The sequence below is a fragment of the Microlunatus spumicola genome (assembly GCF_039536445.1).
Classification (GTDB): domain Bacteria; phylum Actinomycetota; class Actinomycetes; order Propionibacteriales; family Propionibacteriaceae; genus Microlunatus; species Microlunatus spumicola.
This window is the reverse complement of sequence record NZ_BAAAYR010000004.1, coordinates 564653-679995: the sequence shown is the minus strand read 5'-3', so window position 1 is coordinate 679995 and position 115343 is coordinate 564653. Positions and strand designations below refer to the sequence as shown.

Genomic DNA, 115343 nt, shown 5'->3' with positions numbered 1-115343 from the left:
AGAGGTGGGTCGCGAGCATGTCGAGCATCGCGCCGGTCGCGTCGTAGAAGTCGGCGCGGTCGGCGATGTCGAGGGTCTCGGGGACGTCGATCTGCACCTGGGCGATGTGCCGGCGGTTCCAGACGTCGCCGAAGAGGCGGTTCGCGAACCGGGTGAGGTAGAGGTTCTGCGTCGCCTCCTTCCCGAGGAAGTGGTCGATCCGGTAGATCTGCTCCTCGTCGAAGGCGCTGTGCACGAGGTCGTCGAGGGCGTGGAAGCTCTCCAGGGACGTGCCGTACGGCTTCTCGTAGACGGCCTTGGCGGTGTCGTAGTTCAGGCCGTGCGCCTTGATCGCCTTCGTGGTCGGCTCGAAGGCCACCGGCGGCAGCGACAGGTAGTGGACGAGCTGGACCTTGTGGCCCAGCTCCTCCTCCAGCTGCTTGATCGCGTCGAGCAGGGTGCCCGGGTCGTCCTCGCGGAAGCCGCCGCCCGCGAAGGACACGTTCTTGGCGAACTCTGCGAACTCGTCGTCGTCGGGCGCCGAGGAGAACTCGGTCAGAGAGTCGCGGATGTGCTTCGCGAACTCCTCGGCCGACACGTCGCCGCGCCCGTTGCCGATGAGGCGGAACTGGTCCGGGAGCAGCCCTCGGGTGAAGAGCTCGTAGATGGCGGGGAGCACCATCCGCTTGGCGAGGTCGCCCGTCCCGCCGTAGAGGATGATCGCGGTCGGGTCGTCGATGGGGTCCGGCTGCTGGACGTCGTCGGACTGCTGCGCGTTGGCGGAATCAGGCACGGTCTGATTCTCTCCCGCTGCCGTCGGCCGCGGGTGCGGGGCCTCACGTTGAGACAGGCCCTGCTGGTACCACCCGCGTCAGGCGGCGTGCCGGGGCTCCGGGTCGGGCGCCGCGTGCTGGGGTTCCGGGTGCCGGTCGTGGCCCGTGCGGCGCAGCAGGTCGGCGACCGCGAACACCAGCGCGACGCCGATGAAGGCGATCGTGGTGCGCAGCGCCATCGACAGCGCCTCGGCGTAGTCGCCCTTCGTGCTGGCCAGCGCCGCGAAGAACTGCGCCAGGATCACGGCCACGCCGATCGCCGAGCCCACCCGCTGCGCGGTCTGCAGCATGCCGCCCCCGGAACCCGCGTGCACCGGGTCGACCTCCGCCAGCGTGAGGGTGACGTTCGGGGTGACGACGAGACCGCCGCCCAGTCCGGCGAGCAGGAAGGCGGGCGCCAGCTTGACCCCGACCATCCCGGACAGGTGCGGGACGAGCAGGTCGATGAGCACCAGGCCCGCGCTGATCATCACGAGCCCGATGACGGCGAGCCACCGGCCGAGTCGCTCGACCAGACGCCCGCTGACCAGGGCGGAGACGGCCGCACCGACCGCGAACGGCGTCGTCGTCAGCCCGGCCTGCAGGGCCGTGTAGTGCAGGCCCACCTGCAGGTAGAGCGTCGTGACCAGGAAGATCGCGGTGAAGCCCGCGAAGTAGAAGGTGCCGAGGCTCAGGCCGAAGACGTACGCGGGCACCTTGAGCAGGTCGAGGTCGATGAGCGTCTCCTTGCCGCGGCGGCGCCACAGGCGCTCCCACAGCACGAACGCGAGCCCGAGGGCGGCGGCCACCCCGAGCAGCCACCACGGCCGGGCGGACAGCGGCTCGCCCTGCCCGCCCTCCACGAGCGGGTAGAGCACGAGGACCACGGCGACGGCGAAGAGCAGGACGCCCACCGGGTCGAGGCTCTGCCGCCCCTTGCTCGGCGCGGACGCCGGCAGGAGCTTGCGGGCGACCAGGATGATCGCGATGCCGATCGGGACGTTCACGTAGAAGACGAGGCGCCAGCCGTACGACTCGCCGCCCAGGGCCACGAGCAGCCCGCCGAGCAGCGGCCCGATGGCGGTGGACAGGCCGATGGTGGCGCCGAAGATCGAGAAGGCCTTGGCCCGGTCCCGGCCCTGGAAGAGGTTCTGGATGAAGCCGGAGACCTGAGGGGTGATGATGCCGCCGCCGAAGCCCTGGACGACGCGGGCGATCGAGATCACCCACGGGGTGGGGGCCGCACCGGCGGCGGCGCTGGAGAGCGTGAACAGGGCGACACCGATCATGAAGACCGTCCGCCGGCTGCGGGCGTCGCCGAGCCGGCCCATCGGCACGAGGGCCACGCCGAAGGCGAGGGCGTAGCCGGCGACGATCCACTGCACGTCGCTGTCGTCGGCGTTCAGCCCCACGCGTAGCGTCGGGAGGGCCACGTTGACGATGCTGACGTCGAGCAGCGTCATCGCGCCGGCCGCCATCACGACGGCCAGGGCCCGCCAGCGCGAGCGTTCCTGGTCCTGCTCGCGGGTGCGCGTCGGGTCGGACGTGGGCGCAGAGGTCACGAACAGGTTGTACCCGGCACCGGGAGGTCATGGATGCGCGAATCAGGACTCGAACGGTTCGTCGAGGCGCAGGACGCGCGCGGGACGTACGCGCAGGCGCTGCGGGAGCTGCGCGCCGGGCGCAAGACGTCGCACTGGATGTGGTTCGTCTTCCCGCAGCTCGCCGGCCTCGGCCGGAGCGCGACGGCGCAGGCGTACGCGATCACCTCCCTGCAGGAGGCGCGCGACTACCTCGCCCACCCCGTGCTCGGGCCGCGGCTGCGCGAGTGCACGGCGGCGGTGCTCGGCCACGCGGACCGGACCGCCGAGCAGGTCTTCGGCGGGATCGACGCGCTGAAGCTGCGGTCGTCGATGACCCTGTTCGCGCGGGCCGCCCCGGAGGAGCCCGCCTTCGCCGAGGTGCTCGACGTCTTCTACGGCGGCGAGGCCGACGAGCGGACGGACGCCCTGCTCAGCCGAGCCGGCTGAGCACCGGCTCGAGCCGGCGCAGGTCGTCGGCGTCGACGAGGTCGGGCAGCGCCACGAACACGGTGCCGACGCCCGCGTCGGCCAGCTCGCGGTAGCGGGTCGCGTGGTCGGCCGCCGTCGCCGCGTGGCGTTGCCGGGCGAAGGCGGTGGCCGGGATGCGGCCGCGCAGCCGCTCCACCCGCCGGGCGACGTCCTCGCGGTCGGTCCCGAGGACGGGGACGTCGAGGACGGTCACCTCCACCTCGTCCGGGTCGCGCCCGAGGTCGGCGCAGTGGCCGCGCAGCACGGCCAGCCGGCGGGCGAGGCGGGCGGCGTCGGAGCTGGGCAGGTTCCACGCGTCGGCCTGCTCGGCGACGACCCGGAGCAGCCGGTCCCCGGAACCGCCGACGACGATCGGCACCCGCCCGACCGGACGGGGGTAGCAGGTGGTCTCGGGCAGGTGCACGTAGCGGCCGGCGTACGCCTTGGTCCCCGGCGCCCACAGCGCGCGCAGCGTCTCGATCGTCACCTGCAGCTGGGCGAGCCGGGCCGGCGCGGGCGGGAAGTCGAGCCCGAAGGTCTGGTGCTCGCGCAGCCACCACCCGGCGCCCAGTCCGCAGAACGCCCGGCCCCCGCTGAGGGTGTCGAGCGTGGCGACCGCCTTGGCCAAGATCCCCGGCGCCCGGAAGGTGGCCGGGGAGACGAGCGTCCCGAGCCGCAGGCGGGTGTCGAGCCCGGCGAGCAGGCCGAGCGCCACGTACGGCTCGGGGATCGGCTCCCAGGCGCGGTCGACCTGGGGGATCTGCACGAGGTGGTCCATGAGGGCGATCCCGTCGAGCCCGATGGCGTCGGCCGCGCGGACGAGGTCGGTGAGCCAGCGCGTGGGGTCGCCCACGCCCTCGCCCCAGGGGAACCGGGACACCTGCAGCACGACCCGCGGTCCGCCGTGCACCGGTACGGCCGGTTCCGGGAGGGCGGCGGGGGACAGCGGCGTTCCGGCCACCTGCCCGCGGTCGGGCTCGTCGGCCTGCTCGAGGACGACGGCGTCCCAGCGCTCCTCGTCCTCCGTGCCGTCGGGGGCCCAGCGGGTCGGGTCGTGCCGCTCGACCAGGGCCCGGACCCGGCGGAGCTGCTCGGTCAGGACGCGGGCGGGCACCGGACGGTCGCGGGCGCCGTTCCGGGAGCGGGTGAGCGCGGGCGGGGTGTCGAGGACGACCAGCACCGCGGGCAGGCCCGCCTCGCGAGCCCCGCGAGGTGGTGGACCCGCCGGCGTGGGTCGAGGCCGAGCGTGTCGACGACGGTGGTCAGCCCGCGGCGCAGGCGGGCGGCGACGATCTGGTCGAGCAGGGCGAAGGCGTCCTCGGAGGCGTCGAGGTCGTACGGGCCGCTGCCGACCGCGGCGCGGAGGGCGTCGGAGGACACGATCTCGCTGGCCCGGTAGCGCTGCGCGGCCCAGGTCGACTTGCCGGAGCCGGCCGCGCCCGCCAGGACGACCAGGGCGGGTCCCGGCCAGACCGGTGCCGCTTCCTCCACGTCCCCGAGTCTGGCAGCATCCGCGTCACCCGGGTCGGCCGCCGGCGCCGGCCCCGACGAGCGGAGCACGGACGTGGTCGACGACGACGACGACGCAGGAGCCGGTCGCGCGGCGCTGCGGCTGCGCGGGGTGGTGCTCGGCACCCCGGACCCCGTCGCGCTGGGCCGGTTCTACGCCCGGCTGCTCGGCTGGCCGTACCGCTCCGAGCACCCGGAGTGGGTGGTGCTGCTCGACCCGGCCGGCGGAGCGGGGCTGAGCTTCCAGCGCGAGGCCGAGTACGTGCCCCCGGTCTGGCCGGCCGGTCCCGGCGACCAGGCGATGATGGTCCACCTCGACGTGCAGGTCGACGACCTGACGGCCGCGGTCGCGTGGGCGCAGGAGTGCGGCGCCCGCCTGGCCCGCTTCCAGCCGCAGGAGGACGTCCGCGTCTGCCTGGACCCGGACGGGCACCCCTTCTGCCTCTACGTCGAGGAGGGCTAGCGGGGGAAGTCCTCCACGCGGACCGTCTTCACGCCGCCGTCGGTGTCGAGGTAGCGCACGGTAAGGCCGTCGGTCCCCGTGCTGCCCTCGACGGGCGGGACGAGCGCGGACGGGGTCGGCGAGGTCGGCGCCGGCTGCGGGACGCCGGGCGTCGGGGTGCCGGCGGACGAGGCGCTCGGGACTGGTGCCTCGGGGGCCGGGGCGGGTTCGCCGCACGCCGCCAGCGCGGCCGCGAGCACGGCGACGGCGGGGAGGCCGAGCCGGAGGCGGCGGAGGACGGAGGCGCGCATGACGTCTCCAGGGTAAGGAGACGGGCCAAGACCCGCCCGTCGCCGAGCGCGGCGGGCTGCCAGCCTGGACCCATGACCGAACGTCACCACGTGTCCTGCTGGCTGACCGACATGGACGGCGTCCTGGTGCACGAGGAGCAGCCGCTGCCGGGGGCGGCCGACTTCATCGCGGCCCTGCAGGAGCACGGCCGGCGCTTCCTCGTGCTGACGAACAACTCGATCTACACCGCGCGCGACCTGCGGGCGCGGCTGCTGCGCAGCGGCATCGACGTGCCCGAGGCGGCGATCTGGACCTCGGCGCTGGCGACCGCGCAGTTCCTGAGCGAGCAGATCCCGGGCGGTTCGGCGTACGTGATCGGGGAGACCGGGCTGACGTCGGCCCTGCACGAGGCCGGCTTCGTGATGACCGAGCGCGACCCGGACTACGTGGTGCTCGGTGAGACCCGGACGTACTCGTTCGAGGCCATCACGCGGGCGATCCGGCTGATCGAGCGCGGGGCCCGGTTCATCGCGACGAACCCGGACGTCACCGGCCCGTCGCCCGAGGGCTCGCTGCCGGCGACCGGTTCGGTGGCGGCGATGATCCGGCAGGCGACGGGGGTCAAGCCCTACTTCGTCGGCAAGCCCAACCCGCTGATGATGCGCTCGGCGCTGAACCGCATCGAGGCGCACTCCGAGACCACCGTCATGATCGGCGACCGCATGGACACGGACGTGATCGCGGGGATGGAGGCGGGCCTGCGCACGATCCTCGTGCTCACCGGGTCGACGAAGCGCAGCCAGATCGAGCAGTACCCCTACCGCCCGACCCGCGTCGAGGACTCCATCGCCGACGTCGTCCCGCTCGTCGCCGAGCTGGCCCCAAAGCCCTGACGGACCCCGCCCGTACGCCCCGGCTCCGGGTGACCAGTGGTCACTCCCGAGGTGAGAGGCAGGTTTCGGAAGCCTCCAGGTGACCAGTGGTCACTTTGGGTGTGAGGGGGAGGCTCCCGAGTGACCAGTGGTCACTTCGGGGCTGCGGGGAGGTTCTGGAGGCCCCCAATCGACCAGTGGTCGGAGCGCCGGGGCGCAGGAGGCAGCCGAGGCGCGAGCTCAGGCCGGGGCGACCGTACGGCGGGGGAGGTAGCCGAGTTGGAAGGCGGCGAGGGCGAGGGCGGTGACGGCGGCACCGGCGAGGGGGAGCTCCACCGAACCCCCGGCGAGGGCGGCGGCGCCGAGGAGCGGGGCGACGGCGATGCCGACGTACATCGCGGTCGAGTACCAGCCGAGGGTCAGGCCCGCGGTGGCCGGGTCGATCGCCACGAGGCGGTGCTGGAGGGGCACGACGGCGCCGAAGGCGACGACGCCCCAGACCCCGAACAGCACGGCGAGGGCGACGAACGAGCGCTGCTCCACCGCGAGGAGCACGAACACCGTGACCAGGGCGGCGGTCGCGACGGCGGCGGTCGCCCGGCTGCCGACGCGGTCGGTGACCGGCCCGGCGAGCGCGGTGCCGACCACGCCGCCGATGCCGTAGAGCAGCAGGAGCAGGGCGAGCAATCGGCCGTCGCCGCCGGTCGCGTCGTGGGTGAGCTGGGCGCTGAAGATGTAGACGACGTTGAAGCCGGTCGTGACGAGCGCGGTCGCCGCGAGCACGAGCACGACGCGCCGGTCGCGCAGCACGCCGACGCGGCGGGCCATGCTGCTCGGGGCTCCCAGCGGGAGGTGGCCCAGCCCGAGGGCCACCGCGACGGCGAGCACGAGGGCGAGGCCGGCGACGGTCAGCAGGGTGGCGCGCCAGCCGACGGCGGCGGCCAGCGCCGTGCCCGCGGGCGAGCCGACCGCCGAGGCCAGCGTGAACCCGAGCCCGGTGGCGGCGAGCGCCGTGCCGCGCTTCTCGGGCGGCAGCAGCGTGGGTGCGGCGGCGGTGGCCGTCGGGACGAGCGCGGCGCCGCCGAGCGCCGCGAGCACCCGGCCGGCGACGAACACGTCCAGCCCGGGGGCCAGGGCCGCGACGACGGTGCCGGCGGCGACGAGCAGCAGGCCGACGGCGATCAGGAGCCGGCGCGGGGCGCGGGGGACCAGGACGGGGACGAGGGGCGACGCGACGGCGACGACCGCGGCGTACCAGGTGATGGAGGACGCCACGCCGGTCTGCGTCGCGCCGAGGTCGGTCGCGATGGCGGGCAGCACCCCGGCGATGACGAAGGCGTTGGTGCCGACGACGAACAGGCCGGCGGCGAGGAGCGCGAGGCGTGCGGCCGTACGGGCGCGTCCGTACGATGGTTCGATCGTCGTCATACCGAGGACGCTAGCAGATAGTTCGATGACCATCGAACAATTGAGGACCGATGGACGACCGCTACCCCGTGCCCGACATGGCCGACGTGCGTCTGGTGACCGTGCTCGGCGCTGTGGCCGACCCGATCCGGCTGCAGATCGTGCGCGACCTGGCCGACGGGCTGCCGCACGCCAAGTCCGAGGAGGCGTGGGCCTTCGAGGTCAACAAGTCGACGATGGCCCACCACTACAAGACGCTCCGCCTGGCGGGGCTGACCCGCACGACCGTGACCGGCCGGAGCCACGCCATCCAGCTGCGTCGCGCGGAGCTCGACGAGCGGTTCCCCGGGCTTGTCGACGCCCTCGTCGCCGGTCACGACCCCGTCTCCTGAACGTCGCCGCTCAGGCGACCGTCTCGACCTTGCGGGGCATGAGGAGCACGGCCAGCAGCATGCCGACGGCCCCGACCGCGGAGGCCAGGAAGACGTGCTGCAGCGCGGTGGCCATCAGCGAGGGGGCGATGGCGCTCGCGGTGGTGGCGTTCCCGCCGCCGACGTGGTTGCCGAGCCCGGCGTTGGCGATCGCGCCGAAGACGGCGATGCCGAGCGCGCTGCCCATCGAGCGGGCGAACATCGAGGTGCCGGTGACGACGCCCCGGACGCTCCAGCCGACCGAGGACTGCGCCGCGATCAGCGTGGGCGCGGCGACGAGGCCCATGCCGAGGCCGATCACGAAGCAGGTCACGCCGACCTGCCAGATCGAGCTGGTGGGACGCAGCAGGGTGAGCCCGGCGACGCCGACCACCGCGACGACGGTGCCGATGAGCGCGGTCGAGCGGAAGCCGATCCGCAGGTAGATCCGCCCCGCGAACGACGCGGAGATCGGCCAGCCGAGGGTCAGGGCGGCGAGCGCGAAGCCCGCGACCAGCGCGCTCTGACCGAGCACGCTCTGCGCGTAGAGGGGGACGTACGACGTGAGGCCGATGAGCACGGCGCCGACGGCCAGGCTCGCGAAGCTGGTGGTGATGAGCAGCCGGTTCTTGAGGACCCACGTCGGCAGGATCGGCTCGGCCGCGCGGCGCTCGACGAAGCCGAACGCGACGACCAGCGCGATGCCCAGGGCCGGGACGCCGATGCCGGGGACGGTCAGCCAGGACCACAGCACGCCGCCCTCGAGCAGCCCGAGGATGAGCAGCGAGGAGCCGAGGGTCAGCAGCACCGCGCCGGCCACGTCGACCTTGTGCCTGACCCGTTCGACCTTCTCGTGGAAGTGCCGCGAGATCATCCAGCCGGCGACCAGCGCGAGCGGGACGTTGACGAAGAAGATCCAGCGCCAGTCGAGGAAGTCGACGAACACGCCGCCGAGGGTGGGGCCGACGACCGAGGAGATGGCCCAGACGCTGGCCACGTAGCCCTGGACCTTCGCCCGCTCCTCGAGGCTGTAGATGTCGCCGATGATCGTCATGCAGGTCGGCTGGATGGCGCCGGCGCCCAGGCCCTGCAGCGCGCGGAACGCGATCAGCGCGGGCATGCTCCAGGCGAAGCCGCAGAGCACGGACGCCACGAGGAACACGGCGATGCCGGTGATGATCACCGGCTTGCGGCCGTACGAGTCGCTCAGCTTGGCGAAGATGGGGACGGTCACGGCCTGCGCGAGCAGGAAGACCGAGAACAGCCAGGGGAACTGCGAGAAGCCGCCGAGGTCGTTGACGACCGAGGGGACCGCCGTCGCGAGGATCGTGGCGTCGATGGCGATCAGCCCCATGCTGAGCATCACGCCCAGCAGCACGGGGCCGCGCTCGGAGCGGAGACCGACCGACGCCCGCGTGATCGCGGGTGCCGTGTCGACGGAGGTCTGGGTCTGACTGGCCACGTCGCGTGGCAACCCGCGGGCAGCCGTATGCATTCCCCGACTCTGCTTCTTTCTCGTCGGACCTGGTCCCTCGGGTTCTGGATGCACCGCCCTCCTGAGAATCCACCCGGAACCCGGCGCGCAGGTCCTACGGTGTGCGCACCGTCGAGGAGGGACCGGCATGAGGCGCCTGCACCACGCGTGGGTCGTGGCCGGGGTGGCGTTCCTGGCCCTCGTCGGGGCCGCCGCCTTCCGTGCCGCCCCCGGACCGCTGATGGTCCCGCTGCACGACGACCTCGGCTGGTCGATGGTGACGATGTCGGGCGCCGTCAGCGTCAACCTCGTCCTCTACGGGCTGACCGCCCCCTTCGCGGCCGCGCTGATGCAGCGCTTCGGGCTGCGTCGCGTGACCGGCGTCGCGCTCGTCCTCGTCGCGGCCGGGGCCGGCCTGTCGGTCTTCGTCCGTGCCGCCTGGCAGCTCACCCTCACCTGGGGCGTCCTCGTCGGGCTGGGCACGGGCTCGATGGCGCTGGTCTTCGCCGCCACCGTCGCGAACGCCTGGTTCGTCCGGCGCCGCGGCCTGGTGCTCGGCATCCTCACCGCCGGCGGCGCGGCCGGGCAGCTCGTGTTCCTGCCGGTGGTCGCCCACCTGGCCGGATCCGTGGGCTGGCAGGGCGCCTCGCTGGTCGTCGCGGCCGCCGCGCTCGCGGTCCTCCCGCTGGCCGTGCTGGTGCTCCGCGACCGGCCCTCCGACCTCGGGCTGCCGCCGTACGGGGGCGACCACGTGCTGCCGCCGCCCCCGCCCGCGACGCAGAACGCGGCGGTCATCGCCCTCGGCGCGCTCCGGGTCGCCGCCCGGACGCGGGCCTTCTGGGCGCTGGCCGGGGCGTTCGCCATCTGCGGCGCGACGACGAACGGCCTGATCGGGATCCACTTCATCCCCTCGGCCCACGACCACGGCATGGCGACGACGACGGCCGCCGGCCTGCTCACCGTGGTCGGGCTGTTCGACATCGTGGGCACGATCGCGTCGGGCTGGTTCACCGACCGGGTCGACCCCCGCGTGCTGCTGCTCCTCTACTACGCGTTCCGCGGGGTGGGCCTGCTGCTGCTGCCGTGGCTGCTGGCCGACGCCGTGCACCCGAGCATGGTGCTGTTCATCGTGGTCTACGGGCTCGACTGGGTGGCCACCGTGCCGCCCACGGTCACGCTCTGCCGGCGCATCTTCGGCGAGCGGGGGACCATCGTCTTCGGCTGGGTCTTCGCCGCGCACCAGCTTGGCGCGGCGGCCGCGGCCCTCGGCGCGGGGGTGGTCCGCGACGTCTTCGGCACCTACACGTACGCCTGGTTCGGCGGGGCCGCGCTCTGCGCCGTGGCGGCGGTGCTCTCGGTCAGCCTGCGGCGTCCGCCGGCCGACCCGGGGCCGGCGCCGCGCGAGCCCGTCGCCGAGGCCGAGGCGGCCGCGGAGCTCACGCCCTGACCGCGTCCTCCGCCCGACGTCGCGTCACGTGCGCGAGCGCGCGCGGAGGGGTGGGAGGTGTTTGCACTCGCCCTGGTCGAGTGCTAAACATGGGGTTAGCACTCGGCACGCGAGAGTGCCACATTCCTACGCGGGTGAGGTCCCCATGGGCCGTCCGTCGCGGGCCCTGAGTAGGAATCAGCGCAGGAACCACCCCGTCAGCAGAGGATTCGCCACACATGCCGAAACTCATCTCTTTCAACACCGAGGCCCGGCGCGGCCTGGAGCGTGGCATGAACACGCTCGCCGACGCCGTCAAGGTGACCCTGGGCCCGAAGGGCCGCAACGTCGTGCTCGAGAAGAAGTGGGGCGCCCCCACGATCACGAACGACGGCGTCTCCATCGCCAAGGAGATCGACCTCGAGGACCCGTACGAGAAGATCGGCGCGGAGCTCGTCAAGGAGGTCGCCAAGAAGACGGACGACGTCGCGGGCGACGGCACCACGACCGCCACCGTGCTGGCCCAGGCGATGGTCCGCGAGGGCCTGCGCAACGTGACCGCCGGCGCCAACCCGATGGACCTGAAGCGCGGCATCGACAAGGCCGTCTCGGCCATCGTCGAGCAGCTGCAGCTCGCCTCCGTCGAGGTCGACACCAAGGAGCAGATCGCCGCCACCGCGTCGATCTCCGCCGGTGACACCACGGTCGGCGAGATCATCGCCGAGGCGATGGACAAGGTCGGCAAGGAAGGTGTCATCACCGTCGACGAGTCCAACACCTTCGGGCTCGAGCTCGAGCTCACCGAGGGCATGCGCTTCGACAAGGGCTACATCTCGCCCTACTTCGTCACGGACACCGAGCGCATGGAGACCGTGCTCGACGACCCGTACGTCCTGATCGTCAACGGCAAGGTCTCGGCGCTCAAGGACCTGCTGCCCCTGCTGGAGAAGGTCATCCAGGCCGGCAAGCCCCTCGTCGTCATCGCCGAGGACGTCGACGGCGAGGCCCTGGCCGCGCTGATCGTCAACAAGATCCGCGGCACCTTCAAGTCCGTCGCCGTCAAGGCCCCGGGCTTCGGTGACCGCCGCAAGGCCATGCTCGGCGACATCGCCATCCTCACCGGTGGCCAGGTCATCTCCGAGGAGGTCGGCCTCAAGCTCGACGGCGTCGGTGTCGAGCTCCTCGGCCAGGCCCGTTCGGTCGTCGTCACCAAGGACGAGACCACGATCATCGAGGGCGCGGGCGCGTCCGACCAGATCGCGGGCCGGGTCAGCCAGATCCGTACCGAGATCGAGAACTCGGACTCCGACTACGACCGCGAGAAGCTGCAGGAGCGCCTGGCCAAGCTGGCCGGCGGTGTTGCGGTGATCAAGGTCGGCGCGGCCACCGAGGTCGAGCTCAAGGAGCGCAAGCACCGCATCGAGGACGCCGTCCGCAACGCCAAGGCTGCGGTCGAGGAGGGCATCGTCGCCGGCGGCGGCGTGGGCCTGCTGCAGGCGGCCAAGGACGCCAAGGTCGACCTCACGGGCGACCAGGCGATCGGCGCGCAGATCGTCTTCACCGCGGCCTCGGCCCCGCTGAAGCAGATCGCGTTCAACGCCGGCCTCGAGGGCGGCGTCGTGGCGGAGAAGGTGCGCAACCTCCCCGCCGGCCACGGCCTGAACGCGGCCACGGGCGAGTACGTCGACCTGGTCTCGACCGGCATCATCGACCCGGTGAAGGTCACGCGCTCGGCGCTGCAGAACGCGGCCTCGATCGCCAGCCTCTTCCTCACCACCGAGGCCGTCATCGCCGACAAGCCCGAGAAGGCCGCTCCGGCCGGCCCGGGTGGCGACGGCGGCATGGGCGGCATGGACTTCTGAGTCCCTGCTCGACCAGCTCAGCCAGCACGACCCGTACGACTCGTACGGCCTGACGCACGAGAGGCGGTCCCCTCCGGGGGGCCGCCTCTTGGCGTTCCGGGGGTAGTTGGCCCGGCCGCGGCGAGCGCGCCGCCCAGCGCCGCGACGGCCGCGAGGCAGAAGAGCACGGCGGCCGGGAGGTGGGTGTAGCCGAGGCCGCCCAGCGAGGCCCCCGCCACGGGGCCGACCCCCATCAGGAGCGTCTGCAGCAGGGCCTGGCTGCGGGCCTGCTGCCCGGGTGGGAAGGCGGCACGCACCCGGACGACGAGGCCGACGTAGACCAGGGCGTACCCGCCACCGCGGACGGCGCTCGCGGCCACCAGCCCCCAGGGCGAGGAGACGGTTCCGTAGAGGACCAGGGCCACGGCGAACATCAGCCCGCCCAGCAGCACGATCGCCCGCGGCCCGTGCCGCCGGGCCAGGTCTGCGCTCCGGTGCATCAGCGGGATCTCCGCGGCGGCACCGACGACCGAGCTCGCCCCGACCACGAGGACCGCGCCTCCGACGTCGACGATCCGGAGCGGGAGCACGGTGAACGTCGTCGCCATCGCGACCCCGAACACGAGCACGCCGGCCAGCAGGACCAGCACCTGCGGGGTGAGCGGGCGCGACCGTACGGCGGTCCCGCCCTCCGGGGGCCCGGGCCGGGGTACGGGTGTGGCCACCGAGATCCCCCGGGTGCTGAGCACGGCGACCAGCAGCGCGGCGGGGTAGGCGAGCAGGATCAGCCCGAGCCCGGTGTGCCCGAGCGCCCAGCCCCAGAGGCCGACGGCCACCGCGAAGCCGACGCTGGCCCACATCCGGATGCGGCCGTAGTCGGCCGTGTCGCCCAGCACGTCGACGGTGAGGGCGTCCGACAGCGCCTCGCCGGGTGCCCGGGCGGCGGCGAGCAGGAGGGCGCAGAGCACGATCGCGGGCACCGTACGGCCGGCGGCGAGCAGGGCCACCGCGGCCACCGCGGCCAGCACGAGGGACAGCCGGAGCGTCCGGACCAGGCCGAGGTCGCCGTCCGCGAGGCGTCCCCAGAGCGGGATGGCCACGACCCCCACGCCCGACATCAGGCCGATCACGAGGCCGGCCCCGGTCGCGGTCAGGTCGCGGGAGGTGAGGTAGAGGACGAGGTACGGCAGCAGGGTGCCGATGCCGGCGCCGACGGCCGCGTAGAGGGCGGGCAGACGCCGGGCGCTGCGGGTCGGGGGCACGACGGCCCACGCTAGGAACGCGGCACGTCCCCGGCAAGGAGTGATCAGCCCGGCTGCGCGAAGCGGGCCATCCGGTCAGCGCCGGTGAGCGAGCCGGGTCGGGCGATCACCGCCGGTGAGCACTCTCGGCCGAAGGGGTGCCACGCGCGACGGGGGCCAGCAGGATGAGGCGCACCTCGGTCCGGCCGGCTCGTCGCGGCGCGGGACCACTCCCGCACCTCGTGAGGACAGCGCATGGACCTCGTCGCCCGCCACCGCACTCCGAACCCGTCGGGCCGGGCCCGACGGCTCGTCGCGGCCCTCGCCTCCGTCCTGCTGGTGGCGCTCGGCCTCGGCGTGCTCGGGGGCGGCACGGCGTCGGCCGCCCCGCGCGACGGCTCGTCCCGCGTGCTCGTGGTCGCTCCGGACGGGAACGACCGCGCCGCGGGCACCGCGCGTCGACCGCTGGCCACGGTCGCCGCCGCGGTCCGGCGGCTCCCCGCCGGCGGGACGGTGCTGCTGCGGGGCGGGCGCTACGACGAGCGAATCAGCCTCGGCGTGTCCGCGCACGACCTCGTCCTGCGCCCGTACCGGCACGAGCACCCCGTCCTCGACGGCGCCGGCCTGGTCGTCCCCGACGGCCGGAGCGCGATGGTCGCGATCGACGGCAGCCGCGACGTCACGGTCGAGGGGCTGGAGATCACCGGCTACCGGACGGCGGCGCTCGACCCGGTCCCGATCGGGATCTACGTCCACGGAGCGGCCCGCGACGTCGTCCTGCGCGACAACCACGTGCACCACCTGGGCAACGACAACCCCACCCTCGGCAGCTACGACCTGAACGCGCACGGGATCGCCGTCTACGGCGACTCCGTCGAGCACCCGATCACCGGGCTGGTGATCGAGGGCAACGAGGTCGACCACCTGAAGCTCGGCGCGAGCGAGTCCGTCGTGGTCAACGGCAACGTCGACGGCTGGCGGGTCAGCCGGAACGACATCCACGACAACAACAACATCGGCATCGACGCGATCGGCTACGAGCCGACGCTGCCCGAGCCGTACCGCTACACCGACCGCAACCGGGCGCGCAACGGCGTGATCGACCACAACACGGTCCGCAACATCGTCTCCAGGGGCAACCCGACGTACTACGAGGACGGCGGGTGGTGCAACTGCGCCGACGGGATCTACGTCGACGGCGGGACCTCGATCCGCGTCGAGCGCAACACCGTCTCGGGCAGCGACATCGGCATCGAGGTCGCCGCCGAGAACGCCCGGGGGAGCGCCGACCACGTCCTCGTCTCGCGCAACCTGGTCACGCGCAGCGCGTACGTCGGCATCGCCACCGGCGGCTACTGCAACGGCGACGAGGCCTGCGGGGGCGAGTGGACCGGCGTCGCGCACGACAACCGGTTCGTGCGCAACACCCTGTACGCCAACAACCAGCTCGACGACGGTTCGCCGGAGGTGCTGGTCCAGTACTACGTCTCCCGCACCACGTTCGAGCACAACCGCGTGTGGGCGACCAACGACGCCCGCGCGGTCCTCGGGACGCAACCCGGGACCGAGGACGACGGCGTCAGCACGCCGCTGGAGGCGGACCACAACACGTACTGGACGACGGGCGGGCACCGCAGGCAGGCGACGTTCGCGTCGCTCGGCACGACCTACACGGGGTTCGAGACCTACCGGAAGGCGACCGGGGAGGACCGGCACAGCCGGTTCGCGAAGTTCCGGGTGCCGAAGCGCTGAGCCGGCGGGGACCCCTGGTCAGACGGTGATCACGCGGACGCCGGCCTGACGGATGGGGTCGAGGGCGTCGGGAGGGGCGGCGCGGTCGGTGATCAGGTCGGTGATGCCGGAGAGCGGGCTGATCCGGGCGAACGTGACCTTGCCGATCTTGGAGCTGTCGGCGACGACCAGGCGCCGCCGGGCCTGCTGGAGGAACGCCGCGTCCGTGGTGGCCTCCATCTCGTCGTAGGTCGTGCAGCCCTCGGCGGACAGGCCGTCGACGCCGATGACGGCGAGGTCGAGGTGGTAGTTGGCGAGCATCGTCTCCGCCGCCGGGCCAACGAGCTCCCGTGAGCGGCGCACGATGCCGCCGATCATCACCAGGCGGATGCCGGGCTTGCCGGCGAGCTCGGAGGCGACGTCGAGCGAGTTCGTGACGACGGTCAGCCCGCGCCGCTCCAGCAGCACGCGGGCGAGCTCGAGCGTGGTGGAGCCCCCGGTGAGCCCGACGACCGAACCCTCGCCGACCAGGCCCTCGGCGGCGCGGGCGATGCGGCGCTTCTCCGGCTGCCGCAGCACGGCCTTCACCCCGGCGGGCACCTCGGCGTCGGACTGCTGGGAGACGGCCCCGCCGTGCGTCCGGACGAGCAGCTGGCTGCGGCTCAGCGCCTGCAGGTCGCGGCGGACCGTGGCCCCGGACACGCCCAGCTCGGCGGCCAGGCCGCCCACGTCGACCCTGCCGGAGACGCCGACCTGCTCGAGGATCGCGTTGAGCCGCTGCGCGCGCTGCACCCCCGGACCATAGCAACCCCGATGGGCACACTCGTAACAGCCGCTCTGAGCAAGTGATCACTTCGCTGCGCATTTGCGCCGAACTGTTGACCTCGGGGTCCCCAAATGCTTGGTTCAGGGACACGAACGCGCAGCGGGGGTGCACTTGCTCACGACCGCGCAGGCATCAGCACAGCTCGTCCGGACCAGACAACGGAGGCGTGACATGACCACAAGCGGCCGATCGGCACGGGGGGCCCTGCGGCTCGTCGCAGGGCTGGGCACCGCGGCGCTGCTGCTCGCGGGCTGCGGCGGAGGCGGAGGCGGGCAGGCGGGCGGCGGCTCGACCCAGACCAGCGGCGTGACCATCACGGTCGCGCTGGCCGCCGACCCGCCCCCCAAGGCGGCGCTCGACGACTTCACCAAGCAGACCGGCATCACGGTCAACTGGGTGAACATCGACTGGGACAGCCTGCAGACCAAGATCAGCGCCGCCGCGACGGCCAAGACCTACTTCGCGGACGCGACGGACGTCGACTGGTCCCGGGTCGGCCAGCTGGGCAAGCTCGGCTGGTTCTACCCGATGGGCGACTACCTCGACGTCGAGGCGATGAAGGCCGACATGCCCCAGCTGGCCTCCTTCACCAGCGACGGCAAGGTCGTCGGCATCCCGTACGACGCCTCGTTCATGGTCACGACCTACAACAAGAAGCTCTTCGACGCCGCGGGCGTGACGAAGGAGCCGACGACGATGACCGAGTACACCGACGCGCTGACGAAGGTGAAGGCCAAGGGCGACGTCGAGCACCCCCTGAACATCCCCTTCGCCGCGGCCGAGGGGCTCTCGACCTACTGGTACGAGACCACCGCCGCGTTCGGTGGCACGGTGCTCGACGAGTCGGGCAAGCCGCAGTTCACGGACCCGTCCTCGGGCGGATACAAGGCCGCGCAGTGGATGGTCGACGCGATGAAGAACGGCCTCGTGCCGCCCGGCAACATCAACGTGAGCGACAGCCAGGGCCAGCAGACGCTGATGGCCAAGGGCGAGGTCGCGAGCATCTTCTCCGACTACTCCGGCACGGTCGGCACGCTCTACGACGTGCCCGAGCAGTCGTCGGTCAAGGGCCAGGTCCGCTACCTGAAGACCCCCGGCGTGACCGGCCCGGTGGCCAACCTCAGCAACCCGGACGGCGTCGGCATCCCCAAGGAGGCCAAGTACCCCCAGGCCGCCGCGAAGTTCATCGACTGGTTCACCTCCGAGTCCCAGCAGGTCGACTTCGCCGGCGTGAACGGCCCGGAGAAGGCCTTCACCGCCTTCCCGATCCCGTCTCGGCTGTCGGCCGTCGAGAAGATGACGACCACGGGCAACCTCGTCTACGGCAAGGAGCTCGAGGAGATGCTGTCCGGATCCAAGCCGGTCTTCCCCGGCGGCGCCCCGACCTGGTACCCGCAGTTCTCGAACGCGGTCTACACCAACCTGCACGCGGCGGCCACGGGGTCGATGAGCGTCGACGACGCCATCAAGGCGATGGGCGACACCGCGACCAAGCTGGCCGGCGGGCAGTGAGCGCGGGCCTCGCGGAGGTCACCCGGCCCGAGGTGCCCGGGGCGGAGCCGTCAGCACGGCGCCGCCACCGGCCCTCGCGCTCGGGACCCCTGGCGTACGTCCTCGTCGCGCCGGTGCTGCTCTTCATCGCCGGCCTCGCCCTGGTCCCGGCCGTGTTCACGATCGTGCAGTCGTTCTTCACGGTGAACGCGCTCGACCCGCCCACGCGCTTCTCGGGCCTGGCGAACTTCCGGAACCTCCTCGCCGACGACGCGATCCGCAGCAGCATGGCCAACACGCTGCTGTACGTCGTCATCGGCGTGGCGCTGTCGACCGTGCTCGGCGTGGCCATGGCCGTGCTGCTGCAGCGGCCGTTCCGGGGGCGGAGCTTCGTGATCGCCGTCCTGATCCTGCCGTGGGCGCTGCCCGGGGTGGTCGAGGGCATCCTCTGGAGCGGCATCTTCGACCCGAACGCGGGCCTCGTGTCGAGCGTGCTCGGCGATCTCGGGGTCGGGGGCGACCACCTGCTGCTCGGGCAGGACCGGCTGCTGACGATCTTCCTCATCGAGCTCGTCCAGGTCTGGCAGATCACCCCGCTGTCCGTGCTGCTCGTGCTGGCCGCGCTGCAGCTGATCCCCGACGAGCTGTACGAGGCCGCGCAGATCGACGGCTGCAGCCGGTGGGGCGTGCTCCGCTCGATCACGCTCCCGCTCGCCCGGCCCGGCATCGCGGTCTGCATGGTGCAGGCGCTGGTCGCGACGCTCAACGTGTTCGACCAGCCGTACGTCCTGAACGGTGCGGCCTCGACCGGGGCGACCGTGACGATGCAGACCTACTTCGTCAGCTTCCAGAACCTCGACTTCGGGCAGGGCTACGCCCTCAGCCTGATGATCACGGTCCTCACGCTGGTCGGCTCGTTGATCATCGTGAAGGCCGTCTACCGGAAGGTCGAGCTGTGACCGCCGTCCTCGCAGGTCCCGCCGTGGTCCGCCCGACCGGTCGTCGGCAGCGGCGTCGTCCGGGCCGGCTCGGGACGGGCCGCACGATCGGGCTCGTCCTCGCCGTGCTCTGGTCGATCGTCCCGATCTACTGGGCGGTCAAGACGAGCCTGCAGACCGAGGCGGACGCACGCTCGACCGACACCCAGTACGTGCCGCTCAGCCCCACGCTGAAGAACTACGCCAACCTGCTCACCGCCGACAGCGACGTGCCCGCGCAGATCCGGCGCTCGGCGCTCAACATCGTCGTCGAGTGCGGGGCCGCGACCATCGTCACGGTCCTGCTGGCCACCCTCGCCGCGTACGCCTTCGCACGGCTGCAGTTCCGCGGCCGGAACGTCTTCTTCTACGCGGTCCTGGCGACCATGGCCTTCCCGCCGTACACGACGCTGATCCCGCTCTACCGGATCATGAGCCTCTTCGGTCTGGTCAACACCTACACCGGCATCGTGCTCGTCTACGTCTCCGGCTTCCTACCGCTGGCGACGTGGGTGCTGCACAACTACTTCGCCTCCATCCCGCAGGGGATCGAGGAGGCGGGGCTGATCGACGGGGCCAGCCGGCTGCAGGTGCTGCGGCACCTGCTGCTCCCGCTGGCCGTGCCGGGGATCATCTCGACCGCGCTGATCACGTTCCTCTTCGCCTGGGGCCAGTTCCTCTTCCCGCTCGTGCTGTCGAGCGACCTCTCGACCCAGCCGCTGACCGTGGTCATCGCCGCCCTGCAGGGCCGCCACGTCGTGCCCTCGACCCTGCTGAACGCGGCAGGCGTGCTCGCGATCATCGTGCCGGCCGCGCTGGCCCTGACCTTCAACCGCTACATCGTCAACGGGCTGCTGGCGGGCAGCAGCAAGTGAGCCGCCGGAGCTCCGCGGCCGAGTGCCGCCGGCCCGTGCGCAGGGCGCGCAGGACACGAACGAGGAGAGTGGGCTTGTGAGCAGCAGATCGATCGTGCTGATCGGTGCGGGGAGCACCGTCTTCACCCCCGGGCTGATGCGGGACCTGGTCGGCAACGGGACCTTCGAGGGCTGGACCGTGCACCTGGTCGACCTGAACGCCGAGGCCGCCGAGGTGATGGCCCGGGTGGGCCGACGTATGGCGGAGGCCGCCGGCGCCGACCTGACGTTCGTCCCGCACACCGACCGGCGTGAGGCCCTGCCTGGCGCCCGGATCGTCACCACGACGATCGCGGTCGGCGCGGCGGAGGGCTGGCGCCTGGACCTCGAGGTGCCGGCGCGGTACGGCATCGCGCAGACCGTCGGCGACAGCGTCGGACCGGGTGGCGTGCTCCGCGCGCTGCGGCACGTCCCCGAGCTGGTCGCCATCGCCCGCGACGTGGCCGACCTCGCCCCCGAGGCGCAGCTCGTGAACTACAGCAACCCGCTCACGGCCAACGTCCGGGCGGTGACCGCGGAGACCGGCGTCCCCACGATCGGGCTGTGCCACGGCACGGCGCACACCCTGGCCAAGCTCAACGCCGACCTCGGGCTGGCGGACCGTGCGGGCGAGGTGCACGCCACGTTCGCGGGGCTGAACCACCTCTGCTGGCTGCTGGACTACCGGCTCGGCGCCGAGGACCTCTACCCGCGGCTGGCGGCGCTCGTCGCGGACCGGGCCGGCGGGCGCGACGCCCCCGGCACCTCGACCGAGGGCGTGCACCTGGCCGTCTCGGCCGACCTCTTCCGCACCTTCGGCCGCTACCCGGCGCCGGGCGACCGGCACGTCGCCGAGTTCTTCGGCTGGTACCTGCGCAGCACCGACGGCGCCGGGGTGGACGAGGACCGGCTGCCCTGGGGCCTGCAGGGCGGCCGCGACGACACGATCCGCTACATCGAGCAGAAGTCCGACCTCTGGCAGCGGCTGCACGACCAGGCCGACGGCCGGCTGCCGGCGGCGCCGGTCGACGGGGACGGGGACGACCAGGAGGCCGAGCGGCTCGTGTCGATCGCCGAGGCGCTGGTCACCGGGCGCGAGCACGTCGAGCTCGCCGTGAACCTGCCGAACGCGGGCGCGATCCCCAACCTGCCCCCCGAGGCCGTGGTGGAGGTGCCCGCCCTGGTCGGCGGTCGCGGCGTGACCGGGCTCGCCGTCGGCCCGCTGCCGCCGGCGATCGCCGCCGTGCTCACCGCCCGGGCGGAGCAGCAGGAGCTGACCGTCCAGGCGGCGCTGCGGGGCGACCGCGCGCTCGCCGTGCAGGCGCTGGCCCTGGACCCCCTGGTGCCCAGCCCCGACGTCGCACGCCGGATCCTGGACGACGCGGTCCGGGCGCACGGTCGGACCCTGAACGCGTTCGCCGCACCCGGCGACGACCGAGCGACGGAGGCCGCATGAGCACGCAGGAGACCGTGATGGACCAGACCGGACCCGGGGGCGAGGGCTGGGGCGACTCGGCGACCGCCGCCGAGATCGCCCAGCAGCCGCGCGTCTGGCGCGAGCTCGCGGAGGGCCTCGAGGCACGTTCCGGGGCGCTCGAGGAGTTCCTCCGCCCGCTGCTCGCCCGGCCCGACCTCCGCATCGTGCTGACGGGCGCCGGCACCTCGGCGTTCGCCGGGACCCTGCTCGCCCCGGCCCTGGCCGAGACGATGCGCCGCCGGGTCGACCCCGTCGCGACCACCACGATCGTCAGCGGGCCCGGCGCCGTGTTCGTGGAGGACGCCCCCACCCTGCTGGTGTCGTTCGCCCGGTCCGGGAACAGCCCGGAGAGCGTCGCGGCGGCGGCCCTCGCCGACCAGCTGCTGACCTCGGTCCGGCACCTGGTCGTGTGCTGCAACGGCGACAGCGACCTGGCCCGCGCGTACGCCGACGACGACCGCGCCTTCGTGCTGCTGATGCCGCCGGACTCGCACGACGCCGGGTTCGCCATGACCTCGAGCTTCACCTCGATGGTCCTCGGCTGCTGGTTCGCGCTCACCGGGACGACGCCGGCGAACGACGTCATCGAGCGGCTCGCCCGGGGCGCCGAGGCGCTGCTGGCCGCCGCCGGGGAGGTCGCGGCCCTCGGGGAGGGGACCTTCACGCGGGTGGCGTACCTCGGCAGCGGGCCGCTGGCCGGGCTGGCGCAGGAGGCGGCGCTCAAGCTGCTCGAGCTCACCGCCGGCGGCGTCGTCGGGCAGCACGACAGCCCGCTCGGCTTCCGGCACGGGCCGAAGGCGATGCTCACCGACGACACCCTGGTCGTCGTCCTCCGCTCGACCGACGACTACACCGCCCAGTACGACGACGACATCGTCGCCGAGCTCACCCGCGACCTCGACCCCCGGCAGGTGGTCGTCCTCAGCAGCCGGCCCCTGCCGCCCGGGGTCGGCGAGGGTGCCGGCTGGACCTGGCAGGCCGAGGGGCTGGAGGGCCTGAACGACGTGCAGGTCGCCGTCGTCTACGCCGTCTTCGCCCAGCTGTTCGCGCTGCGGAGCTCGATCGCCCGCGGGCTGACCCCGGACAACCCGTTCCCCTCCGGCGAGGTCAACCGGGTGGTGCGCGGGGTGAGCGTTCACCCGTACCCGGCGTGAGCCTCCCGACGGGCGCCGGCAGCGGGCCGGGGGTCTACCTCGGCGTCGACGGCGGCGGCACCAAGACGGCGCTCTGCCTGGTGTCGGGCGACGGCCGGCTGCTGGCCCGGCGGGACGCCCCGAGCTGCTACTACCTGGGCGCCGGGCAGGACGTCGGCCCGGGTCTCGTCGCGGAGGTCCTGGGCGCGGCCGTGCCCGCCGTCTGCGCAGACGCCGGCCTGCCGGTCTCGGCGGTCGACGGCGCCTTCTTCGGCCTGCCCGCGTACGGGGAGGCGTCGAAGGACCTGCCCGAGATCGACGCGATCCCCGCCGCGGTCCTCGGGCACGACCGCTACCGCTGCGACAACGACATGGTCTGCGGGTGGGCCGGCTCGCTGGCCCTCGCCCCCGGGGTGAACGTCGTGAGCGGGACCGGGTCGATCAGCTACGGCGAGCACGACGGCCGCCGCGCCCGCGTCGGCGGCTGGGGCGAGCTCGTCGGGGACGAGGGTTCCGCGTACTGGCTCGCGGTCCGCGGGCTGCAGGCGTGGACGCAGATGACCGACGGCCGCGCGCCGGTCGGGCCCCTGCACGCGCTCCTGGACGCACGGCTGCAGCTGGACGGGCCGCTCGACCTGGTCAGCCTCGTGCACGAGACGTGGCAGGGGGACCGCCGCACCATCGCCGCCCTCGCCCCCGTCGTCGTCGAGGCGGCCGAGCAGGGCGACCCCGTCGCGACGGCGATCGTCGACGACGCGGTGGCCGAGCTGGTGCGCCTGGTCCGGGTCGCGGCGGACCGCCTCGCCTTCGGGGTCGGCGAGGTCGTGCCGGTCGCCTGCTCCGGCGGCGTGTTCGGGTCCGCGGCCGTCCGCGACGCCTTCGCCACGGCGCTCGCCGACGTCGGCGAGTTCGACCTCCGGCCCTCCCGCTTCAGCCCCGTCGTCGGTGCCGCCCTCTACGCCGCCCGCGAGGTCGGCGCACCGCTCACCCCCGACGCGCTCGCGCGCCTCGAGGCCTCGGCCGCCGGGCCCGCCCCGTCCTGAGCGTTCCCGGGTGTGGTCAGCGGCGGGGGAGCGCGGCGAGGATCCGCTCGGGCCGGCTGGTGTAGTCGGCGACCTGGTCGTCGGTCGGGAGCGGGGTCGGCCACTGCTGCGTGGTCCAGCCGCGGGGCGGGTCGGTGGTCGCGTACGTCCAGGTGTCCCCGGTGCCGGGCCCGGTCGCCAGGGCGGCGACGTCGTCCACCTGCGTGACCCGCACGTCGGTGAAGGCGTCCAGGCCCGGGAACAGCACGTCGACGTGCCGCGTCCCGCGCGGCAGCGGGCCGACCTGGGTGGTCAGGTGCGCGGAACCGCCGCTGACCCGCAGCCCCCGGGACCACAGGCCGAGGCCCGAGCACAGGCACTCGTACGTCGGCAGCCCCGCGAGCTCGGCCGTCGTCCACCGGACGCCGGTCGCGGGCGGGCCACCCGCCACACGCAGCCGCGGGCCGCTGGCCGGGACCTCGGTGACGACTCGGACACCGTCGGGCAGGCGTGCGGACACGGGTGGGACGGCGCGTGTGCGCAGGTCCTGGTTCTCCACCGAGTAGAGCGTCCACACGATCGAGGTGAGACGCGGCGACGCGACGACGCGGTTGACGACCACGGTCTGCAGGTCGCCGCTGCCGTCATGGGCGGCGTAGAGCTTCGCACCCGTGACCGCGTTGCCCTCGACCGCCGGACGGGTGAGGTCGACCGGCCGCCGCGCGAGCGGCACCTCGCCGATCGGCGTCACGGGGACGCCCGAGACGAGGGCGAGGTTCGGGAGGGCGACGTCCACGCGCGTGGTGGCGGCGGGCAGCGCGGGGAACGCCAGCTGCAGGACGCGCGTCTCGCCGAACCGCAGCTGCGGGAGCACGGCGAACAGCGGGGTGCACAGGCAGCGGCTGAAGAGCTCGGGGGAGACGTTCGCGATCGGCCGGTACGCCCGCCCGGCGCGGGTGTCGAGGAGGGTCAGGTTCTGCTGGCCGGCGAGCGTGCGCTCGAGCCCGAGGTCGGTGCCCGAGGGCACGGGCGTCCCGGGCGCGCGACCGGGAGCGACGAGCGGGGTCACCGACCAGTCGAGGACGGTCGCCGCGGCCGTGCGCCGGACGGCGTGCACCGCGAAGCGGACCGTGACGCCGTTGCCGTCGGCGGTGGTCCAGAGGTCCTCGCCGACGACCGGCAGCCGCGGGTCGGTGGGCGCCGGCACGGCGGGGGCCGTCGCGGTCGGGGTCGTCGGCGCGGGTACCGGTTCCGGGGTGGTGAAGAGGCCGGGCTCCTCGGGGCCCCAGCTGCAGGCGCCGAGGGTCACCAGGGCAGCGGTCAGCGCGACGGCGGCCGTACGCAGCCTGGTCGCCACCCCGTGATCGTAGGCGCGGTCCGAGGGGCCGGGACCGGCGGCGGGGCCTGAGGGCCGGGTGCGCGGACGCACCCGGCCGTCCGGCGGTTCAGCCGGGGTTCAGCTGCGGCGCGGGTCGCGCACGTCGGCGTCGACGTCCGTGTCGATCTGCTCCTTGCGGACGTCCTCGGACACCGTCTCCTGGTCGGTGACGGTCTCCTTGTCGAGGCGCACGCGCTCGACGGGGACGGTCTCCTTGGCGACGACGGGGCGCTCCTCGTGCAGGACCACCTCGTGCTCCTCCTCGGAGATGGACGGGCCCGAGGTGGCCTGGCCGACGTTCGCGTCGGTGATCGGCTCGCGCTCGATCCGGACCTCTTCGTGGCTGACCGGCACGGTCTGCGTCACGTTCTCGGTGACGACGTACTTGCGCAGCCGGGCGCGGCCCGACTCGCGGGTCTGCGTGCCGACCTGCAGGCGCTCCTCCGAGCGCGTCATGGCGTCGTCCGTGGTCGGGCCCGAGGTGTCGTGCCCGACCTGGTCGACGTCGTCACGACCGGCGCCCGTGGTCCCGGCGGTGCCGGTGGTCCCCGTCGTGCCGGTGGTCGCGGTCCCCGTCGTGCCCGTGACCGCGTCGCGCTCCGAGGTGGTGCCGCTGACCGCGGTGCCCTGGGAGCCGAGGCCGTAGTAGCCGTAGAGCTCGTCCTCCTCCTGCGGGGAGAGCGCGCCGTCGTCGTCCACGCGCGGGGCGCCCTTGACCTTGTGCTCGTCGAAGGCGACCTGGATGTTGCGGCCCTGGAGGCTCGCGCCCTCCAGCGGGACGAAGGACTGACCGGTGCCGAAGAGGCCCGTCCTCGCGGTCACCCAGCTCGGGTTCCCCGTCTCGTCGTCCAGGTAGACCTGCCCGATGGAGCCGATCTTGCTGCCGTCCGGAGCGACGACGTTGCCGTCGAAGTCGGGCAGCGAGCGGAGCTGTTCGGTGCTGATGCTCATGTACTTCCTTTCCTCCGGGCCCGCGTTCGCGGGTCCTTCCCTTACAGCGTAAGGCTCCAATGTTCTTGCTGGTGGGGAGCCACTTACGCACTAAGGGCTACCCCAGGGTGTTCCCGCCCAACCACCCCCTGGGGTGTCTGGGACGTGACCGTCCGGGTAACAGGCAGCAGGGAAGTCGGGCACAGACCGGCTCCCGGAACAGTGAGGAGATCCATATGTCGCACTCGCCGTACGAGCCTGCTGAGGGCGTCGGTCGCGGAGTGGGCCAGGACCCGGCGACCGTCTACGAGGAGGTCGGTACCGAGGCAGCGCCCGGCACCGCGGCCTCCTACCAGGAGACCTACGTCGCCCCGACCGAGGACCTGTACGCACCGCTCCCCGAGACCGGGTCGAGCAGCCAGACCAGCACGGGCAGCCAGGCCGGCACCAGCGCCTCCGACGTGAAGGACACCGCGGCCGACCAGGGCCGTCGCGTCGCCGACACGGCCAAGGAGTCGGCCGGCCAGGTCAAGGACACCGCCGTCGAGCAGGGCCAGCAGGTCGCCGCCGTCGCCAAGGACGAGGCCGTGCAGGTCAAGGACGAGGCCGTCGGCTCGCTCAAGGACATCGTCGGCCAGGGCCGCACGGAGCTGACCTCGCAGGTCGGCACCTCGCAGAACCGCCTCGCCGAGTACGTGCACTCGCTCGCCGACGAGCTCGGCACGATGGCGTCCGGTGGTTCGGACGGCACCGGCCCGCTCGCGGACCTCGCGCACCGTGGTGCCCGAACGGGCGGCGAGCTCTCCAAGTGGCTCTCCGACCACGAGCCGTCCGACGTCCTCGACGAGGTCACGCGCTTCGCGCGCCGTCGTCCGTGGACCTTCCTGGGCGCCTCGCTCGTCGCCGGTGTGGTCGTGGGTCGTGTGACCCGCAGCCTGGCCGCCGAGAAGAAGGACGAGCACGACGCCCAGCAGGTGACGAGCACGACCGGCACGCCGGCCGTTACCGGGCCGGACTACGCCGCGCCGGTCGGGACCCCGACCACCACCACCGCCTACGGGACCACCGGCTACGAGCAGACCGGCTACGAGCCGACGACGCCCACCACCGGTTACACCTCGGGCTACGTCGCGGGCGACCTGCCGGAGAGCCCCGCGCCGCAGACCTGGACGGGTGGGTCCCGGTGAGCACTGGCTGGACCGAGCCGGACCCGACGCACGGCTACACCGCTGCGCCGCAGGGCCAGGCCGAGGACGTCTCGCTCGGGGAGCGCCTGGGGAACGTCACCCGCGACCTGAGCACCCTCATGCAGCAGGAGGTGGCGCTCGCCAAGGCCGAGGTCAAGCAGAGCACGAGCCAGCTCGGGAAGGGTGTCGGCCTGCTGGTCGGCGCCGGGATCGGCGGCTTCTTCGTCCTGCTCTTCCTCTCGGTCTCCCTGTGGTGGGCGATCGGCAACTACACGGGCCGCGGCTGGGCCGCGCTGATCGTGGCCGTGGTCTGGGCGATCATCGCCGCGATCCTCCTGTCCGTCGGGCGCAAGGAGCTCAAGCGCGTGCGCGGGCTGCCGACGACCACGGACACCCTGGGCAAGATCCCGAATGCAGTCAAAGGCAAGGAAGAGGACAACCGATGACCACGAGCAGCGACCCCGAAGAGATCCGTCGCGAGATCGAGCGCACCCGCGCCAACCTCAGCGGCGATGTGGACGCGCTGGCCGACCAGGCCAACCCGAAGAACATCGCCCGTCGCCAGGTCGAGAACGTCAAGGGCTCGATCAAGGACAAGGGCACCGACCTGAAGGACAAGATCATGGGCGTCGCCTCCGACGCGTCGGACAGCGTGCACGGTGCGGCGGACAACGTCCGCGGCGCGGCCGGCAACGCGCAGGGTTCCGTCTCCGACGTGCCCGCGAACATCAAGCGCAAGAGCCAGGGCAACCCGCTCGGTGCGGGTCTCGTGGCCTTCGGCGCCGGTCTGCTCGTGTCGTCGCTCATCCCGGCCTCGCAGCGCGAGCGCCAGGCGGCCGTCGAGCTCAAGGACCGTGCCGAGCCCCTGACGCAGAAGGTCCAGGAGGCCGCCAAGGAGGTTGCCGGGAACCTGAAGGAGCCGGCGCAGCAGGCCGCGGCGTCCCTCAAGGACACCGCGACCCAGGCCGCGCAGAACGTCAAGGACCAGGGCCAGCAGTCGGCCCAGGAGGTCAAGGGCACCGCGCAGAGCGCCCAGCAGGACGTCCGCGACGAGAGCACCTCGGCCGCGGGCGAGGTCCGCGACCAGGCGCAGCAGGCTCGCCAGAGCTCGTAGCACCACGTCACGTCCCGGCAGGGCGGGCGCACCGGGTCGACCCCGGGGCGCCCGCCCTGCGCGCGTACGGGGCAGGCCATGGCGCAGCGGCTATCGTCGGCGGGAGTTCGACCCGACAACTGGAGGCAGCGCGTGACCGAGGTCGAGGCCCTGAGGACGCCGACCGGGCGACCCACGAAGGGGCTGGACCGGGACGTGATCGTCCGCGCCGCTCTCCGCGCCATCGACGCCCGCGGCCCGCACAGCCTGACCATGCGCGGGCTGGGCCAGGACCTGGGCGTCGAGGCGATGTCGCTCTACCGCTACGTCTCCGGCCGGGAGGACCTCCTCGAGGCCGTCGTCGCCATGCTGCTCGAGAACTTCCGCCAGGACCTCGACCAGACCATCGCCGACACGTGGCAGGGCTACCTGCAGTCGCTCGCGCACGCGATCCGCCGGATCGCCGTCGAGCACCCGGCGGCCTTCCCGCTGGTGGCGACGCGGCACCCCTCGGCCCCCTGGCTGCGGCCCCCGCTGCGCAGCCTCGAGCTGGTCGAGCAGTTCCTGTCCACGCTGCTCGCGCACGGCTTCAGCGACGTCCAGGCGGTGGGGACGTACCGGGCCTTCACCAGCTTCCTGCTCGGCCAGCTGCTCCTGGAGTCCGCGGCCCGGGGCGCGGAGACGGGCCCGGCGGAGGACGCGCTCGACGAGGGAGGTGCGAGCGTCAGCACCACCGACGCCGAGGCCGACACCGCCGCCAACCCCACCGTCGTCCGGCTCCGCTCCCTGCTCAGCGAGGACCACAGCGAGGAGGAGTTCGAGATCGGCCTGGAGACCCTGCTCGACCGGCTCGAGATGGCGCTGGCGCAGTAGTGGGCGCGCTGCCGCTCGTGGTGGACGGGCACAACGACCTGCCCTGGGCGCTGCGGCAGAACGGGTACGACCTCGACCTGGTCGACGTCGCGAAGCCCCAGCCGCAGCTCCAGACCGACCTGCCCCGGCTGCGCGCCGGCGGGGTGGGCGGGCAGTTCTGGTCGGTCTTCGTCCCCTGCAGCCACCGCGGCGCGGCGGCGGTGACCGCCACGCTCGAGCAGGTCGACGCCGTGCACCTCCTGGTCGAGCGCCACCCCGACGACCTCGCGCTCGTGACGGACGCCGACTGGCTCGACGCGGCGCTCGCCTCCGGCCGGGTCGCCAGCCTGCTCGGGGCCGAGGGCGGGCACAGCATCGACAACTCCCTCGGCGTGCTGCGCGACCTGCACCGGCTGGGCGTCCGCTACCTGACCCTCACCCACAACGCGAACACGGACTGGGCGGACTCCGCGACCGACGTCCCCCGGCACGGTGGGCTCACCCGGTTCGGGCGCGAGGTCGTCGCCGAGCTCAACCGGCTCGGGATGCTCGTCGACCTCTCCCACGTCGCCGCCACGACGATGCACCACGCGCTCGACGTCACCGCGGCGCCCGTCGTCTTCAGCCACTCGAGCGCCCGCGCCGTGGCCGACCACCCCCGGAACGTCCCCGACGACGTCCTCGAGCGGCTCCCCGACAACGGCGGGGTGTGCATGGTGACCTTCGTGCCCCGGTTCGTCAGCCCGGGCGCCGCCCGCTGGGCCGCCGAGGTGCACGAGGCCACGGTGGCGGCCGGCGTGGACCCGCGCGACCTGGAGGCGCTGGACGCCTTCTCCGACGCCTACCCGCGGCCCTGCCCGCCCGCGACCCTCGCCGACGTGGTCGCCCACGTCGAGCACGTGCGCGAGGTCGCTGGCGTCGCCCACGTCGGGCTCGGCGGCGACTTCGACGGCACGACGGCGACCCCGGTCGGGCTCGAGGACGTCTCCCGCTACCCGGCCCTGCTGACCGCCCTGCGCGACCGCGGCTGGTCCGACGCCGAGCTCGCCGCGCTGGCCCACGGCAACGTGACGCGCGTGCTCCGGGAGGCGGAGGCCGTGGCGACCGGGCTGCAGGCCGTACGGGGTCCGTCGCTCGCGTCCATCGGGCTGCTGGACGGAACTCCCTCGTGAGCGGGCTGCTGGAGGTCGTCGTGACCCACGCCCCGGATGCCCAGCGCGCCGAGGCGGGCGGGGCCGACCGCGTGAGCCTGGTCGGCGACCCGTTGCCGGGCACCGGACGCGAGGCGGGCGCCCTGTCCCCGGCCCCGGCGCTCGTGGAGCAGGTCCGCGCCGCGACGACCCTGCCCGTACGCCCGCTGCTCCGCCTCCGGGAGGGCTACGGGACCGACGGCGGCGAGGTCGCGCACCTGCACGGGCTGCTCTCCTCCTACCGCTCGGCCGGTGCGGACGGGGTGGTGCTCGGCTTCCTCAACGCGCTGACGGAGATCGACCTCGAGGTCGTCGCCGAGCTGCTGGGCCCGGGCCACGGTGGCGAGCCCGACGGTGACGGGCTGACCTGGACCTTCTCCCGGGCGGTCGACTCCTGCATCTCCACCGACCGGGCCTGGCGCGAGCTGCCCCACCTGCCGGGCCTGGACGCCGTGGCGACCGCGGGCTCGGCGCGCGGCGTGGCCGAGGGCCTCGACGAGCTGGTCGCCCGCGCGGAGGCGGACCCGGCCGCACGGCGGCTGATCATGGCCGCCGGCGGGCTCAACGCGGAGCACGTGCCCTGGCTGGCGCGGGCCGGCGTGGGCATGTTCCAGGTCTCCACGCAGGTCCGCCCGCTCGGGTCGTGGAAGGCGTACGTGGACGCGGACCTCGTCGGCACCTGGCGCGCGCTGCTCGACAGCCTGCCGGCGGGGGCGAAGGACGGGTCGCGTTGATCCTGGTCGACCTCCCGACCTGGCCCGCGCACGGACGCCTCTGGTCGCACCTGGCGAGCGACACCTCGTACGCCGAGGTGCACGCCTTCGCCGCCCGGCTGGGGCTGCCGCCCCGGGCGTTCGACGGCGACCACTACGACCTGGTCGAGGACCGCTACGCCGCCGCGCTCGCCGCCGGCGCACGGCCGGTCACCTCCCGCGAGATCGTCGTGGCGCTCCGGGCCGCGGGCCTGCGGCGCCGGAAGCGCTCCCGGCTGGCCCCCTGAACCACCGCGGGCTACGCCGGTCGCGAAACCTGTCACCTTCCCGTCACCCGTGCGGAGCAAGATGGGTCCGACGAGAGGACCACCTTTGCCCTGCGCCCACCTCGAGGCACAGCCGTTGACCCCGCTCCCCGCCGGCTTCGAGCCCTACTGCGCCGACTGCGCGTTCACCGGCGACCAGTGGGTGACCCTGCGCCGCTGCCTGACCTGCGACCATGTGGCCTGCTGCGACGACTCGCTCAACCAGCACGCCACGCGCCACTTCGCGACCACCGGGCACGAGGTCATGACCTCGGCCGAGCCCGGCGAGTCCTGGCGCTGGTGCTTCATCGACAAGGAGTCCGCGTGACCGAGCCCGCCCCGCTGACCAACACCGACCTGACCAGCGGACCGAGCCGGGGAACCGACGGTGCCCCCACCACGGGGACCCGGCCCGAGCGCCGTCCCCGCCGCGACGGGGAGGCCCCGCGCGACGCCAAGCCGGTCATCCTGACCGTCGACGACGACCCGAGCGTCTCCCGTGCCGTCGCCCGCGACCTCCGCCGGCGCTACGCCGAGGAGTACCGCGTGGTGCGCGCCGAGACCGGCTCCGCCGCGCTCGACGTGATCAAGGAGGTCGTGCTGCGCGGCGAGCAGGTGGCCGTGCTGCTGGCCGACTACCGGATGCCGCAGATGAACGGCGTCGAGTTCCTCGAGTCGGCCATGGACCTCGTGCCGCAGGCCCGCCGGGCGCTGCTGACCGCGTACGCCGACACCAGCGCCGCGATCGCGGCCATCAACGTCGTCGACGTCGACCACTACCTGCTCAAGCCGTGGGAGCCGCCGGAGGAGAAGCTCTACCCGGTCATCGACGACATGCTCACGAGCTGGAAGCGCGAGGGCCGGGCGCCGGAGCACAAGACGAAGATCCTCGGCCACCCGTGGTCGCCGGAGTCGTACGAGGTCCGCGACTTCCTGGCCCGCAACCTCGTGCCGTACCGCTGGTACAACGTCGAGGACCCGGACGGGGCTCGGCTGCTGGCCGCGGCCGGCAAGGGTCCCGCGGACGTGCCCGTCGTCGTCACCACGGCGGGCGAGGCGCTGACGCGGCCGAACCTGACCGACCTGGCGAACGCGGTCGGGCTCGACACCACCCCGCGCGGCGACTTCTACGACGTCGTCATCGTCGGCAGCGGGCCGGCCGGGCTCGGCGCCGCCGTGTACGCGGCGTCGGAGGGGCTGAAGACCGTCGTGCTGGAGCGCTCCGCCGCCGGCGGGCAGGCGGGCCAGAGCTCCCGGATCGAGAACTACCTCGGCTTCCCCGACGGGGTCGCGGGGGCGCAGCTGACCGACCGCGCGCGGCGCCAGGCCGTCCGCCTCGGGGCCGAGCTGCTGACGGCGCGGTCGGTGGTCGGGCTCAAGGCCAAGGGCCCGGCGCGCGAGATCACCTTCGACGACGGCGAGACCCTGCTGGCCCACACGGTGGTGCTGGCGACCGGGGTGTCCTACCGCCAGCTCGACGCCGAGGGCGCCGACGACCTGCTGGGCCGGGGGATCTACTACGGCTCGGCGTCGACCGAGGCCGCCGCGTGCGCCGACCAGCACGTCGTCATCGTCGGCGGCGCGAACTCGGCGGGTCAGGCGGCCGTGTTCTTCTCCACGCACGCCTCCCGGGTGACGCTCGTCGTGCGCGGCGACTCGCTGACCAAGTCGATGTCCAGCTACCTCATCGAGCAGGTCGAGGCCCGCGACAACATCGACGTCCGCACCTGCACCCAGGTCGAGAAGGTCGAGGGCGAGGAGCACCTGAGCGCGGTGACCCTGTTCGACAAGACGACCGGGCAGCGTGACGTCATCGACGCCGAGCACCTGTTCGTCTTCATCGGTGCGGCCCCGCTGACCGACTGGCTCGACGGCGAGGTCGTGCGCGACCCGCGGGGGTTCGTCGTGACCGGGCCCGAGCTGCTGGTCGAGGGCCGCCGGCCGGACGGCTGGGACCTGCAGCGCGACCCGTACCTGCTCGAGTCGAGCCTGCCGGGCGTCTTCGTGGCCGGCGACGCCCGCGCCGACTCGGTCAAGCGGGTCGCCTCGGCGGTCGGCGAAGGGGCCCTCGCCGTGACGCTCGTGCACCGCTACCTGGCCGAGCAGTGAGCCCCGGGTGGCGGCTCGGCGCACGCAGAGGCACCACCGGGGGCACCATGGGAAGCAGGAGCGTCCTGCCCACGTTGTGCGGGACGAAGGAGACACGGTGACTGACACGGTGACGGACCAGACGGCGCAGACGCGAACGGCGCAGCAGCAGGACGGCGGGGGCGGCGAGCGCCGGCTGACGCCCGACGAGCTGAGGACGCTCTTCCTCTTCGAGGCGCTCGAGCCGGCCCAGCTGGAGTGGCTCAGCCAGAACGGGTTCGTCGAGACCCGTGCCGAGGGCGAGGCGGTCTACACCGAGGGCGACCCGGCGACCTGCTTCTTCGTGCTGGTCGAGGGCTGCGTCGCGATGCGCCGCTGGGTCGAGGGCACGAACGTCGAGGTCAACCGGACCGACCACCGCGGCGTGTACGCGGGCGCGACGGCCGCGTTCGTCAAGGCCGAGGCCGGCCACCGCTACGCCAACAGCCTCGTTGCGGTCAGCGACTCCACGTTCTGGGTCATCGACGCCGCCCTGTGGGGCGACAAGATCCGCGTGTGGTTCCCGATGGCCATCCACATGCTCGAGGGCCTCGCCACCGGCATGCGCAACAGCCAGCTCGTCGTCGGCCAGCGCGAGCGGCTGCTGTCCCTCGGACGGCTGGCCGCCGGCCTGACCCACGAGCTGAACAACCCCGCCTCCGCGGCCGTGCGCGCCACCGCGAGCCTGCGCGAGCGGGTCAGCAAGATGCGCGGCAAGCTCAGCCACCTCGCGTCTGCCGACATCGACGGCCGGGAGTTCGCGGCGATGGTCGACCTGCAGGAGGCGGCCGTCGAGCGGATGGCCAAGATCACCCGCGAGCTCAGCCCGATGGAGACGTCCGAGGCCGAGGACGAGCTGGGCGACTGGCTCGACGACCACGACGTGCAGGGCAGCTGGGACGTGGCCCCCGTGCTCGTCGCGGCGGGCGCGGACGTGGCCTGGCTCGACGAGCTGGCCGAGGGCGTCTCGCCCGACATCCTCAGCGACGCGGTCCACTGGGTGGCGTACGCGCTCGACACCGAGCAGCTGATGAACGAGATCGAGGACGCCACCACCCGCATCTCGACCCTGGTCGGTGCGGCCAAGCAGTACTCGCAGATGGACCGGGCGACGCACGCCGACATCGACGTGCACGAGGGCCTCAAGAGCACGATCATGATGCTCAAGCACAAGATCACCGCGCCGGGGAACATCACCCTGGTCAAGGACCTGGCCGAGGGCCTGCCGCGGGTCCCGGCCTTCCCGGCCGAGCTCAACCAGGTCTGGACGAACCTCATCGACAACGCCGTCCAGGCGATGCCCGACGGCGGCACGCTGACCATCCGCACCCGGCTGGAGCCGGACGACGTGCTGATCGAGATCGGCGACACGGGGACGGGCATCCCGAAGGACCTGCAGGAGCGGATCTTCGAGCCGTTCTTCACGACCAAGCCGGTCGGCGAGGGCACGGGCCTCGGCCTCGACATCTCCTACCGCGTCGTCGCGCAGCGCCACGGCGGCGACCTCCGCGTGGAGTCCGTGCCGGGCGACACCCGTTTCCAGGTGCGTCTCCCGCTCGTCACCCCGGAGCGTCTCCGCACCGCGGGCTGACCTGCCGGGTTAGTGCACGTGCCACCGGATTGGGTGGACGGTCGGGCGGCCCGGGCCCCCGCGCGGGCTAGCCTGAGGCGCATGGACGTGCTCACGCAGGAGATCGAGCGACCCGGCGCGCCCGCGCCCGCGCCGCTGATGTCCCCTGACGACGTCGCCGGGCTCACCCTCGACGACCACCTCTGCCTGGCGCTCTACACGGCGTCGCGCTCGATGACGGCGCGCTACCGCGTCGCCCTGGACGAGTTCGGGCTGACCTACCCGCAGTACCTCGTGATGATGCTGCTGTGGGAGGAGCCGTCCGTGCCCGTCGGGCGGATCGGCGAGCGCCTGTCGCTGGAGTCCAGCACCCTCTCGCCGCTGCTGAAGCGGCTCGAGACGATGGGGCTGATCAGCCGGGCGCGCGACAAGGCCGACGAGCGGCTCGTGATCATCGGGCTGACCCGAGCGGGTCGCAAGCTGCAGGAGCGGGCCTCCGGCGTGACCCCCGAGATGTGCGACGCCACCGGCCTGGACCGTGTGGAGATGGCCGAGCTCGTCGGCCTGCTGCACGCGCTCGACGAGCGCCTGCGGAGCTCCACGCACGAGGCCCGCTCGGCCTGAGGACCGTGCGCCCGGCCGGGTTCAGGCGGCGAGGGCGAGCGGCAGGTCGGCCGCGTGCACGACCACGAGCGTGGTGACGGCACGCGTCAGGCAGACGTAGAGCCGGCGCAGCCCGGTCAGCTCGTCCGCCTCCCCGTCGACGAGGTGGGCGGGCTCGAGCAGCACGACGTGGTCGAACTCCAGCCCCTTGACCAGCGAGGCCGGCACCAGCTCCACGCGCCGGCGCTCCGCGACGTCCCCGTCGACGTCGAAGTCGCGGGGCCCCTCGCCGAGCAGGTCGTACGCGACCCCGGCGGCGCCCAGCGCGGCGGCGACGTCACCGACCTGCAGGTCCGCGACCACCACACCGACCGTGCCCGCCCGGCCCAGGACCTCCCGGACCGCCGCGACGGTGCCGTCGAGCGGGTCGCCCGTACGTCGCAGGTCCAGCTCGCCGGCCGACCGCCGCACCGAGTACGGCGGGGTCAGGGTCGGCGCGATGACCGGCAGCAGCCGGGCGGCGTAGTCGATCACCTGGCCGGGCACGCGGAAGCCCTCGACCAGCTCGGTGACGACCGCCCCCGGCTGGCCGAGGTGGTCCAGCGACTCCTCCCAGGAGCCGACGGACCAGGGGGTGGTCGCCTGCGCGAGGTCGCCGAGGACCGTCATGGACCCGGTGCTGGCGCGCCGCCCCACGGCCCGCAGCATCATCGGCGACAGGTCCTGCGCCTCGTCGAGCACGACGTGGCCGAGGCTCGGCGTCCGGTTCAGGACGTCGTTCGCCTCGTCGACGAGCGCGAGGTCGGCGAGCGTCCAGCGGGCCGACCTCGGCGTCTTCCCCGGCCGACCCGCCTGCAGCTCGCGCTGCTCGTCGGCGTCGAGGATCCCCTCGGCGGCCGTGGCCAGGAACGCGGCGTCCGTCAGCAGCCGCAGCACCAGCCGGCCGGGGTCGAGCGCCGGCCACAGCGCGCCCACGTACGCCCTGACCTCGCGGCTGCGGGCGACCGCGGCCTGCACCCGGTCGTCGGGGGAGTCGCCCGCCGCCTCCATCCGCAGCAGCACCCGGTGCGCCAGCCGCTGGGCGAGCATCGTCCGGCCCGCCTCGTAGCGGACGGCCCGGTCGCGCAGCTCGGCCACGACCTCGTCGACGACGTACGCGGGCACCCGCCACTGGTGGATCCCGCGCGGCAGCACCAGCGTCTGCGTGGCCGGGGTGACGTGGCCCCAGACCGCGCGCCGGACCACCTCGGCGAGCCGGGCGTCGCCCTTGAGCCGGGCGCGGACGGCGGGTTCGGTGGCGCGCACCTCGAGGCCGGTGGCGTCGGCGAGCAGCGACTCGACGGTGGCCTGCGCGGCGTCGATCTCGCCGAGGGCGGGGAGCACGTCGCCGATGTAGGACAGGAAGCTGGCGTTCGGGCCGACGACGAGCACGCCGGAGCGGGACAGCTGCTCGCGGTGCGCGTAGAGCAGGTAGGCGGCGCGGTGCAGCCCGACGGCGGTCTTGCCCGTGCCGGGGGCGCCCTGCACGCAGACGGACTGGTCGAGTCCGGCCCGGACGATGACGTCCTGCTCGGGCTGGATGGTGGCGACGATGTCGCGCATCGGTCCGGTGCGCGGACGCTCGATCTCCGCCTGCAGGATCGTCGAGCCCGGTCCCTCGGCCGCGGGCGCGTCGACGAGGTCCTCGTCCTCGTACGCGGTCAGCGATCCGTGGGAGAAGCCGAAGCGACGCCGTCGGCGCACGTGCATGGGGTCGGCCGGACGGGCGCGGTAGAAGGGCAGCGCCATGCCGGCGCGCCAGTCGATGACGAGCGGCTCGCCGCCGGCCTCGCCGGTGATGTGGCGGCGCCCGACGTAGAGGGTCTCGTCGTGCTCGGCGCCGAGGTCCCGGTCGTAGTCGAGGCGGCCGAAGAAGAGCGGGACGGTCGGGTCGTCCTGCAGCGAGAGCATGCGCCGGTGCAGGACCTCCTTGAGCTTCTCGGTCGCGATGCGGTCGGCGCCGTGGGCGGTCAGACCGGCGGTCGCGGCGCGCATGCGGCCGAGGGCGGAGCGCGACTCGCGCAGGTGCTCCTGCTCGGTCGCGAGGGCGGTATCAGGGGGGTGGTCGGCCGGCGCGGTGGGCATGCGGGAGCTCCGATCCTCGATCGGTGGGCGTGCAGGGGCGAGGGGCCACGTTAGGGGTCCGGGCGCCCTTCGTCCAGGGGTTTGGCGTGGACGGGCGGTGCGCGGGCGGCGTGGGCTCGGTGACGAGCTCGGTGCGGGTCGGGGCGGGGAGGCCCCCCGGGGACAGGGCCGCGGTCCGCGTTCCTATCGTGGACGGGTGACCGAGCCAGCCCAGCCGCCCGTCCGGACCCGTTCCTTCTCGCCCGTCGAGAACCCGGCCAACCGTCCCCGGGCGACGCGCCGCACCGTACGGGTGCTGCTCCTCAACCCCGACGGGGGGACGCTGCTGTTCGAGGACAGCGACCCCGGCCTCGTCGACGTCCGCTGGTGGGTGACCCCCGGCGGCGGGATCGACCCGGGGGAGAGCGAGACCGAGGCGGCCGTGCGCGAGGTGCGCGAGGAGACCGGCTTCGACCTCGACCCCGCGACGCTGCTCGGCCCCGTCGCCCGCCGCCACGTCGTGCACGGCTACAGCGACCAGGTCATCGAGCAGGACGAGGCCTTCTACCTCGCCCAGGTCGGCACCTTCGACGTCGACGTCTCCGCCCACACGCCGGACGAGCAGATCACCTTCAAGGGCTGGCGCTGGTGGTCGAAGGAGGACCTCCGCGGCAGCGACGAGTGGGTCTGGCCGCGCGAGCTCGAGGAGATCCTGCTCCTGATCGACCAGGCCGACCGCTGGCCCGTCGAGCTCGGGTTCCAGGAGGAGTCGACGGTTCCCGACGTGGCCTGAGCGGGTTCCGCTCGGGCTGCGCTGCCCGGACGTCGCGCCCTGTCGGCACACCTGTCTGACGTCGGCACACGGCTCTGAGGTCGGCACACCCAGCTCGCACTGGCCACCTAACCTGCACCGGCACACCGTTCTGCGGTCGGCACACCCTGCAGGGTGTGCCGATGTGGATTCGGTGTGCCGTCGTGGACAGGGTGTGCCGTCTGCACCAGCCGTTTCTCCACAGGTCGAGCCGCAGGGCGCTGGCTGTCCACAGCCGAGCAAGGTCTCCCTGGTGCACGCCCGCCGGCGGTGGTGCTGTGGTCCTCGTGCAGCAGCAGGTTCTTCTTCGCTCAGCCCTCGTCGCCCGCGGCGACTCCGATGCGCAGCTCGCCCGCAGGCGCTCAGCCGGTGACCTCGTACGCCTGCGTCGCGGGGCGTACGTCCGCCCGGTCGAGGAGCCCGTCGGGCGCGAGGAGGCGCACCGGCTCCTCCTCCGGGCGACGATGCCGCTGCTGGGGCCGGGCTGGACGCTGAGCCACGGGTCGGCAGCGGTGCAGCAGGGGTTGCCCGTGTGGCCCGAGGCCGTGAGCCACGTGCACGTCACCCGGCCGCGGGTGGGTGGCGGTCGTCGGCGGACGGAGGTCCATCGCCACGGTTGTCGTCTGGACCCCGGGGAGGTCGTCGAGGTGGCGGGGTGGCCGACGACCGACCTGGCGCGAACCGTCGTCGACCTGGCTCGCAGCCTTCCCTTCGAGCAGGGCGTCGCGGCCGCCGACCGCGCTCTGGCGCTGGGTGCCACGCTTCTCGAGCTCGAGGAGGCGCTGGACCGTACGGCGGGGCTCCGCGGTTCGGAGCGCGCCCGCCGCGTCGTCGCGTTCGCCGACGGTCGCTCGGAGTCGGTGGGCGAGTCCGTGAGCAGGGTGCTGCTGTCCGACCTGGGGCTGATGCCGGAGGACCTCCAGCACCGGGTCCTGAACGGCGCGCGTCTGGCCGGACGGGTGGACTTCGCCTGGCCCGAGCTGCGGACCATCGGCGAGTTCGACGGGCGGGTCAAGTACGGCCGGCTTCTCGGGAAGGACGACGACGGCGGCGACGCGGTGTTCCGGGAGAAGCAGCGGGAGGACCTGCTGCGCGAGCTCGGCTGGCAGGTCGTGCGCTGGGTGTGGGCGGACCTGGCCCACCCCGAGGTCATCGCCGAGCGTCTGCGACGGGCGTTCGCCCGCGCCGCGGCCGCCTGATCATGACCGACGACCTGGGTCGTCGACTACCCGGGACCGACGCACACCGTGCGGTGGTCGGCACACCGTGCAGGGTGTGCCGACGCGACAACGGTGTGCCGAGCAGAGAACGAGAGCGTGCCTCGTGAACCCCAGCGCTCGAGGACGAGCCTCAGTCGGCGGCCAGGGCGTCGTCGGCGTCCATGATCGTGTAGGCGTAGCCCTGCTCGGCCAGGAAGCGCTGGCGGTGCGCGGCGAACTCGGCGTCGACGGTGTCGCGGCTGACGACGGCGTAGAAGCGGGCCATCACGCCGTCGGCCTTGGGCCGGAGCAGGCGGCCGAGGCGCTGCGCCTCCTCCTGCCGGGAGCCGAAGGCGCCGGAGACCTGGATGGCGACCTGGGCGCTCGGCAGGTCGATCGAGAAGTTCGCGACCTTGCTGACCACGAGCAGGTCGATCTCGCCCGACCGGAACGCCTCGTAGAGCCGCTCGCGCTGGCGCACCGTGGTGTCGCCGGTGATCAGCGCGGCGTCGAGGCGCTGCGCGAGGTCCTCGAGCTGATCGACGTACTGGCCGATGACCAGGGTCGGCGTGCCCGTGTGCTTGCGGACGAGGTCGACGACCACGTCGGTCTTGGAGTCGGCCGTCGCCGCGAGGCGGTAGCGGACGTCCGGCTCGGCGACCGCGTACGTCATCCGCTCGGCCTCGCTGAGCGTCACCCGGACCTCGACGCAGTCGGCGGGCGCGATGTAGCCCTGCGCCTCGATGTCCTTCCACGGCGCGTCGTAGCGCTTGGGCCCGATGAGGGAGAAGACGTCGCCCTCACGGCCGTCCTCGCGGACGAGGGTCGCGGTGAGGCCGAGGCGGCGGCGGGCCTGCAGGTCGGCCGTCATGCGGAACACGGGCGCCGGGAGCAGGTGGACCTCGTCGTAGAGCACGAGGCCCCAGTCGCGGGCGCCGAAGAGCTCGAGGTGAGGGTGCACGCCGCCCCGCTTGGTGGTGATGACCTGGTAGGTCGCGATCGTGACCGGCCGGATCTCCTTCTTGGAGCCCGAGTACTCGCCGATCTCCTCCGGCGTGAGGCTCGTGCGCTTGACGAGCTCGTCGCGCCACTGCCGGGCGGAGACCGTGTTGGTCACGAGGATGAGCGTGGTCGTCTTCGCGGTGGCCATGGCGGCCGCGCCGACGATCGTCTTGCCCGCGCCGCAGGGAAGCACGACGACCCCGGACCCGCCGTGGAAGAAGGACTCGGCGGCCTGCGCCTGGTAGGGCCGCAGCTCCCAGCCGTCCTGCACGAGGTCGATCGCGTGGGCCTCGCCGTTGACGTAGCCGGCGAAGTCCTCCGCCGGCCAGCCGAGCTTGAGCAGGACCTGCTTGAGGTGCCCGCGCTCGCTCGCGTGGACCACGACGGTGTCGTCGTCCACGCGGGCGCCGACCAGGCCCTTGACCTTGGCCGACTTCAGCACCTCGGTGAGCACCGGGCGGTCGGTGGTCACGAGGACCAGCCCGTGCGTGGGGTGCTTCTCGATCCGCAGCCGGCCGTAGCGGTCCATCGTGTCGGCGACATCGACGAGGAGCCCGTTCGGGACGGGGTAGCGGCTGTACGTGAGGAGGGTGTCGACGACCTGCTCGGCGTCGTGGCCGGCGGCCCGCGCGTTCCACAGGCCCAGCGGCGTCAGCCGGTAGGTGTGGATGTGCTCGGGGGCGCGCTCCAGCTCCGCGAAGGGGGCGATCGCGATGCGGCAGGCCTCGGCCGCGGGGTGGTCGACCTCGAGGAGCAGGGTCTTGTCGGACTGGACGACGAGCGGACCGGGCGCGGAATCAGACATCCGGCCAAGCGTATGCGCGTGCTTTCCTTCTCCGCCCGGTTCCGAGGCGGATCGCGCTCGGGCCCGACCGGGAAGGGGTCTGCCGCCGACCTAGACCGGCTCGACCGCCGCGATCCGGGACAGCGCGATCGTGACGATCTGGGCGTTCGAGCGGTCGACCGCCCGGACGAGTCCGGCGCTGAGGTCGAGCGGGGCCAGGTCGCGCTGGGTGGAGCGGCCGTCGTTCTCGACCCAGGTGACCCGGACCGGCAGCCCGTCGCGGGTTGCGGCTCGGAGGTCGTCGAGCGCGGCGGCGGCGGTCGAGGCGGTGGCGGCGCGCTGGTCGGCGGCCACGACCGCTGCGGCGACGTCGGCCGTCCGCGGGGGTGCGGCGGGCGTCGAGAGGCGGGTGACCGGGGCCCGGGGGACCGGCGGCGCCGGGAGCCCTCGGCCGTGCGCGTCCTCGGCGACGGGGCTGAGCCCGGCGTCCCGCAGCGCCTCGAGCAGCTCGTCCGGCTCGGCGGCGGCCACGACCACGCCGGGGGCGAGACGCCGCAGTCCCAGCGCGGCGGCCTGCGGGTGCCGCAGGAAGGTGCTCAGCTGCGCGTCGTCCTCGCTCGTGACGAAGCTCAGCGCCGGCCCGACGTGGACGGCCCCGTGGCGGCGCGCGACGTCGCCGAGCAGGTACTCCAGCGGTTGCGGGACGGGGGTCGACGCGTGGTCCCGGAGCCAGCCCAGCGCGTCCTCGGCCGACCAGCCGGCGTCCATCGCCCGGCGTACGGAGTCGGCGCTGAAGCGGTAGACCGAAGCCGCCCCGCGCGACTCCTGCGCGGCGAGCAGGCGCAGGTCGGCGGCGACGTCGTGGCGCAGCGGCCCGGGCGCTACGGCGGTGAGGTCGGCCTGGAGGATCAGCTCGGTGACCGGTTCCGGGAACAGGACGGCCAGCGCCTCCGGGACGGGAGCGTCGGCGAGCAGGCTCGGCGTGAAGTCGGAGACGGCGCCCAGCGCGACGAACCCGAGCAGCGAGGCCTCGCGCCACAGGTCCCGGCTCAGCTCGACCGCGGCGTCGGGGGTGCGCGAGAGCCGCGGGCGCTCCCAGGCCAGGGCGGCACCGAGGTCGTCCGGGTCGAGGACCGTGCCCGGCCCGGCGGCGACGGCGAGCCCGAGGACCACCCGGCGCAGCGCGGGCGCGGACGGCGACTCGGCCTCGGGCCCGAGGGCGTGCGCGCCCGACGCCGACGACCGGGCGAACCAGCGCGGCGCGGCCAGCCACGCCCGGGCCAGCGTCGTCCAGCGCTCGGCGGCGGGGCGGGTGACCCACCGGTCGTACGCGGCCGTCGGCAGCACCCCGTGGCTGCTGCCGGGGGCGGCGAGCCCGGCCGCGGCGGCCAGCTCGACCACGAAGGTGGCGTGCACGACGTCGGTGCCGAGGGACCGGACGAGGCCGGTGAGGTCGCGGGTGGCGAGGCCGCCGGTGCGCAGCGGCCGGAACGGGCTGTCCTCGAGCGCGCGGGCGACGAGGTCGACGTCGTCGAGCAGGCTGAGGGCCGCGCCGGCGGCGGCGCGGTCGACGAGGGTCGTCGGTCGGGTCCGGCCGGTCAGCACCGGGCCCTGACGGGGAACGGGCTCCCGGGTCAGCCGGCCCTCTCTGAGCCGGAGCGCGACCTCGCGCGGCAGGACCACGGTGTCGCCGTCGAGCGAGCGCAGCAGCCGGGCGGCGAGCAGCGAGGCCACGGGTCCGCGGGCGGCGGGTCCCACGACCCGGTCGGCCTGACGGGCGACGCCGGTCGGGGCCCAGACCAGCCGGTCGAGGACCGCGTGCATCGCCGGGGTGGCCTCGGCGAGCGCGGCGTCGACCTCGGCGTCCTCCAGCGGCTGGCGCGACGGGGCCGCGAGCCCCAGCGGGTGCGGGTCGAACGCCTCCCGGGCGGTCCGGACGAGGTGCAGCCCGTCGTCGTCGCCCCAGGCGAGCGCGCGGGCGCGCAGCGTCTCCACCGCGGCGACGACCTCGTCGGGGCTGCCGCCGAGCAGCGCCTCGAGCTCGGCGAGCGTCGTGGGGTCGGGCAGCGCGGCGAGGGCCTCGGCGACCAGGCGCTGCCAGGCGTCGAGGTCGTCGAGCGCGCGGCCGGTGGAGGCCGACGTCGTCGCGCGCGAGGCGAGCTCGGACAGGTCGCGCGGCATCGGGACCGTCAGGTCCGGCCGGAGCCGGAGGAGGTCCTCGACCGCGCCGACGGGCCAGCGGCGGAGGCTCTCGGTGAGCGTGCGGGGGCGCGCGGGCGCGGCCACGCGGCTCAGCCCCAGGGGTTCGACGTGGGCGGCGCAGGCGGGGCCGGCGGCGTCGGGCGGACCAGGGACTGCCACACGACCAGCAGGAGGATCCCGAGCATCACCCAGCAGATGCCGGCCGACCAGCCGGCGACGAAGCGCCACCACGGGTCGCCCTCGAAGACGGACCGGAACAGCCCGACCACGGCGAATAAGGCGACGGCACCCGCGGCGATCCGGAACGCGGTGCGCAGGGCGCGCTGGGCGACCTTGACCCGCGTCGACAGGAACACGGCCACGACCAGGAGGATCGGTGCGAGGACGTAGATCAGCCCGCCCAGGGCGAGGCAGATGCACAGACCTGGCGTGGCGGCCTCCACGACCTGCCTGGCGTCGACCCGGCCGGGTCGCTGCTGGTCCCCGTACGCGGCGGGCGGCGGTGCGAACCAGCCCGGCGTCCCGGGGGTGGGGTAGGCGTACGGGTCGGGCTGCGGACCGGGCTGGGACCCGGGCTGGGGCACCGGCCCACCCGACGGACCGGCGACCGACGGCCCGCCGGCAGGCGGCCCGCCGACCGGTGGGAACGACCCCGGGACCGGGGGAGCGGCTTGCGCGGCGCGGTCGGCACCGCGGGACGGCTGCTCGAGCACGGGCCAGGGGGCGCCGGCGGCGGGTGTGGCCGTCTGCGCGGCGGCGGAGGGGCTGAACGGCGCGGTCGCCTCGAAGGGCGCGTCGGCCCCCCAGCCCACCGAGGTCATCGTCGAGGTGACGGTGTCGAACGGCCGGTGCGGGTCGCGCTCGTCGGGCGGCGCCGGGACGAGGGTCGCGAGCGGGGCGACCGGCGCGGACGGCTGGTCGAAGTGCGGGCGGGCGGTCGACGGGCCGCCGGCGAGCGGCTCGACCGGGGGCGCCTGGTCCAACGGCGGCACGGGTGCGTCGGCGAAGTACTGCGGACGCTCGTGCGGCGCGTACTCCGGTCCGTCCTCCCAGGTCGCCACGCCTGCGAGTCTAGTGACGCGACGGGGCGGCCACAGGTGGCGACGGGAACGGGGCGGCCCTCTGACCAGGGCAGATCCCGGTTGGGCCGTGACGCCGATCCCGCTAGGCTTGGCGGGTTGCCCGGAGTGGGTGGCACGTACGCGGCGCGGGCTCTCCGCGCGACACAGCATCCATCACGACGCAGCGACAAGTGAGGTTCGCCCGTGCCGACTGGCAAGGTCCGCTTCTACGACGCCGAGAAGGGCTTCGGCTTCCTGACCAAGGACGACGGGGGCGACGTCTACGTGCGCTCCAACGCCCTGCCCGCCGGCGTGACCGCCCTGAAGCCGGGCCAGAAGGTCGAGTTCGGCGTCGTCGAGGGTCGCCGCGGCGAGCAGGCGCTGTCGCTGCACGTGCTCGAGGCGCCGCCGTCGCTGTCCAAGGCGCAGCGCAAGCCGACCGAGCAGATGACCGTGATCATCGAGGACCTCATCAAGACGATGGACAGCGTCGGCAACGGCTACCGCCGCGGGCGCTACCCCGACGCCCGTACGGCGTCCAAGCTCGCGTCGGTCCTGCGGGCCGTCGCCGACGAGCTGGAGCTCTAGTGCCGACCACCCCGACGGCGGACGACACGACGACCACGACGACGACCGCGACGGCGACGGCGACCATGCCGACGATCCGGGCGCCGCGCGCCCCCAAGGCCGACCAGGCCTGCCTGGACGCGGTCGACCTCGCCCGTGCGGCGGCCGTCGAGACCGCCGGCGTCATCGGCGTCGGCGAGCACATCGGCGCCGTGGCCGAGGGCGACCGGGTCCTGACCCACGTCTTCGCCTCGACGCACCCCGGCTACGCGGGCTGGCACTGGTCGGTGACCGTGGCCCGGGCGTCGCGCGCCAAGGTCGTGACGGTCGACGAGGTCGTGCTGCTGCCCGGCGACGGGTCGCTGCTGGCGCCGCGCTGGGTCCCGTGGGCCGAGCGCGTGGGTCCCGGGGACGTGTCCGCGGGGCTGCTGATGGCCTCGCCGGTCGACGACCCGCGCCTCGAGCCCGGCTACACGGGCGGCGAGCACGCCGCGGACACCGACCCCGCCGAGGAGGAGCTCACCCGCGTCGTCGTGGCGGAGCTCGGCCTCGGCCGCGAGCGCGTGCTGTCGCGCACCGGCCGGGACGAGGCGGCGCAGCGCTGGCTGCTCGGTCCGCCCGGACCGGACAACAACCTCACCCGGCAGGCGCCGGGCGTCTGCGAGACCTGCGGCTTCTTCACCCGGCTGACCGGTGGCCTCGGCGTCCTGTTCGGCGCGTGCACCAACGCCTTCTCGGTCTCCGACGGCCAGGTCGTCAGCGTCGACCACGGCTGCGGCGCGCACTCCGGCGTGGTCGAGGAGGAGCACGTGGAGGAGCTGCCCGCCCTGCTGTGGGAGACCATCGACTGGGACCAGAGCGACGCGCTCTTCGACTGACCCCGCGTCAGCCACCCAGCGCATCGGAGAGACTGTCCCCATGACCGACGCCCCGGTTCCCGCGGCCAACCCGGGCGTCCTGTCCCCGGACGACGCCGCCGACCTCCGGCAGGCCGTGGCCACCTTCGTGGAGGCCGGGGCCGACGAGTCGATCCAGCGGGTCATCACGGCGGTCCACCGCCTGTCCCGCCGGCTGAACCAGTGGTACGACCGCCAGCTCGTCGACCTGGACATCTCCACCAACGAGTACCTGGTGATCTCCGAGCTCGCCCGGAGCCCCGGCCACGCGCCGCTCACGCCCTCGCAGCTCGCGGCCGCGACGAACATCGCCCCCTCGTCCATGACGCACCGGCTCGACCGCCTGGTCGAGCGGGGGCTGATCACCCGCGAGCAGGACCCGGACAACCGCACCCGGGTGCTCATCCAGCTGAGCGACGCGGGCTACGCCCTCTTCGTCGAGGTCATCCGGCAGTCCGACATGGTCGAGTCCGACGTGCTCGCCGGGCTGAGCGACCAGGAGATCGAGACGATGGCCGAGCTGCTCGAGAAGGTCATCGCCGGCCTCGACCCGTGACGCCCGGCCCCTGGTCCGCGGCACGAACCCGCTAGAGGACCGCGGCCGCCACGGTCGCGTGCAGCGCACGCATCCGCTCGAGCTGGTCGTCCGCACGGCGGGCCAGCTCGTCCAGGTGGACGGGGACGGCGTCCCCGCGGGCGGCGCGCAGGGCCTGCCACCCGCTCGCCTTCGCGTGGACGGCGTCCAGCCCCGCCTCGACCTCCACCAGGTCCGAGAGCGGCGAGCGCCGGACGACCCGGCCGTTGGGCTTGAGCCGGCCGACGCGCTCCCCGAACCGCAGAGCGACGCCGCTGACGGGGTCCGGGCGTACGCCCCAGGTCCGCATCAGCCCGCGGAGCGTCCGCAGGTCCTCCGCCACGTCGTGGGCGACGCCGACCAGGGCCGGCCCCCAGGGCCGGTCCGCCTGCGAGCGCGACGTCCGCGCGAACAGGTCGGTCCCGGCGCTCGCCGCCGCCTCGTGGTTGCGCAGGTAGATCACGAGCCACCGCGAGGGGCGGCGGGCCGCCCGGTCACCCACGCTCATCTGCTGGTCGTCCCTCGGTCCGTCGCGCTGTCCACGTCCGCCTCCTACCCAGCGCGGGCCGGGCGGACACGTCGGACCGGCGGTTCAGTCGCCGATGCGCAGCCTGGCCTTGGTGTCCGGCAGCTCGACGAACGTCTGCCCGGGAGCCATCAGCAGCGGCTCGCCGTTCGTCAGGGCGAACCGGAACGGCTCCGCGACGCCGGCCTTGCGCCAGGTCCCGGTGACGTAGCGGCCCTCGTGGAAGTAGAGGAACGTGCCCTTGGTGTCGATGATGTCGTGCATCGGCTCGTGGTGCTCGAAGTGCTGGTGCGCCTTGATCACCAGCACGTTGTCGGTGGAGACGCGCTTGCCGTCGGCCAGCACGTGCGGCCCCCACGGCATGCTGCGCAGGTAGCGCTTCGTCTTCTTGTCGTACGTGTAGCCCATGAGGTAGTCGTCGCCCTTGTAGGGGACCTTCAGCGTCCTGCCGTCCTTGCCCTTGTACTTGACGGTGCTCACCTCCTTGTCGCTCGGGGCGATCGGGAAGTAGACGCGCGGGGGACCGTCGCGGAACCGTTTCGTCTGCTTCGCCAGCACCTTCGGGTGGCAGGTGGTGGCGCGGTCGTAGTAGGTCTGGCCCTGGTACTGGTAGACCCGCGACTGGTCGGTCCCGTACGAGCCCGTGCCCCGCGTCGCGAGGTAGGACAGCATCGCCTCGAGGTGCTTGCTGTACTTCTTCACGTACGCGATCGTCCACTTGGCGGCGCCGGTGTTGCCGATGATCGCGTCCATCGGGCTGAGCAGAGGGACGTCGACCGGGCGGATCGACCGGACCGGCTCGACCGTGTCGGGCATCTTCGAGTGGAACACCGGGACCAGGCGGGTCGAGCTGTAGCCGTCCGCGTCGAGGTAGCCCTCCAGCTGCACGAAGACGATGTCGGCGTCGCCGATGCCGCGCTGCGGGTGCTCCTGACGGTTGTCCGGCACCTTGACCGCGACGGCGGCGTGCCGGGCGTCGCCCTTGTCCTTGAGCAGCTCGCCGGTCAGCGGCCAGCGGGGACGGGTGTCCACGGGGGTCGGCTTCGGCGTGGGCGCCACCGGGGTCGCGCTGGGCGTCGTCGCTGCGGGGGCGGCCGGTGCCGGCGCCGGGGTCGGGTCCTTCGAGCAGGCGGCGAGCGCTGCCGTGACCGCGCCCAGCAGTGCCGTGCGGCGGGTGATCCGCGCCATTCCCCGGTGCCTCTCGTCCGTGGCCGACCGGGCCGTCGACCACGGTCATCGTACGGAGCGCCGGGCGCAGGGGGCCGTCCTGACCGCGCGACACCGGGGACGAGCCCGTGAACGCCTCGTGAACGCTCCGGGGTCGGCCGTGGGCCGGGCCGAGATGCTTAGCCGTTGTATTTAACATTGCTAAGGAGTATTCTCGGTTCCGTGAGCACGACGACCCCGCCCCGGAGCACCCGCAGCGACCTGCGCAGCGTGTCCGGGCTGGCCGACGGGCTGCGCCCCGCCGTCATGCGCCTCGCCCGCCGGCTGCGCCAGGTGCGCGCCGACGGGCTCGAGCTGACCGCGAGCCAGCTCTCGGCCATGGGGACCCTCGCCCGTGCGGACGACCAGCCCATCGGGGCGCTCGCCGCCGCCGAGAAGGTCGCAGCGCCGTCCATGACCCGGATCGTGAACGCCCTGCAGGAGCGCGGGCTCGTCGTCCGCACCCCCGACCCCGCCGACCGGCGCCAGGCGCTGGTCTCCCTCACCCCGAGCGGCCGGGACCTCCTGCTGCTGAACCGGCGACGCCGGTCCGAGTGGCTGGCCCAGCGGATCGCCGAGCTCGACCCGGACGACAAGGAGGTGCTCCGCCGCGCGGTGGGCATCCTCGAGAGGATCAACGCCGCGTGAGCGTCGACACCGACCGCACCACACCCCCGACCGACGAGGCCGTCGCGTCGCCCGCCGAGGGCCGGACGAGCATGTTCGCCGCGCTCGGCCAGCCGAACTACCGCATCTACTTCGCCGGCGCCTTCGTCTCCAACATCGGGACGTGGATGCAGCGCGTCGCACAGGACTGGCTCGTCCTCGAGCTGTCCCACGGCTCCGCCCTCGCCGTCGGCGTCACCACCGGGCTGCAGTTCCTGCCGATGCTGCTGCTGTCGCCGTACGGCGGCCTCATCGCCGACCGCTTCGACAAGCGCCGCATCCTCCGGGTCACGCAGGCCTGGCTCGCCGTCTGCGCCGCCGTGCTCGGGGTCCTCGCCGTCACCGGGGTCGCGCAGACCTGGCACGTCTTCGTCGTCGCGCTGGCCTTCGGCCTCGGGACCGCCTTCGACAACCCGGCACGGCAGGCGTTCGTCTCCGAGGTCGCCGGCAAGCAGCACATCGCCAACGCCGTCGGGCTCAACTCGGCGAACTTCAACGCCGGCCGGATCATCGGCCCGGCGCTCGCCGGCCTGGTCATCGCGGCCTTCGGCTCCGGCTGGGCGATCCTGTCGAACTGCGTCACCTACGGCGCGATGATCCTCGCGCTCAGCCTCATGAACCCGGCCCTGCTGAACCGCGCCGACCGCCCGCCGCGGGCGAAGCACCAGATCCGCGAGGGGATGTCGTACGTCCTGCACCGCGGCGACCTGCTGCTCATCCTGTGCGTCGCCTTCTTCGTCGGCACCTTCGGCATGAACTTCCAGATGACCTCGGCGCTGATGGCCCAGCAGCAGTTCCACAAGGGCGCGGAGGCGTACGGGATCCTCGGCACGTTCATGGCCGTCGGCTCGCTGACCGGCGCGCTCGTCGCCGCGCGGCGCCAGGCCCGCCCGCGCGGCCGGTTCGTGGTGCTGATGGCCCTGGCCTTCGCCGTGGTCGAGATCGCCGCCGGGTTGATGCCGACCTACGCCACCTACGCCGCGATCCTCCCGCTGCTCGGCCTCGTCGCCCTCCTGACGCTGACCGCCGCCAACGCCTCCGTCCAGCTCGGTGCCGCCCCGCACCTCCGCGGCCGCGTCATGGCGCTCTACATGATGGTGCTGATGGGCGGCACCCCGATCGGCGCACCGCTGCTCGGCTGGGTCGGCGAGGTCCTCGGCCCGCGCTGGACCCTGATCGGCGGCGGCGGCCTCACCGCCCTCGGCGTCCTCGCCAGCGTCGCCTTCGTCCTCCACCGCGAGCACCTCCGCGTCCGCCCGCACCTGCGCCCCCACCCGAGCCTCGAGGTCCAGCCGGCCTGACGCCCGTACGCCCGAACCCGCCGAAGGGCCTGGGACGGGTTGGCTCCCTGGTCGAGGGGAGCCAACCTCTCCGAGGCCCTTTGACAGGCTCAGGGGGCGTTGGTGAAGCGCCCTTCGACAGGCTCAGGGGGCGTTGGTGAAGCGCCCTCCGACAGGCTCAGGGGGCGTTGCTGCACTGCTCTGGTAGACCGACCCCATGACTGCGACGCCGACCGTGACCGTCCGGGGCGAGGGGGAGGTCGAGGGGCCGCCGGAGCTCGCGACCGTGTCGGCCGTCCTGCACACCTCGGGCCGTACCGCGGCGGAGGTCACGCGCTCGCTCGCCGACCTCGCCCACCAGGTCGAGGAGGCGCTGCCCGACCTGGCCTTCGACAGCGTGCGCACCGACCCCTTCTCGGTCTCGCCCGTCTTCGACCGCCGGTCGGGCGTGAAGGTCACCGGCTACACCGGCCGCTACTCGACCCGCCTGACGCTGGCCGACTTCTTCGGGCTCTCCGACCTCGTCGTCGCCCTGGCCGGCCTGCCCGGCGCCCAGGTCGACGGCCCGTGGTGGTCCCTGCGCCGCACCTCGCCGCTGCACCGCGAGGCCCGCGTCGACGCCGTCCGCGCCGCCGTCGCCCGGGCGCAGGACTACGCGACCGCCCTCGGCGCGACCCTCGGCGACCTCGTCGAGCTCTCCGACACCGACGGCGGCTTCGGCGGCGGGATGCCCCGCGCGTTCGCCATGGCCAAGGGTGGCGGCCCGCCCCCGGAGCTCGACCTGGAACCCCAGCCGCAGACCGTCACCGCGACCGTCACGGCCCGTTTCACGCTCGAAGGCGTGCCTTCCGGGAGCGCGCTCGAGGTCTGAGGGACGGACGCTCCGGACGAGGCCCCGAGCGTGGATGGGTCTGGCGGGAGCCCGAGCTTGCGAGGGCGGATGGTTGTGAGGGGCCTCGTCCGGAGCGTCCGTCCCGGCCCGGCACCCGGGTCGCGTACGGGAGGCGCCCCGCGAGATTGGCAGATGGAACGTGTAGCGGACCGGTAACACGACTCCGGATAGGTTGCGGGGCATGTTCACGAAGGTGCTGGTCGCCAACCGGGGTGAGATCGCCGTGCGGGCGTTTCGGGCCGCCTACGAGCTCGGGGCCCAGACCGTGGCGGTCTACCCGTACGAGGACCGCAACGCGGTGCACCGCATCAAGGCGGACGAGGCGTACCTGATCGGGGAGCGCGGGCACCCCGTCCGGGCGTACCTCGACATCGACGAGATCATCCGCGCGGCGCTCGAGTCGGGCGCCGACGCGATCTACCCCGGCTACGGCTTCCTGTCGGAGAACCCCGACCTGGCCCGGGCCTGCGACGCGAACGGCATCGCGTTCATCGGCCCGCCGGCGGACGTGCTCGAGCTGGCCGGCAACAAGGTGCGCGCGCTCGGTGCGGCCCGTCGGGCCGGCGTGCCGACGCTGCGCTCGACGCCGCCGTCGGCCGACGTCGACGAGCTGGTGGCGGGGGCCGCCGAGATCGGCTTCCCCGTGTTCGTCAAGGCCGTCGCCGGTGGTGGCGGCCGCGGCATGCGCCGGGTGGACGACCCGGCGAAGATCCGCGAGTCCGTCGAGGCCGCGATGCGCGAGGCCGAGGGTGCCTTCGGCGACCCGACCGCGTTCATCGAGCAGGCCGTGGGCCGCCCGCGCCACATCGAGGTCCAGATCCTCGCCGACGGCTCCGGGCACGTCATGCACCTCTTCGAGCGCGACTGCTCGATCCAGCGGCGCCACCAGAAGGTCATCGAGATCGCGCCCGCGCCGAACATCAGCGCCGAGCTGCGCGAGGCCCTGTGCGCCGACGCGGTGAAGTTCGCGACGTCGATCGGCTACTCCGTCGCCGGGACGGTCGAGTTCCTCGTCGAGACCGAGGGGCCGCGGGCCGGCGAGCACGTGTTCATCGAGATGAACCCGCGCATCCAGGTCGAGCACACGGTCACCGAGGAGATCACCGACGTCGACCTGGTCCAGTCGCAGATGCGGATCGCCAGCGGCGAGTCGCTGGCCGACCTCGGGCTGTCGCAGGAGACCGTCCGGATCAACGGCGCCGCGCTGCAGTGCCGCATCACGACCGAGGACCCGGCGAACGGCTTCCGCCCCGACACCGGCACCATCACCGCCTACCGCAGCGCCGGTGGGGCGGGCGTCCGCCTCGACGGCGGCACGGTCGACACGGGCGTCGAGATCAGCGCCCACTTCGACTCCATGCTGGTCAAGCTGACCTGCCGCGCCCGCACCTTCGACGCGGCCGTCGCGCGCGCCCGACGGGCGCTCGCCGAGTTCCGCATCCGCGGCGTCAGCACGAACATCCCGTTCCTGCAGGCCGTCCTCGAGGACGCCGACTTCATCGCCGGCGACGTCTCCACCGCGTTCATCGAGGAGCGGCCCGGCCTCCTCACCACCCACGCGCCCGCCGACCGCGGCACCAAGCTGCTGCGCTGGCTGGCCGAGGTCACGGTGAACAAGCCCTGGGGCCCTGCGCCGACGCACCTCGACCCCGGGGTCAAGCGGCCCGTGGGCGTCGACCTCACCCAGCCGTCGCCGCAGGGGTCGCGCCAGCGGCTGCTGGAGCTCGGCCCGGAGGGGTTCGCGGCCGACCTGCGCGCGCGGGTCCGCACGGAGGTCACGGACACGACGTTCCGCGACGCGCACCAGTCGCTGCTCGCCACCCGCGTGCGGACCAAGGACCTGCTGCGCATCGCCCCGTACGTCGGGCGGATGACGCCGGAGCTCTTGAGCGTCGAGTGCTGGGGCGGGGCGACGTACGACGTGGCCCTGCGCTTCCTCGCCGAGGACCCGTGGGAGCGGCTCGCCGCGCTGCGCTACAACATGCCCGGCGTCGCGCTGCAGATGCTGCTGCGGGGGCGCAACACGGTCGGCTACACGCCCTACCCGACCAAGGTCACGACGGCCTTCGTCGCCGAGGCGGCCGCGGTCGGGATCGACATCTTCCGCATCTTCGACGCGCTGAACGACATCGACCAGATGCGTCCGGCGATCGAGGCCGTGCGCGAGACCGGGACGACGGTCGCCGAGGTCGCGCTCTGCTACACCGCAGACCTGACCAACCCGGGCGAGACGCTCTACACGCTCGACTACTACCTGCGTCTGGCCGAGCAGATCGTCGACGCCGGCGCGCACGTGCTGGCGATCAAGGACATGGCGGGCCTGCTCCGGCCGCCGGCCGCGAAGACGCTGGTGACGGCGCTGCGCGAGCGGTTCAACCTGCCGGTGCACCTGCACACGCACGACACCGCCGGTGGCCAGCTCGCCACCCTGATGGCCGCCGTGGACGCCGGGGTCGACGCCGTCGACGTGGCCAGCGCCCCGATGGCGGGCACGACGTCGCAGGTGCCGGCGTCCGCGCTGGTCGCGGCGCTCGAGCACACCGAGCGCGCGACGAACCTCGACCTGCGGGCCGTGATGGACCTCGAGCCGTACTGGGAGGCGGTTCGCCGCGTCTACGCGCCCTTCGAGTCGGGGCTGGACAGCCCGACCGGGCGCGTCTACGACCACGAGATCCCGGGCGGCCAGCTGTCGAACCTGCGCCAGCAGGCCGTCGCGCTCGGGCTGGGGGAGAAGTTCGAGCAGATCGAGGCGATGTACGCCGCCGCGAACCGGATCCTCGGCCGTCCGACCAAGGTCACGCCGAGCTCCAAGGTCGTCGGCGACCTCGCGCTGCAGCTCGTGGCGAAGGGGGCGGACCCGCTCGAGTTCGAGCAGAACCCGCAGGACTTCGACATCCCCGACTCCGTCATCGGCTTCCTCGGCGGCGAGCTGGGCGACCCGCCCGGCGGCTGGCCGGAGCCCTTCCGGACGCGCGCGCTCGCCGGCCGGACCGTGCCGCTGCGCGAGACCGAGCTGGCGCCCGAGGACTCGGCCGAGCTCGACCAGGCCGGCCCGGTCCGGCAGGCCGCGCTGAACCGGCTGCTCTTCCCCGGCCCGACGAAGGAGTTCCTGCACAACCGCGAGACGTACGGCAACGTCAGCCGGCTGGACACGCTCGACTACCTCTACGGCCTGCAGCCGGGCGAGGAGCACATCGCGCGCATCGGTCGGGGCGTCAGCCTCATCCTCGGGCTGTCGGCGATCGGCGACCCGGACGAGCGCGGCATGCGCACGGTCATGTCCACGATCAACGGCCAGCTGCGCCCGATCCGCGTCCGGGACACGTCGATCAAGGTCGACGTCAAGGCCGCCGAGAAGGCCGACCCCAGCCGGCCGGGCCACGTCGCCGCGCCGTTCGCCGGCGTCGTCACGGTCACCGTCGCCGAGGGCGACGAGGTCGAGGCGGGTGCGACGGTGGCGACCATCGAGGCGATGAAGATGGAGGCGGCCATCACGGCCTCCGTCGGCGGCCGCGTCGAGCGTCTCGCCCTGAGCGCCATCCAGCAGGTCGAGGGCGGGGACCTGGTGCTGGTGGTCGTCCCGGCCTGAGGCGCGGGAGGCATCACCGGCGTCGACCACCGGGTCGCCTTCGGTCTGCTGCTCATCGGGCTGAAGATGATCTGGGAGGCGGTCCGCGGCGGCGAGGACACCGACGAGGACAGCGACCCGCTCGGGGTCCGTGAGCTGGTCGTGCTGGCCGTCGCGACGAGCATCGACGCGCTCGCGGTCGGCATCTCGGTCGCCTTCCTCGACGTGGCCGTCGGGTGGGCGGTGCTGCTGATCGGCGTCTGCACCGCCGTGCTGAGCTTCGTCGGCGTGCTGCTCGGTCGGCGCGTTGGGCGACGGTTCGGCGGGCCGGCCGAGATCGCCGGCGGCGTCATCCTGATCCTGATCGGCACGCGGGTGGTCCTGGACCACACCGGCCTGCTGTGAAGGTGCGCCCGTTGGCCCGCCAGCCAGCGTGGCTGGAAAGGACGCCGACCTCTGCGAGGCCCTTCGACAGGCTCAGGGAGCGTCAACCCCCGGCCGCTTCGAGGCCCTTCGACAGGCTCAGGGGGCGTCAACCGCCGACCTCTGCGAGGCCCTTCGACAGGCTCAGGGAGCGTCAGGCGGTCTAGGTCGTACGGGTGGCGGGCTTGGTGTCCCGCTCCTGCTCCATCTCGCGCCGGACCTTGGCCTCGGCGCGGCGTCGGGCGCGCTCGAAGTAGCCCTTCGGGTCGGTCAGGATCGCGTCGATCCGCCGGTCGTGGTGGTCACCGTCGATCGTCATCGCCACGTGCCTCACCTCCTCGGTCTCCTGCTCCAGTCTCGCACCCGTGTCCAACGCGCACCAGCGTCCGCGTCGAGGCGCGGGCGCTGGTCACCGGATGCTCATCGCGGCCCCGAGGAGGCCGGCCATGAGGCGGACGAGGGCGACGTCGTCGTCGTCGAAGCCGTCCGCCTCGAGGGCGTCGAGGGTGACCATCCCGTGGGCGACGTTCCCGACGGCCACGGCGACGACGACGAGGCTGCGCGAGACCTCCCGGTCGTCGAGCCGCCAGAGGTCGGAGGCGTCGGCCGTCAGGTCCTCGACCACGAGCTGGCCGTTGGTGGTGACGAGGTCGAGCGCGGCGTCGCCGGAGGGGGTGCCCCGGCTGAAGACCGTCGTCACCGGTCCCGCCCGGCCCAGCGACTCCTGCGGCTGCAGGCGCTCCGGCGGACCGGGGTCGAGCGCGAACCAGCACGCCCGTACGCGGTCCTGCCCCGTCAGCTGCGCCGTCGTGGTCAGCACGAGCGGCACCATCTGCGCCCGTCGGCGCTCCCGCTGCACGTGGTCGGTCTCCTGCGCCAGCTCGCCGAGCAGGCGGACGACGGGCTCGAGGGCGTCGTTGAACGCCAGCTCGACCTCGACGCGCGTGTCGAACTCCCGCTCCTCGGCCTTGGCCTGGCGCTGCTCCGACCGGATCTGCCGCACCTGCGGGATGAGGAAGGCGGCGGCCGTCGCGAGCGCCTGGACCGCGACCCAGGCCAGGGACGTGCGGCCCGTGGAGTCGCGGGTGAGCATCGACGCCACCGGGGAGAGCACGACGAAGACCAGCGCCACGGCCACCCAGGGCCAGGCCCGCGGTTCCCTCGTCCTCTCCACCCGCCAGACGATAGGGGCCCGCTCCGACAGAATCCCGGCCAGGCGGCAGCCGGGTCAGCCGGGCGGGCCGCCGAGGACGACGAGGTCCGGCGCCGGGCGACCGGCCTGCGCGGCGGCCGTCTCCCAGCCGGCGCGACCCTGCAGCCACCCCGCCAGCGCGGGCGCCGTCACGGCCCGGTCGAGCGGGCACCAGCCGGCGTCCAGCCGGGGAGCCGGAGGGAGGGCGAGCCCGGCGGGGGCGAGGAGCCCCGGCGGCAGGTCGGCGTCGGCGAGGGCGGTGGAGGACCAGGCCAGCCCGGCGACCGCGGTCTCGACGAGCCGCCAGGTCGCGGCCGCCCGGTCCGGCGGGACGGGACCGCCCGCGAGCAGCAGCTCGAGGTCGGCCGCGTCCGGGTCGTCGGGGCGGACGACGGGTGTCCCCGGAACCCGTCGGTGGATCGGACCGAGCCGGTCGCGCACCTGCGGGGCCGGGGGCGCGTACGCCCGCTCGGCCAGCGCGCGGACCCGCGCGGCGAGGGTCCCGGTGGCCCCGACCAGGCCGCGCAGCTCGGGGACCGCGAGGGCGTACGCGCGGGGTCCGGACACGGCGCCACGCTAGGCCGTGGTCGCCGGGGTCCCGCCGCCGAGCCCGCTCCTATCCTCGAGAGGTGAACCCCCGGACCCGTCGCGCCATCGTCTCCGGCGTGCTCGTGGCCCTGGTGCTGCTCGTCGTCGTCGCCGCCCTCCTGCGCTGACGGACGGCGGCCCGGGTCCCGCTGCCGCGTGGCGCACCCGTCTCACAGGTCGCGGGCCGAGACTGTTCGGACGTACGCTGCCGCCTGACCTGACGGCACGACCCCCCGAGCGAGAGCGAGATCCCATGCCCAGGCGCGCGACCCTGCGAGCCGCAGCGGCCTCGGTGCTGGCGCTCGGGCTGGCGACGTCCTTCCCGGTGACCGCCGGCGCGGCGGGCAAGGTCGCCTTCACGATCAAGGACAGCCGCATCGCCGAGAACTCGGGCATGGCCCGGGACACGACGAACAAGGTCTACTGGACGGTCAACGACTCCGGTGCGCTCGGGGTCGTCTACGGCGTCGACAAGTCCGGCAAGGTCAAGGGCACGCTGAAGTACAACGCGTTCCCGGTCGACGCCGAGGCCGTGGCCTGGAACAAAGACCGCCTCTACGTCGGCGACATCGGCGACAACGACGAGAAGCGCAGGTCGGTCCGGGTCTACTACTTCGACGACCCGAAGCCCGACGGCGAGACCCGGACCTACAAGGCCTGGGACTTCTCCTACCCCGACGGCGCGCACGACGCCGAGACGCTGCTGATCACCCCGGGCGGACGGCTCTACATCGCGACGAAGGAGCTCAAGGGCGGGCTCTACCAGGCGCCCGAGAAGCCCAGCCGCGACGGCGTGAACAAGCTCAAGCGCGTCCACGACGTCCCCTCGACGCTCACCGACGGCGTGATGCTGCCGGGCGGCAAGCAGGTCGCGTTCCTCACGTACGCCAAGGTCGTCGTCGTCGACACGAAGTCGTACACCGAGCAGGCCTCGGCCGACGTCACCGGCGTCGCGCAGGCCGAGGCCCTGACCCTGGGCCTCGACGGCAGGTCGCTGATCGTGGGCGGCGAGGGCAAGAACGCGAAGGTCTACTCGATGGGGATCCCGGGCGCCGCCGCGGCGAGCCCGTCCGCGTCCGCGTCGTCGTCCGACCCGGGCTCGGAGGACGACCCGGAGGACACGGCCTCCGTGCCGGTCGCCCGGCAGCGCGGCACCTACCTCGCGGTGGGGCTGGCCGCCGTCGTGGCGGTCGTCGCCGGCGTCGTCGTCGGCCTGGTCCGCCGACCGGGCTAGGCGGCCGGGTCGGGCCCACGTCCCCGGCCCGCCCGACCACCCGCCCGCCTCAGGCGGCCATCGCCCCGTAGCGCTTGTGGCCCTTGACGTCGAAGCGGTCCAGCATCATCACCTTGTCCCAGGCGCGGACGAAGTCGGCGACGAAGCGGGTCTGGCCGTCACGCGCGGCGTAGACGTCCGCGATCGAGCGCAGCTGCGGGTTCGAGCCGAAGACGAGGTCGTTCCGCGTCCCCGTGAACCGCTCCTCCCCGGTCTCCCGCACCCGTCCGACGAAGGTCGTCCCCGACGCGTCGGTCGCCGACCACTCGAGGTCGGTGTCGGTGAGGCCGACGAAGAAGTCGGTGGTCAGGACCCCGACGCGGTCGGTCCACACCCCGTGCACGGAGGAGTCGTGGTTGGCGCCCAGGACCCGCAGGCCTCCGGTGAGCGCCGTCCACTCCGGCGCGGTCAGCGTCAGGAGGTTGGCCTTGTCGAGGAACATCGCCTCCGGCGACACGGCGGCCGCGACCGCGGGGAGCGCCCCGTCGGCGAAGTTCCGGAAGCCGTCGGCGAGCGGGCGCAGCCACTCGAACATCTCGAGGTCCGTGAGCTCCTGCGTCGTGTCGACCCGGCCCGGCGTGAAGGGCACGGTCGTCTCCACGCCCGCGGCCCGCGCGGCCTGCTCGACGGCCACGCAGCCGGCGAGCACGACGAGGTCGGCCAGGGAGACCCGCTTGCCGCCGGCGGCCGCCGCGTCGAACGCCGCCTTGACCCCGCGCAACGCCTCGATAACCGGCACCGTACGCCGGTTCACCGCCCAGTCCTTCTGCGGTGCGAGGGCCAGGCGTCCGCCGTTCGCCCCGCCGCGCTTGTCGCTGTCCCGGTACGGCACGGCCGCGGAGAAGGCCGTGAACACCAGGTCCGTGACCGGCACGCCCGTGGCCAGGACCGCCCGCTTCAGCTCCTCGACGTCGGCCGCGTCGATCGGTGCGTGGTCGGCCTCGGGCAGCGGGTCCTGCCACAGCAGACCGTCCTCGATCGTCACCTCCGGGCCGAGGTAGCGGTGCTTCGGGCCCATGTCGCGGTGCGTGAGCTTGTACCAGGCCTTCGAGAACGCGAGCGTGAACGTGTCGAAGTCGGCGAGGAACTTCTCGCAGACCGCCCGGTAGGCCGGGTCGACCTTGAGCGCGATGTCGGAGGTCATCATCATCAGCGCGTGCGTCCTGCCCGGGACGTGCGCGTCCGGCGTGCGCGGCCCCGCCGGGTCGGTCGGCGTCCACTGCAGCGCGCCGGCCGGGCTCTTCGTCTGCTGGTAGTCGTAGGCGAAGAGGTTCTCCAGGTAGCTGTTGTCCCACCGGGTCGGGTCCGGGGTCCAGCTGCCCTCGATGCCGTTGGTCATGGTGTTCTCGGCGTTGCCCGCGCCCCGCGGGTTGTGCCAGCCCAGGCCCATGGCCTCCATCGGCGCGATCTCCGGCGGCGGGCCGATCTCGTCGGCCGGCACCGCTCCGTGGCTCTTCCCGAAGGCGTGGCCACCGGCGATCAGCGCGACGGTCTCCTCGTCGTTCATCGCCATCCGGCTGAAGGTGATGCGGATGTCGCGCGCCGAGCCGAGCGGGTCGCCGTTGGCGTACGGGCCCTCGGGGTTGACGTAGATCAGCGCCTGGTGCGAGGCCGCGAGCGGGTCCTGCAGGTCGTAGTCGGCGTCGCCGTTCTGGCCCCGCCAGCGCTCGTCGCGGGTGACCATCGAGTCGAAGCTGGTCACGTTCGCGGCGTCCCAGACCTCGGGGCCCCAGTAGCTGGCGTCGTCGGCCTCCCAGGCGTCGAGCCGGCCGCCGCCGAAGCCGTACGTCGGGAAGCCCATCAGCTCGAGCGCGCAGTTGCCGGTGAGGACCATGAGGTCGGCCCAGGAGAGCGCCGAGCCGTACTTGTGCTTGATCGGCTGCAGGAGCCGGCGGGACTTGTCGGTGTTGCCGTTGTCCCACCAGCTGCTGACCGGGGCGAAGCGCTGCATCCCGGTGCCCGCCCCGCCGCGGCCGTCGGCGATCCGGTAGGTGCCGGCCGAGTGCCAGGCCATCCGGATCATCTGCGGGCCGTAGTTGCCGTAGTCCGCGGGCCACCAGGGCACCGAGGTCGTGAGCAGGGTCGTGATGTCGGCCTTGAGCTCGGCCAGGTCGATGGTCGCGAAGGCCGCCGCGTAGTCGAAGTCCGGGCCCAGCGGGTCCGCCGCGAGACCGTTGGCGTGCAGCAGCTCGACCCGGAGCCGCTGGGGGTACCAGCTCGCGAGGGTGGGGGTGCTGCCGAACGTCCCGCCGACGCTGTCCCCGCCGAACGGGCACGCCCCCTCCATCTCGAAGGTGGTGGTGTCCGTCCTGTCGGTCCGAGCCTCGTCGTGGATGTCGACCATGTGTTCCTGCCTCTCGCCGATGACACGCGTCGCGTGCCGTGCGTCAGAGGTTCTCCGCCGACGTGCTCCACAGTTTCCGGGCCGGCCGGCGGCCCGGGCGCCCGGGGCGAATCCGTGGTCAGCCGTCGAGTCGCGGCACCAGCCAGTCGATGCACGCGGTGAGGCGGCTGACGTCGTCGGGCTCCACGTTGGGGAACATGCCGACGCGCAGCTGGTTGCGGCCCAGCTTGCGGTAGGGCTCGGTGTCGACGACGCCGTTCTCGCGCAGCGTCGCGGCGAGCCGGGCCGCGTCCACGCCCTCGAAGTCGATCGTCGCGACGACGGGGGAGCGGTGGGCCGGGTCGGCGACGAACGGGGTCGCGTACGGCGAGGCCTCCGCCCAGGCGTAGATCCGGGCGGCGGAGTCGGCGGTGCGCGCCGCGGCCCCGGCGAGCCCACCGAGCCCGGCCAGCCAGCGCAGCTGGTCGCGCATCAGGAACAGCGTCGCGACGGCCGGGGTGTTCAGGGTCTGGTCGAGGCGCGAGTTCGCGAGGGCCGTGGCGAGACTCAGGCTCTCGGGGATCCAGCGTCCGCTCGCCGCCACGCGCCCCACGCGCTCGACGGCGGCGGGGGAGAGCAGCGCGAACCACAGCCCGCCCTCGGAACCGAAGCTCTTCTGCGGGGCGAAGTAGTAGACGTCGGTCTGGCTCGCGTCGAGGTCGACGCCGCCGGCGGCGGACGTGCCGTCGACGACCATCAGCGCGCCCTCGTCGACGCCCTCGACCCGCTCGACCGGCGCGATGGCGCCGGTGGAGGTCTCGTTGTGGGCCCAGGCGTACACGTCGGCGCCGGGCACGGCCACGGGGACGGCGACCGAGCCCACCGGCGCGGTGACGACGCTGGGCTCCTCGAGGAAGGGGGCGGCGGCGGCCGCGGCGGCGAACTTGGCGCTGAACTCGCCGAAGCTCGCGTGCGCGCTGCGCCGCTCGACGAGCGAGCCGACGGCGACGTCCCAGAAGGTCGTCGAACCGCCGTTGCCGAGCACGACCTCGTAGCCGTCGGGCAGCGCGAAGAGCTCCGTGAGGCCGGCCCGCACGTCACCGACGAGGTCCTTCACGGGGCGCTGACGGTGCGAGGTGCCGAGCAGCGCGGCGCCCTCGGTGGCGAGGGCGGCCAGGGACGCGGGGCGGACCTTGGACGGGCCGCAGCCGAAGCGGCCGTCCGCCGGCAGCAGGTCCGCGGGGATCGAGAGCGCCGTCACGGTCACCGATCCTCCCACCGGTGCGGTGGACCGGACCGGTTGTCCGCCGGTCGTGCTGGGAGGATGGCGCCGTGCCCGACCTCGCTGCGGAACGCATGGACTACCGCGCGGCCACGCTGCGCGAGCAGGACGCGCCCGCCGACCCGTACCCGCTGTTCGACACCTGGCTGGCCGATGCGTTCGCGGCCAAGGAGCGCGGCGAGCTGCCCGAGCCGACGGCGATGGTGCTGTCCACCAGCCTCGGCGACCGGCCCAGCTCGCGCACCGTGCTGCTCAAGGGCGTCGAGGACGGCACGTTCGTCTTCTTCAGCAACTACGGCTCCGCCAAGGGCCACCAGCTGCTCGTCAACCCGTACGCCGCCCTGCACCTCGGCTGGTACCCGCTGCAGCGCCAGGTGCGCGTCGAGGGGCTCGTCACGCGCGTCCCGCGGGAGGAGTCGGAGGCCTACTTCGCCACCCGGCCGCGCGGCTCGCAGCTGGGTGCCTGGGCCTCGACGCAGTCGAGCGAGGTCGTCGGCGTCGAGGAGCTCGAGGCGTCGTACGCCCGGGTCGAGCGCCGCTTCGCCGGCGAGACCGTGCCGTGCCCGCCGCACTGGGGCGGGTTCCGGGTGGCGCCCGCGATGATCGAGTTCTGGCAGGGCCAGCCCAGCCGCATGCACGACCGGCTGCGCTACGACCGGACCGACACCGGCTGGACCCGCAGGCGCCTCGCGCCGTAGCGGTCCCCTGAACCCGCGCCACGCGGGTTCAGCGGACCGCGACCGCGTCCCGCTCGAGGACCTCGGCGTAGGCGTCCACCGACCGGTCGACGAGAGTGGTGGGCAGCTCGAGGTGCCACGCGCCGGAGGGGAGCAGCCCGGCGCCGCCGTCCTGCTCCATGACCAGGAGCTGCGCGACGACGTCCTCGCCGCGCAGGTTCGGCGGCAGGTCGCGCCAGAAGCCGTAGCCGCCGACCGCCCGCAGGGCCGCCGTGCGGTAGAGGACGCAGCCCCCGACCCAGGCGACCTTGTACGCGACCCAGCCGCGCGCCGGCAGCACCCCGTCCGGCAGCCGGGCGGTGAGGTGCTGGACGTTGGCGGCGTTGTGCAGCCGCCAGCGCTCCCACGCGCGCGTGCCCTTGCGCACCCTCTCGGGCCGCACCTCGCCGTCCCACAGGTCGAGGGCCACGTGCTCGTGGGGACGGACGTCGGCGAGGTGGGACGGCGCGGCGAGACCCATGCCGACGAACCCGCACCCGAGGACCTCGGCGGCCTCCAGCAGCCGCGCGAGGGCCCACGGCTCCAGCAGCACGTCGTCGTCGAGGAACAGGGCGTGCTCGGCCGTCGCCCGGTCGAGCAGGAACTGCCGCTGCTCGGCGACGCCGAGCAGCGGTCCGCGGCGGTGGTGGACCTCGACCCGCCAACCGCGCCACCGCAGCAGGCGCAGGACGGCGGCCACGGCCGGGTCGTCGGCGACGGACGCCCCGAAGGTCTGGTCGGCCACCACCAGCCGCGCGCGGACGTCCTGGGCCAGGAGCCCGCCCAGGGTCACCGCGAGCGCGTCCGGACGGTCGACCGTCGGGACCAGGACGTCCAGCGTCCCGTCCGCGCACCGCGCTCCCTCGACACCCGCGAGCTGCACGACCTGCCTACCCCGAACGAGCTCCGTGCGACCTCTACCCCGGGAGGGGAGGCCTGCAACGGGCCGGCGAGGCCTGTCCGGGCGGGCTCGTGGAGGGCGAGGAGGGGCAGCAGAACGGGGACGGTCCGGCACCTCGCGGTGCCGGGCCGTCCCCGTCCTTCAGCCTGAGGTCAGATCAGACCGGGCGTCTGCGCCTTCGCCTTGGCGAAGCGCTCCTGGGCGTCGGCCCAGTTGACGACGTTCCACCAGGCCTTGGCGTAGTCGGCCTTGACGTTCTTGTACTGCAGGTAGAACGCGTGCTCCCACATGTCGAGGAGCACGACCGGGATCTGCCCGAGCGGCAGGTTGGCCTGCTGGTCGTAGAGCTGGTTGATGTTCAGCCGCTGGCCCAGCGAGTCCCAGACGAGCATCGACCAGCCGGAGCCCTGGATCGCGTTCGCGTTGGCCTCGAACTGCGCCCGGAAGCCGTCGAAGCTGCCGAAGAACTCGTCGATCGCCGCAGCGAGCTCGCCGGTCGGCTTGTCGCCGCCGTCCGGGGACATGTTCGGCCAGAAGACGGAGTGGTTGATGTGCCCGCCGAGGTGGAACGCGAGGGTCTTCTCGAGCCCGTTGATCGGGCCGAACGCGTTCTTGTCGCGGGCCTCCGCGAGCTGGTCGAGGACCGTGTTGACGCCGGCCACGTAGGTGGCGTGGTGCTTGTCGTGGTGCAGCTGCATGATCTCGCCGGAGATGTGCGGCTCGAGCGCGCTGTAGTCGTACGGAAGGTCAGGAAGTGTGTACGCCATGGGTCCCACCTTAGGAGGGTCCGTCGCGCCCGCGCGGTGGGGGTCAGCCCGCCCGCGGCGTCACCAGCAGGACGCGGAACCCCTTGCTGCTCGCGGCCCGCTCGCACCCGAAGCCCTGCTCGACCAGCCAGCGCTGCAGGGTGTCCGCGCCGAGGTTCTTGCTGACCACCAGCCGGGCCGAACCGGTCGGCCGCAGGCGCGGCAGCCAGGTCAGCAGCAGGGCGTGCAGCGCCTCCTTGCCGATACGGATCGGCGGGTTGGACCAGATCTCGTCGTACGTGCGGTCCGGCTCGACCTGCTCGGGCAGCAGGCTCCGGACGCGGTCGGCGACGCCGAGCTCGGCCGCGTTGTCGCGGCACAGCGCCAGGGCCCGCTCGTTGACGTCGACCGCGTCGACGCGGGCGCCCGGGCAGGCCAGCGCGACGGCCAGCGCGACCGGGCCGTAGCCGCAGCCGAGGTCCAGCACGTCCGGGCTGCCGGTGGGCGGCACCGACTCCCGCAGTAGCGCGTCCGTGCCGCGGTCGAGGTGCTCGGCGGCGAAGACGCCGTTCGCGCTCTGCAGCCCGATCGTGCGACCCCACACCTCGAACTCGAGGCGACGGCGGTGCTCCGGCCCGGTCGGCGTGGCGGAGAAGTAGTGGTCGGTCACACCAGCTCCCGGACCGCGCGGGCCTCGTCGACCCGGCTCGCGAGGGCGTCGTCGGCCGGGTAGCCGACCTCCTCCAGCGTCAGCCCGCGGGCGGGCAGCACCGGCACGGAGGAGTCGCGGGCGGTGGCGTCGAGCAGGCCCGTGAGCCAGGCGCCGTCGCGGCGACCGTCGGCCACGGCCACGAGGGCGCCGACCAGCGAGCGCACCATCGAGTGGCAGAACGCGTCCGCCCGCACCGTCACCTCCACCACGCCCGCCAGGGGTCCGTCCGCGACCCGCACGGCCTCCAGGTCCAGCAGCGTACGGATCGTCGTCGCGCCCTCGCGCCGGCGGCAGAACGCGGCGAACTCGTGCAGCCCGAGCAGCGCGGGCGCGACCGCGGCCAGCCGGTCGAGGTCGAGGGTCGCGGGGACGTCCTGGACGAAGCCGCGCAGCAGCGGGTCGTGCGGGCTCGCCGCGTCCGCGAGCCGGTAGACGTAGCGGCGCCACACCGCGGCGAAGCGGGCGTCGAAGCCGGGCGGGGCCGTCCGGACGGCGGAGACGACGAGGTCCGGCGGCAGCACCCGCGCGAGGCGGCGGTGGAGCTCCTCCGGCGCGGTGCCGAGGTCGTCCGGGACGTCGAGGTGCGCGACCTGCCCGCGAGCGTGGACGCCCGCGTCGGTGCGGCCGGCGCAGACCAGCGTCGCGGGGACCTCCAGGCGCAGGACCGTCGTGACCCAGCGCTCGAGCTCGCCCGCGACGGTGCGCAGGTCGGGCTGGGTCGCCCAGCCGGCGAACCCGGCCCCGTCGTACGCGACGTCGAGCCGCCAGCGCGGCACGTCAGCCGACCCGGCGGTAGACGAGGTCGGCGATCGGGCGGTCCTCGGCGAGGCCGCGTCGCTCGAAGCGGGTGACCGGCCGGTCGCCGCGGTCCTCGGGCTCGGCGGCGAAGGCCGGGTGCCCGCCGACGACGTCCCGCATCCGGTCCGCGTACTCGGCCCAGTCCGTGGCGAGCCGCCACCGTCCGCCGGGCCGCAGCCGCGAGGCCACGAGATCGGCGAAGGCGGGGTCGACCAGGCGGCGCTTGTGGTGCTTGAGCTTGGGCCAGGGGTCGGGAAAGAAGGTCCAGACCTCGGTCAGCGACCCGGGCGCCACCAGCCGCTCCAGCCCGGCGACGGCGTCGACCGGGGCCACGCGGACGTTCGTCACGTCCTCGCGGACGGCCCGCGCGACGAGGGCGGCGGCGGCCGGCTCGAAGACCTCGAAGGCCAGCAGATCCAGGTCGGGACGGGCCCGGGCCATCGGGACGAGCGAGTCGCCGGGCCCGCAGCCGATCTCGACCACGACCGGGGCCGTCCGGCCGAAGATCATCGGCAGGTCCAGGGGGGCGGCGTCGTCGGCGACCGACGTCCGCAGGGCGCCCTGCGGCACGTCGACGACGAGCCCGCCGACCTGCGCGTCGTACCGGTTCCGCAGCGAGTCGCTCATCCGGGCGCTCCGCCGCACGAACGAGGTGACCTCGCGGTTCAGGCGGGGTCGGACATCGGTGGGCACGGTCGCCGAGCGTAGTCGCACCGTCGACCTACGAGGTGATGTCCTTCGACCCGAACCGGGCCCACGCGGCGGCCAGGAAGACGACCGCGTAGGCGAGCGAGACGAGTAGCCCCTGGCCGATCAGGTCGGTGCTGACGGGGTCGCGCAGCAGGTCGCCGAAGGCGGTCCAGCGGTCGACGAGCAGCCACGGGTGCAGCCAGGACAGCTGCGAGATCGAGTCGAGGATGAACATCAGGACGTCGACGCCGATCGTGGCGACGATGGCCGCGATGGGCTGCTCGGTCAGGGTCGAGACGAACATCCCGATCGCGCCCAGGGCGGCGAGGCACGCGCTCAGGTAGAGCACGCTCAGCGCCAGCCGGCCGACCCCGTCGAGGAAGCTCGTCGTCGTCCCCGACAGCAGGATCACGTCGCCGCCGCCGAAGAGCGCGAGCCCGGAGACCACGCCGGCGAGCGCGACGAGCGCGGTCGCGGCGAGGCCGAAGATCACGACGGCCGCGTACTTGGTCAGCAGCAGCCGCGTACGCCCGGCCGGGATGGTCAGCAGGTAGCGCAGCGTGCCCTGGTTGGCCTCGCCGGCGATCGCGTCGCCCGAGGCGGCGGCCACGGCGAGCGGCAGGAACAGCGGCAGCGTGGCGGCCAGCGCGGCGAAGGCTACGAACAGCCCGTTGCTGGTGATCGCCTCGAAGAAGCCCGGGCCACCCCCGCCACCCCCGTCGTCCCCGCCGGACGACACCTTGATCGCGATGGCGAGCAGGACCGGGATGGCGGCGAGCACGCCGAGCAGCGCCAGGTTGCGCCGGCGGCCGAAGACGATCTGCAGCTCCGAGCGCAGGAAGCGCAGCGGCAGCGCCCGGCCGGTCCGCGGCAGCCGGTCCGTCGGTGCGGCAGGACCGCCCACGACCACGTCGGCCTCAGCCGCTGACATCGAAGCCCTCCCCGGTCAACGACACGAACACGTCCTCCAGCGACGGGCGCAGGACGGCGAAGCCCAGGACCGGGACGCCGTCGTTCACGAGCTCGGGCACGACCTTCTCGATCGCGACCTCGCCGAGCAGCCCGGTCACGTGGCCGACGCCCGGGCGGACGTCGGTCAGCCCGACGGTCCGCAGCACGGCGGCGGCGTCCTCGACGCGGTCGGTGTCGACCCGGACGGTCTGGGCGGTCCGGTTGGCCTCTGTGTGGAGGTCCGACAGCAGGCCCTGCATCAGCAACCTGCCCTCGAACATCACGCCGACGTGGCTGCACATCTGGTCGACCTCGCTGAGCAGGTGGCTCGAGACGAGGACGGTGGTGCCCTCGGTCGCGAGCTCGCCGACGAGGTGACGCACCTCGCGGGTGCCCTGCGGGTCGAGGCCGTTCGTCGGCTCGTCGAGCACCAGCAGGTCGCGCGGGACGAGCAGCGCGTTGGCGATCGCGAGCCGCTGGCGCATGCCGAGGGAGTAGGCGCGGTAGCGCTTGGTGGCCGCTGGCAGCAGCCCGACGCGGTCGAGCGCGGCGTCGATGCGGGCGGGCGCCGTACGGCTGTCGCTGTGCGGGTCGGCGGCGTCGAGGCGGGCGAGGTTCGCGCGGCCGGACAGGTAGGGGTGGAAGGCCGGCCCCTCGACCAGCGCACCCACGCGGCGCAGCGCGCGGGCGGAGCCGGCGGGCATGGGCTCCCCGAGCAGCTCGATCGTCCCCGAGGTCGGGGCGATGAGGCTCAGCAGCATGCGGATGGTGGTGGTCTTGCCGGAACCGTTCGGGCCGAGGAACCCGTAGACCGCGCCGGTCGGCACCTCGAGGTCGATCCCGCCGACCGCGGTCTGGTTCCGGAAGCGCTTGGTCAGACCGGCGGTCCGGACGGCGGCGGTGGTGGCGCCGTCCGTCCGGACCGTCTGCGTGCTCATGCTGCTGCTCTGCTCTCTGCCGGTGCTCTGCGTCGCGGGGAGCGGGTCAGCGGGCGAGGGCTTCGGCGAGGACGTCGCCGCTGACCGCCCCCACGGCCAGCCGGCCGTCGTCGGTGAGGATCGCGGTCACGATCGTCCCGTCGAGCTCGCGCCCGGTGCCCCACGAGCCGGAGACCGGCTTGAGCTGGTTCAGGAAGCCCTTGACCGTCTCGTTGCCCGTGGCCGCGTCGCTCGGCAGCTTCGTCACGACGACCGTGCTCCAGCCGGTGCCGACCGTGGTGGTGTCCTTCTCGGCCTGCGCCTTGCGGGCCTCGAGCTCCTTCTTCTGCGTCGCGGTGGGCTCCTGGCGCTCCGGCACGGCCTTCTCGGTCACCTTGGTGCCCTCGGGCGGGTTGAAGGCGAACATCCGGGCGTCGGGCTGGCCGAAGGCGATGTCGGTGTAGGCGACGTCGAGCGCCGGCTTGTCGGCGGAGCCGAACACCTGCACGCGCAGCGGGACGAAGTTCGCGCCATCCACCGCGACCCGGACCTGCTTGACCAGCGAGCCGGCGTCCTTCGGCGTGAGCACGAGGTCGTACGCGGCCTGCCCGGCGACGGTGACGTCGGGGTCGACCCGGACGTCGGTGGTCGGGGTGAGCTTGGCGAGCACCTCCGACGCGGCCTGCTGCGGCGTCTGCGGCGCACCGGCGGGCGCCTGGCGGTCGGCCGTGCGGTCACCGTCGGGCAGCGCGGTGTGCGTCGCGGTCTTGGCGCGGCTGTCGTACGTCCACACGTCGCTGCCGTTGGTGACGACGTCGGTCTCGGCGTACTCGTCGTTGACCGCGAGGCGGGCCTTCTCGGCGCCGTCGGTCCACACCCGCATGGTGTGGCTGCCCGAGAGCAGGGAGGTCAGCTGGCCGGCGGCGCTGCCGCTGCCGCCGGGGATCGCGGGGATGCCGAGGTCGGCGTTCTGGACGACGGTGCCCGAGAGCCCATCGACCTTCGCGTCGGCGACCTTGACGAGCAGGTCCTGCGCCGAGATCGCCGGCAGCGGCGACTTGGCGTTGGCGCTCGTCACGACCAGGAACGAGGCCAGGACGGCGAGCAGGACGACGAGGGGGACGAGCCACCGCAGAGCGGGCCGAGCAGCAGTGTGCGAACGCATGCCCCGAGTGTGCAAGGCCCTCGCTGTCAGCACGCTGAGAGCCGGGGCCGGAGGGCGAGCGGTGACACTGGTGCCCATGCGTCTGCTCCTGGTCGACGACGAGTCGCGCCTGACCGCCGCCCTGCGCAAGGGCCTGACGGCGGACGGGTTCGCGGTGGACGTCGCGTCCGACGGGGTCGAGGGGCTCGAGCGGGCCGGGCAGGAGCCGTACGACGCAGTGGTGCTGGACGTCATGCTGCCGGGGCTCTCGGGCTACGAGGTGGTCCGGCGGCTGCGGGCGGCGGACAACTGGGTGCCGGTGCTCATGCTCTCGGCCAAGGACGGGGAGCACGACCAGGCCGACGCGCTGGACGACGGGGCCGACGACTACCTGACCAAGCCGTTCTCGTACGTGGTGCTGCTCGCGCGGATCCGCGCGCTGCTGCGGCGGGGTTCGGTGGCCCGGCCGGCGGTGCTGCGGGTGGGGGAGGTGCGCCTCGACCCGGCGAGCCGCGAGGTGGACGTGGCCGGGGCGCCCGTCGAGCTGACCAGCCGGGAGTTCGCGCTGCTCGAGTACCTGGCGCGCCACGCGGGCCGGGTGCTGACCAAGACCGAGCTGCTCGACCACGTCTGGGACGCCGCGGCCGAGACCGCGCCGAACGCCGTCGAGGTCTACGTCGGCTACCTGCGGCGCAAGATCGGGGCCGAGCGGCTGCTCACCGTGCGCGGCGCCGGCTACCGGCTGGTGGGGTAGGGCGTGCGGGCCCGGCGGAGGCGCAGCCTCGGGCTGCGGACCCGGCTGCTGGTCATCGGCCTCACCGGCGTCGCCCTCGCGCTGCTCGTCGCCGGCTCGGGCTTCTACCAGGCGCTGACCGTGTCGACCGACCGGACGCTCGACCGGGAGGCCCTGTCCAGCGCGCACGAGGTCGCCGCGCTCGTCGACGACGGGCGGCTGCCCGAGGCGCTGCCGACGTCCGGCGCCCAGCTCGTGCAGGTGGTGGACGCCTCCCAGCGGGTGCTCGCCGCCTCGCTCGGGGCCGACCGCCTCGTGCCCGTGCTCGACCCCGACCAGCTGCGGGCGGCCGTCGCCGGCGAGGCCGTGCTGGTGGACGGGGCGCGCTTCGGCTCGTCCGGCCCGCTGCGGGTCCGGGCGGTCGCCGCCGGCCCGGCCGACGCACCGGTCTCGGTGATCGTCGCCGTCCAGGTCGGCGACGTGCTCGCCGCGCGGACCGCGTTGCGGACCGGGCTCCTGGTCGTGTTCCCGGTGGTGCTGCTCGTGATGGCCGTCGTGGCCTGGGTGGTGATGGGGCGCACCCTGCGCCCGGTCGAGCAGCTGCGGGCGGGGGCGGAGCGCATCGGCGCGGGTCCGGGCGACCGCGGCGGGGCACGGCCCGACCCCGACGCGCGCCTGCCCGTGCCGCCCGCCGCCGACGAGATCCGCGCGCTCGCGCTCACGCTCAACGGGATGCTCGACCGCCTGTCCGCCGCCCGGGAGCGCCAGCGGGCGTTCGTCGCCGACGCCGCGCACGAGCTGCGCAGCCCGCTGGCGAGCATGCGGGTGCAGCTCGAGGTGGCCGAGCGGCTGGGGGAGGGCGGCGAGCTGCCCGCGGAGCTCGCACCCGAGCTCGCCCGCCTTTCCGCGCTGGTCGAGGACCTGCTGCTGCTCGCCCGCAGCGGCGCCGACTCGCCTGTGCCGGCCCACCCCGAACCCGTCGTCGTCGGGCCGCTGCTCGTCGACGTCGCCACCGACGTGCCCGGCCGGGAGGGCGTACGGGTCGAGGCGGTGCGTCCGGACCGGGACTTGACGGTGTCCGCCGACCCGGCCGAGCTGCGCCGGGTGCTCGTCAACCTCACGACCAACGCGATCCGGCACGCGCGCTCGCAGGTGCGCCTCGACGTCGCGGCCGGGCCCGACGGCCGGGTGGTCCTGCGGGTCACCGACGACGGCCCGGGCATCCCCGTCGCCGACCGGGAACGGGTCTTCGAACGCTTCGCCCGGCTGGACGACGCCCGCAGCCGGGACGCTGGTGGCACCGGGCTGGGCCTGCCGATCGTCGCCGAGCTCGTCGCCCGTGCGGGCGGGACGATCACGCTGACCGACGCCCCCGAGGGCGGCCTGCGCGCGGAGGTGCGCCTCCCGGCCCGGTCCGACCCGGCGGCCTGACCCGCTCCTCGACGTCGGCATGCTCCACGGGCTCCGTGACGGGCGGGACGGTTGTTACAACTCGGTACGAACCCGGGCGTTCTCTTGTGGTCCTCTCCACGGCGTGTGCAGCATGAACCCCAGCAGCACCCGTCGAAGGGGGTCGTCATGACGTCAGGTCACGAGGGTTCGTCCCGGCGCTCGATCGAGGTCGCGCCCCTGCAGTCGCACGGGTCGCTCTACGGGTTCATGCTGCTCGGCCGCTGGCCGGACGACACCGTCGAGTGGGCCAAGTTCCTCGTGCTGGCCGTCCGGATGGCCGCGGTCCCGGGCCTGCTCGGCGCGAGCACGGTGTTCCGGGTCCGCGAGGAGCTGCCCGAGGACCCGCAGCCCGGCGCCGTCGGGCTCGTCGTGGCCGAGGGCTCGCTCGTCGGCGCCAACCCGCTCCGGCCGGGGCAGTTCGCGGACCCGGCCCCGCCCGGGCTGATCGTCCTGCACCCGCCGAAGAGCACGATCGGCAGCGTCCCCGAGTACGAGGTCGCCTCCGGCTGCGTGTTCCTGCCGGGTCTGCCGCACCTCGGCCTCGACCACCGCGCCGCCTGGGTCCAGGCCGACGTGGACGGCACGGTCACCCAGCTCGTCAGCCGCAGCGGCGTCGACCCCTCGGGCAACGCCGACACCGCCGCCCTCGCGCTGCTCCTCGCCGCCTGAGGGTCGCACCCGCCAGAAATTCGACGCTGTCCCGACCTGGGCCGCCCTAGGATCTGCCCACGTGGGACACGTGGAGCTGGCCGGCGTCGGGTACGACCTGCCCGACGGGCGGCCGCTGCTCGACGACGTGTCGTTCCGGGTGGGCGACGGGGCGGTGGTCGCCCTCGTCGGGCCGAACGGGGCGGGCAAGACCACGCTGCTGCGGATCGTCGCCGGTGACCTCGACCCCACGAGCGGGACCGTCACGCGGAGCGGCGGGCTGGGCGTCATGCGCCAGTTCATCGGCTCGATCCGCGACGCCACGACGGTCGCCGAGCTGCTCTTCTCTCTCGCTCCCGAGCGGCTGCGCGCCGCCCACGCGGCGGTCGACGCGACCGAGCTGGAGCTGATGGAGGACGACACCGAACCCGTCCAGATGCGCTACGCCACCGCGCTGTCCGAGTACGCCGACGCCGGCGGCTACGAGGCCGAGGTGCGCTTCGACTCGTGCTGCACCAACGCGCTCGGGATCCCGTTCGACCGGGCCCGCTACCGCGAGGTCCGCACGCTGTCGGGCGGCGAGCAGAAGCGGCTCGCCCTGGAAGCCCTGCTCTCCGGGCCCGACCAGGTGCTGCTGCTCGACGAGCCGGACAACTACCTGGACGTGCCGGGGAAGCGCTGGCTGGAGGCGCAGCTGCGTGCGACGCCGAAGACCGTGCTCATGGTCAGCCACGACCGCGAGCTGCTGGCCGAGTCCGCGACCTCGGTCGCCGCGCTCGAGCTCGGCGCCGTCGGCAACACGGTCTGGGTGCACGGCGGCGGGTTCGGGACGTTCGCGGGTGCGCGCGCCGACCGCTCGGCCCGGCTGGAGGAGCTCCGGCGTCGCTGGGACGAGGAGCACCAGAAGATCATCGACCTCGTCCAGATGTACAAGGTCAAGGCCGAGTTCAACGACGGGCTGGCGAGCCGGCTGCAGGCCGCGCGGACCCGGCTGGCCAAGTTCGAGGAGGCCGGCCCCCCGCAGGCCATCCCGCTCGAGCAGAAGGTCTCGATGCGGCTCTCCGGCGGGCGGACCGGCAAGCGGGCCATCGTGGTCGAGGACCTCGAGCTGACGGGGCTGATGCGCCCGTTCAGCACGGAGATCTGGTTCGGCGACCGGGTCGGCGTGCTGGGGTCGAACGGGTCGGGCAAGTCGCACTTCCTGCGGCTGCTCGCGCTCGGCGGCAGCCTCCCGGACCGCGAGCACGAACCCGTCGAGTGGCTCGACATCGCGCCGGTCGCCCACACCGGCCAGGCCCGGCTGGGCGCCCGCGTACGACCGGGCTGGTTCGCGCAGACCCACGCCCACCCCGAGCTCGCCGGCCGCACGCTGCTGGAGGTCCTGCACCGCGGCGACGAGCACCGGGCGGGGATGGGGCGCGAGCTGGCGTCGCGCAAGCTCGACCGCTACGAGCTCGCGCACGCCGCCGAGCAGCGCTTCGAGTCGCTGTCCGGCGGTCAGCAGGCCCGGTTCCAGATCCTGCTGCTCGAGCTGTCCGGCGCGACCCTGCTGCTGCTCGACGAGCCCACCGACAACCTCGACCTCGCCTCGGCCGAGGCCCTGGAGCAGGGGCTCGACGCCTTCGAGGGCACGGTCGTGGCGGTCACGCACGACCGGTGGTTCGCCCGGAGCCTCGACCGCTTCCTGGTGTTCGGCTCCGACGGCGGCGTCTACGCCTCCGACGAGCCCGTGTGGGACGAGACCCGGGTGCAGCGGACCCGCTGACCCGGGGCACCGACGTCCGCAGGCGTCAGCGACCTCCCGGCGGCGCACCCCCCGCGAACCCGCCCGCCCCGGCACCACCGCCGAACGCCCGCGCGCCCTGGTTGGCGCTCGTCGTCGGCAGCGCGGCCGTGGTGTCGGCGAGGACGAGGACCTGGCCGGGCGTGAGGCCGTCGACGACCTGGATCGTGCTCGTGCCGACCACGCCGATCGTGACCTGCTTGCGGGTGACCGCGCCGCCGGCGAGGACCTGGACGGTGCCGGTCGTGCCGTTCCGGGTCAGGGCCGAGACGGGGACGACGGTCGTGTCCTTCGCGCTCGCCACCGTCACGGCCGCCGAGGCCGTGGCCCCGGTCGGCAGCGTGCGTGCCGCCGTCCCTGACGCGGTCACCGTGACGGGATAGCTGGTCGTGGTCGAGGACGCGTCGGGCAGCAGCCCGCGCTGGCTCACCCGGCCCGTGGCCGCGCCGCCGCCCGGGGTGGTGAGGGCGACGCGCTGTCCGACGGCCAGGAGCCGGTACGACGCCTCGGGCACGGACATCTGCACCGAGACCGCCCCGCTCCCGACCACGGTCACCCCGTCGCTGCCCGTCACGGCGTCGCCCTTCGCGAAGGGCAGCGCCGCCACCACGCCGCTGATCGGCGCGGTCATCGTCGCCGCCTCGAGCTGCGCCTGGGCCGTGTCGAGCGCGAGCTGGGCCTTCGTCACGGCCGCGTCGGCGGAGGCGACCGTCGTTGTCTGACCGCTCCGGCCGGTCGTCCCGCTGGTAACGCCCGTCCCGCTCGTGCCGGTCTGGCCGCCGCCGGACGTGGCCGAGGTGCCCGAGCCGCTTCCGCCGGACCCGGACCCTGAGCCACTCGAGCCAGAGCCGGAGCCGCCGTAACCCGCGCCGCCCGAGCTGCTCGATCCGCCCGAACCGCCCGAACCCGAGCCGCCGGAACCCGAACTGCCCGAGCCGCCGCCCGAGCCCTGGCCGCCGCTCGACGCGGCGGTGACGAGCGCGTTCACGGCGGTGTCGTACGCCGTCCGCCGCTCGGCGTCGGACTGCTGGGTCTGCTGCAGCGTGACCACCGCGGCGATGCAGCGGGCGATCGTCCTCGGGTCGGCCGAGGCGACCGGCGAGGCGGTGACCGTGGGGCTCGCGCTCGGCGTCGTGGTGAGGGTCGGCGTCGCGCTGGGTGTCGGGCTCGCGGTCGCCGTCGGTGAGGCCGAGCCGGTCGGCGTGGTGCCGGGCGTCGGGCTCGTCGCGGGGTGCGTGGGGGTGGCCGAGGCGCTCGGGCTGGCCGAGCCCGACGCCGACGGGGAGCCGGACGGGCTCGGGGTGACCGAGAGCCGCAGGCAGGCCTTCTGCTGGGCGGCCAGCTGCTCCGCGGCCAGGTGCTCCGTGCGGTCGAGCGCGGCCTGCGCCTCGACGACGTTCCGCGCGAGGGTCGGCAGGGACGTGGCCGGCAGGGTGCCGCCGCCTCCGGAACCCGAGCCCGCTCCGCCTCCCGAACCACCGCCTCCCGAACCACCGCTCCCCGAACCACCGTTCCCCGCTCCGCTGGTCGGGGTGGGAGTGGCCGTCGGCGTGGGCGTGGCCGTCCGCGTGGGGGTCGGCGAGGGCGAGGCGCTGGCCGAGCGGGTGGGGGTCCCGCCGGACGGGGCCGTTCCGGTCCGGCCCGCCGCGGAGGAGCCGTCGCCCCCCGATGCGCCCTCGGGCGAGCCGGCCGACCCGCCGGACGAAGCGCCCGACGCCGCGGACGCGGTCGCCGAGGCGCTGGCGGAGGCGTCCGCCGCGTCCTGCGCCTCCTGCAGCGCGAGCCGGGCGTCGGCCAGGGTCTGCTCGGCCTGGAGCTCGGCGGCCTTCAGCGCCGTGCCGTCGATGCTGGCGAGGTCGTCGCCGGCCTCCACGTGGTCACCGACCGCGACGTCGACCCGGGTGACCGTGCCCGAGGCGGGGAAGGTGGCCGTCGCCTCCTTGACCTGGGCGACGGTGCCGCTGCCGGCGTACGTCTGGACGACGGAGCCGGTGCCGACCGTGGTCGTGGCGTAGCGGCCCGCCTCGGCGCCCGACGCGGTCCCCGCGCGGACGGCGAAGAACGCGACCACGGCCAGGACCAGGACGGCGGGCACGCCCCAGCGCAGGCCGCGGCGCAACGCGTGGCCGTCAGCCATGCGTGGTGCTCCCACCGGCGGGCTGCCCCTGGCCGGCCTGCCCGCCGCCGCGGCCCCCGGCGAACGTCGCGCACGTCCCTTCGGCCGTCGGCGCGCTGAGCCGGACCGTCCTGGCCGTCAGCGCCCCGGTCCCGCTGGTCGTGCCGTTGGCGGTGGCGCACCGGCCGACGGTCGCGTCGGCGGCGCTCGCCTTCGCGACCTCGGACCAGGTCGTCGTCGCGGCGGTCGTCACGGTGACGTCGCTGGTGGTGGTGCCGCCACCCGGCTCCGTCGCCGCGACCACGAAGGTCGAGCCGTCGACGGAGGTGACCCTGCCGCTGGTCCCGCGCCCCCCGAAGCCGCCCGTGCCCGACCCCGCCGCGCCCGACGGTGCTCCCGACGGCCTCGCCCCGGACGGCGTCCCGGACGGGCGCCCGCCGCCCGCACCGCCCAGGACGCCCGTGCAGGCGCCGTCCACGGCGGGGCTGAGCGTCACCGACGCCGCGGCGACGGTCGTGCCCGGCGACGCGGAGGCGTCGGCGCTGCGGACCGTCGCGCACAGGCCCGTCTTCAGCGCGGACGCGCTCGCCTTCTTCGTCTCGGTGAAGGTCGTCGCGCCCGTCCACGTGACGGCCGTCTGCTCGGAGGTGCTCTGCACCTGCAGGGTCTTGCCGGACACGGAGGCGATCAGCCCTGACACCCCGGGCTGGCGCTGACCGCCGGCGCGCTGGCCCGTGCCGGTCCCGCTGGTGGGGTCGGCCCCCGCGGTGCTGCCGCCGGACCCGCTGCAGCCCGACAGGGTCAGGGCGAGGCCGGCGGTGAGCGTGGCGACGAGCAGCGCCGGACGGGTGAGCGGGCGCAGGCGGCGGGCGAGGGTGGCGGACACGGTGCTCCTGAGGTCGTACGGGGGGAGGGTGGGGGAAGCGGCGTCGCGGAGGACGAGCCGGCGTCAGTCGCTCCGCAGGGCGTCGATGGGCGCGAGCCGTGCGGCGCGCGAGGCCGGGTAGACCCCCGCGACGACGCCGACGGCCAGGGCGACCCCGAGCGCGCCGAACGAGGCGGGGAGCGAGATGGTCACGGGCTGGTCGATCAGCGACGGCAGCAGCCAGGCGCCGAGGTAGCCGGTGCCGAGCCCGAGGACGCCGCCGGCCAGGCTGAGCAGGCACGCCTCGGCCAGGAACTGGCTGCGGATCAGCGACGGCGGTGCCCCGAGCGCCTTGCGCAGCCCGATCTCGCGGATCCGCTCCGAGACCGAGACCAGCATGATGTTCATGACGCCGATGCCGCCGACGAGCAGCGAGATGCCGGCGACGCCCGCGAGGAGCACGGTCAGGGTCTTCGACGTCGCCGTCGCGGCCTGGACGAGGGACTGCTGGCTCGTGATCGCGAAGTCGACGCTGCTGACCGCGCCGGCCCCGGTCCCCGCCGTGGTGGTCGCGCCGGTGCCGTGCCGGGTCGCCAGGGCGGCGTACGCCTCCTGGTAGGCGGCGGACAGCCGTTCACCGGACGCGCCCTCGAGGTAGATCGACGACACCGAGCCCGCCGTCCCGGAGCCCAGCACCTGCTCGGCCGTGCTCATCGGGGTGACCGCGAGGTCGTCCTCGTCGGTCGTCCCGCTGGACCCGCTCGCCGCCAGGACGCCCACGACGGTGAAGGCCGTCCCGCCGAGCGTGACCGTGCTGCCGACGCCGGACCGCAGGCCCAGCTCGGACACCGTGGTGTCGCCCAGGACCAGCACGTGCGCCGCGGTCGTCTCGTCCGCCGGGGTCAGGAAGCGGCCCGCGCTGAGCGTGCGCGCCCGGACGCCGAGCCAGTCGGGCGTGGTCGCGGTGACGGTGGTCGTCCAGGTCGTGGTGCCCTGCGTGAGCACGCTCGACGTGGTCCTGACCGGCGCCACGTGCGCCACGTCGGGGGCGACGGCCGGGTCGGCCAGCGCCTGCGCGTCGGCGAGGGTGAGCGTCGTGGCCGTGCCGCGCCCGGCCCGTACGCCGCCGGTCGTCGAGCTGCCGGGGGAGACGACGAGCAGGTTGCTGCCGAGGCTGTCGATCTGCTCCGCGACCTTCTGCTGAGCGCCCTGGCCGAGGCCGACGGTGAGCGTGACGGAGGCGATGCCGATCCAGATCCCCAGCACCGTGAGCAGCGAGCGCATCCGGTGCGTGCGCACGGACTCGAGCGCGATCCCGAGGGTCTCCCCGCCCCGTACGCGGGGGGCGCGGGACGGAGGGCCGCTCATGCGTCCACCGCCGCCGCGTCGTCGAGGTGCACGACGCCGTCGCGCACCGTCACGGAACGCTCCGCCGCGGCCGCCACCTCGAGGTCGTGGGTGATCAGCACGATCGTGCGTCCGGACGCGTGCAGCTCGTCGAGCAGCCCCATGACGTCCTCGCTGGAACGGGAGTCGAGGTTGCCGGTGGGCTCGTCGGCCAGGATCAGCGCGGGGTCGGTGACCAGGGCGCGGGCGATCGCCACGCGCTGCTGCTGACCGCCGGAGAGCTCGCTCGGCCGGTGGTCGACGCGCCCGGCCAGGCCCACCCGGCCCAGCGCCTGCTGCGCCCGCTCCCGACGTTCGGCACGGCCCACCCCGGCGTAGACGAGCGGCAGCTCGACGTTGCGCCAGGCCGAGAGGGTCGGCAGCAGGTTGAACTGCTGGAACACGAAGCCGATCCGCCGGTTCCGGACGGCCGCCAGCTCGGCCTCGGAGAGGTCCTCCACGTCGACCCCGTCCAGCTCGTAGCGCCCGGAGGTCGCGACGTCGAGGCAGCCGAGGATGTTCATGAGCGTCGACTTGCCGGAGCCGGAGGGCCCGATCACCGCGACGTACTCGCCGCGGTCGATCCGCAGCGAGACGCCGCGCAGGGCGTGCACCTCCGCGGCGCCGGTCGCGTACGTCTTGCTGACCTCGTCGAGGAGCACGACGGCCTCGGCCTCGGCCGCCGCGGTCCCGGCAGCCGGCGTCTCGACGCTCACCGGGTCCCCCCGCCGGTGCCGCCCGTGCCGCCCGTACGGCCGGTGCCGGTGCCGGTGCCCGTGCCGGTCCCGCCGCCGACGAGGCCCCCGCCGCCGAACCCTCCGCCCCCGGTCCCGCCGCCGTAGCCGCCGTACCCGCCGGTCCCCGTGGCGGTCCGGCCGGACGCGGTTCCGCCGGGCGTCCGGGCGGCGACGGTGACGACGACCTGGTCGCCCTCGGCGAGGCCCTTCGTCACCTCGGTCGTGGCGCCGTAGCTGGTGCCGAGCGTGACGGGCGTGGGCACCTTCGCGGTGCCGACGAGCCTGGTGACCACCGTCTGGCCGTTGGCCGTGGAGACCGCGGCGGTGGGCACCGTCAGGACGTCGTCGCGCTGGCTGACGATGATCGACACCGTGGCCGAGGCGCCGGCGTACAGGTCCTTGCGGGTACCCGTGACGGCGACCGTGACCGGGAAGGTCGCGGTCCCGCCCATGGTGGTCGTGCCCGTCCCGGTCCCGCCGGAGGTGCCGGTCGAGGCCATCACGGCGACCGACGAGACGGTTCCGAAGACCGTCGCGGTCGACCCCGCGGTGGTGATCTGGGCCTGCAGGCCCTTCTTGACCTTGGCGAGGTCGGCGCTGCCGACGGCGGCCGACACCGTGTAGCGGTCGGTCGAGATCACCGTGACTGCCGCGGTCGTGCCCGACGAGGCGCTCCCCGAACCGCTCGACCCCGAGCCCGACGAGCCCGAGCCCGACGACCCCGAGCCGGACGACCCGGAACCTACGGTGTCGCCCTTGGCCACGCCCACCTCGGCGACGGTCCCCGCGAACGTGGCGCGCAGCTTCGCGGCGTCGAGCGCGGTGTCGGCCGTGGAGACGGCGCTCTCGTCGGTCGCGACCTTGGCCTTGGCTGCGTTCAGCTCGGCCGTCGTGCTGGTGGTGTCGTCCTCGGCGGTGGTGAGGTCGTCCCGGGCCGACTCGAGCTCGGCCTGCGCGGCGTCGAGGTCGGCCTGCAGGTCGTCGTCGTCGAGGGTCGCGAGCACGTCGCCCTTCGCCACCGAGTCGCCCACGGCGACCTCGACCGAGGTCACGGTGCCGCTCGCGCCGAAGGTCAGGTCGGCGCGGCGGGCGGGCTCGACGGTGCCTGTGGCGCCCACGGTCTCCTTGACCGTCTCCCGGCTCGCGGTCACGGTGCGCTCGGTCGCCGCCGGGGTCGAGGTGCCGCGGGTCAGGCCCCACGCAAGGGCGCCACCACCGCCGACCAGGACCAGCGCCACCACCGCGACGACCAGCCAGCGGCGCCGGGGGTGGGCGTTCGTCGGTCGGGCTCGGCGCACGGTCGCGTCCTCGTTCTGCTCGTGAGGCGCGGTGGCCTCAGGGGTTCACGAGGATCGTGCTGAGCCCGGCTATGCAACAACTGGCGCAGGCCTGTGCCGGCGCTGTGACGCCTCCGCCGTCAGGGCGCGACGACGAGCTCGACCCCGGCCTCGACCAGCGCGGCGGCGAGCGACGGCGGCGGGGCGGCGTCGGTGACGAGGTAGTCCGCGGCGCCGAGGTCGGCGATCTGGGCGAAGAGCCGGCGCTCGAGCTTGCTGGAGTCGGCGAGGACCGCGACCCGCTCCGAACGGTGCATCATGTCGCGCAGCATCGCCGCCTCGGCGAGGTTGCTCGTCCAGTAGCCGCTGCCCTCGCAGACCGAGCCGACCCCGACGAGGGCCAGGTCGGCCTGGATCCGGGGGTCCGGCGTCTCGGCGCCGTCGGGGAAGCCGACCGGGCCGACCGTCGCCTGGGCGGCGAGCCGGACGGAACCGCCGAAGACGTACAGGTCGCGGACGGACGCCGGCGCGAGCTCCGCGGGGAGGCGCAGGCTGTTCGTGGCGACGGTCAGCTCGCGACGCTCACCGAGGTGCCGGGCGAGCGCCAGCGTCGTGGTCCCGGCGTTGACCATGAGGACCATCCCGTCGGCGACGAGCGCGGCCGCCGCCGCGCCGATCCGGTCCTTCGCTCCCGCCTGCATGCGGGTCCGGACGTCGAGGCCGAACTCGGGCCGGGGGGAGGCGGCCTGGCTCACCGCGCCCCCGTGGGTCCGGATCAGGTGGCCGTCCGCGTCGAGGGAGTCCAGGTCCCGGCGGATGGTGTCCACCGACACCTCGAACCGCTCCGCCAGCCGGGCGACCGACGCCTCGCCGACCTCCGCCACGTACGCCGCGAGCTCGGCCTTGCGGCCGGCCGGGAGCCGGCGGGTCCCCTCCGGCGCCTGGGTCACGGGCCACAGGCTAGCCAGCGCGAGCCGCGGACGCACGCAGAGAACGGCACGAGCCCAGGCGGACGCCCGCCTTGACCGCCAGGATCGACGCCGAGTAGCGTCCGAAGAAGCCGGAAGAAAGCGGCACGAAACCGCATGTTCGTGCAACGAGAGGGTCCCTGTCGCCGGCTGCCCCGCACCCGAAGGAGAACCCGTCCGTGCTGCTCAACGGCCGCGACCTGCTCGACGTCGCCAACCGGCACGGCTTCGCCGTGCCCGCCTTCAACATCAGCGACTGGGCGATGCTCGAGGGCGTCATGCAGGTCAGCGAGGAGGAGCACGCGCCGGTCATCGTGGCGATCCACCCGGACGAGCTCAGCCACGTCGGTGTGGACCTGCTGCCCGCGGTCCTGGCCCGGGCGGGGCGCTCGACGGTGCCCGTCACGGTGCACCTCGACCACGGGGCGACGTACGAGCAGGTGCTGACGGCGATCCGCGCCGGCTTCACGAGCGTGATGATCGACGGGTCCCTGCTGCCGTTCGACGAGAACGTGGCGCTCACCAGGAGGGTCGTGGAGACCGCGCACGCCGTGGGCCTGTCCGTGGAGGGCGAGCTCGGCACGATCGGCCGGACGGACGGCTACGCCGAGAGCGGCACCGACGACATCGTCTACACGCAGCCCGACGAGGCCGCCCGGTTCGTCGCCGAGACCGGCGTCGACAGCCTCGCGGTGGCCGTCGGGACGAGGCACGGGATCTACCCCGCCCACCTCGCGCCCGCACTGCGGCTCGACCTGCTCGCCGAGATCAAGGCGGTCGCGCCGCTGCCGATCGTCCTGCACGGCGGCTCGAACAACCCCGACGACGAGATCACCCAGGCGGTCACGCTCGGCGTCAACAAGATCAACATTTCCTCGGACATCAAGGTCGCCTACCACGACAAGCTGCGGGAGGTCCTGCTGGACCGGGCCGAGCGCGAGCCGAACACGATCCAGCCCCCGGCCGTCCGGGCGATGAAGGTCGTGGCCGCGCAGAAGATCGGCCTGTTCCGGGCCGCGGGCAAGGCGGCCCTCTACTGACCGAGCGGCGACGACCGCCCGCCGACGCGTCCCGCGTCCTGCTGGGCCTGGGGAACACCCTCGACCTCGAGCTGGTCTGGGACGGCGACGTCGTGACGGACCTGGCGACGCGGCACGGCGTCGGGTCGGTGCCGACGGCCGGCGCGGCCGACGTCCACGACGAGCGTGACCTCGTCCGTACGCTCCTCGCGCACCTGGCGGCGGGCACGGGCGGCGAGCACTTCGTGGCCTCGACCGACGTCCTCCTGGCGTTCGCCGGGCGCTTCGCGGGCCGGGCGACCCTCGGCGGCACGAACCTGCGCGCGGGCCTGGCCATGCGGGCGCTCGGCCGGGCCTCCACGGTGCACCTCGTCAGCACCGGCGCGGTGACGTCCGCGCTGCTGCCCGCGGACCTGGCCGTCGTCACCGGCGCGGGGGAGGACACGTACGACCCGCACGTCGTCGTCCAGTTCACCGCCGGCGCCGAGGTACGGGTGGGCGGGCGCCGGGTCGTCGCCCCCGCGGCGAACCGCGTCATCTACGTCAACGACCGGCCCAACCGCGAGCTCATCGTCGCCGAGCGCTTCGGCGACGCGGCCGCCCGCGCCGACGTCGTGCTGGTCTCCGGGTTCAACGCGGTGCGTGACCGCGCGACGCTCACGCGGCGGGTGGCGGACGTCCGCCGCCACCTCGCCCGCCGCAGGCCCGGCGCGCTCGCCGTGTACGAGCACGGGGCGTTCCACGTCGGGAGCCTCGCCGACGTCATGCGGCGGGAGCTCGGTCCGGCCGTCAACGTCTGGTCCTGCAACGAGGACGAGCTGCAGGAGCAGCCGGGGAGCGCCGTCGACCTCGGGTCCCCGCGGCAGGTCCTCGAGGCGGTCCGGCGGACCCACGCCACCGTCGGGGCGGGGACGCTCGTCGTGCACACGCGCTCCTGGGCGCTCGCTTTGGGCGGTGACGCCCGTGCGCGGCGCGCGATGCTCGACGGCGGGACGGACCTCGCCGCCGCCCGGTACACGCACGGGGACGCCGTCACGCCGGCGCTCCTCGCGGAGGTCGTCCGGCGGCCCCGGCAGCCGGCCGGTGCCCGCTTCGTCGCCGCCCTGGAGGACCTGGCGCCGGGCGAGGTCACGTGCCGCGCCGCGTACGACCTGGACGTGGGCGTCCCGACCACCGTGGGGCTGGGCGACGCCTTCGTCGGTGGGCTGGTGGCGGCGCTCGCCGACCGGGCCGCCGCGTCGGCCGGTCCCTGACGACCGGTCCACGCGCCCGGGGACGGCGACGGCCCGACAGGCTGGAGAGCCTGCCGGGCCGTCGGCCGGGTCCTGCTGCTAGCGGTCCGCCATCGGCACGAAGTCGCGGCTGCGGTGGCCGGTGTAGATCTGCTTCGGCCGCGCGATCTTCTGCTCCTTGTCCTGCACGAGCTCGGCCCACTGGGCGAGCCAGCCCGGGGTGCGGCCGATCGCGAACAGCACCGTGAACATCTCCGGCGGGAACTGCAGCGCCTCGTAGATGAGGCCCGAGTAGAAGTCGACGTTCGGGTAGAGCTTGCGCTTGACGAAGTACTCGTCCTCGAGCGCGATCCGCTCCAGCTCCTGGGCGATCTCGAGCAGCGGGTTGACCCCGGTGACCTCGAAGACGTCGTCGCAGGCCTTCTTGATGATGGTCGCGCGCGGGTCGAAGTTCTTGTAGACCCGGTGCCCGAAGCCCATCAGCTTCTCCTTGCCGGCCTTCACGCCCTCGATGAACGCGGGGATCTGGTCGACCGACCCGATCCGGCGCAGCATCTTGAGGACGGCCTCGTTCGCCCCGCCGTGCAGCGGGCCGTAGAGGGCGCCGATGCCCGCGGCGACCGCGGAGTAGGGGTCGACCTGCGAGGAGCCCACCGAGCGCACCGCGTTGGTCGAGCAGTTCTGCTCGTGGTCGGCGTGGAGGATCAGCAGGATGTCGAGGGCCTTGACCAGCCGCGGGTCGGCGGCGTAGGTCGGCTCGCTCATCTTGAAGAGCATGGCGAGGAAGTTCTCGACGTAGGACAGCCGGTTGTCGGGGGTAGACGTACGGCTTGCCCTGCGCGTGGCGGAAGGCGAAGGCGCCGAGCGTCGGCATCTTGGCGATCAGCCGGGTGATCTGCAGCTGACGGTTGTCGACGTCGGCGATCTTGACCGCGTCGGGGTAGAAGGTCGACAGCGCGCTCACCGACGACATCAGCATGCCCATCGGGTGCGCGTCGTAGCGGTAGCCCTGCATGAGCTGCTTCACGTTCTCGTGCAGGAAGGTGTGGATGGTGATCTGGTGCACCCACTCCTCGAGCTCGGCCTCGGTGGGCAGCTCGCCGTTCAGCAGCAGGTAGGCCACCTCGAGGAACGTCGAGTGCTCGGCGAGCTGCTCGATCGGGTAGCCGCGGTACTCGAGGATCCCCGCGTCACCGTCGATGTAGGTGACCGCGCTGCGGCACGAGGCCGTGTTCACGAAGCCGGGGTCGTAGGTCGCGAGACCCTCGCCGGCGGCGCTGATCTGCTTGAGGTCGGCGGCGCGGATGGTGCCGTCGGTGATCTGGAGCTCGTAGGTCTGCCCGGTCCGGTTGTCCGTGACGGTCAGGGTGTCGCGGCCGCCGCTGCCGGCGGGGCCCGTGTCGTCGCTGCCCTCCGGACCCGGGTCGTCGACCCCGGCGGGCGTGGGGTCGTTCGGGACGTCGAGGGCGGGCTGCTGGGGCTTGAGGTCCAGGGCGGCGTCGGTCGTGGACACGTCGGTCATGCGCCCCAATGTAGAAGGACGTCCGACTATCGGAGAAGGGCGGTGGGCGCCGTGCGGGGGTGATTACCACCACCTCCGGTCGTGGTTCGTGGAGGTCGGTCGCGCACGCCCGACCCGCACGCCGGGCGCGGCGGGGACCGTGGCCGTCCCCGGACGGCGCCCCGCGGGTCTCCGGGCGTGGCATCCTGGACGCCCGTCCGGCGGGTCGTCCGCGGCCCGGTCACGACGTGCTCCCCGTGTGGTTTTGACCGGCCCCGGAGAGCGCGGGTAACCTGATGGGTCGTTGCGTCCGCGCACGTGTTCGAGCCGTGCCCGGCCTGGTGCCCAGGGGACGCGCGAGCACGACCGCACCGCCACGAACCGCACGTACGAACGATCGATCCACCCACTGATCCGAGAGCTGGTCCACGACCTTGTCCCCGAACGACAACAAGACGTTCAGCCCGAAGCCAGGTGACCTCACGAGGGACTGGCACGTCATCGACGCGTCTGACGTCGTGCTGGGGCGCCTCGCCGTCCAGGTCGCCACGCTGCTGCGCGGCAAGCACAAGGCGACCTTCGCGCCGCACATGGACGGGGGCGACTTCGTCGTCGTCGTCAACGCGTCGAAGATCTCCCTCGGTGGCAGCAAGGGGACCGACAAGATGTACCACCGCCACTCGGGCCGCCCGGGTGGTCTGAAGTCGATCCCGGCCGGTGAGCTGCTCGCCCGCGACCCGCGCAAGGTCGTCGAGCTCGCGGTCTGGGGCATGCTCCCCAAGAACCGGCTCAGCCGTCAGCTCATCAAGAAGCTCAAGGTCTACTCCGGCCCCGAGCACCCGCACTCGGCCCAGCAGCCGCAGGCGTTCGCGATCACGCAGGTCGCCCAGTAGCACCCCCGGTCGGCGCCCGCGCCGACCAGCCGAAGTACCGACCGCACCACCGAGCTTCTCTAAGGACCTGACAACGTGACCGACACCGTCACCGAGATCGCCCCCATCAGCGAGGGCGACCGCGAGATCGCCTACCGCTCCGAGGCCAACCCGGGCGCCACCGGCTCGGGCAACCGCCCCGCCGTCGTCGCGCCCGCCGGCGCCACCGGCCGTCGCAAGGAGGCGATCGCCCGCGTGCGCATCGTCCCGGGCAGCGGTCAGTGGACCATCAACGGCCGCGACCTCGAGAACTACTTCCCTAACAAGATCCACCAGCAGATCGTCGAGGAGCCCTTCGGCACCGCGGCCGTCAGCGGCTCGTACGACGTCATCGCGCGCATCCACGGCGGCGGCGTCACCGGCCAGGCCGGCGCCCTGCGCCTCGGGATCGCCCGCTGCCTCAACTTCGTCGACGAGGAGGCCAGCCGCCCGGCCCTGAAGAAGGCCGGCATGCTGACCCGCGACTCGCGGATCAAGGAGCGCAAGAAGGCCGGTCTCAAGAAGGCCCGCAAGGCTCCGCAGTACAGCAAGCGCTGATCATCTCGCGTCCGTCCACTGTGCCGACGCTCCTTCTGGCACGCTGACCCCGTGGGGCGTCTCTTCGGCACCGACGGGGTGCGCGGTCGTGCGAACGACGAGCTGACGGCCGAGCTGGCGCTGGACCTCGCCGTCGCCGCCGCCCACGTGCTGGGCGAGGCGGGGGAGTTCAGCGGCCACCGGCCGTTCGCGGTGGTGGGTCGCGACCCGCGCGCCTCCGGGGAGTTCCTGGAGGCCGCGGTCGTGGCCGGCCTGGCCAGCGCCGGGGTGGACGTCGTCCGGCTCGGCGTGGTACCGACGCCGGGCGTCGCGTTCCTCACCGGCCAGCAGCAGGCCGACCTGGGCGTGATGCTCTCGGCGAGCCACAACCCGATGCCGGACAACGGGATCAAGTTCTTCGCCCGCGGCGGCGTCAAGCTCGACGACGTCGTCGAGGACGCGATCGAGGGCCGCCTCCGGGAGACCTGGGCGCGCCCCACCGGCGGAGGCGTCGGGCGCGTGCGCGACGACCACTCGCTGGTCGAGACCTACGTCGCCCACCTGGTCAACAGCGTCGGGACCCCCGTCAGCCTGCACGGCCTCAAGGTCGTCCTCGACTGCGCGAACGGCGCGGCCTTCGTGGCCGGGCCGGCCGCCTTCGAGGCCCAGGGCGCCGAGGTCGTCCGCATCCACGCGACGCCCGACGGCCTCAACATCAACGAGAACTGCGGGTCCACGCACATGGACTCGCTGCGTTCCGCCGTCCTGGAGCACCACGCGGACCTCGGCATCGCCCTCGACGGCGACGCCGACCGCTGCCTCGCCGTGGACGCCGACGGACGGATCGTCGACGGGGACCAGATCCTCGCCGTGCTCGCCCTGGCCATGCACGAGGACGGCCGGCTCAAGAACGACACCGTCGTGGCCACGGTGATGAGCAACCTCGGCTTCCTGCACGCGATGCGCCGTTCCGGGATCCAGGTCGAGCAGACCGCCGTCGGCGACCGCTACGTCCTCGAGGCGATGAAGGCCGAGGGGCACACGCTCGGGGGCGAGCAGTCCGGGCACGTGATCATGTCGGAGCACGCGACGACCGGCGACGGGGTGCTCACCGCCCTGCACCTGGCCAGCCGCATGGTGACCACGGGCCGCACGCTCGCCGACCTCGCCGCCGTGATGCACCGGCTGCCGCAGGTCCTGGTGAACGTCCCCGGCGTCGACAAGGCCCGGGCCGGCACGGACCCGGGGCTGCTCGCGGCGGTGGCCGAGGCCGAGGCCGAGCTGGGCGACCAGGGTCGGGTGCTGCTGCGGCCGTCGGGGACCGAGGCGCTCGTCCGCGTCATGGTGGAGGCCGAGTCGTACGACGTGGCCGACGCCGTGGCGCAGCGCCTCTCGGACGTCGTCCGGGTGCAGCTCACCCTGTGACCGAGCAGGGTGCGGCGCCGCCGGCTCGGGGCCCGCGACGTGGCTGGCTGCGGCTCGGCCCGTCCCTGCAGCGCCGGGTCAGCCGCTTCACCCTGCTGATCGTCGCGCTCGCCGTCCTCCTCACCGGTCTCGGCGGCTACCTCGCGACCCGCATCTCCGTGAACAGCGCGGTCGACTCCGTCCTCGCCTCGGTGTCGGACACCGCCCTGCGCGCCCTCGGCCCGACCCCCGACGACGCGGCGGTCACCCGCTTCCTGGCGAGCACCAGCGAGTTCGACGACGACATCGTGACGGCCGTGGTCCGGGCCGACGGTCAGGTCGTGCGGGCGCCGGACGCCGCGGTCGTGGAGGTGGGCAGCCGCGACGTCGCCGTGGCCGCCGGGCGCAGCGCCTCGACCACGCACATGGCGAGCACCGGGACCGGGGCCGCCTACCGGGTGCACGTCGTCCCGATCGGCGAGCGACCCGGGCTCGCGCTGTTCGTCGCCCGACCGATGGCCGGCGCCCAGCAGATCCTCCAGGCGCTGACCCTGGCCCTCAGCCTCTTCGGCCTGCTCGCGGTCGTCGCCGCCGGCATCGTCGGGCGCCGCGTGGCCCGGGCCGGCGTGGCGCCCGTACGGGAGCTCACGGCGGCGGTCGAGCAGCGCGCGGCGCAGGACGACCTCCAGCCGGTCCCCGTCGACAGCGACGACGAGATCGGTCGCCTCGGGATCGCCTTCAACCACCTCCTCGACACGGTCCAGGTCTCGCGGGCGCGGCAGGCCCGGTTCGTGGCCGACGCGGGCCACGAGCTGCGGACGCCGCTGACGAGCATGCGGACCAACATCGAGCTGCTCACCGCCGACGCGGAGCACGCGATGCTGCCGCCGGGCGACCGGGTGCTGATCATGCGTGAGGTCCGGACCCAGCTGATGGAGTTCTCCACCCTGGTCTCCGACCTGATCGGGCTGACCCGGGAGGACCGGAGCTACGCCCAGCTCGAGGAGGTCGACCTCACCTCGGTGCTCGAGGAGGCCGTCGACCGGGTCAGCATGCGGGCCCCCGGCCTCGGGTGGGCCGTCCAGCTCGACGAGGTCCGGCTCCAGGGCGACGCGGACCTGCTGTCGCGGGCGTTCACCAACGTCCTCGACAACGCGGTCAAGTACTCCCCGCCGGGCGGCACGATCTCGGTGACCCTGGCCGACGGGGAGGTGCGGATCAGCGACGAGGGGCGCGGCGTCAGCAAGGAGGACTCGCCCTTCGTCTTCGACCGGTTCTTCCGCTCCGAGGCGTCCCGGGCCACCCCGGGCACCGGGCTCGGCCTCTCCATCACCGACTCCGTCGTCCGCCAGCACGGCGGGCGGGTGGCGGTCACCGACGCCCCGGGTGGCGGCGCCTCCTTCGTGCTGACCTTCCCGAGCGCCACGGCGCGGACGAGCGCCCCGCGCTAGCAGGGCCGGACCGGCCGGGCCCGACGGCCGACCTCAGGACCCGGTGACGGCCTGGAACACCCGGGCGACGCCCGGCAGCACGTCGAGCGCGGCGAGGACGAGGGCGACCACGCCCAGCACCAGCGACAGCAGCAGCCAGAACACGAGCACGCCGAAGGCGCCGAAGAAGCCGGCCTTGAACGCGGTGCCGGCGCTCAGCCGGCTCTGCGGGGGGAGCGGGCCCTGCTCGTGCGCCATGGCCCCACCGTAGCCGCGGGTCCCCCGGCCGGGGCCCGGAACACGGCACCGCCTGCGGCGCCCGGAGGAGCTCGTCCGAGCTCCTCCGACCTGCCCGCGAGCGGGGGAGCGCGTCCCGGCCGACTCCCCGTCACCGGCCGGTCCGCGCGTCCCGGACCTCAAGAGCCAGGGCGGCGGCCGCTGATACCTCCGTCGACCTGCGCCAGATCGGCCGATTTTCGGACGGCTTGACCGGTGCGTATTATTATCGTCCTCGCTCGTAACGAGCGATCTCCGGCAGCCCTCGGGCTGCCGTTCGCGGGTCCGGGGGGACCTGTGTCCTCGACCACCCGGTCGAGGACGACCACGCAGGTCGTGGACCCCCCTCCCCGGGCCGGTCCCCGACGACATCCCTGTCGGAGAGGGTGCATGGCCCGGAGCGCAGTGCGGCGCCCGCCGTTCAGCACGGTCGAGAGGCTGCGACGTCCCACGGCGTCGCTGGTCGTGCTCACCCTGCTCGCGGCCGCCCTCGCGCTCGGCGTCCCGATCGCCGCACCCACCCCGGCCGTCGCGGCCCCCGGCACGCCCGGGGTCGCGCAGGCGCCGGCGACCGTCCTCAACGAGACCTTCGAGCTGGGTCAGGGCACCGGGTCCACCCCGGTCGACCAGTACGTCGGCGCGGGCGGTCAGCGCTACACGGCCGCCCCGTACTGGCTGACCTCCTGCAACGGCATCGTCCTCAGCGGCACGAGCACCGCGACCAGCACGACGAACAACAACTGCGCCGCCAACGTCTACCCCAACCTGCGGACCCTGGCGACCCTGCTCGGCGCCCAGAACGGGACGTCGCCGAACAACACGAACCACGCCGTCACCGCCTACACCGAGGCGGCCGACTCGACCAGCACGAACGAGCTGTCGACGGTCGCGCCGCGCACGCTGTCCGGGCCCAACCGGTACCTGGCGTTCAAGGTCAACTACGCGGCGATCAACTGCACCAACGTCGGGACGACCCCGCCGGTCCTGCAGTTCGCCTACCTCGACCAGAACGGTGCGGCGACGTCGATCCCGGGGACGCAGAACGCCTGCAGCGGCTCGAGCATCCTGAACGGGACCAGCCGGGGGACGTTCACCAGCGCCCCCGCCCTGTACGCCGGCAGCTCCGTCGGGGTCCGCGTGCTCAACACCACCGTCACCGGGAACGGCAACGACGGCGCGATCGACGACCTGCAGATCCTCGACGTCACCCCGCAGCTCGACGTGGCGTTCAGCCCGAGCACCATCAACAGCGGCGGCACCTCGACGCTGACCTACACGATCACCAACACCACCGACCTGCTCGCCAAGAACGCCTTCTCCTTCACCAACGCGCTCCCGGCGGGCCTGACCGTGGCGGCGACGCCGAACTACGCGACCACCTGCACCGGCACCCCGATCGCCACCGGCAACACCGCCGGGTCGACCTCGCTGACCTTCACCGGCTCGCTCGCGGCGAACGCGACCTCGTGCACCGTCACCGTCGACGTCACGTCGCGGACGCCGGGCACGACCGTCGACGCACCCACGGCCTTCACCACTCTGAACGGGCTGAACGCCCCCGCGGCGACGACCCTCGCCGTGAACGCGCTGCCGGCGCTGTCCTGCGTGACGGGGGTCGTGGCCACCCTGAGCGCCACCGGCGAGGTGTGGTCGGTCGCCACCGGGACGGGCGCGCGCACCCAGCTGGGCGACTTCCCCGGCACCACGAACAACGCCCTGGCCATCAGCGCCGACGGCCGGTTCGCCTACTCGGCGACGTCGACGGTCACGGCGGGGGCCGCGGTGACCTTCAGCCGGCTGGACCTGACCACCGGGGCCACGACGAGCTTCTCGGCCGGCACCGCCAGCACGGCCGGCACCGCGGTCGGTGGGGCGGTCAACCCTGTGACCGGCGTCTACTACGTCTCCGTCTCGCCCAACACGGGGAGCTTCGACCTCTACGGTTTCGACCCGTCCGCGGGGACGAACGGGTCGGCGATCGGGCGGGTCGGCACCATCAACGGCTTCGGCACCGCGGGCGGCAACGGCGACATCACCTTCGACGGCCAGGGCCGGCTGTACGCGGTCGCCTCCGGCACCACGGACGGCAGCACCCAGCTGGGCATCCTCAAGCAGACCGTCCCCACCACCGCGGGGACGGGCTCGCTGCCCGTCACCGTCCTCACCACGCTGCCGACGGGTTCGAGCTTCAACGGCGTCACCTTCGACGGCGACGGCTTCCTCTACCTGACCACGAACACCGGGACCGCCGGGTCCCTGGTGAAGGTCGACCCGAACTCGGGGGCGACCGTGTCGACCACGGCCCTGACCGGCGGCACGGGCAACACGGTCGACGCGGCCGACTGCAGCTACCCGCCCGTGCTCACCCTGCGGGCGAACGTCGCGGGGCGGGTGAACGCTACCGACCAGTTCACCCAGACGATCAGCGGCAACGGCCTCAGCTCGGGCAACACCGGCACGACCACCGGCACGGACACCGGCGTCCAGGGCGACCCGGGAGAGCTGGCGGGACCGATCGCCGGCGTCCAGGGCCGGACGTACACCCTGGCCCAGACGGCGGCGAGCGGCAGCCTCACGACCTACAACCAGACGCTCGGCTGCGTGGACACCGCCAACGGCAACGCGAACGTGGCGGTGACCGGCTCGAGCGTGACGATCCCCACCGGCACGGCCAACCCGGCCAACGTCGTCTGCACCTACACCGACACCCCGCTGACCGCGACCCTGACGCTGGCCAAGACGGCCAGCCGCAGCACGGTGACCGCGGCGGGCCAGGTCGTGACCTACAGCTACCTCGTGACGAATACCGGCACGGCGACGGTCACCGGGATCGCGGTCACCGAGTCGGCCTTCACCGGCACCGGGACCGCCCCGACGCCGAGCTGCCCCGCCGGCGCCGCGTCCCTGGCGCCGGGCGCGTCGGTGACCTGCACCGCGACCTACACCGCCACCCAGGCCGACGTCGACGGCACCTCCTTCCGCAACACCGCGCGCGCCGCCGGCTCGTCGGTGGTGGGGGCGGTGAGCTCGGCGACGGACAGCGTCACGGTCACGGCCAACCCGACGTCCACGCTGGTGCTCACCAAGACCGCGGGCACGCCGACCGACCCGAACGGCAACGGCCGGGTCGACACCGGCGACCGCATCGCCTACGGCTTCGCCGTCCGCAACAGCGGCACCTCGACGCTCACCGGGCTGGCCATCGTCGACGGCAAGGTCGGCGCCACCACCTGCCCGACGACCACGCTGGCGCCGGGGGCGACCACCACCTGCACGACGACGAACCCGTACACGATCACGCAGGCGGACGTCGACGCCGGCACGGTCAACAACTCAGCGACGGCGACGGCGCGCACCGCCCAGGGCACGCTGGTCACCTCGGCGGCCTCGACCACCTCGACCCCGACCACCCAGGTCTCGAGCCTCGCGCTCACCAAGTCGGCCGGCGCCCCCACCGACACGAACACCAACGGTCGGGTCGACGCCGGGGACCGGATCGCCTACACCTTCGGCGTCACCAACACGGGCACGGTGACGGTCTCCACGCTGGCCGTCGCCGACGCGAAGGTCGGCCCGACCACCTGCGTGGCCTCCTCGCTGGCGGCGGGCGCGAGCACCACCTGCACGACGACGACCGCGTACACGATCACCCAGGCCGACGTCGACGCCGGCGCGGTGAACAACACCGCCACCGTGACCGGCCGCAACCCGGCGGGCACGACGGTCACCTCGAACGCCGCGGCGACGGCGACGCCGACCAGCACGGTCACGACGCTGACCCTGACCAAGACCGCGGGCACGCCGGTCGACGTCAACGGCAACGGCCGGACCGACGTCGGGGACCGCGTCTCGTACGCCTTCACCGTCACGAACGCGGGGGCGCTCACCCTGACCGGCGTGGTCGTCAACGACGCGAAGGTCGGTGCGGTCACCTGCACCTCGACCACGCTGGCCCCGGGCGCCTCGACCTCCTGCACGAGCGGCGCCTACACGATCACCCAGGCCGACGTCGACGCCGGCGCGGTCGCCAACACCGCCGGCGCGTCGGCCGTGGCCCCGAACGGCGCGGCCGTCGCGTCGAACGCCGCCACCGTGAGCACCCCGACGACGGCGATCGCCTCGCTCCGGCTCAACAAGTCGGCGGGCGTCCCGGTCGACGTGAACACCAACAACCGGATCGACGCGGGCGACCGGATCACGTTCAGCTTCCTCGTCACCAACACCGGTACGCAGACCGTCCGGACCGTGGCCGTCGCCGACCCCCGGATGAGCGTCAGCTGCCCGGCCACGACGCTCGCCTCCGGCGCGAGCACCACGTGCACCGGCACCTCGACGATCACGCAGGCCGACGTGGACGCCGGCTCGGTGACCAACACCGCGACGGCGACCGGCCAGTCGCCGGCCGGCACGACGGTCACCTCGAACAGCGACTCCACCGCCACGCAGACCGACCTCGTCGCCACGATCGCGCTGACCAAGACCGCGGGCACGCCGGTCGACGTCAACACGAACGGCCGCGTGGACGCGGGCGACACCATCGCCTACACCTTCCGCGCCACGAACACCGGCTCGCTGACCCTGCGCAACGTAGCGGTGGCCGACTCGCGCCTCACCTCGGCGATCACCTGCGCGGCGACCACGCTGGCCCCCGGGGCGGCGACGACCTGCACGCCGGCCGCGTCGTACGTCGTCACGCAGGCCGACGTCGACGCCGGGACCGTCGCGAACACCGCCACCGTGAGCGGCCGCGACCCGAACAACGTCCTGCGCACCTCGAGCCCGGCGAGCACGTCCACCCCGACCTCGACGGTCACCACGCTTGGCCTCACCAAGACCGCCGGCACGCCGACCGACCCCAACGCGAACGGCCGGGTCGACGCGGGCGACCGGGTCGGCTACACGTTCCTGGTCACGAACACCGGCGTCCGGACCATCACCGGCGTGGCGATCAGCGACGCCAAGGTCGGCGCGACCAGCTGCCCGGTCACGACGCTGGCGCCGGGCGCGAGCACCACCTGCACGACCACCGCGCCCTACACGATCACCCAGGCCGACGTGAACAGCGGCGCCGTCAGCAACACCGCCACGGCGACGGGCGTCGGCCCGACCGGTGCGGCGGTCACCTCGAACGCGTCGTCCACCGCCACCACGACCTCGAGCGTCGCGACGCTCGCGCTGGTCAAGACCGCGGGCACGCCGACCGACGTGAACGGCAACGGCCGGGTCGACGCGGGGGACCGGGTGGCCTACGCCTTCGCCGTGACGAACACCGGCGCGGTGACCCTGTCGACGGTCGCGGTCGTCGACGCGAAGGTCGGGGCGACCAGCTGCCCGGTCACGACGCTGGCGCCGGGCGCGAGCACGACCTGCACCACGAGCGCCCCCTACACGATCACCCAGGCCGACGTCGATGCCGGCGCCGTGAACAACACCGCGACCGTGACGGCCCGGACGCCCGGCGGCGCCACGGTCACCTCGAACGCCTCCTCCACCGCGACCCAGGTGTCCGCGGTCGCGACCCTGAGCCTGACCAAGGCGGCGGGCGCCCCCACCGACGTGAACACCAACGGCCGGGTCGACGCCGGCGACCGGGTGCCCTACACGTTCCTCGTGACCAACACCGGGTCGGTGACCATCAGCGGCGTCGCGATCGCCGACGCGAAGGTCGGGGCCACCACCTGCCCGGCGACCACGCTGGCGCCGGGCGCGAGCACCACCTGCACGACGACGGCGCCGTACGTGATCACCCAGGCCGACGTCGACGCCGGCGTCGTCACGAACACGGCGACCGCGACCGGTCGGAACCCGGCCGGCGCGGTGGTGACCTCGGCGAGCTCGAGCACGTCGACCCCGACCTCCACGACGGCCACGCTGACCCTGACCAAGACCGCCGGCACCCCGGTGGACGTCGACAACGACGGCCGCACGGGCACCGGCGACCGGGTCGGCTACACGTTCACGGTCACGAGCACCGGCGCGCAGACCCTGACGAACGTCGCGATCGTGGACCCGAAGGTCGGCGCGACCACCTGCGTCGCGACCTCGCTCGCCCCCGGCGCGAGCACCACCTGCACGACGACCGCGGCCTACGCGATCACCCAGGCCGACGTCGACGCCGGCGCGGTGACCAACACCGCGACCGCGACCGCGCGCAACCCCGCGGCCGGCACGGTCACCTCCAACGCCGCCTCCACCGCGACGCCGACCACGAGCACCTCCGCGCTGACCCTGACCAAGACGGCCGGCGCACCGGTCGACGCCAACGGCAACGGCCGTACGGACGCCGGCGACCGGATCGGCTACACCTTCCTCGTCACCGCCACCGGCACCCAGACCGTCAGCGGCGTCGCGATCGTGGACGCCAAGGTCGGGGCGACGACCTGCCCGGTGACCACGCTGGCCGCGGGCGCGAGCACCACCTGCACGACGACGGCCGCCTACACGATCACGCAGGCGGACGTCGACGCCGGCACCGTGGCCAACACCGCCACCGCGACCGGGCGCAACCCGGCGGGCGCGACGGTCACCTCCAACGCGTCGAGCACCTCGACGCCGACGGCCACCACCGCGACGCTGAGCCTGACCAAGCGGGCGGGCACCCCGAACGACGTGAACGGCAACGGCCGGGTGGACGCCGGGGACCGGATCGGCTTCACCTTCACCGTCACGAGCACGGGCGCGCAGACCCTGACGAACGTGGCGATCGTCGACGCGAAGGTCGGCGCGACCACCTGCGCGGCGACGACGCTGGCCCCGGGCGCGGTCACCACCTGCACCACCACGACCCCGTACACGGTGACCCAGGCCGACGTCGACGCCGGCGCCGTCACCAACACCGCCACCGCGGCCGCGCGCAACCCGGCCGGGACCGCCGTCTCCTCGAACGCGTCCTCCACCGCGACGCCGACCTCGACCATCACGACCCTGGTCCTCACCAAGAGCGCCGGCACGCCGACCGACACCAACGCCAGCGGGCGGGTCGACGCCGGTGACCGGGTCGCCTACTCCTTCCTGGTCACCAACACGGGTGCGCAGACCCTGACGAACGTGGCGATCGCCGACGCGAAGGTCGGGGCCACGAGCTGCCCCGCGACCACGCTGGCCCCGGGCGCGAGCACCACCTGCACCACGTCGGCGCCGTACGTCATCACCCAGGCCGACGTGGACGCGGGCGCCGTGAACAACACGGCCACCGCCGCCGCGCGCACCCCGGCCGGCGCCGCGGTGACCTCGAACGCCTCGAGCACGACGACGCCCACCTCGACCGTCGCCACGCTCGCCCTGACCAAGACGGCCGGGACGCCCGTCGACGCCAACACGAACGGCCGGGTCGACGCGGGCGACACCGTGACGTACGCCTTCGGGGTCACCAACACCGGGGCGCTGACCCTCACCGGGGTCGCCGTGGCCGACCCCAAGGCCGGGACCACGAGCTGCCCGGCGACGACGCTGGCGCCCGGGGCGAGCACCACCTGCACGACCACGGCGCCGTACGTGATCACGCAGGCCGACGTGGACGCCGGGTCGGTCGCCAACACCGCGACCGCCGCCGGGCGGACCCCGACCGGGACCGCCGTGACCTCCAACGCGGCGTCCACGGCCACGCCGACCTCCACCGCGTCGACCCTGACCCTGACCAAGACCGCGGGCACCCCGGCCGACACGAACGGCAACGGCCGGGTCGACGCGGGCGACCGGATCGCCTACTCCTTCGCCGTCACGAACACCGGCGCGCAGACCCTGACCAACGTCGCCGTCGTGGACGCCAAGGTCGGCGCGACGACCTGCCCGGCGACCACGCTCGCGCCGGGCGCGACCACCACCTGCACGACGACCACCCCGTACGCGATCACGCAGACCGACGTGAACGGCGGCGCGGTGGTCAACACGGCGACGGTGACCGCGCGCAACCCCGCGGGGACGGCCGTCACCTCGAACGCGTCCACGACCACCACGCCGACCTCGCAGGTCCTCAGCCTGAGCCTGGCCAAGACCGCCTCCGCCCCGACCGACGTCAACGCCAACGGCCGCACGGACGCCGGCGACCGGATCGGCTACACCTTCACGGTCACCAACACGGGCGCCGTGTCGGCGAACGGGCTGGCCATCGTCGACGCCAAGGTCGGGGCCACCACCTGCGCGGCGACCTCCCTGACCCCGGGGGCGACGACCACCTGCACGACGACCGCGCCCTACACGGTCACGCAGGCCGACGTGGACGCCGGCGCCGTCACGAACACCGCGACGGCCACCGCCCGGAACGTCGCGGGCACGGCCACGACCACGTCGAACGCCGCTTCGACGTCCACCCCCACCTCGACGGTTTCCACGCTCACGCTCACCAAGAGCGCGGGCACGCCGGTCGACGTGGACGCCGACGGCCGGATCGACGCGGGGGACCGCGTGGCCTACTCCTTCCTGGTCACCAACACCGGTGCGGTGACGCTCACGAACGTCGCGATCACCGACGCCAAGGTCGGCGCGACCAGCTGCCCGACGACCACGCTCGCGCCGGGCGCCTCGACGACCTGCACCACGACCGCGCCGTACGTCATCACCCAGGCCGACGTGGACGGCGGGGCCGTGGCCAACACCGCGTCCGCGACGGCCCGGACCCCCGGCGGCACGCCCGTCACGTCCAACGCCTCCTCGACGTCGACGCCGACCTCCACGGCGGCCACGCTGGCCCTCACCAAGACCGCCGGCACCCCGACGGACGTGAACGGCAACGGCCGCGTCGACGCGGGCGACCGGGTCGGCTACACGTTCGGCGTGACGAGCACCGGCGCGCAGACGATCACCGCGCTGAGCATCGTGGACGGCAAGGTCGGGGGGACGACCTGCCTCGCGACCACGCTGGCGCCGGGGGCCACGACCACCTGCACGACGAGCACCGCGTACGTGATCACCCAGGCCGACGTCGACTCCGGCGCGGTGAGCAACACCGCGACCGCGCGGGGGCGCAACCCCGCCGGCGCGACGATCACCTCGAACGCCGCCTCCACCGCCGTCCAGGCCTCGGCCGCGGCGACGCTCGGGCTGGTCAAGACGGCGGGCACGCCGACCGACGTGAACGCCGACGGTCGGGTCGACGCCGGTGACCGGATCGCCTACGGCTTCGCCGTCACGAACACGGGGTCGCTGACGCTCACCGGCGTCGCGGTCACCGACGCCAAGGCCGGGGCCACCACCTGCCCGACCACGACGCTGGCCCCCGCCGCCTCGACCACCTGCACCACGGTCGCCCCCTACGTGATCACGCAGGCGGACGTCGACGCGGGCGCCGTCGTCAACACCGCCACGGCCGCGGGCCGCACCCCCGCGAACGTCGCCGTCGCCTCGAACGCCTCCTCGACGACGACGCCCACGTCGACCGTCTCCACCCTGACGCTCGTCAAGTCGGCGGGGACGCCGACCGACGTGAACGGCAACGGGGCGACCGACGCCGGCGACCAGGTGACCTACAGCTTCCGGGCCACGAACACGGGTGCGGTGACGCTCACCGGGCTGGCCGTCGTCGACCCGAAGGTCGGGGCGACGTCCTGCCCGGCGACGACGCTGGCGCCGGGCGCGACGACGACCTGCACGACGTCCGTCCCGTACACGATCACGCAGGCCGACGTCGACGCCGGCGCGGTCGCCAACACCGCGACGGTGACGGCCCGGACGCCCGCGGGGGCGCCGGTCTCGTCGGCGGGCTCGAGCGTGTCGGTGCCGACCTCGACGACGGCCGTGCTCACGCTGACGAAGACGGCGAGCAACCCGGTCGACGTGAACGGCAACGGCCGGGTCGACGCGGGCGACCGGATCACCTACGGCTTCGGCGTCTCCAACGACGGCGTGCAGACGATCTCCACGGTCGCGATCGTCGACGCCAAGGTCGGGGCCACGACCTGCCCGGCGACCACGCTCGCCCCGGGGGCGACGACGACCTGCACGACGACCACGCCGTACGTGATCACGCAGGGTGACGTCGACGCCGGCGCGGTGAACAACACGGCCACGGCGACCGGGCGGACGCCGGGCGGCACGCGGGTGACCTCGAACGCGTCGGCGACGTCGACCGCGACCGCGACGGCGTCGACCCTGAGCCTGACGAAGTCGGCCGCGACCCCGGTGGACACCAACGGCGACGGCTACGTCGCGGCGGGCGACACGATCGCCTACCGGTTCGCCGTGACCAACACGGGCGTGCAGACGCTGACGGGCCTGCGGATCGTCGACGGCAAGGTGGGCGCGACGTCGTGCCCGGCGACGACGCTCGCCCCCGGCGCGTCCACGACCTGCACGACCACCGCCCCGTACGTCATCACGCAGGCCGACTCCGACGCCCGGACCGTCGACAACACGGCGACCGCCACCGCGACGGCCCCGGGCGGGGCGGCGGTCACGTCGAACGCCTCCACCACCAGCACGCCGACGAGCTCGCTGCGGCAGCTGTCGCTCGACAAGGTCGCGGGTGCGCCGGTCGACGTGAACGGCAGCGGCCGGGTCGACGCGGGCGACACGATCGCCTACACGTTCGTCGTCACCAACACGGGCCTCCAGACGCTGACGACCCTGGCGATCCAGGACGCCAAGGTCGGTGCGACGACGTGCCCGGTCACCACGCTCGCGCCGGCGGCGAGCACGACGTGCGCGACGAGCAGCCCGTACGTGATCACGCAGGCCGACGTCGACGCGGGTTCGGTGGACAACGTGGCCACGGCGACGAGCCGAGCGCCGTTCGGGAGCCTGATCACGTCGAGCTCGGACGCGACGTCCACCCCGACGTCGACCGCGACGACGCTGGCGCTGGTCAAGAGCGCCGGGGCCGTCACCGACGTCAACACGAACGCCCGCGTCGACGCGGGGGACCGGCTGGGGTACACGTTCGCCGTGACCAACACCGGTGCGCAGACGGTCACCGGCCTGGCCGTCGTCGACCCGAAGGTCGGCGCGACGACCTGCGCCGCGACCACCCTCGCCCCGCGGGCGGGCACCACCTGCACGACGACCGCGCCGTACACGATCACGCAGGCCGACGTGGACGCCGGCGGCGTGGCCAACACCGCGCGGGTGACCGGGCGCAACCCGGCGGGCACGACCGTCACCTCGAACGCCTCGTCGACGAACACCCCGACCAGCACGCTCGCGAGCCTGCAGTTCGACAAGAGCGCGGGGACGCCGACCGACGTCAACGGCAACGGCGCGGTGGACGCCGATGACCGGATCCCCTACACGTTCACCGCCCGGAACACCGGCGCCGTGACCCTCAACCTGCTCACCGTGCTCGACAACCGGGTGAGCGCGACCTGCACGGCGACCACGATCGCGCCGGGGGCCACCAGCACCTGCACGGGCACCGCCACCGTGACGCAGGCCCAGGTCGACGCCGGCGCCGTGAGCAACACGGCGAGCGCCAGCGCCGCCCGGCCCGACGGCACCCGGATCACCTCCAACACCGACACGACCACGACGTCGACCGGCACCACGGCGGTGCTGTCGCTGATGAAGATGGCGAGCAACCCGGTCGACGTGAACGGCAACGGCCGGGTCGACGCCGGTGACCGGATCACCTACAACTTCCTGGTCTCCAACGACGGCGTCCAGACGATCTCCTCGGTGGCGATCGTGGACGCCAAGGTCGGCCCGACGACCTGCCCGGCGACCACGCTCGCTCCGGGAGCGACGACGACCTGCACGACGACTGCGCCGTACGTGATCACGCAGGGCGACGTCGACGCGGGCGCGGTGAACAACACGGCGACGGCGACCGGACGCACCCCGGCGGGGACCCCGGTGACGTCCAACGCCTCCGTCACCTCGACCTCGACCGCGACGACGTCCACGCTCAGCCTGACCAAGTCGGCCGGGGCGCCGGTGGACACCAACGGGGACGGCTACGTCGCCGCCGGCGACACGATCGCCTACCGGTTCGCGGTGACGAACACGGGTGCGCAGACCCTCACCGGCCTGCGGATCACGGACGGCAAGGTCGGCCCGACGACCTGCGTGACGACGACGCTGGCGCCGAACGCCTCGACGACCTGCACGACCAGCAGCCCGTACGTGATCACCCAGGTCGACGCGGACGCCCGCACGGTGGACAACACGGCGACCGCGTCGGGCACGGCGCCGGGCGGGGCGACGGTCACGTCGAACGCGTCGTCGACGTCCACGCCGACGAGCTCGCTGCGGCAGCTGTCGCTCGACAAGGTCGCCGGCACCCCGGTCGACGCGAACACGAGCGGCCGGGTCGACGCGGGCGACACGATCGGCTACACGTTCCTCGTCACGAACACCGGCCTGCAGACGCTGCGCACGCTGACCATCGAGGACGCCAAGGTCGGCGCGACGACGTGCCCGGTGACGACGCTGGCGCCGGCGGCGAGCACGACCTGCGCGACGAGCAGCCCGTACGTGATCACGCAGGCCGACGTGGACGCGGGTTCGGTGGAGAACGTGGCGGCGGCGACGACGCGGGCGCCGTTCGGCAGCCTGATCACGTCGAACTCCGACGCGACGTCCACCCCGACCTCGACGGCCACGACGCTGGCGCTGGTCAAGACCGCCGGCGCGGTCACCGACGTCAACACGAACGGCCGCGTCGACGCCGGGGACCGGCTGGGCTACGCGTTCGCCGTGCGGAACACGGGCGCGCAGACGATCACCGTGGTGACCGTGGTCGACGCCAAGGTCGGCGCGACGACGTGCCCGGCGACGACGCTGGCGCCGGGCGCGACGACGACCTGCACGACGACGGCGCCGTACACGATCACCCAGGCCGACGTCGACGCCGGTGCGGTCGCGAACACCGCGCGGGTGACCGGGCGCAACCCGGCCGGCGACACCGTCACCTCGAACGCCTCGTCGACGTCGACCCCGACCAGCACCCTCGCCGCGCTGACGCTGACGAAGTCGGCGGGCACGCCGACCGACGTCAACGCCAACCGCCTGACCGACGCCGGGGACCGCGTCGCCTACAGCTTCCGGGCGACGAACACGGGCGCGGTGACGCTCACGGCCCTGGCCGTCGTCGACCCGAAGGTCGGCGCGACCACCTGCCCCGCGACCACCCTGGCGCCGGGCGCCGCGACGACCTGCACCACGTCCGCCCCGTACACGATCACCCAGGCCGACGTCGACGCCGGCGCGGTCGCCAACACCGCCGCCGTCACCGCGCGGACGCCGGCGGGCGCGACCGTCACCTCGCCGAGCTCGAGCGCGAGCGTGCCGACCGCCACCACGGGGACGCTGTCGCTGACCAAGTCCGCGAGCACCCCCGCCGACGTGAACGGCAACGGCCGGGTCGACGCGGGCGACCGGATCAGCTACAGCTTCGAGACGACGAACACCGGGCCGGTCACCCTCACCGGCCTCGCCGTCCTCGACGCCAAGGTCGGCGCCACCGGCTGCCCGGCCACCACGCTGGCCCCCGGCGACGTCACCACGTGCACGACGACCGCGCCGTACACGATCACCCAGGCCGACGTGGACGCCGGGACCGTGCGCAACACCGCGACCGTCTCCGGCCGGACGCCGGCGGGGGCGACCGCGACCTCGAACGCCTCGTCGACCACGACGCCGACGTCCACCGTGCGCACCCTGAGCCTGACGAAGTCGGCCGGGGCCCCGGTCGACGTGAACGGCGACGGCTACGTCGCGACGGGCGACACCATCGCCTACCGCTTCGCCGTGACGAACACCGGCGCGCAGACCCTCACCGGGGTGCGGATCGTCGACGCCAAGGCGGGGGCGACGACCTGCGTGGCGACGACGCTCGCGCCGGGGGCGTCGACCACCTGCACGACGAGCAGCCCGTACGTGATCACGCAGGCCGACGCGGACGCCCGGACGGTCGACAACACGGCGACGGCGACGGGCACGGCCCCGGGCGGGGCGACGGTCACCTCGAACGCGTCGTCCACGTCCACCCCGACGAGCACGCTGCGCCGGATCCTGCTCGACAAGGTCGCGGGCGCCCCGGTCGACGTGAACACGAGCGGGCGGGTCGACGCCGGCGACACCGTGGCGTACACGTTCGTGGTCACGAACCAGGGCCTGCAGACGATCGGCACGCTGGCGATCGACGACGCCACGGTGGGGGCGACGAGCTGCCCCGTGACCAGCCTGGCGCCGAACGCCACGACGACCTGCACCACCACGACGCCGTACGTGGTCACGCAGGACGACGTCGACTCGGGTTCCGTGGACAACCTGGCGACGGCGACGGCGCGGGGCCCGCTGGGGACCCTGATCACCTCGAACTCCGACGCCACGTCCACGCCGACGTCGACCGCGACGACGCTGGCCCTGGTCAAGAGCGCCGGGACCGTGGCGGACACCAACACGAACGCCCGGGTCGACGCCGGGGACTCCCTGCCCTACACCTTCGCGGTCCGGAACACCGGTGCGCAGACCGTCACGGGGCTGGCCGTGGCCGACCCCAGGGTCGGGGCGACGACCTGCGCGGTGACGACGCTGGCGCCGGGGGCGGGCACCACCTGCACGACGACGGCGCCGTACGTGATCACCCAGGCCGACGTCGACGCCGGCGCGGTCGCGAACACCGCGCGGGTGACCGGGCGCAGCCCGGCGGGCGTCACCGTCACCTCGAACGCGTCGTCGACGGCCACGCCGACGAGCACGGCGGCGAGCCTGCTCTTCGACAAGTCGGCCGCCGCGCCGACCGACGTGAACGGCAACGGGCGCACGGACGCCGGCGACACGATCACCTACCGCTTCACGGCCACCAACACGGGCGCCGTGACCCTGACCGTGCTCGCGGTGAACGACAGCCGGGTCGGCGCCACCTGCTCGGCCACCACGCTGGCGCCCGGCCAGACCAGCACCTGCACGGGCACCGCCACGATCACGCAGGCCCAGGTCGACGCGGGCGCGGCGACGAACACGGCCACGGCGAGCGCCCGGCGCCCCGACGGCACGACGATCACCTCGAACGGCGACACCACCACCTCGTCGACCTCGACGGCCGCCGCGCTGCAGCTCGTGAAGTCGGCGAGCGCTCCGACCGACACCAACGCCAGCGGGCGGGTGGACGCCGGCGACCGCCTCACCTACTCCTTCGCCGTGACGAGCACCGGCGTCCAGACCATCAGCGGGCTCGCCGTCGTCGACCCGAAGGTCGGCGCCACGTCCTGCCTGGCCACGACGCTGGCCCCCGGGGCGGGCACCACCTGCACGACCACCGCGCCGTACACGATCACCCAGGCCGACGTCGACGCCGGCGCGGTGGCCAACACGGCCACCGTCACCGGCCGCAACCCCGCGGGCGCGGTCGTGACGTCCAACGCCTCGTCGACCTCCACGCCGACCTCCACGACCGCAACGCTCAGCCTGACCAAGAGCGCGGGGACGCCGGTCGACGCCAACGCGGACGGCCGGACCGACGTGGGCGACCGGATCGCCTACGCGTTCCTCGTCACCAACACCGGCGCGCAGACGGTCTCCGCCGTGACCGTCGCCGACGCCAAGGTCGGACCGACCACCTGCCCGGCCACGACGCTCGCCCCCGGCGCCAGCACGACCTGCACGACGACGACCGCGTACGCCGTCACGCAGGCCGACGTCGACGCGGGCGCGGTCACCAACACGGCCACGGTGTCCGGGCGCAGCCCGGCCGGGGCCACGGTCACGTCCAACGCCTCGTCGACCAGTACCCCGACCACGACGCTGGCCACGATCTCCCTGACCAAGACCGCCGGCGCCCCGGTGGACGTGAACGCGAACGGCCGGACCGACGCGGGCGACCGGCTGGGCTACACGTTCGCCGTCACCAACACCGGCCTGCAGACCGTCTCGACGGTCGCGATCGTCGACGCCAAGGTGGGGGCGACGACCTGCCCGGCCACCACGCTGGCCCCCGGCGCCAGCACCAGCTGCACGACGACCGCGCCCTACACGATCACCCAGGCCGACGTCGACGCCGGCAGCGTCAACAACAGCGCCACCGCCACCGGCCGCAACCCGGCCAACGTCCGGCTGGTGTCGAACGCCTCGACCACCGCCACCCCGACCAGCACGGTCGCCACGCTGCGGCTCGACAAGACGGCCGGCACCCCGGTCGACGTGGACGGCGACGGGCGGACCGACGCCGGGGACCGCGTCGCCTACTCGTTCGTCCTGACAAACACCGGCGCGGTGACGCTGACCTCGGTGGCCGTCGCCGACAGTCGGGTCACCGCGGGCTGCCCGACCACGACGCTGGCCCCGGGAGCGGTCACCACCTGCACCGCGACGTACACGATCACCCAGGCCGACGTCGACGCCGGGACCGTCGACAACACGGCCTCCGGCACCGCGCGGCGCCCCGACGGCACCGCGGTGACCTCGAGCCCCGACAGCACCAGCACCGGCGTCAGCACCCTGTCCACGCTCTCGCTCACCAAGACCGCCGGCGCCCCGGCCGACACGAACGCCGACGGCCGCGTCGACGCGGGTGACCGCGTCGCCTACACGTTCGCGGTCGGCAACACCGGGACGCAGACCCTCACCGCGCTGACGGTCGTGGACCCGAAGGTCGGCGCGACCAGCTGTGCGGCGACGACGCTCGCGCCGGGTGCGGGCACCACCTGCACCACGACCGCGCCGTACACGATCACCCAGGCCGACGTCGACGCCGGTGCCGTGGCCAACACCGCCACGGTGACCGCCCGCACCCCGGCCGGCGCCACCGCGACCTCGAACGCCTCGAGCACCTCGACCCCGACCTCGACGACGGCCACGCTCACCCTGACCAAGACCGCGGGCGCGCCGACGGACACCAACGGCAACGGCCGGACGGACGCCGGCGACCGCATCGGCTACGCCTTCGCCGTCACCAACACCGGCGCGGTGACCCTGACCGGCGTCGCGGTGGTCGACCCGAAGGTGGGCGGCACGACCTGCCCGGCCGTCACGCTGGCACCGGGGCAGAGCACCACGTGCACCACGACCACGCCGTACACCGTCACGCAGGCCGACGTCGACGCCGGCAGCGTGGCCAACAGCGCCACGGCCACCGGGCGCACGCCGACGGGCACGACGGTCGGCTCGAACGTCTCCGCCACGGCGACCCCGACCTCGACGACGGCCACGCTCGCCCTGGTCAAGACCGCCGGCACGCCGGCCGACACGAACGCCGACGGCCGCGTCGACGCCGGCGACCGGGTCGGCTACTCCTTCGCCGTGACCAGCACCGGCGCGGTGACGATCACCAGCCTCGCCGTGGTCGACGCGAAGGTGGGTGCCGCCAGCTGCCCGACCACGACGCTGGCCCCGGGCGCCACCACGACCTGCACGACGACGACGCCGTACACGATCACCCAGGCCGACGTCGACGCCGGCGCGGTCGCCAACACCGCCACCGTGACCGGACGCACGCCGACCGGCGCCACCGTCACCTCGAACGCCTCGTCGACGTCCACGCCGACCTCGACCGCGGCGACGCTCAGCCTGACCAAGACGGCGGGCACGCCCACGGACGCGGACGCGAACGGCCGCACCGACGCCGGCGACCGGATCGCCTACGCCTTCCTGGTCACCAACACCGGCGCGCAGACCGTCTCCGCGGTGGCGATCACGGACGCGAAGGTCGGCACCACGACCTGCCCGGCGACCACCCTGGCGCCGGGGGCGAGGACCACCTGCACGACGACGGCGCCGTACGCGATCACGCAGGCCGACGTCGACTCCGGTGCCGTCGCCAACACCGCCACGGCCGCCGGGCGCAGCCCCGCCGGGACGACCATCACCTCGAACGCCTCCTCGACCTCGACGCCCACGGCCACCACCGCGACCCTGACCCTGCGCAAGAGCGCGGGGGCCCCGGTCGACGTGGACGCCGACGGACGTGTCGACGCGGGCGACCGGGTCTCGTACGCCTTCCTCGCGACCAACACCGGGGCGCAGACCCTCACCGCGCTGGCCGTGGTGGACGCGAAGGTCGGGGCCACCAGCTGCCCCACGACCACGCTGGCCCCGGGGGCGAGCACCACCTGCACCACGACCGCGCCGTACGTGATCACCCAGGCCGACGTCGACGCGGGCGGCGTGACCAACACCGCGACCGTCGTCGCCCGCACCCCGGCCGGCGCAGCCGTCACCTCGCCCGCGTCCTCGACGACCACGCCGACCAGCACGGCGAGCGGCCTGCTGCTCGACAAGACGGCGGGCACCCCGGTCGACGTCGACGCCGACGGCCGCACCAACGCGGGTGACCGCGTGCCCTACACGTTCACGGTCACGAGCACCGGCGCGCAGACCCTGACGAACGTCACCGTGGTCGACGCCCGGGTCGGCGCGACCTGCGTCGTCACCACGCTCGCCCCGGGGGCGACGACCACCTGCACCGGCACCACGACCGTGCGGCAGGCCGACGTGGACGCGGGCAGCGTCGACAACACCGCGACGGTGACGGGCCGCGGGCCCACCGGCACGACCGTGACCTCGGCCAGCGACGCGACCTCGACCCCCACCACGACGCTCACCGGCCTCGGCCTGGTCAAGACCGCCGGGGCACCGGTCGACGTGAACGCGAACGGCCGGGTCGACGCCGGGGACCGGCTCGGGTACTCCTTCGCCGTCACGAACACCGGCGCGGTGACGATCAGCGCGGTGGCGATCGCGGACCCGAAGGCCGGGGCCACGACCTGCCCGGCGACCACGCTCGCGCCCGGGGCGACCACCACCTGCACCACCGTCGCGCCGTACGTGATCACCCAGGCCGACGTCGACGCGGGCGCGGTCGCCAACAGCGCCACCGCCACCGGGCGCAACCCGGCCGGTTCCGCGGTCGCCTCGACCGTCTCCACGACCTCCACGCCCACGTCCACGCTGGCCACGCTGAGCCTGACCAAGACGGCCGGCGCCCCCGTCGACGCCGACGGCGACGGCCGCGTCGACGCCGGTGACCGGATCGGCTTCTCCTTCCGGGCCACCAACACGGGCGCCCGGACCCTGACGGACCTGGCCGTGGCGGACCCGAAGGTCGGGGCCACGACCTGCCCGACCACGACGCTCGCGCCGGGGGCCGGCACCACCTGCACCACGACCGCCGCGTACGCGATCACCCAGGCCGACGTCGACGCCGGCGCGGTCGCCAACACCGCCACGCTGACGGCGCGCGCCCCGGGCGGCGCCACGGTGACCTCGAACAGCTCGTCCACGGCCACGCCGACGGCGACCACCGCGGCGCTGACCCTGGTGAAGACGGCGGGCACCCCCGTGGACGTCAACGGCGACGGCCGCGTCGACGCCGGCGACCGCATCACGTTCTCCTTTGCCGTCACCAACGGCGGCGCGACGACGCTGCGCGACGTGGCCGTGGACGACCCGACCGTCGGGACGCCCGTCGTCTGCCCGGTCGCGACCCTGGCGCCGGGGGCGACGACCACCTGCACCGCGACCTACCCGGTGAGCCAGGCCGACGTGGACACCGGAGCGGTCACCAACACCGCCACCGCGACGGCCACCGCGCCGAACGGGGCGGCCGTCACCTCGCCCGCGTCGAGCACCCGGACCGCGACCTCCACCGCCGCGACCCTCGGGCTGACCAAGACCGCGGGCCGCCCGGTCGACGCCAACGGCTCGAGCCGGATCGACGCCGGCGACACGATCACCTTCACGCTGGTCACCACCAACACGGGTGCGCTGACCCTCACCGGGGTGGCGGCCGCCGACGCCCAGCTGCCCGCCTGCACCCCGGTCACGCTGGCCCCGGGCCAGAGCACCACCTGTGTCGGGACCTACGTGCTCACGCAGGCCGACCTCGACCGCGGCCGGCACGACAACACCGCCCGCGCGACCGGCAGCACCCCCACCGGCACCGCGGTGACCTCGGCGACGGCCGCCACGTCGACGCCGCTCGCCACGGCCGCGGCGCTCGGGTTCACCAAGACCGCCGGGGCCCCGACCGACGCCGACGCCGACGGCCGGACCGAGGCGGGCGACACCATCGCCTACACGTTCACCGTGACCAACCCGGGGACGGTCACCGTCGCGGGGATCTCGGTCGTCGACCCCAAGGTCGGCCCGGTCACCTGCCCGACGCGCACGCTCGCACCCGGCGCCTCCACCACCTGCCGCGTGACCTACGCGATCACGCAGGCCGACGTCGACGCCGGTTCCGTGGCGAACACCGCGCGGGCCACCGGCACCGACCCGGGCGGCGACGCCGTGACCTCGCCGGACGCGAGCACCAGCACGCCGACCGCGGGGGCGTCCGCGCTCACGCTGCGCAAGACCGCCGGCACGCCGGTCGACGTGAACGGCGACCGCCGGGTCGACGCGGGGGACACGATCACCTACGGCTTCGCCGTCACCAACGCGGGCACCACGACGCTGACCGGGCTGGCCGTCGCCGACGCGAAGGTGGCGTCCGCCAGCTGTGCGACCACGACGCTGGCCCCGCGGGCCGGGACCACCTGCACCGCGACGTACACGATCACCCAGGCCGACGTGGACGCCGGTGCGGTGGACAACGCCGCCACGGCCACCGCCCGTGACCCGCGCGGCAGCGCCGTCACCTCGCCGGTCTCGACGACCAGCACCCCGACGAGCACGGCCGCGACGCTGACCCTGACCAAGACCGCGGCGGCGCCGGTGGACGCGGACGCGAACGGCCGGACGGACGCGGGCGACACGGTCGCGTACGGGTTCCTGATCACGAACACCGGCGCGGTGACCCTGAACGCCGTCGCGGTCGTGGACCCGAAGGTCGCCGCGGCCTGCCCGGCCACCACGCTGGCGCCGGGCGCGAGCACCACCTGCACGGCCACGTACGTGATCACCCAGGCCGACGTGGACGCGGGCGCGGTGGCCAACACCGCGACGGCGGCCGGCCGCACCCCGACGGGTGCCGCCGTCGGCTCGGCCGCCTCGAGCACCAGCACCCCGACCAGCACCACCTCGGTCCTGACCCTGGACAAGCAGGCCGGGACGCCGGTCGACCGCGACGGCGACGGCCGGATCGCGGCCGGCGACCGGGTGCCCTTCACCTTCGTCGTCACCAACACCGGCGACGTGACGCTGACCGGCGTGGCCGTGGCCGACAGCCGGGTCGCCGGGGGAGCGACCTGCCCGGCCACGACGCTCGCGCCGCGGGCCTCGACCACCTGCACCGCGTCGTACACGATCACCCAGGCCGACGTGGACGCCGGCGCCGTGACCAACACGGCGACGGTGAGCGGCCGCACCCCGGCCGGGGCCACCACCACCTCCGACCCGGACAGCACGGCCACCCCGACCAGCACGGTCGTCGCGCTGGCGCTGGTCAAGACCGCGGCCGCCCCGGTCGACGTGAACGCCGACGGCCGCACGGACGCCGGCGACACCGTCGCCTACCGGTTCGCGGTGACGAACACCGGCGTGCAGTCGGTGACGGGCCTGACCGTCCTCGACGCCCGCATCCCGGGCGGGGCGACCTGCCCGGTCACGGCCCTCGCCCCGGGCGCGGGCACCAGCTGCACGGCCGTCTACACGCTCACGCAGGCCGACGTCGACGCCGGTTCGGTGCGCAACACCGCCACCGCACGGGCCATCGACCCCCGGGGCGCGGCCGTCCTCTCCGCCAGCTCGAGCGCGGTCACCACGACGTCCACGGCGACGAGCGTGACGTTCGACAAGCAGGCGGCGGCGCCGGTCGACGCGAACGCCGACGGGCGGACGGACGCCGGCGACACCATCGCCTACACGTTCGTCGTGACGAACACCGGCGCGCAGACCCTGACGCCGCTCCGCGTCACGGACAGCCTCGTCAGCCCCGCCTGCCCGACCGGGCCGCTCGCGCCGGGGGCGGTCGTCAGCTGCACCGCGACCTACGTCGTCACCCAGGCCGACGTCGACGCGGGCGCGGTGCTGAACACCGCCACGGCGAGCCTGCGCCGGCCCGACGGGACCACGCTGACCTCCGCGCCCGACACGACCACCACGCCCCTGGTCGCCGCCGCGGCGCTGACGCTCCTCAAGACGGCCGGCGCCCCGGTGGACGTGGACGCGGACGGTCGGACCGACGCCGGCGACACCGTCGCGTACGCCTTCCGCGTCACCAACACGGGCGCCCTGACCGTGCGCGGGGTCGCCGTGAACGACCCGCGGCTGACCGCGGCGGCGACCTGCCCGTCGACCACCCTGGCGCCGGGCGCCTCGACCACCTGCACCGCGACGTACACGATCACGCAGGCCGACGTGGACGCCGGCACGATCCGCAACACGGCGACCGCCGCCGGCACCGACCCCGCTGGCGCGCCCGTGACCTCGGGCCCGTCGAGCACGACCACCCCGACCTCCGCGGTCGCCACCCTGGCCCTGGTCAAGACGGCCGGGGCGCCGGTCGACCTCGACGGCGACGGGCGGACCGACGCCGGCGACCGGGTCGACTACCGCTTCGCCCTCACCAACACGGGCGCCGTCACCCTCACGGCTCCCGCCGTGCGCGACGACCGGCTGGCCGCGGCGGCGGCCTGCCCGGCCGGCCCGCTGGCGCCCGGCGCGAGCGTCGTCTGCACCGCGCCGTACACGGTCACCCAGGACGACGTCGACGCCGGCAGCGTGCGCAACACGGCCACCGCCACGGCCACGTCTCCGGCCGGGGCGACCGTGACCTCGAACGCCTCGAGCACCACCACCCCGACCTCGACGAGCGCGGCGCTGTCCGTCGACAAGCAGGCCGGTGCGCCGGTCGACGTCGACGGCGACGGCCGGGTCGACGCCGGCGACACCGTCGCGTACACCTTCGTCGTCACGAACACCGGCGCCCAGAGCGTGACCTTCCTCGCGGTGGTGGACCCGCTGGTCGACGCCCCCTGCGGCACGACGACGCTGCTGCCGGGCCGGAGCACGAGCTGCGCGGCGACGTACACGATCACCCAGGCCGACGTGGACGCCGGCGTCGTCGGGAACACCGCGACCGTGACCGCCCGGCGGCCCGACGGCACCACCGTGACCTCGCAGCCCGACTCGACGGTCACGCCGGTGGTCGGCGTGCAGGGCCTGAGCCTGGTCAAGACCGCGGGCCCGAGCACCGACGTGGACGCGGACGGCCGGCTCGACGCCGGCGACGTGGTGCCGTACGCCTTCGCGGTCACCAACGTCGGCACGGTGACCGTCTCCACCCTGGTGGTCGACGACGACCGGCTGGACGCCCCGGCCGTCTGCCCGGCCACCACGCTCGGCGAGGGGGCCGCGACCACCTGCACCGGCACGCACACCGTCACCCAGGCCGAGGTCGACGCCGGCGTCGTGCGCAACACCGCCGTGGCCCGCGGCGTCGACCCGACGAACCAGCCCGTCGTGTCGGCCCCGAGCAGCACCAGCACCCCGACGAGCGCGGTGGCCACCCTGACCGTGGACAAGCGCGCCGGGGACCTGGTCGACGTCGACCAGGACGGCCGGGTCGAGGCGGGCGACCGGCTGCCGTACTCCTTCCTCGTCACGAACACCGGCGCGGTCACCCTGACCGGCGTGGCCGTGCGGGACGCCCGCATCCCCGCCGGCCCGGCCTGCCCGGCGACCACGCTGGCTCCGGGGGCGTCCACCACCTGCACCGCGACCTACGTCCTGACCCAGACCGACGTCGACGCCGGGACCGTGGACAACTCCGCGCGGGCGGCGGCCGACGACCCGCGGGGCCGTGCGGTCGTCTCCGAGCCCGACACGACGTCGACCGCCGTGACCACGACCTCGGTCCTCGACCTCGCCCTGGTGGCGGGCACGCCCACCGACGTGAACGGCGACGGGCTGGTCGACGTCGGCGACACCATCACCTACCGCGTCGTGCTCTCGAATGACGGCACCCGCACCCTCACCGGGCTGGCGGCGGCGGTGACGTTCCCGGGGGCGGCCCCGGTGACGGCCAGCTGCCCGACGACGACCCTGGCCCCGGCCGGCAGCACGACCTGTCTGGTGACGTACGCGATCACGCAGGCCGACGTGGACGCCGGTTCCGTGGTCGTCTCCGCCACCGCGGCCGGCACCGACACCGCGGGCGCCCCGGTCCCCTCGGACCGGGAGACCGTCACCACCCGGACGGCGACCACGGCGAGCCTCGCCCTCGACAAGCAGGCGGGCACGCCGGCCGACGCGAACGCCGACGGCCGGGTCGACGCCGGTGACCAGATCACCTACACCTTCGTGGTGACCAGCACCGGCGCCCGCACGGTCGCCGACGTCGTGCTGCGCGACCCGCTCCTCGGCGACCCCGCCGCGGACGACCGGCTGCCGTGCGCGACCGGCCCGCTGGGTTCCGGTGGTTCGGCGACGTGCACCGCGACCTACACGATCACCCAGGCCGACGTGGACGCCGGCAGCGTGCCCAACACGGCGACCGTGACGGGCACGGACCCGACCGGCGCACCGGTGCCGACGGCGACCGACTCCACGACCACGCCGACGACCGTCCTGGCCGACCTGACCCTCGACAAGACCGCGGGCGCGCCGCGGGACGTCGACGGCGACGGCCGGATCGGCGCGGGGGACCGGGTGCCCTACACCTTCGTGGTCCGCAACGAGGGCACCCAGACCCTGACCGGGGTGGGCGTGCGGGACGCGCGGACCACCGGCACCGTCGACTGCGACGTGCGCACGCTGGCGCCGGGGGCGCAGGCCACCTGCACGGCCGAGGCGACGATCGGCCAGGCCGACGTCGACGCCGGCGCCCTCACGAACACCGCCACCGCGGTCGGCACCGACCCGGCGGGCGCGGACGTCGTCTCCCCGCCGGACTCGACCACGACCGCCACCGTCGGCTCGGGCTCCCTGCGGCTCGACAAGACGGCGGGCACGCCGGTCGACGTCGACGGCGACGGCCGGGTCGACGCCGGCGACCGGGTCACGTACGGCTTCGCGGTCACCAACACGGGCACCGCCACCCTGAGCGCCGTGACCGTCGACGACCCGATGGTCGGCACGGTCACCTGCCCGGCGGACGCGCTGGCCCCGGGTCTGACCACCGTCTGCACGGCGGCGCCGCACACGATCACCCAGGCGGAGGTGGACGCCGGCGCCGTGGTCAACCGGGCGACGGCCTCCGCCCGTACGCCCGAGGGCCAGCTCCTCACGTCGGCGCCCGCCACGACCACCACGCGCACCTCGGGCGCCTCGACGCTGACGCTGGCCTTCACGGCCGGCACCCCCGTCGACGTGGACGGCGACGGGCGCACGAACGCGGGCGACACCGTCACCTACACCGCGGTGCTGACCAACACCGGGGCGGTCACGCTCACCGGGGTCGGGGTGGTCGAGACGGCGGCCGGCCCCGTGGTCTGCCCGCGCACGACCCTGCTGCCCGGCGAGCAGGTCACCTGCACCACCACGCGCGCCATCACCCAGGCCGAGGTCGACGCGGGCGCGGCGACGAGCACGGCCACGGCGACCGGCACCACGCCGACCGGGGGCACCACCGGCTCCGCCCCGGTCACGGTGACCACGCCCACCGCGGGCGCGGCGACCCTGACCCTCGACAAGTCGGCCGGGGCCCCGGTGGACGTGAACCGCGACCGGCGGATCGACGCGGGCGACACCATCCGCTACACGTTCGTCGTCCGGAACACGGGCGCGGTGACCCTGACGGCCCTGGCCGTCGACGACTCGCGCGTCGCCGCCGCGGCGGTCTGCGACGTCGAGACCCTCGCCCCGGGCGCCACCGCCACCTGCGGCGCCACGTACACGATCACCCAGGCCGACGTGGACGCCGGGACGGTCGACAACGCGGCGTCCGCCGTCGCCACGACCCCGGGCGGGACCCGCGTCGTCTCGGCGACCGACACGACCAGCACGTCGACCACGGCCAGCGCCCAGCTCGTCCTCGTGAAGTCCGCCGACGCCCCGGTCGACGCCGTGGCCG

The 115343-nt window shown here is 74.0% G+C and carries 83 protein-coding genes and 2 pseudogenes (1 of these 85 cut by a window edge); 47 read left to right on the top strand and 38 right to left on the bottom strand.

Translation table 11 applies throughout. The features are described from left to right. Together ABD665_RS16065 and ABD665_RS16060 are read right to left on the bottom strand one after the other, a co-directional pair. Positions 1-772: the 5' portion of a glucose-6-phosphate dehydrogenase gene (locus ABD665_RS16065; RefSeq protein WP_204913614.1), read on the bottom strand. It extends 677 nt beyond the left edge of the window; only the first 772 of its 1449 coding nucleotides appear in the window; its start codon is at positions 770-772; its stop codon lies off the left edge, out of view. Between the two features lie 78 nt (positions 773-850). Beyond that, on the bottom strand, positions 851-2359 hold the full coding sequence (locus ABD665_RS16060) for an MFS transporter (RefSeq protein ID WP_344742589.1): 1509 nt from the start codon (positions 2357-2359) through the stop codon (positions 851-853). Between the two features lie 27 nt (positions 2360-2386). Between ABD665_RS16060 and ABD665_RS16055 the strand changes: the two genes are divergently transcribed. Continuing rightward, positions 2387-2821 (top strand): DUF1810 family protein, encoded by a 435-nt coding sequence (locus ABD665_RS16055; RefSeq protein WP_204913612.1) that lies wholly within the window; start codon positions 2387-2389, stop codon positions 2819-2821. On the opposite strand, the gene ABD665_RS16050 is transcribed toward ABD665_RS16055, so the two are convergent. Both ABD665_RS16050 and ABD665_RS16045 read right to left on the bottom strand, forming a co-directional pair. Continuing rightward, entirely contained in the window at positions 2805-4022 is a 1218-nt protein-coding gene (locus ABD665_RS16050) for an LLM class flavin-dependent oxidoreductase (RefSeq protein ID WP_204913611.1), read from the bottom strand. The two genes, ABD665_RS16055 and ABD665_RS16050, sit on opposite strands and share 17 nt — an antisense overlap. Continuing rightward, positions 3938-4333 carry an AAA family ATPase gene (locus ABD665_RS16045; protein WP_204913610.1) on the bottom strand — a complete coding sequence of 132 codons (396 nt, stop codon included), beginning with the start codon at positions 4331-4333 and terminating at the stop codon, positions 3938-3940. Before ABD665_RS16045 ends, ABD665_RS16050 begins: the two co-directional genes overlap by 85 nt. Positions 4334-4406: 73 nt before the next feature. On the opposite strand from ABD665_RS16045, the gene ABD665_RS16040 reads away from it, so the two are divergent. Continuing rightward, complete coding sequence (locus tag ABD665_RS16040) at positions 4407-4814, top strand: VOC family protein (RefSeq protein ID WP_344742521.1); 408 nt, start codon at positions 4407-4409, stop codon at positions 4812-4814. Here the strand turns inward: ABD665_RS16040 and ABD665_RS16035 are convergent. Continuing rightward, a complete protein-coding gene (locus ABD665_RS16035; RefSeq protein ID WP_204913609.1) occupies positions 4811-5104 on the bottom strand; it encodes a hypothetical protein in 294 nt (97 codons plus the stop codon). The genes ABD665_RS16040 and ABD665_RS16035 overlap by 4 nt on opposite strands. Positions 5105-5176: 72 nt before the next feature. Between ABD665_RS16035 and ABD665_RS16030 the strand changes: the two genes are divergently transcribed. Beyond that, on the top strand, positions 5177-5977 hold the full coding sequence (locus ABD665_RS16030) for an HAD-IIA family hydrolase (protein ID WP_204913608.1): 801 nt from the start codon (positions 5177-5179) through the stop codon (positions 5975-5977). Positions 5978-6196: 219 nt separating this feature from the next. Here ABD665_RS16030 and ABD665_RS16025 read toward each other — a convergent pair whose 3' ends face one another. Next, entirely contained in the window at positions 6197-7384 is a 1188-nt protein-coding gene (locus ABD665_RS16025; protein ID WP_204913607.1) for an MFS transporter, read from the bottom strand. A 50-nt stretch (positions 7385-7434) separates the two neighbouring features. Between ABD665_RS16025 and ABD665_RS16020 the strand changes: the two genes are divergently transcribed. Next, entirely contained in the window at positions 7435-7755 is a 321-nt protein-coding gene (locus ABD665_RS16020; protein WP_204913606.1) for a helix-turn-helix transcriptional regulator, read from the top strand. Between the two features lie 10 nt (positions 7756-7765). On the opposite strand, the gene ABD665_RS16015 is transcribed toward ABD665_RS16020, so the two are convergent. Continuing rightward, on the bottom strand, positions 7766-9235 hold the full coding sequence (locus tag ABD665_RS16015; RefSeq protein WP_344742520.1) for an MDR family MFS transporter: 1470 nt from the start codon (positions 9233-9235) through the stop codon (positions 7766-7768). Between the two features lie 160 nt (positions 9236-9395). Here ABD665_RS16015 and ABD665_RS16010 point away from each other — a divergent pair, with 160 nt between their 5' ends. Together ABD665_RS16010 and groL are read left to right on the top strand one after the other, a co-directional pair. After that, on the top strand, positions 9396-10694 hold the full coding sequence (locus ABD665_RS16010; RefSeq protein WP_204913604.1) for an MFS transporter: 1299 nt from the start codon (positions 9396-9398) through the stop codon (positions 10692-10694). A 218-nt stretch (positions 10695-10912) separates the two neighbouring features. Next, complete coding sequence (gene groL, locus ABD665_RS16005; RefSeq protein WP_204913603.1) at positions 10913-12535, top strand: chaperonin GroEL; 1623 nt, start codon at positions 10913-10915, stop codon at positions 12533-12535. Between the two features lie 17 nt (positions 12536-12552). Here the strand turns inward: groL and ABD665_RS16000 are convergent, their stop codons facing one another. Next, complete coding sequence (locus tag ABD665_RS16000; RefSeq protein WP_204913602.1) at positions 12553-13776, bottom strand: MFS transporter; 1224 nt, start codon at positions 13774-13776, stop codon at positions 12553-12555. A 234-nt stretch (positions 13777-14010) separates the two neighbouring features. On the opposite strand from ABD665_RS16000, the gene ABD665_RS15995 reads away from it, so the two are divergent. Further along, on the top strand, positions 14011-15507 hold the full coding sequence (locus ABD665_RS15995; protein WP_204913601.1) for a right-handed parallel beta-helix repeat-containing protein: 1497 nt from the start codon (positions 14011-14013) through the stop codon (positions 15505-15507). An 18-nt stretch (positions 15508-15525) separates the two neighbouring features. Here the strand turns inward: ABD665_RS15995 and ABD665_RS15990 are convergent, their stop codons facing one another. Beyond that, on the bottom strand, positions 15526-16278 hold the full coding sequence (locus ABD665_RS15990) for a DeoR family transcriptional regulator (RefSeq protein ID WP_204913600.1): 753 nt from the start codon (positions 16276-16278) through the stop codon (positions 15526-15528). 205 nt (positions 16279-16483) lie between these two features. On the opposite strand from ABD665_RS15990, the gene ABD665_RS15985 reads away from it, so the two are divergent. The 6 genes from ABD665_RS15985 to ABD665_RS15960 all read left to right on the top strand — a co-directional run bounded on the left by ABD665_RS15985 (position 16484) and on the right by ABD665_RS15960 (position 23326). Then, a complete protein-coding gene (locus tag ABD665_RS15985) occupies positions 16484-17824 on the top strand; it encodes an extracellular solute-binding protein (RefSeq protein ID WP_204913599.1) in 1341 nt (446 codons plus the stop codon). After that, complete coding sequence (locus ABD665_RS15980) at positions 17821-18762, top strand: ABC transporter permease subunit (protein ID WP_204913598.1); 942 nt, start codon at positions 17821-17823, stop codon at positions 18760-18762. Before ABD665_RS15985 ends, ABD665_RS15980 begins: the two co-directional genes overlap by 4 nt. Further along, the gene (locus tag ABD665_RS15975) at positions 18759-19655 is read left to right on the top strand and encodes an ABC transporter permease subunit (protein ID WP_204913597.1); all 897 of its coding nucleotides are present in this window, start codon (positions 18759-18761) and stop codon (positions 19653-19655) included. The genes ABD665_RS15980 and ABD665_RS15975 overlap by 4 nt, the downstream gene beginning before the upstream one ends. Before the next feature lie 76 nt (positions 19656-19731). Beyond that, positions 19732-21129: a family 4 glycosyl hydrolase gene (locus tag ABD665_RS15970; protein WP_204913596.1), complete on the top strand. Its 1398-nt coding sequence runs from the start codon at positions 19732-19734 to the stop codon at positions 21127-21129. After that, positions 21126-22304, top strand: coding sequence for an SIS domain-containing protein (locus tag ABD665_RS15965; protein ID WP_204913595.1), 1179 nt, complete (start codon positions 21126-21128; stop codon positions 22302-22304). The genes ABD665_RS15970 and ABD665_RS15965 overlap by 4 nt, the downstream gene beginning before the upstream one ends. Continuing rightward, complete coding sequence (locus ABD665_RS15960; protein ID WP_204913594.1) at positions 22301-23326, top strand: BadF/BadG/BcrA/BcrD ATPase family protein; 1026 nt, start codon at positions 22301-22303, stop codon at positions 23324-23326. Before ABD665_RS15965 ends, ABD665_RS15960 begins: the two co-directional genes overlap by 4 nt. 16 nt (positions 23327-23342) lie before the next feature. On the opposite strand, the gene ABD665_RS15955 is transcribed toward ABD665_RS15960, so the two are convergent. Both ABD665_RS15955 and ABD665_RS15950 read right to left on the bottom strand, forming a co-directional pair. Next, positions 23343-24662, bottom strand: coding sequence for a hypothetical protein (locus ABD665_RS15955; RefSeq protein WP_204913593.1), 1320 nt, complete (start codon positions 24660-24662; stop codon positions 23343-23345). 99 nt (positions 24663-24761) lie between these two features. Next, on the bottom strand, positions 24762-25634 hold the full coding sequence (locus ABD665_RS15950) for a DUF2382 domain-containing protein (protein WP_204913592.1): 873 nt from the start codon (positions 25632-25634) through the stop codon (positions 24762-24764). Between the two features lie 215 nt (positions 25635-25849). On the opposite strand from ABD665_RS15950, the gene ABD665_RS15945 reads away from it, so the two are divergent. From ABD665_RS15945 to ABD665_RS15895, 11 genes are all read left to right on the top strand, one after another. After that, positions 25850-26800, top strand: a complete 951-nt coding sequence (locus ABD665_RS15945; RefSeq protein WP_204913591.1) for a hypothetical protein — start codon at positions 25850-25852, stop codon at positions 26798-26800. Beyond that, a complete protein-coding gene (locus tag ABD665_RS15940) occupies positions 26797-27246 on the top strand; it encodes a phage holin family protein (RefSeq protein ID WP_204913590.1) in 450 nt (149 codons plus the stop codon). Before ABD665_RS15945 ends, ABD665_RS15940 begins: the two co-directional genes overlap by 4 nt. Continuing rightward, on the top strand, positions 27243-27914 hold the full coding sequence (locus ABD665_RS15935) for a DUF3618 domain-containing protein (RefSeq protein ID WP_204913589.1): 672 nt from the start codon (positions 27243-27245) through the stop codon (positions 27912-27914). The genes ABD665_RS15940 and ABD665_RS15935 overlap by 4 nt, the downstream gene beginning before the upstream one ends. Before the next feature lie 132 nt (positions 27915-28046). Further along, positions 28047-28766: a TetR/AcrR family transcriptional regulator C-terminal domain-containing protein gene (locus ABD665_RS15930; RefSeq protein ID WP_204913588.1), complete on the top strand. Its 720-nt coding sequence runs from the start codon at positions 28047-28049 to the stop codon at positions 28764-28766. Continuing rightward, positions 28766-29917 (top strand): membrane dipeptidase, encoded by a 1152-nt coding sequence (locus ABD665_RS15925; protein ID WP_204913587.1) that lies wholly within the window; start codon positions 28766-28768, stop codon positions 29915-29917. The genes ABD665_RS15930 and ABD665_RS15925 overlap by 1 nt, the downstream gene beginning before the upstream one ends. Further along, positions 29914-30669 (top strand): copper homeostasis protein CutC, encoded by a 756-nt coding sequence (locus ABD665_RS15920; RefSeq protein ID WP_204913586.1) that lies wholly within the window; start codon positions 29914-29916, stop codon positions 30667-30669. Before ABD665_RS15925 ends, ABD665_RS15920 begins: the two co-directional genes overlap by 4 nt. Beyond that, positions 30666-30935, top strand: a complete 270-nt coding sequence (locus ABD665_RS15915; RefSeq protein WP_204913585.1) for a DUF4031 domain-containing protein — start codon at positions 30666-30668, stop codon at positions 30933-30935. Before ABD665_RS15920 ends, ABD665_RS15915 begins: the two co-directional genes overlap by 4 nt. A 115-nt stretch (positions 30936-31050) precedes the next feature. Next, positions 31051-31281: a UBP-type zinc finger domain-containing protein gene (locus ABD665_RS15910; RefSeq protein ID WP_344742518.1), complete on the top strand. Its 231-nt coding sequence runs from the start codon at positions 31051-31053 to the stop codon at positions 31279-31281. Further along, positions 31278-33062, top strand: coding sequence for an NAD(P)/FAD-dependent oxidoreductase (locus ABD665_RS15905; RefSeq protein WP_344742517.1), 1785 nt, complete (start codon positions 31278-31280; stop codon positions 33060-33062). Before ABD665_RS15910 ends, ABD665_RS15905 begins: the two co-directional genes overlap by 4 nt. A 97-nt stretch (positions 33063-33159) precedes the next feature. Next, entirely contained in the window at positions 33160-34671 is a 1512-nt protein-coding gene (locus tag ABD665_RS15900) for an ATP-binding protein (RefSeq protein ID WP_344742516.1), read from the top strand. Positions 34672-34752: 81 nt separating this feature from the next. After that, complete coding sequence (locus ABD665_RS15895) at positions 34753-35274, top strand: MarR family winged helix-turn-helix transcriptional regulator (RefSeq protein WP_344742515.1); 522 nt, start codon at positions 34753-34755, stop codon at positions 35272-35274. Positions 35275-35295: 21 nt separating this feature from the next. On the opposite strand, the gene ABD665_RS15890 is transcribed toward ABD665_RS15895, so the two are convergent. Further along, positions 35296-37377 (bottom strand): helicase domain-containing protein, encoded by a 2082-nt coding sequence (locus ABD665_RS15890; RefSeq protein WP_204913583.1) that lies wholly within the window; start codon positions 37375-37377, stop codon positions 35296-35298. A gap of 196 nt (positions 37378-37573) precedes the next feature. On the opposite strand from ABD665_RS15890, the gene ABD665_RS15885 reads away from it, so the two are divergent. Next, positions 37574-38149 carry an NUDIX hydrolase gene (locus ABD665_RS15885; protein WP_344742514.1) on the top strand — a complete coding sequence of 192 codons (576 nt, stop codon included), beginning with the start codon at positions 37574-37576 and terminating at the stop codon, positions 38147-38149. A gap of 296 nt (positions 38150-38445) precedes the next feature. Next, a complete protein-coding gene (locus ABD665_RS15880; RefSeq protein ID WP_204913581.1) occupies positions 38446-39366 on the top strand; it encodes a type IV toxin-antitoxin system AbiEi family antitoxin domain-containing protein in 921 nt (306 codons plus the stop codon). 151 nt (positions 39367-39517) lie between these two features. Here the strand turns inward: ABD665_RS15880 and ABD665_RS15875 are convergent, their stop codons facing one another. The 3 genes from ABD665_RS15875 to ABD665_RS15865 form a co-directional block, all read right to left on the bottom strand. Beyond that, complete coding sequence (locus ABD665_RS15875; RefSeq protein WP_204913580.1) at positions 39518-41173, bottom strand: DNA repair helicase XPB; 1656 nt, start codon at positions 41171-41173, stop codon at positions 39518-39520. A gap of 90 nt (positions 41174-41263) precedes the next feature. Next, entirely contained in the window at positions 41264-43438 is a 2175-nt protein-coding gene (locus tag ABD665_RS15870) for a helicase-associated domain-containing protein (protein WP_204913579.1), read from the bottom strand. Positions 43439-43443: 5 nt separating this feature from the next. Continuing rightward, entirely contained in the window at positions 43444-44415 is a 972-nt protein-coding gene (locus ABD665_RS15865; RefSeq protein ID WP_204913578.1) for a hypothetical protein, read from the bottom strand. 204 nt (positions 44416-44619) lie between these two features. Here ABD665_RS15865 and ABD665_RS15860 point away from each other — a divergent pair, with 204 nt between their 5' ends. The 3 genes from ABD665_RS15860 (at position 44620) to ABD665_RS15850 (ending at position 46434) form a co-directional block, all read left to right on the top strand. Continuing rightward, positions 44620-45003 carry a cold shock domain-containing protein gene (locus ABD665_RS15860; RefSeq protein ID WP_204913577.1) on the top strand — a complete coding sequence of 128 codons (384 nt, stop codon included), beginning with the start codon at positions 44620-44622 and terminating at the stop codon, positions 45001-45003. Positions 45004-45068: 65 nt separating this feature from the next. Next, complete coding sequence (locus tag ABD665_RS15855) at positions 45069-45860, top strand: DUF3027 domain-containing protein (RefSeq protein ID WP_204915009.1); 792 nt, start codon at positions 45069-45071, stop codon at positions 45858-45860. A 40-nt stretch (positions 45861-45900) separates the two neighbouring features. Beyond that, on the top strand, positions 45901-46434 hold the full coding sequence (locus tag ABD665_RS15850) for a MarR family transcriptional regulator (protein WP_204913576.1): 534 nt from the start codon (positions 45901-45903) through the stop codon (positions 46432-46434). A 31-nt stretch (positions 46435-46465) separates the two neighbouring features. Here ABD665_RS15850 and ABD665_RS15845 read toward each other — a convergent pair whose 3' ends face one another. Beyond that, a complete protein-coding gene (locus ABD665_RS15845; protein ID WP_204913575.1) occupies positions 46466-46960 on the bottom strand; it encodes a hypothetical protein in 495 nt (164 codons plus the stop codon). Positions 46961-47044: 84 nt separating this feature from the next. After that, positions 47045-48166, bottom strand: a complete 1122-nt coding sequence (locus ABD665_RS15840; protein ID WP_204913574.1) for a DUF3048 domain-containing protein — start codon at positions 48164-48166, stop codon at positions 47045-47047. 201 nt (positions 48167-48367) lie between these two features. Between ABD665_RS15840 and ABD665_RS15835 the strand changes: the two genes are divergently transcribed. The 5 genes from ABD665_RS15835 to ABD665_RS15815 all read left to right on the top strand — a co-directional run bounded on the left by ABD665_RS15835 (position 48368) and on the right by ABD665_RS15815 (position 54995). Next, positions 48368-48832 (top strand): MarR family winged helix-turn-helix transcriptional regulator, encoded by a 465-nt coding sequence (locus ABD665_RS15835; RefSeq protein ID WP_344742513.1) that lies wholly within the window; start codon positions 48368-48370, stop codon positions 48830-48832. Continuing rightward, complete coding sequence (locus ABD665_RS15830) at positions 48829-50151, top strand: MFS transporter (RefSeq protein ID WP_344742512.1); 1323 nt, start codon at positions 48829-48831, stop codon at positions 50149-50151. Before ABD665_RS15835 ends, ABD665_RS15830 begins: the two co-directional genes overlap by 4 nt. A 196-nt stretch (positions 50152-50347) precedes the next feature. Next, the gene (locus ABD665_RS15825) at positions 50348-51001 is read left to right on the top strand and encodes an SIMPL domain-containing protein (protein WP_204913573.1); all 654 of its coding nucleotides are present in this window, start codon (positions 50348-50350) and stop codon (positions 50999-51001) included. Positions 51002-51203: 202 nt separating this feature from the next. Next, positions 51204-54611, top strand: a complete 3408-nt coding sequence (locus ABD665_RS15820) for a pyruvate carboxylase (protein ID WP_204913572.1) — start codon at positions 51204-51206, stop codon at positions 54609-54611. Positions 54612-54623: 12 nt separating this feature from the next. Then, the gene (locus tag ABD665_RS15815) at positions 54624-54995 is read left to right on the top strand and encodes a manganese efflux pump (protein ID WP_204915004.1); all 372 of its coding nucleotides are present in this window, start codon (positions 54624-54626) and stop codon (positions 54993-54995) included. A 181-nt stretch (positions 54996-55176) separates the two neighbouring features. Here the strand turns inward: ABD665_RS15815 and ABD665_RS15810 are convergent, their stop codons facing one another. From ABD665_RS15810 to ABD665_RS15800, 3 genes are all read right to left on the bottom strand, one after another. Next, entirely contained in the window at positions 55177-55338 is a 162-nt protein-coding gene (locus ABD665_RS15810; RefSeq protein WP_344742511.1) for a hypothetical protein, read from the bottom strand. 84 nt (positions 55339-55422) lie between these two features. After that, on the bottom strand, positions 55423-56187 hold the full coding sequence (locus ABD665_RS15805; RefSeq protein WP_204913570.1) for a GAF domain-containing protein: 765 nt from the start codon (positions 56185-56187) through the stop codon (positions 55423-55425). A gap of 54 nt (positions 56188-56241) precedes the next feature. Continuing rightward, positions 56242-56772 carry a hypothetical protein gene (locus ABD665_RS15800; protein WP_204913569.1) on the bottom strand — a complete coding sequence of 177 codons (531 nt, stop codon included), beginning with the start codon at positions 56770-56772 and terminating at the stop codon, positions 56242-56244. Positions 56773-57046: 274 nt separating this feature from the next. Between ABD665_RS15800 and ABD665_RS15795 the strand changes: the two genes are divergently transcribed. Then, positions 57047-58027 carry a hypothetical protein gene (locus tag ABD665_RS15795; protein ID WP_204913568.1) on the top strand — a complete coding sequence of 327 codons (981 nt, stop codon included), beginning with the start codon at positions 57047-57049 and terminating at the stop codon, positions 58025-58027. Positions 58028-58076: 49 nt separating this feature from the next. Here the strand turns inward: ABD665_RS15795 and katG are convergent, their stop codons facing one another. Both katG and serC read right to left on the bottom strand, forming a co-directional pair. After that, positions 58077-60410, bottom strand: coding sequence for a catalase/peroxidase HPI (gene katG, locus ABD665_RS15790; protein ID WP_204913567.1), 2334 nt, complete (start codon positions 60408-60410; stop codon positions 58077-58079). A 118-nt stretch (positions 60411-60528) separates the two neighbouring features. Further along, entirely contained in the window at positions 60529-61650 is a 1122-nt protein-coding gene (serC, locus tag ABD665_RS15785) for a phosphoserine transaminase (protein ID WP_204913566.1), read from the bottom strand. 71 nt (positions 61651-61721) lie between these two features. Here serC and pdxH point away from each other — a divergent pair, with 71 nt between their 5' ends. Further along, positions 61722-62369 carry a pyridoxamine 5'-phosphate oxidase gene (gene pdxH / locus ABD665_RS15780; protein WP_344742509.1) on the top strand — a complete coding sequence of 216 codons (648 nt, stop codon included), beginning with the start codon at positions 61722-61724 and terminating at the stop codon, positions 62367-62369. A gap of 28 nt (positions 62370-62397) precedes the next feature. Here pdxH and ABD665_RS15775 read toward each other — a convergent pair whose 3' ends face one another. The 8 genes from ABD665_RS15775 to ABD665_RS15740 form a co-directional block, all read right to left on the bottom strand. Beyond that, positions 62398-63270: a glycosyltransferase gene (locus ABD665_RS15775; RefSeq protein ID WP_204913565.1), complete on the bottom strand. Its 873-nt coding sequence runs from the start codon at positions 63268-63270 to the stop codon at positions 62398-62400. A gap of 170 nt (positions 63271-63440) precedes the next feature. Further along, complete coding sequence (locus tag ABD665_RS15770; protein ID WP_204913564.1) at positions 63441-64055, bottom strand: Fe-Mn family superoxide dismutase; 615 nt, start codon at positions 64053-64055, stop codon at positions 63441-63443. A 43-nt stretch (positions 64056-64098) separates the two neighbouring features. Further along, entirely contained in the window at positions 64099-64704 is a 606-nt protein-coding gene (locus ABD665_RS15765) for a methyltransferase (RefSeq protein WP_204913563.1), read from the bottom strand. After that, on the bottom strand, positions 64701-65522 hold the full coding sequence (truA, locus tag ABD665_RS15760) for a tRNA pseudouridine(38-40) synthase TruA (protein ID WP_204913562.1): 822 nt from the start codon (positions 65520-65522) through the stop codon (positions 64701-64703). Before truA ends, ABD665_RS15765 begins: the two co-directional genes overlap by 4 nt. Before the next feature lies 1 nt (position 65523). After that, a complete protein-coding gene (gene trmB, locus ABD665_RS15755) occupies positions 65524-66237 on the bottom strand; it encodes a tRNA (guanosine(46)-N7)-methyltransferase TrmB (RefSeq protein ID WP_344742508.1) in 714 nt (237 codons plus the stop codon). 28 nt (positions 66238-66265) lie between these two features. Further along, positions 66266-67165, bottom strand: a complete 900-nt coding sequence (locus ABD665_RS15750) for an ABC transporter permease subunit (protein ID WP_204913561.1) — start codon at positions 67163-67165, stop codon at positions 66266-66268. Next, the gene (locus ABD665_RS15745; RefSeq protein WP_204913560.1) at positions 67152-68123 is read right to left on the bottom strand and encodes an ATP-binding cassette domain-containing protein; all 972 of its coding nucleotides are present in this window, start codon (positions 68121-68123) and stop codon (positions 67152-67154) included. Before ABD665_RS15745 ends, ABD665_RS15750 begins: the two co-directional genes overlap by 14 nt. A 46-nt stretch (positions 68124-68169) precedes the next feature. Then, entirely contained in the window at positions 68170-69267 is a 1098-nt protein-coding gene (locus tag ABD665_RS15740) for a hypothetical protein (protein WP_204913559.1), read from the bottom strand. 76 nt (positions 69268-69343) lie between these two features. Between ABD665_RS15740 and ABD665_RS15735 the strand changes: the two genes are divergently transcribed. From ABD665_RS15735 to ABD665_RS15720, 4 genes are all read left to right on the top strand, one after another. After that, positions 69344-70000, top strand: a complete 657-nt coding sequence (locus tag ABD665_RS15735) for a response regulator (protein WP_204913558.1) — start codon at positions 69344-69346, stop codon at positions 69998-70000. A 3-nt stretch (positions 70001-70003) separates the two neighbouring features. Continuing rightward, positions 70004-71410, top strand: a complete 1407-nt coding sequence (locus tag ABD665_RS15730) for an ATP-binding protein (RefSeq protein WP_204913557.1) — start codon at positions 70004-70006, stop codon at positions 71408-71410. Between the two features lie 147 nt (positions 71411-71557). Beyond that, positions 71558-72100: a peptidase gene (locus ABD665_RS15725; protein WP_204913556.1), complete on the top strand. Its 543-nt coding sequence runs from the start codon at positions 71558-71560 to the stop codon at positions 72098-72100. A gap of 61 nt (positions 72101-72161) precedes the next feature. Then, positions 72162-73844, top strand: coding sequence for an ATP-binding cassette domain-containing protein (locus tag ABD665_RS15720; protein ID WP_204913555.1), 1683 nt, complete (start codon positions 72162-72164; stop codon positions 73842-73844). A gap of 25 nt (positions 73845-73869) precedes the next feature. Here ABD665_RS15720 and ABD665_RS15715 read toward each other — a convergent pair whose 3' ends face one another. The 6 genes from ABD665_RS15715 to ABD665_RS15690 all read right to left on the bottom strand — a co-directional run bounded on the left by ABD665_RS15715 (position 73870) and on the right by ABD665_RS15690 (position 81193). Beyond that, the gene (locus ABD665_RS15715; protein ID WP_204913554.1) at positions 73870-75999 is read right to left on the bottom strand and encodes an efflux RND transporter periplasmic adaptor subunit; all 2130 of its coding nucleotides are present in this window, start codon (positions 75997-75999) and stop codon (positions 73870-73872) included. Next, complete coding sequence (locus ABD665_RS15710; protein WP_204913553.1) at positions 75992-76864, bottom strand: DUF5666 domain-containing protein; 873 nt, start codon at positions 76862-76864, stop codon at positions 75992-75994. The genes ABD665_RS15715 and ABD665_RS15710 overlap by 8 nt, the downstream gene beginning before the upstream one ends. Positions 76865-76927: 63 nt before the next feature. After that, a complete protein-coding gene (locus ABD665_RS15705; RefSeq protein WP_204913552.1) occupies positions 76928-78211 on the bottom strand; it encodes an ABC transporter permease in 1284 nt (427 codons plus the stop codon). Continuing rightward, positions 78208-78945: an ABC transporter ATP-binding protein gene (locus ABD665_RS15700; protein WP_344742507.1), complete on the bottom strand. Its 738-nt coding sequence runs from the start codon at positions 78943-78945 to the stop codon at positions 78208-78210. Before ABD665_RS15700 ends, ABD665_RS15705 begins: the two co-directional genes overlap by 4 nt. Continuing rightward, positions 78942-80264, bottom strand: coding sequence for an efflux RND transporter periplasmic adaptor subunit (locus ABD665_RS15695; protein ID WP_344742506.1), 1323 nt, complete (start codon positions 80262-80264; stop codon positions 78942-78944). Before ABD665_RS15695 ends, ABD665_RS15700 begins: the two co-directional genes overlap by 4 nt. Positions 80265-80383: 119 nt before the next feature. Further along, positions 80384-81193 carry a DeoR family transcriptional regulator gene (locus tag ABD665_RS15690; RefSeq protein ID WP_204913551.1) on the bottom strand — a complete coding sequence of 270 codons (810 nt, stop codon included), beginning with the start codon at positions 81191-81193 and terminating at the stop codon, positions 80384-80386. A 197-nt stretch (positions 81194-81390) separates the two neighbouring features. Here ABD665_RS15690 and ABD665_RS15685 point away from each other — a divergent pair, with 197 nt between their 5' ends. Together ABD665_RS15685 and ABD665_RS15680 are read left to right on the top strand one after the other, a co-directional pair. Beyond that, complete coding sequence (locus ABD665_RS15685; RefSeq protein WP_204913550.1) at positions 81391-82251, top strand: ketose-bisphosphate aldolase; 861 nt, start codon at positions 81391-81393, stop codon at positions 82249-82251. After that, entirely contained in the window at positions 82248-83483 is a 1236-nt protein-coding gene (locus ABD665_RS15680; RefSeq protein ID WP_204914993.1) for an ADP-dependent glucokinase/phosphofructokinase, read from the top strand. The genes ABD665_RS15685 and ABD665_RS15680 overlap by 4 nt, the downstream gene beginning before the upstream one ends. Positions 83484-83561: 78 nt before the next feature. Here the strand turns inward: ABD665_RS15680 and ABD665_RS15675 are convergent. Further along, positions 83562-84828 (bottom strand): annotated as a pseudogene (locus ABD665_RS15675) (citrate synthase). Between the two features lie 569 nt (positions 84829-85397). Between ABD665_RS15675 and rplM the strand changes: the two are divergent. From rplM to ABD665_RS15655, 4 genes are all read left to right on the top strand, one after another. Then, the gene (rplM, locus tag ABD665_RS15670) at positions 85398-85856 is read left to right on the top strand and encodes a 50S ribosomal protein L13 (protein WP_204913549.1); all 459 of its coding nucleotides are present in this window, start codon (positions 85398-85400) and stop codon (positions 85854-85856) included. A gap of 75 nt (positions 85857-85931) precedes the next feature. Beyond that, positions 85932-86432, top strand: a complete 501-nt coding sequence (gene rpsI / locus ABD665_RS15665; protein WP_204913548.1) for a 30S ribosomal protein S9 — start codon at positions 85932-85934, stop codon at positions 86430-86432. Positions 86433-86483: 51 nt separating this feature from the next. Next, positions 86484-87836, top strand: a complete 1353-nt coding sequence (glmM, locus tag ABD665_RS15660; RefSeq protein WP_204913547.1) for a phosphoglucosamine mutase — start codon at positions 86484-86486, stop codon at positions 87834-87836. Continuing rightward, positions 87833-89266 (top strand): ATP-binding protein, encoded by a 1434-nt coding sequence (locus ABD665_RS15655; RefSeq protein WP_204913546.1) that lies wholly within the window; start codon positions 87833-87835, stop codon positions 89264-89266. The genes glmM and ABD665_RS15655 overlap by 4 nt, the downstream gene beginning before the upstream one ends. A gap of 33 nt (positions 89267-89299) precedes the next feature. Here the strand turns inward: ABD665_RS15655 and ABD665_RS15650 are convergent, their stop codons facing one another. Further along, on the bottom strand, positions 89300-89503 hold the full coding sequence (locus ABD665_RS15650; RefSeq protein ID WP_204913545.1) for a hypothetical protein: 204 nt from the start codon (positions 89501-89503) through the stop codon (positions 89300-89302). 408 nt (positions 89504-89911) lie between these two features. On the opposite strand from ABD665_RS15650, the pseudogene ABD665_RS21690 reads away from it, so the two are divergent. After that, positions 89912-115343 (top strand): annotated as a pseudogene (locus ABD665_RS21690) (DUF7507 domain-containing protein); the annotation flags it as partial.

Bases quoted from the DNA above. Each gene is read 5' to 3' on its own strand.
- ABD665_RS16055 (WP_204913612.1), top strand. From the start codon at position 2,387: ATGCGCGAATCAGGACTCGAACGGTTCGTCGAGGCGCAGGACGCGCGC.
- ABD665_RS16035 (WP_204913609.1), bottom strand. From the start codon at position 5,104: ATGCGCGCCTCCGTCCTCCGCCGCCTCCGGCTCGGCCTCCCCGCCGTC.
- ABD665_RS16030 (WP_204913608.1), top strand. From the start codon at position 5,177: ATGACCGAACGTCACCACGTGTCCTGCTGGCTGACCGACATGGACGGC.
- ABD665_RS16025 (WP_204913607.1), bottom strand. From the start codon at position 7,384: ATGACGACGATCGAACCATCGTACGGACGCGCCCGTACGGCCGCACGC.
- ABD665_RS16020 (WP_204913606.1), top strand. From the start codon at position 7,435: ATGGACGACCGCTACCCCGTGCCCGACATGGCCGACGTGCGTCTGGTG.
- ABD665_RS16010 (WP_204913604.1), top strand. From the start codon at position 9,396: ATGAGGCGCCTGCACCACGCGTGGGTCGTGGCCGGGGTGGCGTTCCTG.
- groL (WP_204913603.1), top strand. From the start codon at position 10,913: ATGCCGAAACTCATCTCTTTCAACACCGAGGCCCGGCGCGGCCTGGAG.
- ABD665_RS15995 (WP_204913601.1), top strand. From the start codon at position 14,011: ATGGACCTCGTCGCCCGCCACCGCACTCCGAACCCGTCGGGCCGGGCC.
- ABD665_RS15985 (WP_204913599.1), top strand. From the start codon at position 16,484: ATGACCACAAGCGGCCGATCGGCACGGGGGGCCCTGCGGCTCGTCGCA.
- ABD665_RS15965 (WP_204913595.1), top strand. From the start codon at position 21,126: ATGAGCACGCAGGAGACCGTGATGGACCAGACCGGACCCGGGGGCGAG.
- ABD665_RS15950 (WP_204913592.1), bottom strand. From the start codon at position 25,634: ATGAGCATCAGCACCGAACAGCTCCGCTCGCTGCCCGACTTCGACGGC.
- ABD665_RS15945 (WP_204913591.1), top strand. From the start codon at position 25,850: ATGTCGCACTCGCCGTACGAGCCTGCTGAGGGCGTCGGTCGCGGAGTG.
- ABD665_RS15935 (WP_204913589.1), top strand. From the start codon at position 27,243: ATGACCACGAGCAGCGACCCCGAAGAGATCCGTCGCGAGATCGAGCGC.
- ABD665_RS15895 (WP_344742515.1), top strand. From the start codon at position 34,753: ATGGACGTGCTCACGCAGGAGATCGAGCGACCCGGCGCGCCCGCGCCC.
- ABD665_RS15890 (WP_204913583.1), bottom strand. From the start codon at position 37,377: ATGCCCACCGCGCCGGCCGACCACCCCCCTGATACCGCCCTCGCGACC.
- ABD665_RS15875 (WP_204913580.1), bottom strand. From the start codon at position 41,173: ATGTCTGATTCCGCGCCCGGTCCGCTCGTCGTCCAGTCCGACAAGACC.
- ABD665_RS15855 (WP_204915009.1), top strand. From the start codon at position 45,069: ATGCCGACGATCCGGGCGCCGCGCGCCCCCAAGGCCGACCAGGCCTGC.
- ABD665_RS15850 (WP_204913576.1), top strand. From the start codon at position 45,901: ATGACCGACGCCCCGGTTCCCGCGGCCAACCCGGGCGTCCTGTCCCCG.
- ABD665_RS15845 (WP_204913575.1), bottom strand. From the start codon at position 46,960: ATGAGCGTGGGTGACCGGGCGGCCCGCCGCCCCTCGCGGTGGCTCGTG.
- ABD665_RS15840 (WP_204913574.1), bottom strand. From the start codon at position 48,166: ATGGCGCGGATCACCCGCCGCACGGCACTGCTGGGCGCGGTCACGGCA.
- ABD665_RS15825 (WP_204913573.1), top strand. From the start codon at position 50,348: ATGACTGCGACGCCGACCGTGACCGTCCGGGGCGAGGGGGAGGTCGAG.
- ABD665_RS15820 (WP_204913572.1), top strand. From the start codon at position 51,204: ATGTTCACGAAGGTGCTGGTCGCCAACCGGGGTGAGATCGCCGTGCGG.
- ABD665_RS15795 (WP_204913568.1), top strand. From the start codon at position 57,047: ATGCCCAGGCGCGCGACCCTGCGAGCCGCAGCGGCCTCGGTGCTGGCG.
- katG (WP_204913567.1), bottom strand. From the start codon at position 60,410: ATGGTCGACATCCACGACGAGGCTCGGACCGACAGGACGGACACCACC.
- ABD665_RS15770 (WP_204913564.1), bottom strand. From the start codon at position 64,055: ATGGCGTACACACTTCCTGACCTTCCGTACGACTACAGCGCGCTCGAG.
- ABD665_RS15750 (WP_204913561.1), bottom strand. From the start codon at position 67,165: ATGTCAGCGGCTGAGGCCGACGTGGTCGTGGGCGGTCCTGCCGCACCG.
- ABD665_RS15745 (WP_204913560.1), bottom strand. From the start codon at position 68,123: ATGAGCACGCAGACGGTCCGGACGGACGGCGCCACCACCGCCGCCGTC.
- ABD665_RS15740 (WP_204913559.1), bottom strand. From the start codon at position 69,267: ATGCGTTCGCACACTGCTGCTCGGCCCGCTCTGCGGTGGCTCGTCCCC.
- ABD665_RS15735 (WP_204913558.1), top strand. From the start codon at position 69,344: ATGCGTCTGCTCCTGGTCGACGACGAGTCGCGCCTGACCGCCGCCCTG.
- ABD665_RS15725 (WP_204913556.1), top strand. From the start codon at position 71,558: ATGACGTCAGGTCACGAGGGTTCGTCCCGGCGCTCGATCGAGGTCGCG.
- ABD665_RS15715 (WP_204913554.1), bottom strand. From the start codon at position 75,999: ATGGCTGACGGCCACGCGTTGCGCCGCGGCCTGCGCTGGGGCGTGCCC.
- ABD665_RS15705 (WP_204913552.1), bottom strand. From the start codon at position 78,211: ATGAGCGGCCCTCCGTCCCGCGCCCCCCGCGTACGGGGCGGGGAGACC.
- ABD665_RS15650 (WP_204913545.1), bottom strand. From the start codon at position 89,503: ATGGCGCACGAGCAGGGCCCGCTCCCCCCGCAGAGCCGGCTGAGCGCC.